76 protein-coding genes (1 of these 76 cut by a window edge) are annotated in these 115,343 nt (G+C 64.7%); 44 read left to right on the plus strand and 32 right to left on the minus strand.

What is annotated here, in order from left to right; translation table 11 throughout:
* Together ACOZJV_RS05155 and ACOZJV_RS05160 are read right to left on the minus strand one after the other, a co-directional pair.
* Nucleotides 1-13,561, minus strand: a 13,561-nt coding sequence (locus tag ACOZJV_RS05155; RefSeq protein ID WP_421547007.1) for an amino acid adenylation domain-containing protein, incomplete at its 3' end; no start/stop codon positions are given.
* 292 nt (nt 13,562-13,853) lie between these two features.
* Nucleotides 13,854-20,267 carry an amino acid adenylation domain-containing protein gene (locus tag ACOZJV_RS05160; protein ID WP_421547008.1) on the minus strand — a complete coding sequence of 2,138 codons (6,414 nt, stop codon included), beginning with the start codon at nt 20,265-20,267 and terminating at the stop codon, nt 13,854-13,856.
* A gap of 587 nt (nt 20,268-20,854) precedes the next feature.
* Between ACOZJV_RS05160 and ACOZJV_RS05165 the strand changes: the two genes are divergently transcribed.
* Together ACOZJV_RS05165 and ACOZJV_RS05170 are read left to right on the plus strand one after the other, a co-directional pair.
* Entirely contained in the window at nt 20,855-21,664 is an 810-nt protein-coding gene (locus ACOZJV_RS05165) for a helix-turn-helix transcriptional regulator (RefSeq protein ID WP_421547009.1), read from the plus strand.
* Nucleotides 21,665-21,717: 53 nt separating this feature from the next.
* Nucleotides 21,718-23,160: an efflux transporter outer membrane subunit gene (locus ACOZJV_RS05170; protein ID WP_421547583.1), complete on the plus strand. Its 1,443-nt coding sequence runs from the start codon at nt 21,718-21,720 to the stop codon at nt 23,158-23,160.
* A gap of 1 nt (nt 23,161) precedes the next feature.
* Here ACOZJV_RS05170 and ACOZJV_RS05175 read toward each other — a convergent pair whose 3' ends face one another.
* Nucleotides 23,162-24,448 carry an arsenic transporter gene (locus tag ACOZJV_RS05175; RefSeq protein ID WP_421547010.1) on the minus strand — a complete coding sequence of 429 codons (1,287 nt, stop codon included), beginning with the start codon at nt 24,446-24,448 and terminating at the stop codon, nt 23,162-23,164.
* A gap of 132 nt (nt 24,449-24,580) precedes the next feature.
* The gene (locus ACOZJV_RS05180; RefSeq protein WP_078471288.1) at nt 24,581-25,138 is read right to left on the minus strand and encodes an NADPH-dependent FMN reductase; all 558 of its coding nucleotides are present in this window, start codon (nt 25,136-25,138) and stop codon (nt 24,581-24,583) included.
* A gap of 229 nt (nt 25,139-25,367) precedes the next feature.
* On the opposite strand from ACOZJV_RS05180, the gene ACOZJV_RS05185 reads away from it, so the two are divergent.
* On the plus strand, nt 25,368-25,604 hold the full coding sequence (locus ACOZJV_RS05185) for a hypothetical protein (protein ID WP_078471289.1): 237 nt from the start codon (nt 25,368-25,370) through the stop codon (nt 25,602-25,604).
* 89 nt (nt 25,605-25,693) lie between these two features.
* Complete coding sequence (locus tag ACOZJV_RS05190; RefSeq protein WP_078471290.1) at nt 25,694-26,587, plus strand: LysR substrate-binding domain-containing protein; 894 nt, start codon at nt 25,694-25,696, stop codon at nt 26,585-26,587.
* Here ACOZJV_RS05190 and ACOZJV_RS05195 read toward each other — a convergent pair.
* The 5 genes from ACOZJV_RS05195 to ACOZJV_RS05215 all read right to left on the minus strand — a co-directional run bounded on the left by ACOZJV_RS05195 (nt 26,584) and on the right by ACOZJV_RS05215 (nt 31,698).
* Complete coding sequence (locus tag ACOZJV_RS05195) at nt 26,584-27,168, minus strand: GNAT family N-acetyltransferase (RefSeq protein ID WP_078471291.1); 585 nt, start codon at nt 27,166-27,168, stop codon at nt 26,584-26,586. The two genes, ACOZJV_RS05190 and ACOZJV_RS05195, sit on opposite strands and share 4 nt — an antisense overlap.
* A gap of 14 nt (nt 27,169-27,182) precedes the next feature.
* The gene (locus ACOZJV_RS05200; RefSeq protein ID WP_078471292.1) at nt 27,183-29,438 is read right to left on the minus strand and encodes an Orn/Lys/Arg decarboxylase N-terminal domain-containing protein; all 2,256 of its coding nucleotides are present in this window, start codon (nt 29,436-29,438) and stop codon (nt 27,183-27,185) included.
* 119 nt (nt 29,439-29,557) lie between these two features.
* On the minus strand, nt 29,558-30,319 hold the full coding sequence (dnaQ, locus tag ACOZJV_RS05205) for a DNA polymerase III subunit epsilon (RefSeq protein WP_020296090.1): 762 nt from the start codon (nt 30,317-30,319) through the stop codon (nt 29,558-29,560).
* Nucleotides 30,320-30,391: 72 nt separating this feature from the next.
* On the minus strand, nt 30,392-30,844 hold the full coding sequence (rnhA, locus tag ACOZJV_RS05210; protein WP_078471293.1) for a ribonuclease HI: 453 nt from the start codon (nt 30,842-30,844) through the stop codon (nt 30,392-30,394).
* Nucleotides 30,845-30,939: 95 nt separating this feature from the next.
* Entirely contained in the window at nt 30,940-31,698 is a 759-nt protein-coding gene (locus tag ACOZJV_RS05215) for a class I SAM-dependent methyltransferase (protein ID WP_078471294.1), read from the minus strand.
* Nucleotides 31,699-31,763: 65 nt separating this feature from the next.
* Between ACOZJV_RS05215 and gloB the strand changes: the two genes are divergently transcribed.
* The 7 genes from gloB to ACOZJV_RS05250 all read left to right on the plus strand — a co-directional run bounded on the left by gloB (nt 31,764) and on the right by ACOZJV_RS05250 (nt 41,780).
* Complete coding sequence (gene gloB / locus ACOZJV_RS05220; protein ID WP_421547011.1) at nt 31,764-32,531, plus strand: hydroxyacylglutathione hydrolase; 768 nt, start codon at nt 31,764-31,766, stop codon at nt 32,529-32,531.
* A 99-nt stretch (nt 32,532-32,630) separates the two neighbouring features.
* The gene (locus ACOZJV_RS05225) at nt 32,631-34,064 is read left to right on the plus strand and encodes a transglycosylase SLT domain-containing protein (RefSeq protein WP_078471296.1); all 1,434 of its coding nucleotides are present in this window, start codon (nt 32,631-32,633) and stop codon (nt 34,062-34,064) included.
* 331 nt (nt 34,065-34,395) lie between these two features.
* Nucleotides 34,396-36,225, plus strand: coding sequence for an extracellular solute-binding protein (locus tag ACOZJV_RS05230; RefSeq protein ID WP_421547012.1), 1,830 nt, complete (start codon nt 34,396-34,398; stop codon nt 36,223-36,225).
* Nucleotides 36,222-38,072, plus strand: coding sequence for an extracellular solute-binding protein (locus tag ACOZJV_RS05235; RefSeq protein ID WP_201130729.1), 1,851 nt, complete (start codon nt 36,222-36,224; stop codon nt 38,070-38,072). The genes ACOZJV_RS05230 and ACOZJV_RS05235 overlap by 4 nt, the downstream gene beginning before the upstream one ends.
* Before the next feature lies 1 nt (nt 38,073).
* Nucleotides 38,074-39,147: a microcin C ABC transporter permease YejB gene (locus ACOZJV_RS05240; RefSeq protein ID WP_078471299.1), complete on the plus strand. Its 1,074-nt coding sequence runs from the start codon at nt 38,074-38,076 to the stop codon at nt 39,145-39,147.
* 1 nt (nt 39,148) lies between these two features.
* Complete coding sequence (locus ACOZJV_RS05245; protein WP_421547013.1) at nt 39,149-40,168, plus strand: ABC transporter permease; 1,020 nt, start codon at nt 39,149-39,151, stop codon at nt 40,166-40,168.
* A gap of 1 nt (nt 40,169) precedes the next feature.
* On the plus strand, nt 40,170-41,780 hold the full coding sequence (locus tag ACOZJV_RS05250; protein WP_421547014.1) for an ABC transporter ATP-binding protein: 1,611 nt from the start codon (nt 40,170-40,172) through the stop codon (nt 41,778-41,780).
* A 209-nt stretch (nt 41,781-41,989) separates the two neighbouring features.
* Here ACOZJV_RS05250 and ACOZJV_RS05255 read toward each other — a convergent pair whose 3' ends face one another.
* The 4 genes from ACOZJV_RS05255 to ACOZJV_RS05270 all read right to left on the minus strand — a co-directional run bounded on the left by ACOZJV_RS05255 (nt 41,990) and on the right by ACOZJV_RS05270 (nt 45,146).
* Nucleotides 41,990-42,589: a SagB/ThcOx family dehydrogenase gene (locus ACOZJV_RS05255; protein ID WP_421547015.1), complete on the minus strand. Its 600-nt coding sequence runs from the start codon at nt 42,587-42,589 to the stop codon at nt 41,990-41,992.
* A 57-nt stretch (nt 42,590-42,646) separates the two neighbouring features.
* Nucleotides 42,647-43,615, minus strand: coding sequence for a diguanylate cyclase (locus ACOZJV_RS05260; RefSeq protein ID WP_421547016.1), 969 nt, complete (start codon nt 43,613-43,615; stop codon nt 42,647-42,649).
* A gap of 114 nt (nt 43,616-43,729) precedes the next feature.
* Complete coding sequence (locus tag ACOZJV_RS05265; protein WP_421547584.1) at nt 43,730-44,860, minus strand: NnrS family protein; 1,131 nt, start codon at nt 44,858-44,860, stop codon at nt 43,730-43,732.
* A gap of 28 nt (nt 44,861-44,888) precedes the next feature.
* Nucleotides 44,889-45,146, minus strand: coding sequence for a transmembrane sensor/regulator PpyR (locus tag ACOZJV_RS05270; RefSeq protein ID WP_421547585.1), 258 nt, complete (start codon nt 45,144-45,146; stop codon nt 44,889-44,891).
* Nucleotides 45,147-45,406: 260 nt separating this feature from the next.
* Here ACOZJV_RS05270 and ACOZJV_RS05275 point away from each other — a divergent pair, with 260 nt between their 5' ends.
* Nucleotides 45,407-47,875, plus strand: coding sequence for a hypothetical protein (locus tag ACOZJV_RS05275; protein WP_421547017.1), 2,469 nt, complete (start codon nt 45,407-45,409; stop codon nt 47,873-47,875).
* Nucleotides 47,876-47,885: 10 nt separating this feature from the next.
* Here ACOZJV_RS05275 and ACOZJV_RS05280 read toward each other — a convergent pair whose 3' ends face one another.
* The gene (locus ACOZJV_RS05280) at nt 47,886-49,985 is read right to left on the minus strand and encodes an EAL domain-containing protein (protein WP_421547018.1); all 2,100 of its coding nucleotides are present in this window, start codon (nt 49,983-49,985) and stop codon (nt 47,886-47,888) included.
* 113 nt (nt 49,986-50,098) lie between these two features.
* Entirely contained in the window at nt 50,099-51,457 is a 1,359-nt protein-coding gene (locus ACOZJV_RS05285) for an XAC2610-related protein (protein ID WP_421547019.1), read from the minus strand.
* Between the two features lie 168 nt (nt 51,458-51,625).
* On the opposite strand from ACOZJV_RS05285, the gene ACOZJV_RS05290 reads away from it, so the two are divergent.
* The 4 genes from ACOZJV_RS05290 to ACOZJV_RS05305 all read left to right on the plus strand — a co-directional run bounded on the left by ACOZJV_RS05290 (nt 51,626) and on the right by ACOZJV_RS05305 (nt 56,711).
* Complete coding sequence (locus ACOZJV_RS05290) at nt 51,626-52,168, plus strand: sigma-70 family RNA polymerase sigma factor (RefSeq protein WP_078471307.1); 543 nt, start codon at nt 51,626-51,628, stop codon at nt 52,166-52,168.
* Between the two features lie 3 nt (nt 52,169-52,171).
* Nucleotides 52,172-53,167 carry a FecR domain-containing protein gene (locus ACOZJV_RS05295; RefSeq protein WP_421547020.1) on the plus strand — a complete coding sequence of 332 codons (996 nt, stop codon included), beginning with the start codon at nt 52,172-52,174 and terminating at the stop codon, nt 53,165-53,167.
* A 105-nt stretch (nt 53,168-53,272) separates the two neighbouring features.
* Nucleotides 53,273-55,753, plus strand: a complete 2,481-nt coding sequence (locus tag ACOZJV_RS05300; protein ID WP_421547021.1) for a TonB-dependent siderophore receptor — start codon at nt 53,273-53,275, stop codon at nt 55,751-55,753.
* Nucleotides 55,754-55,877: 124 nt separating this feature from the next.
* Nucleotides 55,878-56,711, plus strand: a complete 834-nt coding sequence (locus ACOZJV_RS05305) for an AraC family transcriptional regulator (protein WP_078471310.1) — start codon at nt 55,878-55,880, stop codon at nt 56,709-56,711.
* 1 nt (nt 56,712) lies between these two features.
* Here ACOZJV_RS05305 and ACOZJV_RS05310 read toward each other — a convergent pair whose 3' ends face one another.
* Entirely contained in the window at nt 56,713-57,300 is a 588-nt protein-coding gene (locus ACOZJV_RS05310; RefSeq protein WP_078471311.1) for a LysE family translocator, read from the minus strand.
* Between the two features lie 111 nt (nt 57,301-57,411).
* On the opposite strand from ACOZJV_RS05310, the gene ACOZJV_RS05315 reads away from it, so the two are divergent.
* The 14 genes from ACOZJV_RS05315 to ACOZJV_RS05380 all read left to right on the plus strand — a co-directional run bounded on the left by ACOZJV_RS05315 (nt 57,412) and on the right by ACOZJV_RS05380 (nt 67,089).
* Nucleotides 57,412-57,972: a GNAT family N-acetyltransferase gene (locus tag ACOZJV_RS05315; protein ID WP_421547022.1), complete on the plus strand. Its 561-nt coding sequence runs from the start codon at nt 57,412-57,414 to the stop codon at nt 57,970-57,972.
* A complete protein-coding gene (locus ACOZJV_RS05320; RefSeq protein ID WP_421547023.1) occupies nt 57,972-58,463 on the plus strand; it encodes a GNAT family N-acetyltransferase in 492 nt (163 codons plus the stop codon). Before ACOZJV_RS05315 ends, ACOZJV_RS05320 begins: the two co-directional genes overlap by 1 nt.
* Before the next feature lie 19 nt (nt 58,464-58,482).
* On the plus strand, nt 58,483-58,947 hold the full coding sequence (locus ACOZJV_RS05325; RefSeq protein ID WP_421547024.1) for a hypothetical protein: 465 nt from the start codon (nt 58,483-58,485) through the stop codon (nt 58,945-58,947).
* Nucleotides 58,948-59,058: 111 nt separating this feature from the next.
* Nucleotides 59,059-59,601, plus strand: coding sequence for a DUF3455 domain-containing protein (locus ACOZJV_RS05330; protein WP_201130715.1), 543 nt, complete (start codon nt 59,059-59,061; stop codon nt 59,599-59,601).
* A gap of 108 nt (nt 59,602-59,709) precedes the next feature.
* Complete coding sequence (locus ACOZJV_RS05335) at nt 59,710-60,264, plus strand: sigma-70 family RNA polymerase sigma factor (protein WP_201130714.1); 555 nt, start codon at nt 59,710-59,712, stop codon at nt 60,262-60,264.
* Entirely contained in the window at nt 60,261-60,980 is a 720-nt protein-coding gene (locus ACOZJV_RS05340; RefSeq protein ID WP_421547025.1) for an anti-sigma factor, read from the plus strand. Before ACOZJV_RS05335 ends, ACOZJV_RS05340 begins: the two co-directional genes overlap by 4 nt.
* 113 nt (nt 60,981-61,093) lie before the next feature.
* On the plus strand, nt 61,094-61,783 hold the full coding sequence (locus ACOZJV_RS05345; RefSeq protein WP_078471318.1) for a YjfI family protein: 690 nt from the start codon (nt 61,094-61,096) through the stop codon (nt 61,781-61,783).
* Nucleotides 61,784-61,808: 25 nt separating this feature from the next.
* The gene (locus ACOZJV_RS05350; RefSeq protein WP_421547026.1) at nt 61,809-62,504 is read left to right on the plus strand and encodes a PspA/IM30 family protein; all 696 of its coding nucleotides are present in this window, start codon (nt 61,809-61,811) and stop codon (nt 62,502-62,504) included.
* 81 nt (nt 62,505-62,585) lie between these two features.
* A complete protein-coding gene (locus ACOZJV_RS05355) occupies nt 62,586-63,149 on the plus strand; it encodes a rhomboid family intramembrane serine protease (RefSeq protein WP_078471320.1) in 564 nt (187 codons plus the stop codon).
* 80 nt (nt 63,150-63,229) lie between these two features.
* Complete coding sequence (locus tag ACOZJV_RS05360; RefSeq protein ID WP_201130712.1) at nt 63,230-63,880, plus strand: DUF2491 family protein; 651 nt, start codon at nt 63,230-63,232, stop codon at nt 63,878-63,880.
* A 15-nt stretch (nt 63,881-63,895) separates the two neighbouring features.
* A complete protein-coding gene (locus tag ACOZJV_RS05365; protein ID WP_078471322.1) occupies nt 63,896-64,324 on the plus strand; it encodes a DUF350 domain-containing protein in 429 nt (142 codons plus the stop codon).
* 20 nt (nt 64,325-64,344) lie between these two features.
* Nucleotides 64,345-65,061 (plus strand): DUF1190 domain-containing protein, encoded by a 717-nt coding sequence (locus ACOZJV_RS05370; RefSeq protein ID WP_078471323.1) that lies wholly within the window; start codon nt 64,345-64,347, stop codon nt 65,059-65,061.
* A 13-nt stretch (nt 65,062-65,074) separates the two neighbouring features.
* Nucleotides 65,075-66,232, plus strand: a complete 1,158-nt coding sequence (locus ACOZJV_RS05375; RefSeq protein WP_078471324.1) for a glutathionylspermidine synthase family protein — start codon at nt 65,075-65,077, stop codon at nt 66,230-66,232.
* 137 nt (nt 66,233-66,369) lie between these two features.
* Nucleotides 66,370-67,089, plus strand: coding sequence for a class I SAM-dependent methyltransferase (locus ACOZJV_RS05380; RefSeq protein WP_421547027.1), 720 nt, complete (start codon nt 66,370-66,372; stop codon nt 67,087-67,089).
* Here the strand turns inward: ACOZJV_RS05380 and ACOZJV_RS05385 are convergent, their stop codons facing one another.
* Nucleotides 67,090-67,872 carry an IclR family transcriptional regulator gene (locus tag ACOZJV_RS05385; protein WP_020296126.1) on the minus strand — a complete coding sequence of 261 codons (783 nt, stop codon included), beginning with the start codon at nt 67,870-67,872 and terminating at the stop codon, nt 67,090-67,092.
* A gap of 396 nt (nt 67,873-68,268) precedes the next feature.
* Between ACOZJV_RS05385 and ACOZJV_RS05390 the strand changes: the two genes are divergently transcribed.
* The 5 genes from ACOZJV_RS05390 to ACOZJV_RS05410 all read left to right on the plus strand — a co-directional run bounded on the left by ACOZJV_RS05390 (nt 68,269) and on the right by ACOZJV_RS05410 (nt 73,989).
* Nucleotides 68,269-69,639: an aminotransferase gene (locus tag ACOZJV_RS05390; protein WP_421547028.1), complete on the plus strand. Its 1,371-nt coding sequence runs from the start codon at nt 68,269-68,271 to the stop codon at nt 69,637-69,639.
* 47 nt (nt 69,640-69,686) lie between these two features.
* Nucleotides 69,687-70,811 carry an ABC transporter ATP-binding protein gene (locus ACOZJV_RS05395; RefSeq protein ID WP_020296128.1) on the plus strand — a complete coding sequence of 375 codons (1,125 nt, stop codon included), beginning with the start codon at nt 69,687-69,689 and terminating at the stop codon, nt 70,809-70,811.
* 90 nt (nt 70,812-70,901) lie between these two features.
* Nucleotides 70,902-71,948: an ABC transporter substrate-binding protein gene (locus ACOZJV_RS05400; protein ID WP_078471328.1), complete on the plus strand. Its 1,047-nt coding sequence runs from the start codon at nt 70,902-70,904 to the stop codon at nt 71,946-71,948.
* A 17-nt stretch (nt 71,949-71,965) separates the two neighbouring features.
* Nucleotides 71,966-73,174 carry an ABC transporter permease gene (locus ACOZJV_RS05405; RefSeq protein ID WP_421547029.1) on the plus strand — a complete coding sequence of 403 codons (1,209 nt, stop codon included), beginning with the start codon at nt 71,966-71,968 and terminating at the stop codon, nt 73,172-73,174.
* Nucleotides 73,174-73,989, plus strand: a complete 816-nt coding sequence (locus ACOZJV_RS05410) for an ABC transporter permease (protein WP_078471329.1) — start codon at nt 73,174-73,176, stop codon at nt 73,987-73,989. Before ACOZJV_RS05405 ends, ACOZJV_RS05410 begins: the two co-directional genes overlap by 1 nt.
* Before the next feature lie 50 nt (nt 73,990-74,039).
* Here ACOZJV_RS05410 and ACOZJV_RS05415 read toward each other — a convergent pair whose 3' ends face one another.
* The 4 genes from ACOZJV_RS05415 to ACOZJV_RS05430 all read right to left on the minus strand — a co-directional run bounded on the left by ACOZJV_RS05415 (nt 74,040) and on the right by ACOZJV_RS05430 (nt 79,510).
* Nucleotides 74,040-74,861, minus strand: a complete 822-nt coding sequence (locus ACOZJV_RS05415) for an IclR family transcriptional regulator (RefSeq protein ID WP_078471330.1) — start codon at nt 74,859-74,861, stop codon at nt 74,040-74,042.
* Between the two features lie 192 nt (nt 74,862-75,053).
* The gene (locus ACOZJV_RS05420; protein ID WP_421547030.1) at nt 75,054-76,397 is read right to left on the minus strand and encodes an MFS transporter; all 1,344 of its coding nucleotides are present in this window, start codon (nt 76,395-76,397) and stop codon (nt 75,054-75,056) included.
* A gap of 59 nt (nt 76,398-76,456) precedes the next feature.
* On the minus strand, nt 76,457-78,049 hold the full coding sequence (locus tag ACOZJV_RS05425) for a GMC family oxidoreductase (RefSeq protein WP_421547031.1): 1,593 nt from the start codon (nt 78,047-78,049) through the stop codon (nt 76,457-76,459).
* Between the two features lie 30 nt (nt 78,050-78,079).
* A complete protein-coding gene (locus ACOZJV_RS05430; RefSeq protein WP_421547032.1) occupies nt 78,080-79,510 on the minus strand; it encodes an NAD-dependent succinate-semialdehyde dehydrogenase in 1,431 nt (476 codons plus the stop codon).
* A gap of 264 nt (nt 79,511-79,774) precedes the next feature.
* On the opposite strand from ACOZJV_RS05430, the gene ACOZJV_RS05435 reads away from it, so the two are divergent.
* The 7 genes from ACOZJV_RS05435 to ACOZJV_RS05465 all read left to right on the plus strand — a co-directional run bounded on the left by ACOZJV_RS05435 (nt 79,775) and on the right by ACOZJV_RS05465 (nt 85,428).
* Nucleotides 79,775-80,179: a cupin domain-containing protein gene (locus ACOZJV_RS05435; RefSeq protein WP_421547033.1), complete on the plus strand. Its 405-nt coding sequence runs from the start codon at nt 79,775-79,777 to the stop codon at nt 80,177-80,179.
* Nucleotides 80,176-80,946 carry an HpcH/HpaI aldolase family protein gene (locus tag ACOZJV_RS05440; protein WP_421547034.1) on the plus strand — a complete coding sequence of 257 codons (771 nt, stop codon included), beginning with the start codon at nt 80,176-80,178 and terminating at the stop codon, nt 80,944-80,946. The genes ACOZJV_RS05435 and ACOZJV_RS05440 overlap by 4 nt, the downstream gene beginning before the upstream one ends.
* Nucleotides 80,947-80,978: 32 nt before the next feature.
* Complete coding sequence (locus tag ACOZJV_RS05445) at nt 80,979-81,911, plus strand: DUF6282 family protein (protein ID WP_201130705.1); 933 nt, start codon at nt 80,979-80,981, stop codon at nt 81,909-81,911.
* 22 nt (nt 81,912-81,933) lie between these two features.
* A complete protein-coding gene (locus ACOZJV_RS05450) occupies nt 81,934-82,983 on the plus strand; it encodes a dihydroorotate dehydrogenase (protein WP_421547035.1) in 1,050 nt (349 codons plus the stop codon).
* 28 nt (nt 82,984-83,011) lie between these two features.
* Nucleotides 83,012-83,185 (plus strand): hypothetical protein, encoded by a 174-nt coding sequence (locus ACOZJV_RS05455; RefSeq protein ID WP_421547036.1) that lies wholly within the window; start codon nt 83,012-83,014, stop codon nt 83,183-83,185.
* A 303-nt stretch (nt 83,186-83,488) separates the two neighbouring features.
* Nucleotides 83,489-84,412 carry a 4-hydroxy-tetrahydrodipicolinate synthase gene (dapA, locus tag ACOZJV_RS05460; protein WP_421547037.1) on the plus strand — a complete coding sequence of 308 codons (924 nt, stop codon included), beginning with the start codon at nt 83,489-83,491 and terminating at the stop codon, nt 84,410-84,412.
* 68 nt (nt 84,413-84,480) lie between these two features.
* Complete coding sequence (locus ACOZJV_RS05465) at nt 84,481-85,428, plus strand: sensor domain-containing diguanylate cyclase (protein WP_201130702.1); 948 nt, start codon at nt 84,481-84,483, stop codon at nt 85,426-85,428.
* A gap of 194 nt (nt 85,429-85,622) precedes the next feature.
* Here ACOZJV_RS05465 and ACOZJV_RS05470 read toward each other — a convergent pair whose 3' ends face one another.
* The 3 genes from ACOZJV_RS05470 to ACOZJV_RS05480 are packed head-to-tail and all read right to left on the minus strand — an operon-like array spanning nt 85,623 to nt 90,547.
* A complete protein-coding gene (locus ACOZJV_RS05470) occupies nt 85,623-86,999 on the minus strand; it encodes an HlyD family type I secretion periplasmic adaptor subunit (RefSeq protein ID WP_078471340.1) in 1,377 nt (458 codons plus the stop codon).
* The gene (locus ACOZJV_RS05475; protein ID WP_078471341.1) at nt 86,989-89,142 is read right to left on the minus strand and encodes a type I secretion system permease/ATPase; all 2,154 of its coding nucleotides are present in this window, start codon (nt 89,140-89,142) and stop codon (nt 86,989-86,991) included. The genes ACOZJV_RS05470 and ACOZJV_RS05475 overlap by 11 nt, the downstream gene beginning before the upstream one ends.
* Before the next feature lie 52 nt (nt 89,143-89,194).
* Nucleotides 89,195-90,547: a TolC family outer membrane protein gene (locus ACOZJV_RS05480; protein WP_043228256.1), complete on the minus strand. Its 1,353-nt coding sequence runs from the start codon at nt 90,545-90,547 to the stop codon at nt 89,195-89,197.
* Between the two features lie 344 nt (nt 90,548-90,891).
* Between ACOZJV_RS05480 and ACOZJV_RS05485 the strand changes: the two genes are divergently transcribed.
* A complete protein-coding gene (locus tag ACOZJV_RS05485; RefSeq protein WP_421547038.1) occupies nt 90,892-107,487 on the plus strand; it encodes a retention module-containing protein in 16,596 nt (5,531 codons plus the stop codon).
* A 124-nt stretch (nt 107,488-107,611) separates the two neighbouring features.
* Nucleotides 107,612-107,950, plus strand: a complete 339-nt coding sequence (locus tag ACOZJV_RS05490) for a tryptophan synthase subunit beta (protein WP_078471343.1) — start codon at nt 107,612-107,614, stop codon at nt 107,948-107,950.
* Between the two features lie 55 nt (nt 107,951-108,005).
* Here the strand turns inward: ACOZJV_RS05490 and lapD are convergent, their stop codons facing one another.
* The 8 genes from lapD to ACOZJV_RS05530 form a co-directional block, all read right to left on the minus strand.
* A complete protein-coding gene (gene lapD / locus ACOZJV_RS05495; protein ID WP_078471344.1) occupies nt 108,006-109,952 on the minus strand; it encodes a cyclic di-GMP receptor LapD in 1,947 nt (648 codons plus the stop codon).
* Nucleotides 109,953-109,963: 11 nt separating this feature from the next.
* Nucleotides 109,964-110,680: a cysteine protease LapG gene (gene lapG / locus ACOZJV_RS05500; RefSeq protein WP_020294526.1), complete on the minus strand. Its 717-nt coding sequence runs from the start codon at nt 110,678-110,680 to the stop codon at nt 109,964-109,966.
* 246 nt (nt 110,681-110,926) lie between these two features.
* Complete coding sequence (locus ACOZJV_RS05505) at nt 110,927-111,583, minus strand: response regulator transcription factor (protein WP_043228240.1); 657 nt, start codon at nt 111,581-111,583, stop codon at nt 110,927-110,929.
* Nucleotides 111,584-111,832: 249 nt separating this feature from the next.
* Nucleotides 111,833-112,885 (minus strand): protein-glutamate methylesterase/protein-glutamine glutaminase, encoded by a 1,053-nt coding sequence (locus ACOZJV_RS05510; protein ID WP_421547039.1) that lies wholly within the window; start codon nt 112,883-112,885, stop codon nt 111,833-111,835.
* On the minus strand, nt 112,882-113,373 hold the full coding sequence (locus ACOZJV_RS05515; RefSeq protein WP_020294529.1) for a chemotaxis protein CheD: 492 nt from the start codon (nt 113,371-113,373) through the stop codon (nt 112,882-112,884). The genes ACOZJV_RS05510 and ACOZJV_RS05515 overlap by 4 nt, the downstream gene beginning before the upstream one ends.
* Complete coding sequence (locus tag ACOZJV_RS05520; protein WP_078471346.1) at nt 113,370-114,194, minus strand: CheR family methyltransferase; 825 nt, start codon at nt 114,192-114,194, stop codon at nt 113,370-113,372. Before ACOZJV_RS05520 ends, ACOZJV_RS05515 begins: the two co-directional genes overlap by 4 nt.
* A complete protein-coding gene (locus ACOZJV_RS05525; RefSeq protein WP_201130698.1) occupies nt 114,184-114,702 on the minus strand; it encodes a chemotaxis protein CheW in 519 nt (172 codons plus the stop codon). The genes ACOZJV_RS05520 and ACOZJV_RS05525 overlap by 11 nt, the downstream gene beginning before the upstream one ends.
* 11 nt (nt 114,703-114,713) lie before the next feature.
* On the minus strand, nt 114,714-115,343 hold the 3' portion of the coding sequence (locus ACOZJV_RS05530) for a methyl-accepting chemotaxis protein (protein WP_421547040.1). 1,005 nt of this gene lie beyond the right edge of the window; only the last 630 of its 1,635 coding nucleotides appear in the window; its start codon lies off the right edge, out of view; its stop codon occupies nt 114,714-114,716.

Below are 115,343 nucleotides of genomic sequence, written 5' to 3' on the forward strand. Positions count from 1 at the left end.
CCCCCTGGTCGTGGGTTAATGGGGGGGGGCCCACGGGGTGCTCAACGGGCCCCACCACTGGGGCGCCGGGGGGGCCGCCCCCCCCCCGCTCCACAGCCAGCGGCGCCTGGCGCCAGACCACCTGCACCGGCTCGTCGAGGCAGTCCCAGACCAGGCTGGTGCGCAGGATGTCATGCCGGGCAATCGCCCCTTGCAGGGCGTCGATAAAGGCCTTGACCTGCGCCAGGCCGCTGAAGCCGAGCTGCAACTGCAGCAGGTACGGATCGCCGACCTGACTGCTCAGGTGGTGATAGAGGATCCCCGCCTGCAGCGGCGCCAGGGCGTAGATATCCTGCACGTTGTCGACACCGCCCGGCACCCGCTCCAGCACACGTTCGATGGCCGCCGGGTCGAGGTCGGCCAGGGGCAGCATATCGGGGGTGATCGCGGTGCAGGTGGCGCCGATCAGATTGGCCGGCACCTGCACCTCGGGCTCCCCGCCCACGGCCGCCGCCAGGGCCGCCAGGGTCGGCTGGCTGAACAGCACCCGTATATCGGCCCGCAGCTGCGCCTGGCGCATGCGTTCCATCAACTTGACCGCCAGCAGCGAATGGCCGCCCAGCTCGAAAAAGTTGTCATGCCGCCCGACCCGCTCGACCTTGAGCAGGTCTTGCCACAGGCTGGCAATCCGCTGCTCCACCTCGCCTTGGGGGGCCTGGTAGCCGCGTCGGGCCAGTGCCGCGTCATCGGGCATCGGCAACGCCTTGCGGTCCAGCTTGCCGTTGCCAGTCAGGGGCCAGGCCGGCAGCAGGACAAAGGCACTGGGCAGCATGTATTCGGCCAGGCTGCCCAGCAGTTGCTCACGCAAGTGCGCGGCGCTCGGCCCATGGCCGTCCTCGGCAATCAGGTAGGCCACCAGGCGTCGTTCGCCGGGTTCGTCCTCGCGGGCGATGACCAGGGCCTCGCGCACGCCCTCGCAGGCCGCCAACTGGGCCTGGATTTCCCCCAGCTCGATGCGGAAGCCGCGGATCTTCACCTGGTCGTCGTTGCGTCCCAGGTATTCAAGGCTGCCATCGGCCAGCCAGCGGCCCAGGTCACCGGTCTTGTACAGGCGCCCCGCAACCGTGCCGGAGCCTGCGTGGAACGGGTCGGCGATAAAGCGCTCGGCGCTCAAGGCCTCGCGGTTCAGGTACCCGCGGGCCACCCCGGCGCCGCCGACATAGAGCTCGCCGACCACCCCCACCGGCACCGGTTCGCGCTGCGGGTCGAGCAGGTACAGCTGCAGGTCGGGGATCGGCCCACCTATCGGGCTGACACCCGGCACCAGGGCATCGGCAACTTCCAGGGCGCGATAGGTCACGTGCACCGTGGTTTCGGTGATGCCGTACATGTTCACCAGGCGCGTGCCGGCGTTGCCGACGCGCTCGTACCAGGGCTTGAGCATGCCCGGGTCCAGGGCTTCGCCACCGAAAATCACCTGGCGCAGGGAATGCTTACGGTCGCTGCGACCCTGGGCCGCGATCAACTGGCGGAACGCGCTCGGGGTCTGGTTGAGGATGCTCACCCCCGCGTCGCACAGCAGTTCATAGCACTCGTCCGGTGAGCGGCTGATCCGTTGCGGCACCACCAGCAACTGCCCGCCGTGCAGCAGCGCGCCGTAGATTTCCCAGACCGAGAAGTCGAAGGCAAAGGAGTGGAACAGCGCCCACACATCACGGCGGTTGAAGCCGAACCAGCCTTGGGTCGCCGCGAACAACCGGGTCACCTGGCGGTGCTCGACCATCACCCCCTTGGGCAGGCCGGTGGAGCCCGAGGTGTAGATCACATACGCCAGGTGCTCGACCTTGAGCCCCGGCAGCTGCGGGTTGTGCTGCGGCTCGTCGCGCAGGGCATGGCTGTCGAGGTCGATCCGGGGCACCGGGCACTCGCCGACCAGGGCCTGGGTCGCGCCCTGCACCAGCAGCGCCACCGGGGCGCTGTCAGCCAGGGTGTAGGCGATGCGTTCTGCGGGGTAGCTCGGATCGATCGGCACATAACCGGCGCCGGCCTTGAGGATCCCCAGCAGGCCGACGATCATCTCCAGCCCGCGCTCGACGCAGATCGCCACCCGATCATCCGGCTGTACGCCCAGGCCCAGCAGGCGATGGGCCACCTGATTGGCCCGGGCGTTGAGCTGGCGATAACTCAGTTGCAGCGCGTCGACGCGCACTGCCACCGCGTCCGGCGTACGCAGCACCTGGGCCTCGAACAGGCCATGCAGGGTCTGCTCGACGGCATGGTGCTCGCGGCTGCCATGGCCGGCGCCCAGCAGTTGCCGGCGCTCGGCGGCCGGCAGGATCGACAGCTGCTCTACGGCGCTGTGCGGTGCCTGCTCCAGGGCCTGGACCAGGCTTTCCAGGGCGGTGCGCATATAACCGCACACGCGCTCGGCGCCGACTCGCGCCGGGGTCATCACGTTCAGGCGGAAGTCTTGCCCCAGGTCATCGATGTTCAGGCTCAGCGGGTAGTTGCTGCGCTCTTCGCTGGCCAGGGTGTGGATGCCCTGCCACGGCGCCTGGGCAACCGACTGCGCTTGGGCGCTGTGGCGGTAGTTGAGCATGGCGCTGAACAGCGGCAGCGGCGCCGCCACCTGGCTGCAGCGCTGGGCCAGGGCCAGGGACGCATGCTCGTGGCCGAGCAGTGCGCTGAGCCGGGCATGGGTCGCCCGCACCCCGTCGCGCACCGAGGTGGCGTCGATATCCACCCGCAGCGGCAAGGTATTGATAAACATCCCCAGGGCCCGATCGGCGCCCTCGCCGCCCTGCATGCGGCCCATCAGCACGGTGCCGAACACCGGGTGCCGCTGGCCGCTGGTCACGCTCAACACCCGGGCCCAGGCCAGGTGGAACAGGCTCGCGGCACTCACCCCGAGGCCCCGCGCCTGGCTGCGGATACGCCCGCTGAGATCGGCCTCCAGCCGCTGGCTGACTTCCTCTATATCACGCCCGTCGCCCTGCACATCCTGCAGGCCGAATGGCAGGGTCGGCTCGTCGACGTCCCCCAGCATGTCGCGGAAAAACGCCTCGTGTTCCTGCTCGCTGGCCCCCAGCCGTGCCTGGGCCACGTAATTGCGATAAGGCACCGCCGCGCCCAGGCTCGCGCCTTGCCCGGCGAGAAATGCACTCAGTTCATGGCCCACCACTTCCAGCGCGGTGTGGTCCATGGCCAGGTGGTGGAACAACAGCGTGGCAACCACTCTCCGCTGTTGCGGGTCCTTGGCGAACAGCAGCTGGATCAGCGGCGCGCGCGTCATGTCCAGGCGGTAGTGCCGGGCATCGAAGCGCTGCTGCAACTGACCCAGTACATCGCCATCCGCCGCGTCCAGCACCACTTCCTGCGGGTGCAGCTCGGCGTGGCGCCAGACCACCTGCAGTGGTTGTTCCAGGCCTTGCCAGAGCACACTGGTGCGCAGGATATCGTGACGTTCGATGACGTGTTGCAGGGCCCGGGCGAACAGCTGCAGGCGCTCGACGCTGTCGAAGGCCATCTGCGACTGCAACAGGTACGGATCGCCCTGCTCGGCCATCAGGTGGTGATACAGGATGCCTTCCTGCAAGGGCGCCAGGGGATAGATGTCCCGCACATTGGCCGCACCGCCGGGGACGCTCGCGACGATCAGGTCGATGGCGTCCTGGTCCAGCTCCAGCAGCGGCAGCAGGTCCGGGGTGATGCGCTGGCAGCCAAGGGCAATGCGGTTGGCCGGAACCTCGACCTCGCGCCCGCTGCCCACCGCAGCCGCCAGGGCGGCCAGGGTCGGCTGGCTGAACAGAATGCGCACATCGGCGCTGAGGCCGACCTGGCGCATGCGCTCGATCAGGCTCACCGCCAGCAGTGAATGCCCGCCCAGTTCGAAGAAGTGATCGTGGCGTCCCACCTGCTCGACCTTGAGCACTTCGGCCCAGATCCGCGCCAGGGTGGTTTCGATCTCGCCCTGGGGCGCTTCATAGGCGCGACTGAGCAGCGCCGACGAATCCGGCACCGGCAGTGCCTGGCGATCCAGCTTGCCGTTGGGCGTCAGCGGCAATGCCGGCAGCGGCACCAGCAGCCCCGGCACCATGTACTCCGGCAACTGCTGCAACAGGTGTTGGCGCAGGGCCTCGACCTCGGGCACGGTGCTCTCGGGGTGGGTGCTGAAGTAGGCCACCAGACGCTTGTCGCCGGGCACGTCTTCGCGCACCAGCGCCACCGCTTGCCTGATCCCCGGGTAGCGCTCCAGGTGCTCCTGGATTTCCCCCAGCTCGATGCGCAAGCCATGCAGCTTGACCTGGAAATCGTTGCGCCCGAGGAACTCCAGGTTGCCGTCGGCGTGGTAGCGCACCAGGTCGCCGGTGCGGTACAGGCGGTCGCCGGCCACGAACGGGCTGTCGATGAATCGCTCGGCCAACAGCCCCGGCAGCCCCAGGTAACCCCGGGCCACGCCGGCGCCGCCGATGTGCAACTGGCCACTGGCGCCGACCGGCACCGGCTGGTCCTCGGCGTCCAGTACGTACAGGCGGGTATTGGCAATCGGCCGGCCAATCGGCAGTTGCAGCGCCGGCACCGTAGCCCCGGGCTCCAGGGTCCAGACCGTGCTGTCCACCGTGGCCTCGGTCGGGCCGTAGACGTTATGCAACCGCGCCCCCGGCAGGCGTGCCTGGAAGCGCCGGGCCAGGGTCGCGCCCAGCTCGCCGCCGCCACAGAACACATCGGTCAGGCTGCTGCACTGGCTGACCTCGTCCAGTTCCAGGAACAGCTGCAACATGGCCGGCACGAACTGGATCACCGAGATCCGTTGCTCGCGAATCAACTGCGCCAGGTAGCGCGGCTCGCGGTGCCCGTCCGGGCGCGCCAGCACCAGGCGCATGCCCGAGGTCAGCGGCCAGAACACCTCCCAGACCGAAGCGTCGAAGCTCAGTGGGGTTTTCTGCAACAGGCTGCCCTGCGCCGCGCCAGGGCACAGCCCCGAGCTCCAGTGCAGCAGGTTGACCAGCCCGCGGTGCTCCACCATCACGCCCTTGGGCATGCCGGTGGAGCCGGAGGTGTAGATCACATACGCCAGGTGCCGTGCAGTCAGGCCCGACACCTGGAGATCGGCGCTGTCCGGGTGGCTTGGCGCAGGCGCCTGCCAGGCCGCTTGCTCGAGGTCGATCAGCGGCCCCTCAGCCCACTGCACCAAGCCCCGGGTCGCGCCGTGTACCAGCAGCGCCGCGGGCGCACTGTCGTGCAGCATGTAGCCCAGGCGCTCCGGCGGATAAGCCGGGTCCAGCGGCACATAGGCACCGCCGGCCTTGAGGATCGCCAGCAGGCCGACCACCAGCTCCAGGCTGCGCTCGATGCAGATCGCCACCGGCACATCCGGGCCGACCCCGATGTCACGCAGATGCCGGGCCAGCTGATTGGCCCGGGCATTGAGCCCGGCGTAGGTCAGGCATTGCGCGCCCGATTGCAGGGCCGGCGCATCCGGGGTGCGTTGCACCTGGGCTTCGAACAGGCCGTGCACCGTCTGTTCCAGGTTGCATTCAAGCGCGCTGCCGTTGAAGCCGTGCAGCAACTGCGCGTGTTCCGCCGGTGCCAGGATCGGCAGGTGCTTGAGGGCCATGGGCGAGCGTTGCTCCAGGGCCTGCAACAGGGATTCCAGGGCGGTCTGCATGTACCCGCAGACCCGTTGCGCGCCGATCTGCTGCACGGTCATGGCGCCCAGTTGCAAGTCGTCGCCCAGGTCATCGACGTTCAGGCTCAAGGGATAGTTACTGCGCCCGTCATGGGCCAGGGTCTGCATGCCTTGCCAGGCCGGGTGCGCGTCGAGCGGCGCTGCCGCGCCGGCACTGTGCCGGTAGTTGAGAATCGCGCTGAACAGCGGCAGCGGCGCGGCTACTGCGCTGCAACGCTGGGCCAAAGCCAGGGACGCGTGCTCGTGACCGAGCAGCGCGCTCAACCGCGCGTGCACCGCGCGCACCCCGGCGCGGGCATCCTGCTCACCGACATCGACCCGCAGCGGCAAGGTATTGATAAAGATCCCCAGCGCCCGGTCGGCCCCCTCACCGCCCTGCATGCGCCCCACCAGCACGGTGCCGAACACCACCTGCTGGTTGCCGCTGGCCACCGCCAGCACCCGGGCCCAGGCCAGGTGCATCAGGCTCGCGACACTGACCCCGAGCAGACGCGCCTGGCGCCTCAAGCCCTGGCTCAGGGTGGCGGGCAGCCGGTGCCGCACCTCTTCCATGGCAAGCCCATCGCCTTGCACATCCTGCAGGCCGAACGGCAGGCTAGGCGCGTCGATATCGCCAAGCATCTCGCGGAAGAACGCTTCATGTTCCTCGTCACTGACGCCCAGGCGCGCCTGGGCCACGTAGTTGCGATAAGGCATCGCCGGCCCCAGCTCCCGGGCCTGGCCCAGAAGGCAGGCCTGCATTTCCTGGCGCACCACGTCGAAGGCGGTGTGGTCGAGAACGATGTGATGGAACATCAGCAGCACCACCACCCGCTGCTGTGCCGGGTCCTGGGCGTAGGCCAGGCGGATCAGCGGCGCACGGCTCAGGTCCAGGCGATGGTGGCGGGCGTCGAATCGCGCGCCGAGCTGTTGCAGCACATCAGCGTCCGCCACCAGCGGCACCACCTCTTCCACCACCAGTCGGGCCTCGCGCTGCACCACCTGCACCGGGGTGTCCAGGCCCTCCCAGAACACCGCGCTGCGCAGAATGTCGTGGCGTTCGATCACCTGCTGCAAGGCACCGGCGAAAGTCTGCAGGCGTTGCAGGCTGTCAAAGGCCAGGCGGGTTTGCAGCAGATAGGGGTCGCCCTGCTGCGCGGTGATGTGGTGGTAGAGGATGCCTTCCTGCAACGGCGCCAGGGGGTAGATGTCCTGCACATTGGCCGCACCTCCCGGCACGGCGGCGACGATCCGCTCGATGGCGGCCTGGTCCAGGTCCAGCAGTGGCAGCAGGTCCGGGGTGATGTGCCGGCAACCGGGCGCAATGCGGTTGGCCGGGACCTCGACCTCACGCCCACTGCCCACGGCAGCCGCCAGGGCGGCCAGGGTCGGCTGGCTGAACAGAATGCGTACATCGGCGCCGAGGCCGACCTGGCGCATGCGCTCGATCAGGCTCACCGCCAGCAGCGAATGCCCGCCCAGCTCGAAGAAGTGGTCATGGCGGCCGACCTGTTCGACCTTGAGCACCTCCTTCCAGATCTGCGCCAGGGCCATTTCCACCGCGCCCTCGGGCGCCTCGAAGCCACGGCTGAGCAGCGCATCCGCTCCCGGCTCGGGCAAGGCCTTGCGGTCGAGCTTGCCATTGGCGGTCAACGGCAGCGCATCGAGCCGAACGTAGGCCGCCGGCACCATGGCGTCCGGCAGGCGGCCTTGCAGATGGGCGTGCAGTTGCTCGATATCCAGCTGTTCGGCCTGCTCGGTGAAATAGACCACCAGCCGCGCGTCACGCACCAGCGCCACCGCCTCCTTGACCCCGGCGTGGCTGGCCAGGGCGCTCTCGACTTCGCCCAGTTCGATGCGCACCCCACGCACCTTGACCTGGTCGTCGTTGCGCCCCAGGTAATCAAGGTTGCCGTCCGCGCGCCAGCGCGCCAGGTCACCGCTGCGGTACATGCGGGCCTCGGGTTCAGCGCTGAAAGGGTCGGCCATAAAGCGCTCGGCGCTCATCTGTGGACGGTTCAGGTAACCCCGCGCCACCCCGGCGCCCCCGATATACAGCTCGCCGACCACGCCTTGGGGCACCGGACGCTGCTGTTCATCCAGCAGGTAAACCCGGGCATTGCCCACCGGCTGGCCGATATGCAGCGCCTGGCCGACCTGGACTGCGCCCGAGGTGGCGACCACCGTGGCTTCGGTGGGGCCGTAGTTGTTGATCACGGCGAAGGTCTGGGCCGTGCTGAACTGGCGCAGGCGGTCGCCGCCGATCAGCAGGGTCTTCAGGGTCGGGTGTTGCAGTTGGCGGCTGAAGGCGTACTCGGCCACCGGGGTCGGCAAGAAGCTGACCTCCAGCGGCTGCGCCTGCCACCAGGCCAGCAGCAGTTCGAGGTTGTCATTGCCGACCTCGGCCGGCGGCAGGTGCAGGGTCGCGCCGACGCACAAGGCCGGCCAGACCTCCCAGGCCATGGCGTCGAAGCCGAAACCGGCGACGCTGGAGACCTGGCTGCCCGGGTGTTGGTCGAAGGTCAGGTTGTGCCAGTGCACCAGGTTTTCCAGGGTCCGGTGCTCCACCATCACCCCCTTGGGCAGGCCGGTGGAACCCGAGGTGTAGATCACATAGGCCAGGTGCGCCGGAGTCAGCCCGGCAAGTTGCGGATTGCTGCGGGGCTGGCCGAGCCAGTGCCGCTGGTCGAGGTCGATCAGTGGCAACGCGGTCGCCGCCCAGCGCCCGAGCCATTCGCCCTGGGTCAACAGCGCCACCGGGGCGCTGTCCTGCAGCAGGTAGTGCTGGCGCTCGTCCGGCAGCGCCGGGTCGATCGGCACATAGGCGGCGCCGGCCTTGAGAATCGCCAGCAGGCCCAGGAGCATGTCCGGGCCACGGCGCACACTGATCGCCACCCGATCATCAGGCTGCACTCCCAGCGCCAGCAGTTGGTGGGCCAGTTGATTGGCACTCTGGTTGAGCTGGCCATAGCTCAGGCTGTGCGCGCCCTGGATCACGGCCGGGGCCTCGGGCATGGCGGCCGCGCAGGCTTCGAACAGGCCATGAATGGTCTGCCCGCGCGGGTAGTGCGCAGGGCTCGGGTTGAACTGGTGCAACAGCTGTTGGCGCTCTTCCGCCGGCAGGATCGACAGCTGGTCGAGGGTGACCGCCGACCCCTGCTCCAGGGCCTGCACCAAGTGTTCCAGGGCGGTGTGCATGTAGCCGCAGATGCGCTGCGGATCAATCGGCGCCTGGCTCAGCACGCTCAGGCCAAAGCTGTCGCCACGGTCGTTGACGCTCAGGGTCAGCGGGTAGTTGCTGCGCTCTTCGCCCCCCAGGACATCGATCCCGTCCCACAGCTGCGGTCCGGCCTGGGGCTGGGTGCCGGCCTGGCTATGGCGGTAGTTGAGCAAGGCACTGAACAGCGGCGCCGCCCCCGTCACCCCGCTGCACCGCTGGGCCAGAGCCAGGGACGCGTGTTCATGCCCCAGCAGCGCGCTGAGCCGGGCGTGGGTGGCCTTGACCGCAGCCCGTGGCGCCACGGCGCCGACTTCGACCCGCAGCGGCAAGGTGTTGATGTACATGCCCAGGGCGCGGTCGGCGCCCTCGCCGCCCTGCATCCGCCCCAGGAGCACGGTGCCGAACACCACATCCCGGCGGTTGCCGAGTTGCCCCAGGACCTGGGCCCAGGCCAGGTGCATCAGGCTCGCCACACTCACCCCCAGGCTTCGCGCCTGTTCCCGCAGGCGTCGGTTCAGGGCCGGCTCCAGGGCGCGCGCGGCCTCCTCGATAGGCTGCCCGTCGCCCTGCACATCCTGCAGGCCAAACGGCAGGGTCGGCTCGTCGATATCGCCGAGCATCTGCCGGAAGAACGCCTCATGCTCGGCCTGGCTCACCCCCAGGCGCGCCTGGGCCACGTAGTTGCGATAAGGCGCAGCGGCCCCCAGGCTGGCACCCTGGCCGCTGATCAGGGCTTGCATCTCCTGGCTCACCACCTCGAGGGCGGTGTGGTCCATGGCCAGGTGATGGAACAGCAGAATCGCCACCACCCGCTGCTGCGCCGCATCCCAGGCGTGCACCAGACGGATCAGCGGTGCACGGGTGATATCCAGGCGGTAATGGCGGGCATCGAAGCGCTGTTGCAACTGCTCCAGCACATCCCCGCCCGCCGGGTCCGGCGTCAGCTCTTGCAGCACCAGCTCGGCATGGCGCCAGACCACTTGCAGCGGTTGTTCCAGGTTTTCCCAGAGCACGCTAGTGCGCAGGATATCGTGGCGCCCGATCACCTGTTGCAAGACCCCGGCGAACACCTGCAAGCGCTCGTGGCTGTCAAACGCCAGACGGGTCTGCAACAGGTAGGGGTCACCCTCCCCGGCAGCCAGGTGGTGATACACAATGCCCTCCTGCAACGGCGCCAAGGGGTAGATGTCCTGCACATTGGCCGCACCGCCGGGCACGCTGGCGACGATCAGGTCGATGGCCTCCTGGCTCAGTTCCAGCAGCGGCAGCAGGTCCGGGGTGATGCGCTGGCAGCCGAGGGCAATGCGGTTGGCCGGAACCTCGACCTCGCGCCCGCTGCCCACCGCCGTCGCCAGGGCCGCCAGGGTCGGCTGGCTGAACAGGATCCGCACATCGGCGCCCAGGCCGACCTGGCGCATGCGCTCGATCAGGCTCACCGCCAGCAGTGAATGCCCGCCCAGTTCAAAGAAGTTGTCATGCCGCCCGACCTGTTCGACCTTGAGCACCGCTTTCCAGATCTGCGCCAGGGCCGTTTCCACCGGCCCCAGGGGCGCTTCGAAATCGCGGCTGATAAAGGATTCGAGCCCCGGGGCCGGCAAGGCCTTGCGGTCGAGCTTGCCGTTGGCGGTCAGGGGCCAGTCGGCCAGCGCGACATAGGCCGCCGGCAGCATGTATTCCGGCAACTGCTCGTGGAGCCAGGCCCGCAGGGCCTCGTTATCCAGGTCGGACGGCGCCAGCTGCGGCCGATAGTAGGCCACCAGGCGCTTATGCCCCGGCTCATCTTCCCGGGCCAGGACCACTGCGCTTTCGACCTCGGGGTGCAGGGCCAGCCGCGCCTCGATTTCGGCCAGTTCGATGCGCATGCCGCGGATTTTCACCTGGTCGTCATTGCGCCCCAGGTAGTCCAGCGTGCCGTCCGCCAGCCAGCGCGCCAGGTCGCCGGTGCGGTACATGCGCGCCCGGGGCTGGTTGCTGAACGGATCGTCGAGGAAACGCTCCGCGGTCATCTGCGGCCGGTGCAGGTAACCCCGGGCCACCCCGGCGCCGCCGATGTACAGCTCGCCGGCAACCCCGACCGGCACCGGGCGCAACTGCTCATCCAGCAGGTAGACCTGAGCATTGGCAATCGGCCGGCCGATATGCAGCGCCTGGCCGACCTGGACCGCGCCCGAGGTGGCGACCACCGTGGCTTCGGTGGGGCCGTAGTTGTTGATCACGGCGAAGGTCTGGCCCTGGTTGAACTGGCGCAGGCGATCGCCGCCGATCAGCAGGGTCTTCAGGGTCGGGTGTTGCAGGTGCTGGCTGAAGGCGTACTCGGCCACCGGGGTCGGCAAAAAGCTCACCTCCAGCGGCTGCGCCTGCCACCAGGCCAGCAGTTGCTGGATATCTTCATTGCCGATCTCCCGGGGCGGCAGGTGCAAGGTCGCCCCCGCGCACAGGCTCGGCCAGACCTCCCAGGCCATGGCGTCAAAGCCGAAACCGGCGACGCTGGAGACCTGGCTGCCCGGGTGCTGGTCAAAGGCCTGGTTGTGCCAGTGCACCAGGTTTTCCAGGGTCTGGTGCTCGACCATCACCCCCTTGGGCAGGCCGGTGGAGCCCGAGGTGTAGATCACATAGGCCAGGTGTGCCGAAGTCAGGGCCGGCAGCGGCAGATCGGTGGACGGTCGCTCGCGCCATAGCGGGTGGTCGAGGTCGATCAGCGCCACGTCCAGCGTCGGCAACTGCCCCAGCAGCGCGCCCTGGGTCAGCAGCGCCCGGGGCGCGCTGTCTTCGAGCAGGTAGCGCAGGCGCTCCTCCGGCAACCCCGGGTCCAGCGGCACATAACCTGCGCCGGCCTTGAGAATACCCAGCATCCCCACCAGCATCGCCGGGCCGCGCTGCACGCAGAGCGCCACCCGGTCATCAGGTTTCACCCCCATGTCCAGCAGGTGGTGGGCCAGCTGGTTGGCCTGGGCATTCAATGCGCCATAACTCAGGCCCTGCCCGCCCTGGGTCAGCGCCACGGCGTCGGGCTGGCTCGCCACCCGGGCTTCGAACAGGCGGTGCACGGCCTGGCTCTTGGGGAACGACAACTGGTGAGCATTGAACCCGCGCAACAGGCTTTCGCGCTCAGCCTCGGGCACCATCGACAGCTCGCGCAAGGCCAGGCTCGGGGTCTGTTCCAGGGCCTCCACCAAATGCTGCAGGGTGGTGTGCAGGTAGTCGGTGATGCGCTGCACGCCAATCGAACGCTCGACCATCAGGGTCAGGGTGAAACCTTCGCCCAGGTCATCGACGTTGAACGTCAGCGGGTAGTTGCTGCCTTCATCGGAGCCCAGCACCTGCACGCCTTCGGCCAGTTCGATAACCTCGGCCAGGTCGGCGGCGGCGCTGTGGCGGTAGTTGAGAATGGCGTTTAACAGCGGCGTCGAGGCGTTGACCCCACTGCAACGCTGGGCCAGCGCCAGGGACGCGTGCTCATGGTTGAGCATGGTGCTCAGGCGAGCGTGGGTGGCGCGCACCCCGGCGCGCACGTCGAGGTGGCCGAGGTCGACCCGCAGCGGCAGGGTATTGATAAACATCCCCAGGGCCCGATCCGCGCCCTCGCCGGCCTGCATCCTGCCGAGCAGCACGGTGCCGAACACCACTACGTCGCGCCCGCAGAGCTGGCCCAGGACCAGGGCCCAGGCCAGGTGCATCAGGCTCGCCGCACTGACCCCGAGCTGCCGCGCCTGATCCCGCAGGCGCAGGCTCAGGGCGCTGTCCAGCGGCGCCCGCAGGTGGTCGATGACGTGGCTGTCACCCTGCACGTCCCGCAGGCCGAACGGCAGGGTCGGCTCGTCGATGTCGCCGAGCATGTCGCGGAAGAACGCTTCGTGCACCTGATCGCTCTGGCCCATGCGCGCCTTGGCCAGGTAATTGCGAAACGGCACCGCCACCGGAACCTCCCCGGCGCGGCCCTGCATATGGGCCAGAATCTCTTCGCGCACCACGTCCAGTGCGCTGTGATCGAGGATGGTGTGGTGCGACAACAGCAGCGCGACGACCCGCTGCCGGGCCGGGTCTTCGGCAAACACCAGGCGCAACAGGGGCGCCTGTTGCAGGTCCAGGCGGTAGTGGCGGGCATCGTGGCGCGCCTGCAACTGGCTCAGTACCTCACCGGCCAGAGGATCGCAGACGATCTCCTCGCACACCAGGCGCGCCTGGCGCCAGACCACTTGCAACGGCGAGTCCAGACTTTCCCAGGCCATGGCGGTGCGCAGGATGTCGTGGCGGTCGATGGTCCATTGCAACGCCTGGGCAAAGGCCTCGAAACGCGCACGGCAGTCAAAGGCGAAGCGCGTCTGCAGCACGTAGGGGTCGCCCTGCTGCGCCGACAGGTGATGGTAGAGCATGCCTTCCTGCAACGGCGCCAGGGGGTAGATGTCCTGCACGTTGGCCGCACCGCCCGGCACAGTGGCGACGATACGCTCGATGGCGGCCTGGTCCAGGTCCACCAGCGGCAGCATGTCCGGGGTGATGCGAAAGGCCGGGCTCGACCAGTCGCCGGCATGCTCGGCCACCAGCTCCAGCAACTGCGCCTTGTGCCGGACCAGGCTGTCCCACAGCTCATCATCCAGCGCGGCGTCATCACCCAGGATAACCAGATCGCCGTCCTCCATTTGCAGACGGATCGCCAGGGTGGAAAGAACTGCCATCAATTCGCTGAAGTGCATTGGGTAACCTGCTTTGAATTCGGAAACGGTTGTCGAGAAAATCCATGTTCAGCTGCAACCTGTGCCCCGCCGGCGAACCGCCGCGCCGAAGCACCCGGCACTCGGTGCCGACCTGGGATACGCGTGGGCCGTGGTCTGTAAAAGTGACAGGGACATCGGGCCCGACGGGGCACCCCGCAGGCTCGAAAAACTAAACCATCGACGTCTGCGGACATGACATGGGAAGCCGGGACAAGCCCCCCGGCCGGGCCGCCAGGCCCGAACTGCGGGGCCTGACGGTGGTCTGCGCGGCTTACAGGCGCCGCTTGCGGTTGAGCTGGGGAATGGTGGTCTGCGGTACGTCCACCTGCTGCACCGGCACCAGGATCCGCGCCGCCAGCGCCGCCAGGGTCGGCTGGTTGAACAGCATCCGCGCATCGGCCTCCAGCCCTGCCTGGCGCATGCGCGCCACCAGGCTCACGGCCAGCAGCGAGTGGCCACCCAGCTCGAAGAAGTGATCATGGCGCCCGACCCGCTCGATCTTCAGGACCTCGGCCCAGATCTGCGCCAGGGTGATTTCCACTGTTCCTTCGGGCGCCTCGTAACCCCGGTTTACCACCGCATCCAGGCCCGGTGCCGGCAGCGCCTGGCGGTCCAGCTTGCCGTTGGGGCTCAGAGGCAACGCCGCCAGCTGGACAAAGGCCGAAGGCACCATGTACTCCGGCAATTGCGCCAGCACATGGGCGCGCAAGGCTTCGACCGTCGGCGCCGGTGTCGCGCCGCGCAGGGTGTAGTAACTCACCAGGCGCTCGTCGCGCATCAGCACCACCACTTCACGCAACGCCGGGTGGCTGGCCAGTCGCGCCTCGATCTCCCCGAGCTCGACCCGCAGCCCGTGCAGCTTGACCTGGAAGTCGTTGCGCCCAAGGAACTCCAGGTTGCCGTCGGCGCGGTAGCGCACCAGGTCGCCGGTGCGATACAGGCGGTCGCCGGCCACGAATGGACTGTCGATAAAGCGCTCGGCCATCAACTCGGGCAGGCCCAGGTAGCCCCGGGCCACGCCGACCCCGCCGATGTGCAACTGACCGCTGACACCCAGGGGCACCGGCGCGTCATGGGCATCCAGCACATACAGCCGGGTATTGCTGATGGGACGGCCGATCGGCAGCTGGATCGGCGGCACTTCGGCCCCGGGTTCGAGGGTCCAGGCGCTGCTGTCGACGGTGGCCTCAGTGGGCCCGTAGACGTTGTGCAGGCGAGCCTGGGGCAGCAGTTGCTGGAAGCGCCGGGCCATGGCCGCAGTCAGCTCGCCGCCGCCGGCGAAGACGTCGGTCAGGCTCCGGCACTGGCTGACTTCATCCAGCTCGAGGAACTGCTGCAGCATCGCCGGCACAAACTTCACCAGGGTGATCCCCTGTTCGCGGATCAGCCGCGCCAGGTACGCCGGATCCCGGTGCCCATCGGGGCGCGCCAGCACCAGGCGCATGCCGATGCTCAACGGCCAGAACAGCTCCCACACCGAGCCGTCGAAACTGAACGGGGCCTTCTGCAACAGGCTGCCGCTGGCCGCCCCCGGGCACAGGCCCGAACTCCAGTGCAGCAGGTTGCCCAGGCCGCGGTGCTCGATCATGACCCCCTTGGGGGTGCCGGTGGAACCCGAGGTGTAGATCACATAGGCCAGGTGCGAAACCCCAAGCCCCGGCACCTGGGGATCACTGTGAGGCTGGTGCTGCCAGGTGCAGCGGTCGAAGTCGATCAGCGGCACCCGACTGCCTTCCATCAGCGCCCGCGTTGCGCCATGGACCAGCACCGCGACCGGCGCACTGTCGTGCAACATGTAGTGCAGGCGTTCCGGCGGATAACCCGGGTCCAGCGGCACATAGGCGCCGCCGGCCTTGAGAATGCCCAGCAGGCCGACCAGCAGTTCCAGCCCGCGCTCGACGCAGATCGCCACCCGAGAATCGGGCTGCACCCCTTGCTCGCGCAGGTGATGGGCCAGCTGGTTGGCCCGGGCATTGAGCTCGTGGTAAGTCAGCTGCTGCTCGCCGGCCACCAGGGCCACCGCCTGGGGTGTGCGTCGGACCTGGGCCTCGATCAGGGCATGCAGGGTCTGGTCATGGGGGTAGGCCTCGACGGTGGCGTTGAACTCCTGCAACAGCTGCCGACGTTCGGCCTGCGGCAGGATCGGCACCTGCGCCAGGGGCTGCTGCGGCGTCTGTTCCAGGGCCTGCACCAGGCCGTCGAGGGCGCTCTGCAGGTAATCCAGCAGACGTTGCGCGCCGACCGCGCGCGGGGCCCGGGCAGACAGGCGAAAGCCCGCGCCCAGGTCATCCACCGCCAGGCTCAGCGGGTAGCTGACAATTTCTTCACTGCTCAACAGCTCGATACCCGCCAGCCCGGCCAAGGCCACGGCGGCCGGGGCATGCCGGTAATTGAGCAGGCTGTTGAACAGCGGCGTCGGCGCCACCACGCCACTGCAGCGCTGCGCCAGGGCCAGGGCCGCATGCTCGTGGACCAGCAGCGCGCTCAGGCCGTCATGGGTCTCGCGCAGCGCCTGCTGGACACTGCGTCCCGCCAGCTTGACCCGCAGCGGCAGGGTATTGATAAACATGCCCAGGGCCCGGTCCGCGCCCTCTCCGGCCTGCAGCCTGCCGAGCAGCACCGTGCCGAACACCAGGTCATCGCGCCCGGACAGACACCCCAGCACTTGGGCCCAGGCCAGGTGGTAGAGGCTCGCCGCACTCACCCCCCGTTGCCGTGCCTGGCGCCGCAGGCGGCGCCCCAGCCCGGTGTCGAGCAGGCACTGCACCTGCTCCTGGTCGTCGCGCTCCACTTGATACGCCTGCAGGCCGAAGGCCAGGGTTGGTTCGTCGACGTCGCCAAGCAAGGCGGTAAAAAAGGCTTCGTGCTCGGCCTGGCGACTGGCCTGGCGGGCTTGGGCCACGTAGTTGCGATAGGCGACCGCAGGCGCCAATCGGCCTTGCTGACCCCGCAGGTGGGCCTGGATTTCCGCGATCAACACCGCCGTCGAGGTGGCGTCGTTGATCAGGTGATGGAAGCGCAACATGCCGATCCAGCGCTGTTGCAGCGGGTCTTCGGCCCAGGCCATGGCCATCATCGGCGCCTGGCGGATATCCAGCGGGCGCAGCGCGGGTGTGAAGCGTGCGGCCAACTGCCCGAGGATATCCCCCGACTGCGGTTCCAGCCGCACCTCCTCCATCGTCAGCCGCGCCTCGCGCCACACCACTTGCATGGGTTGCTCCAGGCCGTCCCAGGCCAGGCTGGTGCGCAGGATGTCATGGCGCTCCACCACCTGTTGCAGCGCCTGGGCAAAGGCCTCAAGGCGTTCGCGGCTGGCGAAGGCGAACATTGCGTGTTGCTGATAAGGGTCGCCGTGCTCGGCGCTGATGTGGTGGTACAGCAGGCCCTCCTGCAAGGGCGCCAGAGGGTAGATCTCCTGCACATTGGCCGCGCCGCCGGGGATACCGGCGACGATGCGCTGGATATCTTGCGGCTGGAGGCTGACCAGGGCCAGCATCTGCGGGGTGATGTGGGTGCAACCCGGGGCAATGCGGTTGGCCGGCACCTGGACTTCCCGGCTGTTGCCCACCGCTGCCGCCAGCGCCGCCAGAGTCGGCTCGCTGAACAGCACCCGCACATCAGCGCCAAGACCGGCCTGGCGCATGCGCTCGATCAGGTTCACCGCCAGCAGCGAATGCCCGCCCAGCTCGAAGAAGTGATCGTGGCGCCCTACCCGCTCGACCTGGAGCACCTCGGCCCAGATCTGCGCCAGGGTGATTTCGACCTCGCCCCGGGGCGCTTCGTAGTCGCGGCTGAGCACGGCCGAGGCCGCCGGCAGCGGCAGTGCCTTGCGGTCGAGCTTGCCGTTGGCGGTCAGCGGCAGCGCCGGCAATTGCACGTAGGCCGAGGGCAGCATGTACTCCGGCAACCGGCCTTGCAGGCTGGCGTGCAGGCTCTTGATCGACACCTCGCCAGCGCCGGCATGGACCGTGAAGTAAGCCACCAGACGCTTGTTGCCCGGACTGTCTTCGCGCAGCAGCACGGCGGCGTCCTTGATCCCGGCACACGTCGCCAGGCAGCTTTCGATCTCCCCCAGCTCGATGCGAAAGCCCCGCAGCTTGACCTGCTGGTCATCGCGCCCCTGGTACAGCAAGACGCCGTCGGCGCGCCAGCAGGCCAGGTCGCCGGTGCGGTACATCCGCCCCTGGGGATCGCTGGCAAAGGGATCGGCGAGAAACTTTTCCGCCGTCAGCTGCGGCTGGTTCAGGTAACCCTGAGCGACCCCGGCGCCGCCGATATACAGCTCGCCGACCACGCCCACGGCCACCGGCTGCTGGCGGGCATCGAGCACATAGGCGTGGCTGTTGCCGATGGGCCGGCCAATGGGAATGCCCCCGGCCTCGACCTGGCGGATCTCGAAGGTGGTGGAAAAGGTCGTGGCTTCGGTCGGGCCATAGCCGTTGAGCAGATGCTGCGGCGCACCCTGCTCCAGCACCCGGGCAATCACGTTCGGGTCCAGCACATCGCCGCCGACTATCAGGTAGCGCAAGCGATGCAGGACCGGCATCAGGCCATCGGCGTGCTGATGAAACAGCCCGGCGGTCATCCACAGCACGCTGACGTTCTGCTCCAGCAGCAACTTCGCCAGGGCCTGGCTGGACAGCAGCACCTCTTGCTCGACCACCACCACGCAACCCCCATTGAGCAAGGGCGCCCAGACTTCCAGGGTGCTGGCGTCGAACGCCGGGTTGGAAGCGAACGCCACCCGGTCATGGCGGTTGAACTCGGCGTAACCGTTGTTCAGCACCAATCGGCTGACGGCGCGATGCGGCACCAGCACCCCCTTGGGCACGCCGGTGGAGCCGGAGGTGTACATCAGGTAGGCGACACTTTGCGACGACTGCGCCAGCTCCGGGTTGTGCGCCGGCTGGCGTTCAAGGCCAAGTTGCTCCAGATCGATGCGCGGGGTCCGGCACTCCAGGGCCAGGTCGCCATGGCTGAGCAGCAGCCGCGCCCGGCTGTCTTCGAGAATAAAACCCTGGCGCTGGCCAGGGGCCTGAATATCCAGCGGCACATAGACCGCCGCGCATTTGTTGATGGCCAACTGGCTGACCAGCAACGGCAGGGAACGTGGCAGCAGGACCGCCACCCGGTCTCCCGGCTGCACTCCCTGACTCAGCAGGAGGTGGGCCAACTGATTGGCGCGGCGATTCAGCTCGGCGTAGCTGACGGACTGCGAACCGTGCACCGCCGCCGGCGCTTCCGGGCTCAGCCGCGCCTGGGTCTCGAACAGGCCGTGCAGGGTCTGGCGGTCCGGGTAGTGACGCTCTGTGGCGTTCCATTGCCGGATCTGCACCGCCTCGTGCGCGGTGACCAGGGAAAACTCGCCAACCCTCCGCGCGCCGTCAGCCAGCCCCTGTTCCAGCACATGGATAAAACGCTCGGCCAGGGCCTCGACGTCGTTCTCCTGAAAATAGGCCTGGTTGTAGACGTAGTGAATCCACGCCTGGTCGTTGTAGCGGTTGCTGCGCAGGTGGATCACCAGCGGCATCGGCTCGTGGTTGTTCGGCACCTTGATCGCCTGGGCCCGGGCCTCGCCGTAACGGTAATCATGGTCGTCCTGCTCATAGGACACCGAAAGGTCGAACACCTGGCCACGGTCCTCGCGCCACAGGCCCAGCGCGCGATTCATTTCACTCAGGGAAAACCGCTGGTGGCGAAAATCCTGTTTCAGCCCATCGCGGATCGCCGCCACCAGCTCGGCAAAGGTCAGCTCCCGGCCAAAGGCCAGGCGCACTGCACTGACTTGGGTGAACAGACCCAGGGTCGACCTGAATCGTGCGTTGGAGCGGTTGAGAATCGGCAAGCCAACCACCCATTCGTCACGCTCGCCGGTGCGGGTGAAGTAGACATACAGCGCCGCCAGCAGCACATGAAAGACCGAGGCCTGCCAGGTTTTCGCCTGCTGCTGCATGCGCTCATGCAGGGCCCCGGGGAAGGCCCGGACCATGCTCCCGCCCGGCGCCCCATGGCGCGGGTAACGCTCGCGATAGCGCGGCACCAGCAGCGGCTCGGGCAGGCTGCGGTATTTGTCCAGCCAGTAGGCACGATCACGGGCGTAGCGCGGCGAGCCGTGGTAGCGCGCGTCGTCGTGGATGAAGTCGATATAGGACGCGGCCTCAAGCTCCGGGGCTTGGCCCTGGACCAGGGCGCTGTAGATTCCGCCCAGGGAATCCAGCATCTGGCCGAAGCCCCAGCCATCGAGAATCAGGTGATGGGCCTGGGTGCCCAGCAGGTAATGGTTGGCACTGAGCTTGACCAGGAAGAAACGGAACAGGGGCGCGCCATACAGCCCATAGACCCGGGCCATTTGCTGCTGCATCAGGGCCTGGGCCTGAACCATCGGTTCGGTGTGCCGGGAAACATCATGCAGCGGCATGTGCACCGGCACTTCGCGGGCGAAGGTCTGCAACGGCAGGCCGTCGGGGCCGGTATCGGCCAGCAGCACGGTGCGCAGGGCGTCATGCTTGTGCACCAGGAGCTCGACGGCGCGCTGCATCAGCCCGGGATCCACCGGCCCCTCCAGCTCGACATAGCCGCCGATGTTGTAACGCGGCGAATCCGCCCGGCTCAGTTGGTCGAGCCAGATATCGCTTTGGGCGACGGTCAGGGCAAAGGTGTGCGGAGTCGCTGGGCCCGGGTTCATGGACGGGCACCCGGGGCGGCAGAAAAAAGCGTCATAAGATCCTTCTCATGTGATGGCCCCGCAGCGCGCGCGAAGTGCTGGCCTCAGGCGCGGCGCCGACGATGGGGGGTATCGCCGGATTTAAGCATCAGCCCCAACACCCGCGTGACACCCGAAACCCGGACAACCTGCCGCGCTGCCTAGGCCCCGGGAAGGAAGCAGTTGGGCGCCAGTCGGGACAGCTCGGGTGCCTGGATCGGGCGCAAGCAGAAAGTTCCAGAAGCTTGGCTTATATGGCTGTAGGAAATCCGCCATAGCTCAGGCACGCCGCTCGCCTGGTCGTCATCGGGTCAAAAAAACAAACCCATTACTTTCAGCAGGTTACGAACACTTTCCAGAACAATAAGGCGGCCAATCAGCGCAAGCGTCAAATTAATCCCGTGGTTTTCATGGCAGCGTTTGTCCCGGTGTTCCCGTACAGACCTCAGACAATTCCATGGGATTTAATGAAATGTCGGGTGCTGGCTCAGCTTCATGGAGAACTGATCAGCCCCGCACTGCCCCCGTTCAACGTTCGACGATCTGTCTACATCAAGGATGATAAGGATATGAGTCTGACCAGCAGTATCGGAACCATCGAAAGCCCGCCGTTCTACTTCGAACTGGGCGAGCTCATCTCCAGCACCGGCAACGACCGATTCGCCGCCAATATGCTGCACCTGGTGGAAAAACGCGTTCCGGTAACCCGAGTCGAACTCAGCGAATGGACCCTCGATGAAGAACTCGCCTCCCTGCTGGACATCAAGCCCCTGGGCAGCGCCACCCTGCGCGAGGACAGCCCCTGCCCCACCTCCTGGCAACGCAACGCCCAGCCCCTGCTGGAAAAAATGCTCGAAATGGACGACGCGCTGCTGATCCAGGTGAACGCCCGGGCCGGCGATCCTGCAAGCCGCCATACGGTCCGCGAAACCTCCCATCAGTGCAGCCTGGTGTCGCGCACGTCCAATCGACGGTGCGTCATTTCCTTTTACCGACCGCGCCATCTGCGGGTGTTTTCCCTGTCCGAACTGTCGTTTCTCAAGAGCCTGTCGCAAACCCTGCTGCCGCTGATCGAGCGTCACGCCCAGGCCAACCGCAATGCCGCCCTGGGCCAGGCCTGGGCCGGCGGGTTGCCGGCGCTGCCGGAGCAGGCGCTGTTGCAACGCGAGTTCGACGAGCGCCTGTCGCGCAATGACATCACCCTCTCGGCCCGGGAAAAAGAGGTGTGCCTGGGGCTGCTGAGCGGCGGCACGGTGCCGCAACTGGCGGAAAAACTCAGCCTCAAGAACAGCTCCATCGAAACCTACCTCAAGCGTGCCGCCGCCAAGCTGGGGGTAAGCGGCCGCCATGGATTGGCCAAGTGGATGGTCGGCGCGTGATCCGCCGCACTTCGGCATCAGGCAGCTGCTTCACCCTTGGGGAAAGTCGCTCACTGCCCAGGTCGGCCCTGTCCCTGGTGCTGTTGACGTGGCTGCTGGGCGGCTGCTCGCTGATCCCGGACTACCATCAACCGCCATCACCGGCGCCCGCGCTCTACCCCCAGGCGCCCGGCGACACGGGGTCGCGCGCCCTGGCGAGCAGCACCGACTGGCATCAGCTGTTTCGGGACCCGACCTTGCGGCAGTTGATCCAGCGCGCGTTGGACAACAACCGCGACCTGCGGGTGGCGGCCTTGAATGTCGAGGCGTTCCAGGCGCAGTACCGGATCCAGCGCGCCGACCTGTTCCCTGCCGTGAGCGCCAACGGCAGCGGCAGCCGCCAGCGCCTGCCGCCCGCCATCACAGGCACCGGCAAGCCGCTGATCAAGTCGTCCTATTCCGCGACCCTGGGCATCAGCGCCTACGAGCTGGACTTCTTCGGCCGCGTGCGCAGCCTGAGCGAGCAGGCGATGCTCAGCTACCTGGCCACCGAAGAGGCGCAACGCAGCGCCCAGATCAGCCTGGTGGCGAACGTGGCCAACGCCTACCTGACCTGGCGCGCCGACCAGGAGCTGCTGGTGCTGAGCGGCAAGACCCTGGAGGCCAACCTGGAAAGCCTGCGCCTGACCGCGCGCAGCGGCACCGCCGGCAAGCTGTCCAACCTCGATGTGCTGCAAGCGCGCACCAGCGTCGAAAGCGCCCGGGCCAGCCTGGCCCGCTATCAACGCCAGGTGGCCCAGGACCTGAACAGCCTGAGCCTGCTGGTGGGGGCCGAGGTCTCCCCGGCGCTGCCCGGTCAGCCCCTGGCCAACGATCTGATAGTCGCCGTGCCGGCCGGCCTGCCCTCCGACCTGCTGCAACGGCGCCCGGATATCCTCCAGGCCGAGTACCAGTTGATGGCCGCCAACGCCAATATCGGTGCGGCCCGCGCGGCGTTTTTCCCCAGTGTCAGCCTGACTGCCAACGCCGGCTCTTCCAGCCTGGAACTGTCCGGGTTATTCAAGGGTGGCTCCGGAGGCTGGACCTTCCAGCCGCAGATCAACCTGCCGATCTTCAACGCCGGCAGCCTGCAGGCCAGCCTGGATTACTCCCGGCTGCAAAGGGACATCCGGGTCGCCCAGTATGAAAAGTCGATCCAGACCGCGTTCCAGGAAGTGTCCAACGGCCTTGCCGCTCGCAGCACCTACCAGCAGCAGCTCGATGCCCAGCGACGCCTGGTGGAGGCGACCCAGGACTACTACAACATGGCCGAACACCGCTACCGCATGGGCCTGGACAGCAACCTGGTGTTTCTCGACGCACAACGTTCGCTGTTCAGCTCACAGCAGGACCTGATCAATGACCGGCTGGCGCAACTGATGGCCGAGGTGAACCTGTACACCGCCCTGGGCGGCGGCTGGCAGGAGTCCCCCGAACTGGCCAGGCTGCCGGCGCCGCAGCACGGCGCCGGCGGCTAGTTCAGCCCAGCGACAAGCGCAGGGCCAGCGCCGCCAGGGTCAGCAGCAACACCGGCAAGGTCAGGACGATGCCGACCTTGAAGTAATAACCCCAGCCGATATGGATGCCTTTGCGGTCCAGCACGTGCAGCCAGAGCAAGGTGGCCAGGCTGCCGATCGGGGTGATTTTCGGCCCCAGGTCGCTGCCGATCACGTTGGCGTAGACCATCGCCTCCTTGACCACCCCCTGCGCCTGGCTGGCATCGATCGACAGCGCGCCGATCAGCACGGTCGGCAGGTTGTTCATGATCGAAGACAGCAAGGCACTCAACAACCCGGTGCCCATGGCTGCGCCCCAGATACCCCAGGTCGCGAAGCTGTCCAGCCAGCCGGCCAGGTATTGGGTCAGCCCGGCATTGCGCAGGCCGTAGACCACCAGGTACATGCCCAGGGAGAAAATCACGATCTGCCATGGCGCGTCCTTGAGCACCTTGCGCGTGGAAATCCGATGCCCGCGGGCAGCCACCGCCAGCAGCAAGGCGGCACACACCGCCGAGATGGCACTGATGGGAATGCCCAAGGGCTCCAGGGCAAAGCAGCCGAGCAACAGGATCAGCAGCACGCACCAGCCGGCGATAAAGGTCGGTTTATCGTGGATCGCGCTGTGCGCCGGCTCCAGCTGTTCGGGGTCGTAGGCACGGGGGATGTCGCGGCGGAAAAACCACATCAGCACCCCCAGTGTGGCCGCGACGCTGACCAGGTTGACCGGCACCATCACCGCCGCGTAACGGTTGAAACCGATCTTGAAAAAGTCCGCCGAGACGATGTTCACCAGGTTCGAGACCACCAGCGGCAAGCTGGCGGTGTCGGCGATAAAGCCCGCGCCCATGACGAAGGCCAGGGTCGCGGCCTTGGAAAAACGCAGGGCCAGGAGCATGGAAATCACGATCGGGGTCAGGATCAACGCCGCACCGTCATTGGCGAACAGCGCCGACACCAGCGCCCCCAGCAGCACCATAAAGGCGAACAGGCGTCGTCCACTGCCCTGCCCCCAGCGCGCCACATGCAGCGCGGCCCAGGCAAAAAAGCCGGCTTCATCCAGCAGCAGGCTGATGATGATCAGTGCGACAAAGGTGCCGGTGGCGTTCCAGATGATCTGCCACACCAGCGGGATATCGCTCAGGTGCACCACCCCGAGCAACAGGGCCAGGACCGCGCCCAGCACCGCGCTCCAGCCGACGCCAAGGCCCTTGGGTTGCCAGATCACCAGGGTAATGGTCAGCAGAAAAATCAGTCCAGCAGTCAACATGGGCAACAGCCTTGAGTGGGCCCGACAGCTAGACGGACCCATGGAATGGGGAGATCAGGGGATCGATCGGTTCAGCGGACATGACGCGCATAAGCCCCGCGAGCCGACTTCGTGGAAGCCGGCGACTGCGGGTCAGGCTTTTTTGTGCTGCTCGACCCACTGCGCGTAGGCATTGATAAAGCTCTGCAGGAATGGCCGGGTGGCCTCGGACAACTTGCCGTTGTCATCGAACGCCGACCCCGCGCCGCCCAGGTAGGCTTCCGGCTGTTGCATGCAGGGCACGTTGAGAAACACCAGGGACTGGCGCAGGTGGTGATTGGCGCCAAAGCCGCCGATGGCACCGGGGGAAACACTGATCACCGCACCCGGTTTGCCGCTCCAGGCGCTCTGGCCATATGGCCGCGAACCGACGTCAATCGCATTCTTCAAGGGCGCCGGCACCGAGCGGTTGTATTCCGGGGTCACGAACAACACCGCGTCGGATGCGCTCACTTGTTGCCGAAAAGTACTGTAGGCTGCCGGCGGTGCAGCATCGATGTCTTCGTTGTAGAGCGGCAGGTCGCCGATCTCGACGATGTTCAATTTGAGGTTGGCAGGCGCCAGTTCAGCCAGCGCCAGTGCCACTTTGCGGTTGATAGAGGCTTTTCTCAAACTACCGACCAGCACTGCAATCGTGTAAACGTTGCTCATGGTTGCTTCCTGACTATCTGGTTGAACAAGACGCTAGTTATAAATGACCGCGGGTCGATCCTGCCACCCCGTTCGCACAAATTGATGGTGCCCCAGAGCCTGTTTCAGCCCGGCCCGGCACCGCCCTTTGCGACGGCGGACTATTTTTTTACCGGTACAAAACTTACCTCGCCCAAGCACGGTCTACAGAACCGCAAATTGAGTGATTTATCTCCAGAGGCTCTAAAAGATGGCAGCAGTACTCGTCGGACAGTTTCATGCAAGAGACGCAGAAGGCCGCGTCTATTCGGTGCATGAATTCCAGGAATCCACCCCGTCGGCAGACGGTCTCACCGGCTCCGAGCCTGTTACCACCTACCGTCTGGCCATTGGCGACCGCGTCAAAAAACTCGACGACAACCAGTTTCTGCTGGTGCAATCGGACATCACCATCATTCGCGAACCCGAGACCTTCATTGCCTCATAACCCGGTGTCATGAGCAGAAGTCATATGCGCGGACTTGAGTTAGGATTCAAGCGATTGAATCCCTCACTGGCTGGACATGGACTTCAAGCATGCGTTTACGTCATATCGAAGTGATTCAGGCGCTCCTGCAAACCGGGCACCTGGGCACCGCCGCCGAGCTGTTGCAATTGTCGGTGGCCGAGGTCGAGGCGCTTTTGCGCGATGCCGAAAGCCAGCTGGGCTTCATGCTCTTCGCCAGCGTCCGCGGACGTCTGCAGGCCACTCGCGAAGCCCGTGAGTTGCAGGCCGGGATCAGTGGCATCTACGACGCCTTCGAACCCGTGCAACGCCTGGCTGACAGCCTCAAGCAGTATCAGGCACCCCCGCTGCGGGTCGACGGCACCCCGCCCCTGGCCCAGCAACTGCTGCCGCAAAGCATCGCCGCCCTGCGCCGGCGCTTTCCCGACACCCCCTGCAGCCTGGCCAGCCACGGCACCCGCCAGATCGTCAAACGCCTGTTGCTGCGCGACTGCGACCTTGGCCTGAGCCTGCACAACCCCGAACACCGCGATATCCACTGCCAACCCCTGGCCCAGGGCAAGCTGCAATTGCTCGCGCCCCACGGCTGGCTGCAGCCCAAGCAGAAGTACATTGCCCTGCAAGACCTCGCCGGCCAGGCGATGGTCGGCCTGGAGGGCCAGGACCCGCTCAGCGTAACCCTGGACAGCAAGCTGCAGAATATTCGCCCCAGCCCGGTGATCCAGACCCGGGTCCAGACCTATCAGATGATGCGCAGCATGGTCGAAGCCGGCGAAGGCCTGGCGATTGTCGACCCCTTCACGGCCCTTGGCGCACGCAGCGGCGGCCTTGACGTGTGCCCGCTGTCGCCACCGATCAGCGTGACGCTGTATGCCTTGAGCCTGCACCAGCGCGAGCCGTCCAGCGTGATCAGCGCCCTGCTCGAACTGTTGACGGAGAAGGCCGAAGCCCTGCTCGCCGGCTAACCCTGGGCGGCGAACTCGTCGGCGAACAGTCGGTACCAGAAAATCGCCACTTCCGAGGTCTGCGGATCGATGCCGCGATAACGCAGGTGATCGACCCCGCCAATCACGTAGCCGCAGCGTTCATACAGGCGGCAGGCACCGATGTTGTTGTTCTGGGTTTCGAGCATGATGCCCGGGAGTTTTTTCTTGCGACTCCAGAACTGCGCCACATCCAGCAGCGCCTTGGCCACCCCGTGGCGCCGCGCCGGTGCATGCACCGCCAGCTCGTCGATATGGGCGTAACCGTTCCAGTTGGTGCTGACCACCACATGCCCCACCGGCTGATCGTCCAGGTAGGCCATGAAAATCGCGCTGTCGGCCGCATCGCGGTAGCTGCTGAACTCCTCCGGGTCGATGCCGTAGCACTTGCGGTATGGATCGATGGACGTGAGCGGCCACTGCGCCACCGCCTTGCCGGTTTCAGCCTGGGCGTAGGCCGTGACTTCGAAACTGAAGTCACTGCCCCAGATATAGGCGGAAAACCCGTCGTCGGCGACCCGCACCGACAGGCCGGGGTACTTGGGATTCATGGCTGGCTGCATAGCGGGGAACGTCCTCAAACCTTGATGCAATCGACAGTGTAGTGCCGTCCATTGCCCTGATCTTCATGTTGCAAGCCGTGCACGTCGGCGACGAAGCCAGGGAAACTGCTGTCGAACGTACGGGCGAACGCCAGGTAATCGATGATCGACCGGGTCTGCTCGGTAAACCGCTCGCCGGGCATGATCAGCGGAATCCCCGGTGGGTACGGCACCAGCATCACGGCGGCGACCCGTCCCTGCAGGGCGTCGATCGACACCGCCTCGACTTCGCCACGCACCAGGTGGTCATAGGCGTCGGCCGGTTTCAGCGCCACCTCGGGCAGCACGGTGTACATGCGCTTGAGGTGCTTGGCCGTGGCGTTGCTGCGGTAACAGGCATGGAGCTGGTCGCACAGGTCGCGCAGGCCCATGCCCTGGTAACGCGCCGGGTTGATCTGCGCCACGCTCGGCAGGCAGTTGCCGAGGCTGACATTGGCGTCGTAATTGCGCTTGAACTCCAGCAGTTCGGTGAGCAAGGTGCTCCACTTGCCCTTGGTGATGCCCATGGAGAACAGCACCAGGAACGAATAGAGCCCGGTCTTCTCGACCACCAGGCCGCGCTCCCAGAGGAACTTGCTGACCACCGCCGCCGGGATCCCCTTGTCGCTCAGGGCACCGCCCGCCGTCAGGCCGGGCATCACCAGGGTGACCTTGATCGGGTCCAGCAGCACATAGTCGTCGGTGACCCCGGCAAAGCCGTGCCACTCGCCTTCGGGCTCCAGCAGCCAGTCCTGGGTGTGGACCTGGTCGATGCCCTCGACCCGGGGCGGCTGCCAGATGGAAAACCACCAGTCATCGGCGGCAATGTGCAGCCGCAGGTTGGCCAGGGCGCGACGAAAGCTCAGGGCTTCGTCGAACATCTCCTGTAACAGCGAACGCCCGGCCGGGCCTTCCATCATGGCCGAAGCCACATCCAGCGAGGCGATGATGCTGTACTGCGGCGAGGTGGAGATGTGCATCATGAAGGCTTCGTTGAAGCGGTCGCGATCCAGTTGCCGCGCGCCGCCGTCCTGCACGTGGATCATCGAGGCCTGGCTGAAGGCCGCCAGCAGCTTGTGGGTCGAATGGGTGGTGAACACCAGCGGGCTGTCGGCGGAGCGCGTGGTGCCCATGCCGTAGCGCCCGGCAAAGAATTCGTGGAACGCCGCGTAGGCGTACCAGGCCTCGTCGAAATGCAGGACCTCGACACTGTTGCCCAGGCTCTGCTTGATCAGCTCGGCGTTGTAGCACAGGCCGTCATAGGTCGAGTTGGTGATCACCGCCAGCTTGACCTTGGGCGGCCGGCCCCGGGTCAGCGGGCTGGCGTCGATCTTGGCCTGGATCGACTCGCGGCTGAACTCGCTCAAGGGAATCGGCCCGATAATCCCCAGCTCGTTGCGCTCCGGGCACAGGTACAGGGGGATGGCCCCGGTCATGATGATCGAGTGCAACACCGACTTGTGGCAGTTGCGGTCCACCAGCACCAGGTCATCGCGACCGACCATGGAATGCCAGACGATCTTGTTCGCGGTGGAGGTGCCATTGATCACGAAAAACGTGTGATCGGCGCCGAAATTGCGCGCAGCGCGGGCTTCGGCTTCGGCCAGGGGCCCGGTGTGATCGAGCAGGGAACCCAGCTCCGGGACCGAGACCGACAAGTCCGAGCGCAGGGTGTTCTCGCCAAAAAACTGATGAAACGCCTGCCCCACCGGGCTCTTGCGATAAGCCACGCCGCCGCCATGGCCCGGGGTGTGCCAGGAGTAGTTGGAGTCGGCGGTGTGTTGCACCAGGGCCTTGAAAAACGGTGGCAGCAGGCCATCCAGGTAATTGCGCGCGGCGCGGGCCACCTGTCGGGCGAGGAAAGGCACGGTGTCTTCGAACAGGTAAAGGATGCCCCGCAACTGGTTGAGTTCGCTCATGGCGTCGGCCGGGGCATTCTCCAGGGTCACCTGCTCGCCCAGGGCGAAGATCGGCAGATGGGGCGCACGCACCCGGGCCAGGCGAATCAGCTCGACCATGTTCTGCAACAGGTGGGTGTTTTCGCCCGCGCCTTCGGCAGCGATCAACATGCAGGCCAGGCCGTGGTGAGTCGAGGCCACCAGGCGGCCTTCGGCGTAATCCACGGCGGAAAAGATACTGAAGCCTTCCTGCTCCAGTTCCCGGGCGATACCGCGCACCCGATCACCGGCAACGGTGTCAGCCTTGATGTCGCGGTGCACGATCAGCACCGGGAATTTCAGGTCTTTGTACATGGGGCGGGGTGTCCTGAGGCGGCGGACCTTGGCCCGCCAATCACCTCAGGGTAGAGGCTTGAGCCGCTGGGTGTAAGCCCCGCTGCGACCTTCGACAATAAAAGGTCGCGCGAACACAACTACTGCTGCTGGGCCTTGGCCTCGGCCAACTGGGTCCAGAGTGCCGGCGCGCCGGCGGATTTGGCGATGATTTCCAGGCGCACCTGGTGCTCGGCGAGCTCCGCTTCGCTGGCCCGAATGATTCGTGCCGGCTGGCGGTCTGCCGGCAAGCGGCGGATTTCACTGGCGCGGTTGCCCGATCCTTCGCCGGAGCCGTTGCCGTCCGAGGCGTTGCCCGCCAGGGACAGGCTGGTCTGGCCGCCGGTCATGGTCAGGTAGACGTCGGCGAGAATCTCCGAGTCGAGCAAGGCGCCGTGCAATTCACGGCCGGAGTTGTCGACGCCGTAGCGTTTGCACAAGGCATCGAGGCTGTTGCGCTGCCCCGGGTGACGCTCACGGGCCATCATCAGGGTGTCGAGGATGGTGCAGTGCTGGGTGATGTCAGCCCGTTCGTGCTGCCCCATCAAGGCGAATTCGTTGTTGATGAAACCAACGTCGAACGCCGCGTTGTGGATGATCAGCTGTGCGCCTTTGATGAACTCGAAGAACTCGTCGGCGACCTCGGCAAAACGCGGCTTGCCCACCAGGAATTCGTTGGTGATGCCGTGGACGCCGATGGCGCCTTCGTCACTCTCGCGATCCGGTTGCAGGTACACGTGGAAGTGACGCCCGGTCAGGCGTCGACCCATCAACTCGACGCAGCCGATTTCAATGATCCGGTGACCGTCGGTCACCGGCATGCCGGTGGTTTCGGTATCGAGTACAACAGATCTGTTGGCCATCAGTGCTCAGGTCTCAATGTTTCAAAGGGCGCGATTTTAGCATGCCCGGGGCGGATGACGCGCGTGAGGGGATCAGGACTGTTTGTAGCCGCGCACTTCATCGACGCCACGGTTGGCCAGTTGGTCGGCCCGTTCGTTGCCGTGGTGGCCGATATGCCCGCGGACCCATTTCCAGGTCACGGTGTGGCGGTTGACTTGCTCGTCCAGGAGTTTCCACAGGTCGGCGTTTTTGACCGGTTCCTTGGCTGCGGTTTTCCAGCCGCGTTTCTTCCAGTTGACCATCCACTCGGTGATGCCTTTCATCACGTACTGCGAGTCGGTCACCAGGGTCACTTCGCAGGGCCGCTTGAGCTCTTCAAGGCCACGGATGGCGCCCAGCAGTTCCATGCGATTGTTGGTGGTATTGGCTTCGCCGCCCCACAACTCCTTTTCAACGCCCTTGCACACCAGCAACGCGCCCCAGCCGCCAGGGCCCGGGTTGCCCTTGCAGGCGCCATCGGTAAAGAGTTCTACGCTATCGCTCATTTACAACCTATCCATCAAGAATGCCGTGCGGCCGGCCGCTGATCGGGCGACGCAGTCCGCGACCGGAAAGCCCGGCCTGCAATAAAAAGAAAGTTTCAGGGTTCGACGTTACGGCGGTTGACCTTGGCCATCGGCATTGGCACCAGCTTGCCCATCGGCTCGCGCCGCACCTGGCGCACCGGGCGCAGGCCGACCACGATCTTGCGCGCCACCAACAGATAGAAGCCGCCGCCCGACAGTTGCCAGTCACCGGCCTTGCGTTCCCAGCCGGCCAGGCGGGCCTGCCACGCCGGTGAAGCAAGCGGCGGACGATAGCACCCGAAGCGGCGTTTCTCCAGCGCGAAGCCCAGCAGATTCAGCCAGTCGCCGACCCGTGACGGGGAAATGCAGCGCGCCTGGCGCAAGGCATCGTGGGCAAAGACGTGGCGCAAGCCCCAGCTGCTCCAGGGGTTGATCCCGACAATCAGCAAATGGCCACCCGGGCGCACCGCGCTGGCCGCCTCGCGCAGCAGGCCATGGGGCGACAGGCAGAAATCCAGGCCGTGCTGCAACACCACCACGTCGGCGGCGTGCTCGCTCAGGGGCCAGGCCTGTTCTTCGCAGACAATCTCCACCCCGGGCAAGGGCGCGCCCAGGCGCACGTTGCGCTGCACTTGAGGGGCAGCAGGCGGGGTTTGCGCCGAAGGCCCGTAATGCACCAGATAACCGCCAAAGAAACGCCCCAGCTCGTCATCGAGCATGCGCCGTTCTTCATCGAGCAAAAATTGGCCCAGTGGGCCGGACAGCCAGTCACGGGCCGCGCTGATCAAAGCCAGCCAGTCAGGATCGGCCTGAGCGAACGCTTTATCGGTCATTGCATTCTCCAACCCGCCAAGAAGTTCTAAGATGCGCCATTGTTTTCCGCTTGGCGAATCCGACGATGATACAGATCAGTGCCCTGCCCGCCTTCACCGATAACTACATCTGGTTGTTACAAGATCAGCACCACCAACGTTGCGCGGTGGTCGATCCGGGTGATGCGGCGCCGGTGGTGGCCTGGCTGCAACAGCACCCCGGCTGGGTCCTCAGCGACATCCTGATCACTCATCACCACCACGATCACGTCGGCGGCGTGGAGCAGCTCAAGCAGTTGAGCGGCGCCACGGTCTACGGCCCGGCCCGGGAAAACATCCCCGGGCGCGACGTGGCGCTCGATGACCAGGACCGGGTCAGCGTACTCGGCTGCGAATTTCAGGTCATGAGCGTGCCCGGGCACACCCTGGGGCATATCGCCTATTACCACGACGGCCTGCTGTTCTGCGGCGATACGCTGTTCGCCGCCGGCTGCGGACGGCTGTTCGAAGGCACCCCGGAGCAGATGCACCAGTCCCTCGCCAGCCTGGCCGCGCTGCCGGCCGAGACCCGGGTGTACTGCACCCATGAGTACACCCTGAGCAACCTCAAGTTCGCCCAGGCCGTGGAGCCGCATAACCCGGACATCGCCGAGCGCCTGGCGACGGTCATCCAACTGCGCGAGGACGGGCGCATGACCCTGCCCTCGACCCTGGCCCTGGAAAAACTCACCAACCCTTTTCTACGCACCGCGGAAACATCCGTTAAACAAAAAGCTGACGAACGGAATGGCCGGGATAACCCGTCGCAGAGTGCGGTTTTTGCGGCCTTGAGGGCATGGAAAGATAAGTTCTAAGACCCCCGCTGCTTGGTACAAAAATTCTGAATGGTTGACCGAACCTCGGGCGGTTCCTAGAATCGCCCGACATTTTTGCCCGGAACTTACTTCCAGCCAATGTCGTCATCTATTCGTAAAACCATCAATTCAGACGCATTGACGCGATTGGCTCAAGCTATCGCGGTGGCTGTGTCCGCCACCCTGGCGGGCTGCCAAAGCACCAGCCACGTCCCCCAGACCGAAGCCAGCCATACCCAGAATTTCAACGCCCGGATCAAGCAGAAGCCGATCTGGCTCAGTGAAAAACCCAGCCCGCAAGTGCCTCAGGATGTCTGGGAACGCATGCGCCAGGGCTTCCAGTTGCAGGACGGCCTGGGCGTCAACCCTCGCATCGAACAACAGCGCCTGTGGTTTGCCAGTAACCCATCGTTCCTGGAAAACGCCGGCGAGCGCGGCAGCCTCTACATCCACTACATCGTCGAGCGCCTTGAAGAACGCAACATGCCGCTGGAGCTGGCCCTGCTGCCCGTGATTGAAAGCGCCTACAACCCCATGGCCTATTCCCGGGCCGATGCGGTGGGCTTGTGGCAGTTCATTCCCTCCACCGGTCGCTACTTCAACCTGCGCCAGACCCGTTTCTACGATGGCCGGCGCGATATCACCGCCTCGACCACCGCGGCCATGGACTACCTGACCCGCCTGCACGACATGTTCAACGGCGACTGGCTGCTGGCCCTGGCGGCCTACAACGCCGGCGAAGGCACGGTCAGCCGGGCCATCGAGCGCAATGAAAAGCTCGGCCTGCCCACCGATTACTGGAACCTGCCGCTGCCGGCAGAAACCCAGGCCTACGTGCCCAAGCTGCTGGCCCTGTCTCAGGTGGTGCTGTCCCCCGAGGCGTACGGGGTCAACCTCAACCCGATCGCCAACGAACCGTACTTCCAGGTGGTCGAGATCAACCAGCGCATGGACCTGTCCAAGGTCGCGGCGGTGGCCAATATCGACGAGGACGAACTGTTCCAGCTCAACCCGGCATTCAAGCAGCGCACCACCATCGACGGCCCGCAACACCTGCTGGTGCCAACGTCCAAGGCGCAGTTGCTGACCACCAGCCTGTCGACCATGCGTCCTGAAGAGCTGATCAGCCAGCGTCCGCTCAAGCCGGTGTTCGAAGGCGCAACCCGCGCCGAGATCGCGGGCGTCAAGCGCACCTATCGGGTCAAGCGCGGCGACAACCTGGGCACCATCGCCAAGGCCAACAAGGTCGAGGTCAAGGACCTGCAACGCTGGAACCAGCTGACCGGCAAGAACCTCAAGGTCGGCCAGACCCTGGTCATGCAGGACAAGACCCGGCGTACTTCAGGCCGCACCACCACGGTGGTCGCAGCCAACAACAAGAAGTCGACCCAGTACAAGGTCAAGCAAGGCGACTCGCTGTACATGGTCGCCAAGCGCTTCAACGTCGAGATGCAGCACCTCAAGCGCTGGAACCCGCGCGCCGGCCAGGCCCTCAAGCCTGGGCAGATGCTGACGGTTTACCTGCCACACTGATAGATGACGCTCAAAGGGCTTGCGCTGAGCAGGAAGACGGCTGTGGCGAGGGAGCTTGCTCCCGCTCCAGTGCGCAGCACTGGCAAGCCTTTCCCCCTGACCTCATCTGTCTGAGGCTGCACGGCGCTCATGGCGACCAGCGCAGCCTCGTGCCTCGGCAGCGGCTACAGCAGCCCGCGCGAGCAGGTTCCCCGGCAACAGAAAGCCTCACTCGCCCCATCCCCCTGTCCAAGCCTTAGAAAGCCCGCTACAACGGCCTTTTTCCTGCTGATACAAGCTGTTACTGTACCGAGCACAAAGCCCAAGCCGCCTGGATCGGATCTCTGACTTGATGCGTCCCCTCCTCCTGCTCCTAATCAGTCTGGCCTTGAGCTTTCCCGCAAGCGCAACGATCACCGAAAGTCATGGTTATGCGCAGTTCGGCACGCTCAAGTACCCGGCCAAATTCACCCATTACGATTGGGTAAACCCCGCAGCGCCCAAAGGCGGCACCTTGCGGGTCATGGCCTTTGGCACCTTCGACACCCTCAACCCCTACACCTTCAAGGGCACCAGCCCGGTCACCACCCCCAACTTCCTGCAATACGGGGTCAACGAGCTGAATGAGCCGTTGATGGTCGGCACCGGCCTGTATGCCCCATCCGGCGACGAACCCACTTCCAGCTACGGCCTGATCGCGCGCTCCATCGAATACAGCGAGGACCGCAGCTGGGTGGTGTTCAACCTGCGGCCCGAAGCGCGCTTCCACGACGGCACGCCCATCACCGCCCGGGACGTGGCGTTTTCCTACCGGGTCCTGCTCAAGGAAGGCCATCCGCAATACCGCACCAACCTGCAGGAAGTGCAACGGGTCGACATCCTCGGCCCGCTGCGGATCCGCTTTGTGTTCAAGCGCGCCGGCAACCCGTTGCTGATCCTGCGCATGGGCGAGTTGCCGGTGCTGCCCCAGCACTACTGGAAGGGTCGGGACTTCAAGGCCACCACCTTCGAGCCGCCCCTGGGCAGCGGGCCGTATCGCATCACCCGGGTCCAGCCCGGCCGCCAACTGGTGTTCGAGCGGGTCAAGGACTACTGGGGCGAGAACCTGCCGGTGAACCGGGGCTTCAATAACTTCGACCGGGTCGAAGTCGAGTTCTACCGCGACAGCGACGTGGCCTTCGAAGCCTTCAAGGCCGGCGAGTTCGACATCTACATCGAGCACCAGGCCAAGAACTGGGCCAACGGCTACAACTTCCCGGCGGTCAATCGCGGCGATGTGATCAAGGCCCAGGTTGCGCACCAGATTCCGACCCAGACCCAGGGCCTGTTCATGAACACCCGGCGTGCCACCTTCGCCGAGGTCAAGGTGCGCGAAGCCCTGGGGCTGATGTTCGACTTCGAATGGACCAACCGCACCCTGTTCAGCGGCGCCTACAAGCGCGCCATGAGCTACTACCCCAACAGCGAGTTCTCGGCCAGCGGCCTGCCGGTCGGCCATGAGTGGCTGATGCTTTCACCGTACCGCGAGCAATTGCCGGCCAAGCTCTTTACCCAGCCCTTCAGCCTGCCCCAGACCGACGGCCGCGGCATTCCCCGGGACACCCTGCGCCGTGCCCTGGGCCTGCTCGGCGAAGCCGGCTGGAAGCTCAATGGCCAGCGCCTGGTCAACAGCCAGGGCCAGCCGCTGCGGTTCGAGTTGCTGCTGGTCAATCCGAACCTGGAGCGGATCCTGCAGCCCTATATCGAGAACCTGGCCAGCATCGGCATCGATGCACGCCTGCGCACGGTGGATCGGGCGCAGTACAAGCAGCGCCTGGACCAGTTCGATTTCGACATGATCCTCATGACCCTCAACCAGACCCTGAGCCCCGGCCTTGAGCAATGGCAGTACTTCCATTCGAGCCAGGTCGGGGTCAAGGGCAGCAAGAACTACACGGGCATCGCCAATCCAATCGTCGATCACCTGCTGGAACAACTGCTCGCCGCCCAGACCCGCGACGAACAACTGGCCGCCGGCCGGGCCCTGGATCGGGTGCTGCTGTGGCAGCACTACATCATTCCCAACTGGTACCTCAATTATCATCGCCTGGCGTACCGCAACCGGTTCGCCTTCGTCACCACGCCGCCCTACCAATTGGGCCTGAGCGCGTGGTGGCTGAAGTCTTCGGAGAAAGCCCAATGATGACCATGCGCGCACTGCTGCAGGCCAGCGGCCTGTTGCTCTCGACCCTGGCCTGCCTGGCCCAGGCCGCCCCGCAACACGCCCTGACCCTGTACAGCGAACCGCCGAAATACCCCGCCGACTTCAAGCACTTCGACTTCGTCAACCCGGACGCGCCCAAGGGCGGCACCTTCCGCGAAGCCGGCTTCGGCGCGTTCGACAGCCTCAACCCGTTTATCAACAAAGGCGTGCCGGCGGACAATATCGGCCTGATCTACGACACCCTGATGCGCCAGAGCCTGGATGAGCCCTTCACTGAGTACGGGCTGATCGCCGGCAAGATCGAAAAGGCCCCGGACAACAGCTGGGTGCGCTTCTACCTGCGCCCCGAGGCGCGCTTCCATGACGGCCATCCGGTACGTGCCGAGGACGTGGTGTTCACCTTCCAGACCCTGATCAAATCCGGCGCGCCGCTGTACCGGGGCTATTACGCCGACGTCGCCGAAGTGGTGGCCGAGGATCCGCTGCGGGTGCTGTTCAAGTTCAAGCACAACAACAACCGCGAGTTGCCGCTGATCCTCGGCCAGTTGCCCGTCCTGCCCAAGCACTGGTGGGAAAATCGCGATTTCGCCAAGGGTAATCTGGAGATCCCCCTGGGCAGCGGCCCGTACAAGGTGTCCGAGGTCAAGGCCGGGCGTTCGATCCGCTACGAGCGGGTCAAGGATTACTGGGGCAAGGACCTGCCGATCAACCGGGGGTTCTACAACTTCGATGTCATGGCCACCGACTATTACCGCGACAACACCGTGGCCCTGGAGGCGCTCAAGGCCGGGCAATTCGACTTCTGGCTGGAGATGAGCGCGAAGAACTGGGCCACCGCCTACAACACCCCCGCCGTCGCCGCCGGCCGGCTGATCAAGGAGCAGATCGCCAACGGCAACCCCACCGGCATGCAGGGTTTTGTCTACAACATCCGCCGCCCGGTGTTCCAGGACGTGCGGGTGCGTCAGGCCCTGAGCCTGCTGCTGGACTTCGAATGGACCAACAAGCAGCTGTTCAACGGCGCCTACACCCGCACCCGCAGCTACTTTGAAAACTCCGAGATGGCGGCCACCGGCCTGCCCGATGCCGAAGAGCTGAAAGTCCTCGGCCCGCTGCGCAGCAAGCTGCCGGCCCAGGTCTTCAGCGAAGCCTTCGAGCCGTCGGTGTGCGACGGCAGCGGCATGATCCGCGCCCAGCAACGCCAGGCTTACCAGCTGCTGCAGGAAGCCGGCTGGCGTATCGTCGACGACAAGATGGTCGACGCCCAGGGCAAGCCGGTGGTGATCGAATTCCTGCTGGCACAGACCGAGTTCGAACGGGTGCTGCTGCCGTTCAAGCGCAACCTCAGCGACCTGGGGATTGACCTGGTGATCCGCCGGGTCGACGTTTCCCAGTACATCACCCGCCTGCGCTCGCGGGATTTCGACATGGTGGTCGGCAGCTTCCCCCAGTCCAACTCGCCGGGTAACGAGCAGCGCGAGTTCTGGCAGTCCTCCAGCGCCGACAAGCCGGGCAGCCGCAACTTCATCGGCCTCAAGGACCCGACCATCGACGCCCTGGTCGAAGACCTGATCAACGCCGACTCGCGACAGAGCCTGGTGGCCCATGCCCGCGCCCTGGACCGGGTGTTGCAATGGGGCTACTACGTGATCCCCAACTGGCACATCAAGACCTGGCGCGTGGCCTACTGGGACCATATCGGCCACCCCAAGGTCTCGCCCAAGTACGACATCGGCACCGCCACCTGGTGGATCAAGCCCGACGCCAAGCCCGCCGTGACCTCAAGCAGCCAGGACCCGGCCCAACCGGCCGGCGTGGAGCAATAAGATGCTGGCCTACATTGTTCGTCGACTGCTGCTGATCATCCCCACCCTGCTGGGTATCCTGCTGATCAACTTCGTCATCATCCAGGCCGCGCCCGGCGGGCCGGTGGAGCAGATGATCGCCAAGCTCGAAGGTTTCGAAGGCGCCACCAGCCGCATTGCCGGCGGCGGCGCCGAAGTCTCGGTGGCCGGATCCAGCTACCGCGGCGCCCAGGGCCTGGACCCGGCCCTGGTCAAGGAAATCGAGAAGATGTACGGCTTCGACAAGTCGGCGCCGGAACGCCTGTGGATCATGATCAAGAACTACGCGACCCTGGATTTCGGCGACAGCTTCTTTCGCGATGCCAAGGTGGTGGACCTGATCAAGGAAAAGATGCCGGTGTCCATCTCCCTCGGGCTCTGGAGCACTTTGATCATGTACCTGGTGTCGATCCCCCTGGGGATCGCCAAGGCCACCCGTCACGGCAGTCACTTCGATGTCTGGACCAGCTCGGCGATCATCGTCGGCTACGCGATCCCGGCGTTCCTGTTCGCCATCCTGCTGATCGTGGTGTTCGCCGGCGGCAGTTACTTCGACTGGTTTCCCTTGCGCGGGCTGACCTCCAACAATTTCGACCAGTTGAGCTGGGGCGGCAAGATCCTCGACTACTTCTGGCACCTGGCCCTGCCGGTGACGGCCTTGGTGATCGGCAACTTCGCGACCATGACCCTGCTCACCAAGAACAGCTTCCTCGACGAGATCAACAAGCAGTACGTAATCACCGCCAAGGCCAAGGGTCTGACCCAGCGCAAAGTGCTGTACGGCCATGTGTTCCGCAACGCCATGCTGCTGGTGATCGCCGGCTTCCCCTCGGCCTTTATCGGGATTTTCTTCACCGGTTCGTTGCTGGTGGAAGTGATCTTCTCCCTCGACGGCCTGGGCCTGATGAGTTTTGAAGCGGCGATCAACCGCGATTACCCGGTGGTGTTCGGCACCCTGTTCATCTTCACCCTGCTGGGGCTGGTGGTGAAACTGATCGGCGACCTCACCTACACCCTGGTCGATCCGCGCATCGACTTCGAAAGCCGGGAGCATTGAGATGAAACTGTCCCCCCTCAATCGTCGGCGCTTCGAGCGTTTCAAGGCCAACAAGCGTGGCTGGTGGTCGCTGTGGCTGTTCCTGATCCTGTTTGGCGCGAGCCTGGGCGCCGAGCTGATCGCCAACGACAAGCCGCTGGTGGTGCATTACGACGACAGCTGGTACTTCCCGGCGCTCAAGCGCTACCCGGAAACCACCTTCGGCGGTGAATTCCCCCTGGAAGCCAACTACAAGAGCCCGTATATCCGCGAGCTGCTGGCGGCCAAGGACGCCTGGGTGCTCTGGGCGCCCATCCCGTTCAGCTACCAGAGCATCAACTACGACCTGCGGGTCCCAGCCCCGGCACCGCCCTCGGCGGACAACCTGCTGGGCACCGATGACCAGGGCCGCGATGTGCTGGCCCGGGTGATCTACGGCTTCCGGATTTCGGTGCTGTTCGCCCTGACCCTGACCGTGCTCAGTTCCATCATCGGCGTGATCGCCGGCGCCCTGCAGGGCTTCTACGGCGGCTGGGTCGACCTGGTGGGGCAGCGCTTCCTGGAGATCTGGTCCGGGCTGCCGGTGCTGTACCTGCTGATCATCCTTGCCAGTTTCGTGCAGCCCAACTTCTGGTGGCTGCTGGGGATCATGCTGCTGTTTTCCTGGATGAGCCTGGTGGACGTGGTGCGCGCCGAGTTCCTGCGCGGGCGCAACCTGGAATACGTGCGCGCGGCCAGGGCCCTGGGGATGCAGAACGGCGCGATCATGTTCCGCCATATCCTGCCCAACGCCATGGTCTCGACCATGACCTTCATGCCGTTCATCCTCACCGGTGCCATCGGCACCCTGACCGCCCTCGACTTCCTCGGCTTCGGCCTGCCCCCGGGCGCACCGTCCCTGGGCGAGCTGGTGGCCCAGGGCAAATCCAACCTGCAGGCTCCGTGGCTGGGCATCAGTGCCTTTGCCGTGCTGGCGATGATGCTCAGCCTGCTGGTGTTTATTGGCGAGTCCGCTCGCGACGCCTTCGACCCGAGGAAATGAGATGAATCAGGACAATCTGATCGAAGTCCGCGACCTCGCCGTCGAATTTGTGGTCGGCGAGCAACAGCAACGGGTGGTCGAAGGCATCAGCTTCGACATCAAGCGCGGTGAAACCCTGGCCCTGGTGGGCGAAAGCGGCTCCGGCAAGTCGGTGACCGCGCACTCGATCCTGCGCCTGCTGCCCTACCCCCTGGCGCGCCACCCCTCCGGCACCATCACTTATTCCGGCCAGGACCTGCTGACCCTGAAAGAGAAGACCCTCCGCCATATCCGCGGCAACCGGATCGCGATGATCTTCCAGGAGCCCATGACCTCCCTCAACCCGCTGCACAGCATCGAGAAGCAGATCAATGAAGTGCTCGGCCTGCACAAGGGCCTGAGCGGCAAGGTCGCGACCCGACGCACCCTGGAACTGCTGGAGCTGGTGGGCATCCCTGAACCGCACAAGCGGCTCAAGGCCCTGCCCCACGAGCTTTCCGGCGGCCAGCGGCAGCGGGTGATGATCGCCATGGCCCTGGCCAACGAGCCGGAGCTGCTGATCGCCGACGAGCCGACCACCGCGCTGGACGTCACCGTGCAGTTGAAGATCCTCGAACTACTCAAGGAGTTGCAGGCCCGCCTGGGCATGGCGCTGCTGCTGATCAGCCACGACTTGAACCTGGTGCGGCGCATCGCCCACCGGGTGTGCGTGATGCAGCGCGGGCGGATTGTCGAGCAGGCGTCGTGCGCCGAGCTGTTCCGCTCGCCGCAGCACCCTTACACCCAGGAGTTGCTGGCGGCGGAACCCAGCGGCATCCCGGCTGGCAACGAAGTCGGGCCGCCACTGCTGGAGGTCGACGACCTGAAAGTCTGGTTCCCGATCAAGAAAGGCTTTCTGCGCAACACCGTGGACTACGTCAAGGCCGTGGACGGCATCAATTTCAGCCTGCCCCAGGGCCAGACCCTGGGCATCGTCGGCGAAAGCGGCTCGGGCAAATCGACCCTGGGCCTGGCCATCCTGCGGCTGATCGGCAGCAAGGGCGGGATTCGCTTCGAAGGCCAGGCGCTGGACAGCCTGTCGCAGCAACAGGTGCGCCCGCTGCGTCGGGAAATGCAGGTGGTGTTCCAGGACCCGTTCGGCAGCCTCAGCCCGCGCATGAGCGTCAGCCAGATCGTTGGCGAAGGCCTGCGCATCCACAAGATCGGCACCGAGGCCGAGCAGGAACAGGCAATCATCGACGCCCTCAAGGAAGTCGGCCTCGACCCCGAGACCCGCAATCGCTACCCCCACGAGTTCTCCGGCGGCCAGCGCCAGCGCATCGCCATTGCCCGGGCCCTGGTGCTCAAGCCACGGCTGATCCTGCTCGACGAACCGACCTCGGCCCTGGACCGCACCGTGCAACGCCAGGTGGTGGAGCTGCTGCGCAAGCTGCAAAGCAAGTACAACCTGACCTACCTGTTCATCAGCCACGACCTGGCAGTGGTCAAGGCCCTGAGTCATCAACTGATGGTGATCAAGCACGGCCAGGTGGTGGAACAGGGCGACGCCAGGGACATCTTCGCCGCGCCGCAACACCCCTACACCCGGCAGTTGCTGGAAGCCGCGTTTCTGGTGCCCGAGGGAGCCGAATAAGGCCCTGCCCTCGCCACAGCGTTGAGGGAAACCCGTTAATGGGTAGCGCAATGCTGCACTTGTGTGGCGAGGGCGCTTGCTCCCGCTGGCCCGCGCAGCGGGCCCAATCCCTACCACCTCGACGCATCTGACCCGACGCAGTGCACCCCCTTGCGACCGCTAAGCGGCCGAACGCGAGCTTGCTCCCTCGCCCCTGGGTGGCTATTCACCTAGCGCCGAGGCTGCCCAACACAAAACAACGCCACTGCCGCCTCGCTGCCCGTGAGGCCCAGGGTGGCGTTCATCGACAGGTCATCGAAGCCCATCACCACCACCGCGCCCAATCCGACGGCCGTCACGGCCAGGTACATGTTCTGGGTCACCGCGCCGGCCTCGAAATCCACGTAGCGCGCACCCCGGAGGCCATCGGCCTGCTGCTCGGCAAAATGCCGGATCGCCAACTCGCGGTCAGCGATGATCACCACCACGGCGGCGGCCTGCTCCAGCCAGGTTTCATCGCCCAGGGCCGCAGCGTTGAGGCTGCCCGGGCTCAACGCCGGGCCGACCTGATGCAGGGTGGCCGAGGCACTGTCGAAGTCGTGGACACCGGGGGCGAGGCCCTCCACGCGCCGGGCAATCACCCGCAGGCGCAGAGGGTGCAAGGCATGCGCCGAAGGTGCGCCGCGCTTGCCGTCGGGCGAGGTGTGGCCCTGGCCGGCCAGCAGGATCGAGTTCAGCTGTGCCAGGGCCAGGCCCTGGTCACTGAAATCGCGCTGGCTGCGTCGGTTCGACAACAGGCTGTGCAGCAGGTCACTGGCGCGGGCATCCATGGGGCGTCTTCCAGGCTGAAAAAGAGCCTGACGTTAACAGCTTCGCCAAGGCCCCGATCAAAGTTTTTTGCGCAGCGCCTGCTTGTGCACGTACATCGCCTTGTCCGCCTCGGCCAGCAGGTCTTCGACGCTCTGCTGGCTCTCGGGGTCGTACTCCACCAGGCCGACGCTGAAGCGCAAGTCGTAGCCGCGCTGCAGGGTCGTGTTGCGCTCGTCGAGGATCTCTTGCAGGCGGGCCATGATCGCCGAGGTCTCGATATGGTTGGAACCGGTCAGCAGCGCCACGAACTCGTCGCCACCCAGGCGGCCGATCACGTCGCTTTCACGGAAGGCAATGCGCAGCACATCGGCGAAAGTCTTGAGTGCCATGTCGCCTTCGGCATGGCCGTAGGTGTCGTTGATCTGCTTGAAGTCGTTGAGGTCGAAAAACAGCAGGGTCGCGGGTTTGGCCAGGCGCTGGCATGCCGCCAGGCCATAGCGGGCCAGGGCCACGAAACCACGGCGGTTGGACAGCAGGGTCAGCTCATCCATGCTCGCCATCTGCACCGCCGCCAGTTCCTGCTCGGCCATGCGTCCCAGGTCGCGCAGGAGCCCGCGCTCCTCGTCGTCGAGATCCCGTGGCTTGACGTCGATCAGGCACAGGGTGCCGAGCTTGCTGCCATCGGCCACGGCCAGCGGACAGCCGGCGTAGAAGCGAATCCCCGGCTCGCCGACCACCAGTGGGTTGTCATGGAAACGGTCGTCGAGCTCGGCATCGCTGACCAAAAGGATCTGCTCGCCGAGAATCGCATGCCCGCAGAATGAGATATCCCGCGAGGTTTCGCTGGCCTCCAGGCCCATGCAGGACTTGAACCACTGCCGCTCGCTGTCCACCAGACTGACCAGAGCAATGGGCACGCCGAACAAGCGCTTGGCCAGGCGGGTCAACCGGTCGAAACGTTCTTCGGCCTCGGTATCGAGCAGCTTCAATGCATGTAGGGTCTTCACCCGCGCAGCTTCATTGGCGGGCTTGGCTGGGGACAACATCGCGAACTCCATTGGGCGGCTAACTTTTTTGCTTAGCGTAGACCACCGCCCCTTTTCACTCCCGACCGTTTTACCGATCCGCCGCCGACGTCCGCCCTCCAGGCACCTCAAGGCTCAAAGCCTGGGCTTGAGCAACAACCCGCTGTAACTCAGCAGAAATAAAGCCAGGGCCGCGCACCACAAGGCCGCCGACAACCCCAGCGCCCAGCCGTTGAACGGCACCAGCAGCACCCGACACAAGGCCGCCAGCAGCATCAGGCCAAAGCCGATCACCACCGTTATCGGCGCGCGCAGGGGGCGCCCGGTATGCCCCAGGCTGACCCGGGCGATCATCGCCAGCACCAGACCGCCCAACCCGCCCACCGCCAGGGCATGGCTGGCCAGGCTTTGGTACGGCAATACACCGAGGTGCCAGAGCCCCATCGCCAGCGCCGCCAGGGCCAGCCAGGCATAGGCCAGGTACAGCGACCACAACAGCGGCACGCGCCACAGGCCGCGGTCATGCCAACGCCACAGCCGCCGCACGTGCAAGACCAGGAGCAAACCATAAGGCAGCACCAGCCAGGGCGTCGGCAGCTCACCCAGGCCCAGGCCGATGGACAGCGCCAGCAGCAACGTAGTGATCAACAGCAGGCGCGTGGTCCAGGGGCGATCCGCCGGGCTGGCCGGGCGGTTCAGGCCGCGCTGGATAAAGAACGGAATCACCCGCCCGCCAATCACACTGAGCAGCGCCGCCACCAGCCACAGGGCCGCCAGCACGCCGCGCCGCTGATAGGCCAGGTCATTCTCGGCGATGCCCCACAGGGTCAGGCCCTGGCACAGCGCCAACAGCCCCAGCACCGCGACGATCGGGTAATTGTCGCGTTTGCCGGCGGCCACCAGTTCACGGCCCAGGACCCACGCCAGCAGCGGTAAAAACAGCCCTTGCAGCCCGAGCAGCAGCGGAGCCGGCAACGGCAGCCACCACGCCAGGCGCGCCACCAGCCAGACCAGCCACAGCCCGAACAACGGCCCGCCGCTGATGCCGGGGCGCCCGGTCCAGTTCGGCACCGCGGTCAGCAGAAAACCGGCAATGATCGCCGTGGCGAAACCAAAGGGCATCTCGTGTCGATGCCAGGCCAGCATCCCGCCCACCGGCTGCACGCCGGGCAAACGCCCGTACAGCCACATCCCCCAGAGCGCCAGGGCGATGCAGCCGAAGCCGGCCCCGGCGAGAAAAAACGGGCGAAAGCCCAGGCTCCACAGCGGCCGACCGGTCCAGCTCAGGTAAGACTTATGCCATGACACAGGCTGCACTCTCCTGCTCTGCGTACAACCGGCGCTGAGCCAGTAAACGCATGACATAACCGACCTTGAGCAAGGTCGGCCCGAGAATCACCAGGGTGTGCAGGGACACCAATGCGCCAATCGGCGCCGGCCCCGAATAGAAATAGGCGCCATACACGCCCACCGCCAATAACAACGCGCCCAGGGCCAGCACCTTGCTCGACAGTTGCAGGACCTGCTGCGGTGAACTGAAGTCACGGATCATCATGGATACTCCTCGACAGCGCTTCGGATATAGCCTTGTAGTATCAGTATTCATGCCAACCAATAACGCCTTTAAATTCAGCCAGATAAAATCATTCGAGTCATAATGACATCTGATTTTCGCAGTCTTTATGACTATCTACGCAGTCATAATGACCCATAAAGGCAGGCTGCCTTTTTCCGCGCCAAAGGCGTAGATTTGCCCGATTCGTGCCCACCCCCTTGGGCGCCGTCCCCTCTTGCACACAAGGATGTCTCCTGGTGGCTAACCGTCCCGCTCCCGTCAGTGCCGAAAAAAGCCTGGGCCGCCTGTTGCTGGAGCTGCTGTGGCAATTGCTGGCACTGCTGCTGCCGATCTTTTTCGTCACCCTGCTGCCGCCGCCCCTGGCGTTGCTGGTGGTCGCCAGCTGCGCACTGCTGGCCTGGCTCAGCGCGCGCCTGGGCTGGAGCACCCTGGCCCGGGGCTGGATCCGTCTGCTGATCAGCGCGGTGTTCGGCCTGGGGTTCAGCCTGGGCCGGGCGCTGCCGGCGTACTGGGACATTGCCGCGGCGTTTGTCAGCATCGTTGCCGGGATGGCGGCTATCAGCAGTCTGGAGCGGCGCCTGGGCCTGGCCCGCGTCACCCAGGGCGACGACGGCGGCTCCGGCCCCAGCGCCTGGGGCGGCAACGAACCGCAAGTGACCCCGGAAGGCGAGCCGATCCGGGTGTTCAACCAGGGTGAAATCGCCATGGGCGGCCCGACCTATTGCGACTACCTGTTCCCCGATGGTGTGCTGCTGGAGGGCCTGGGCGCCTCGGCGCGCTTCAGCGAGGACGGGCGCTACTTCGCCGCCCCAGTGCCGTCGCGCCAGAACTGGGGGCTGGTGATACTCGACCGCCAGCAGCGCCGGGTCTATCACTGCGCCCACAGTGAGTTCTGGGAACTCGATCGCTTCGATGCAGCGGGCCTCGGCGGTCGCTACAGCCCGCTGGTGGACAACGGCACGCGCCAGGACCCGCTGCAAGATTTGCTGCAGGGCGCGCGGGCGGTGGACCTGGTGCCGATCGCCGACCTGTGGCTCGAGCCCGGCGCCTGGCAGCAGGCCGTGGCCCGGGTCGGGCTGGAAGAACACAGCCCCGAGGGCAAGCACTGCCTGACGGGGCAGATCGCCCTGCCTGACAGCCTGCGCACGTTGGAGCAACCCCTGGAGCCGTTGCGCAGCCCCCGCTATCACCTGAGCCTCGACGGCCAGCCTTCCGGCCTGCTGCTCGGGGCCGACAGCCCGCGGGTGTGGAGCGCGGCCGGCGACGGGTTTGCCTGCCTGGCCGACGACCCGGCCAGCGACACCCGCGGCTATTGGCTGTGGCAACTCGACCAGGGCTGGCGGGCGCTGCCCGAGCCCTGGCAGGCGAGCCCGCAGGAGCCGTCCTTCTACTGGTACAGCCTGCCGGCCCTGGACCATCAGCACCTGCGCTTCGACGCCTACCTCGACTGCGCCCAGCCGGACTACGGGACCTACGGCTACCAACTGCAGAGCATCCACGGCGACACCCAGACTCAGGTCGGCCATGACGCCCTGGGCCGGGTCCAGGTCGCCGACCTGCCCCTGGCGCGGATTCGCCTGGTGCTGCCGCTGGACAGCCAGGGCCAGCGCGGCAGCGCCCAGATCGAATCCCAGCCCTTGCTCGACGAGGTGCGAGCTCGCTTCAGTTGGCTCAGCGACAACCCGGACGGCCTCGGCGGCTACCAGTGCCAGATCGGCGACTGGAGCCTGCCGGGCAGTTGGCTGCTCGACCACCGGGTATCCACCTGCCAGCGCTACCTGGCCCTGCTGCCCTTTACCCAGGCCCCAGCGGTGGCCGGCCAGGTGCTGGTGGCGGATGTGCAACAGCGTCGGCTGATCCCAGGTCCGCCCATGCTCGCGGCGCGAATCCTCGATTTTCGCGATGCCCGCCTGAGCCTGGCGCTGATTGCCGGACGCCTTGACCAGTCGCTGCACAGCCACCCGTTACAGCGCTGCAACCAGCCGGCAGGCCCTGCCGAAACCGCCGCGTCGTTCTGCCGTTACCGCGAGGACTCACGCCTGTACTACCAGGTCGCGACCTTGCAGATCGAAGCTGGACACCTGCGGCGCCTGCCGGACTGGCGTCGGGTGCAGCGCCCGCAAGCCGCGGTGGCCGACGGCGATTTCATCCAGCCCAGCCCTGGCGGGGAGGATGCCGCCTGGCTGTTCGGCTGCCAGACCGAGTACGCCGACAGCTGGCTGCGGCCGAGCATGCCGCGCCTCGGCGGGCACCTGCTGACGGCCTCGGGTTGCGCGCTGAAGGACCTGGCGCCGTCGATGATCTGGTCCGGGGACGGGCGCTACCTGGCACTGACCCGCCTGTTGAGCGAGACCCAGGGACGCGATCAAAACGGCCGGGGCTGGCAGTTGCTGCTGCTCGATGTGCGCGAGCGCAGCCTGCGCATCGCGGCGCAGCCGTTGCACAACCGCCCGCAGTTCGAAACGTTTGTCGGCGACCGCCTGAGTGTCCGCCTGTTTGAACGGGACTGGCAGCCCGAGCGCGATGGCGATTCCGGCCACCTGCTGAAGCTCGACCTGGCCCAGTTGCTGAGCCTGCCCGCCGAGCCGCTGATCGAGCATCACGGCCTGTGGCTGCGCGCCGCCGATCAGGCCGACCTGGAGGCCTGGCAAGCGTTGCCGCGCCCGGACTGCATCGACTTTACCGGCCCCGCCGCCCGGCGCTGAGGCCGCTTCCTCAGCCTTCGGTCAACGGTCGGCGCGTGGCCTGCACGCGCTGCGCAGTGTCGATCACAAATTGGGGGATCTGCGCCGCCGGCAAGGCCTTGCTGAAGTACCAGCCCTGGATGATCAGCTCCGAGCTGGACTGTAGAAAGTCCAGCTGCTCGCGGGTTTCGACGCCTTCTACCACCACCCCCAGGTCCAGGGTCTCGCAGAACCGCAACAGGCCATTGAGCACCTGGGCGCCCTTGGCTTCGTGCTGGGCGAGGACAAAACTGCGGTCGATCTTGATGCTGTCCACGGCAAACTGATGCAGGTAACTCAAGGCGGAAAAGCCGGTGCCGAAATCGTCGATATAAAACCGCGCACCCATGGCATGCAGCTTGCCGATCAGGCGCTGGGTGATCAGCACATCGCCCACCAGCGCATCTTCGGTGACCTCCACCGAGACCCGGCCCTGGGCCCGGGCGAGGATTTCCAGGAGGCGTTCGCTGTGCTCGGCGGAGGCCAGGGTCGCGCCGGAAATATTGATCGTGATCGGCAGTTCGAAACCGCTTTTCTGCCAACTCAGGTGCTGGCGCACCGCCTGGGAGGCGACCCAGAAGTCCACATCCGCCATCAGCTTGGCCTGGCCCAGCCACTGCAACAGTTCCCAGGGCGACTGCTCGCTGCCGCCGCGATCCCGCGCCCGCAGCAACGCCTCGCAGCCGGTGCAGAGCCCCGTGCGCTGGGACACCTGGGGCTGATACTCGAGGTGGAACTCGTACTCGCTGAGCTGCTGCACCCGGGAGAACGCATGGGCGCGCAGGGCCGCGGCCTTATAGGAGGCCACCACCGGATCGAGTTCGAACAGCCGGCCCTTTTCTTCCAGGCCGTGAAAGGTGGTGTCGAAGGTCCTCAGGTAGACCTTGGCGTTCTCCGCGCTCTGGCGCTGAATCGCGCGTACATAGGGCACATAAATCACGGTGCCCAGGCCCAGCAGCACCACCTGCAGCAACACCGCGCCCCAGTCGCCCTGAGTGCTCAGGTAGGCATTGAGCAGCACCGGTGCAGTGAACGGCACCGTGGCCACCGACGGCGCCACCCAGCCCAGTTGCACCGCGCCCAGCGCCAGGGTGGCGTTGACCATCGGCACCAGCACAAAAGGCACCAGCAGGCGCGGATTGAGGATGATCGGCAAGCCGAACAGCAACAGTTCGTTGACGTTGAACAGCGACAGCGGCAGGCTCGCCACCGCCAGCAGGCGCATCGACTGATTGCGCGAAAACAGCAGGATGGCCAGCACCAGGGCCAGCGATCCGCCCGAGCCCCCGATAAAGGCGAAGCAACCCAGCAGGCCGCTGTTGAGGGCGAAGCGCACCGGTTGCCCGGCGGCCAGGTCGCTGGCATTCATCGCCACGGCCTGGTCCATCACGTCGAACAGCGGCTGCATGGCGTAAGAGCCGTGAATCCCGAAAAACCACAGGATCGAATTGGCCGAGGTCAGCAAGGCCGCACTGCGGTAGGGGCTGTCCAGCGAGCCGAGACTCATGGGCTGCTGCATGTAGGCGATCTGCGGAATCTGCAGCAGCAATTGCAGCACGCACACCAGCAGCAGCACGGTCACCGCCCCCGGCAGCACCATATTGATGGTGCCCTTGAGGTTGTAGCCCACCAGGTCTTCGTGCACCAGGCGGGTCCAGCGCCGACGGTGCAGCCAGGCAATGATCGGCACCGTGACCAGGGGCGAGGCGATGGCGATGAACAGGACGAAGGTCGCCGCCGCCAACGGGTAATCACGCAACAGGTAGCTGGCGATCACCACATGGGCCAGGCACAGCAGGGCCACGGGCAATTGCGGCAAGCGGTAGCGGATGGCCAACATGTAGCCGATGGACGTTGCCACCAGCAGCGGCAGCACCGAGTTGATCTGGGTGTGCAGGCCGGCGAACATCTCCGACACCTGCACCGGCAGGCCCAGGGCGCGGGCACATTGGGCCAGGATCAGAAAACTGGCCGAGACCAGCAGGCAAGGCAGCAACCACAACAACCCTTCACGAATCGCCCGCAACGACTCGGCGCCCGCCAGGGCCGCCAGGCGATGGGTGAAGAACAGCCTGAACAGGGTTTTCGGCATCTGGTTACCCCTCCCTTGCAACACCCGGACAAGCGCTGGCCTGCTCGAAAGCTGACGAGAGTGAAGCTAACACTGAAGAAACACCGACCCGCAAGGGCTATTTTCCTCGTGGCTCAGGGCTGCTTGATGTAGGTCCCGCGCAAGTCGCGGTACTCGTAGTTGCCCGACATCAGCAGCGCGCCCTTGAGCAACTGCAAGCGGTAGCCGCGCCGGGTTTGCGGGTTCCAGACTATAGCCAGGTTGCTGGCGGTCAGCGGCACCCGTTGCTGCATCAGCAGCGGCGCCACGCCGGGGCGTTCAAGGCGCATGCTCACATCGACACTGCCCAGAGCATGGGGATCGGTGCCGGGTACCAGGGTCAGGATCAACTCGGCGCTGCGCTGCTCGGCAGCGTCACGCATCAGGTAGCGTCCGCTGCGCTGCTCATCGGCCACCGGCCCGAGCTTGTCCTCGGCGACCTTGCCAGGAATTTCCTGCAGCATCCCGTTAAAGCGCTTCGCGCCCTGGACCCAGACCGCCTCACGCTTGCCCTGCGGGTTGTTTTCGGTCTGCACATACCAGGTGCCGGTGATCTCGCCATGGCTGCCGGACTCCACCAGGGTCACGCTGCCGGTCTCATAGTCGCCCCCCACCAGAAGGATCGGCTGGCCGCTGCCGCCTCTGGGATAACGCACTTCGCCCACCAGCACTTCGCCCTGGCGCTGCCACCAGAGCTCGACCGGGATCTTGCCCTCGAGGGTGCCCCTGAACACTGGCGGCGCCTCGCTGACCGGGCTCTCGAGTCGTGAATGCTCCTGCCACTGACCGTCGACCAGGGCACGGTAGGTGACGTTGAAATAACCCCGGGGCATGAAGCCCTCCTCGGGCGCTGGGGTGTAGCCCTGCTCGATCCGCTCCTCGACCATCAGCGGCAGGTTGTTTTCCACTTTCCAGCTGGCGTCCTGATGCCAGCAGCAGCCGCTTTTGGACCAGGTGTGCAGGCGCTGGGCCTGGCGATCGGTGTCGAACATGCCCAACTGCCCATTACGGGTCAGGTCGGAAAACGCCGGGCTCAGTTGCAGGCGCCGGGTGCTGGGGTCGAACAGGTAGACATCGTAGGACGGCCCGCCATAACCGCCCTCGCTGCCATTGCGCAGGGCCAGGTCCTGTTCGCCATCAAAGTTGAAGTCATCGAAAAACAACGCGCTCTGGTCGCCGTACATCGGCGCCTGCCCGGTGGACAGGCTGCCGTCCTGCCTGAGGGTGGCATAAGCGGCAGGCGAATCCAGGGTTTGCAGGAGTTCGCCACTGGTTTTGTCACGCAGGCTGACGGTGGCCGGCGCCGATTCGTAGCTGTCGACCGGGGGCTGGGCAAAGCGCAGTTCGACGCGGTATTTCTGCGCCGGATCAGTCAACTGATACACCAGCGGCTCGGCGGCGGCCGCAGTGGCCAGCAGCAGGCCGGCAACCACCAGCACGGGGCGGATAGACATGGGGAGCGGCATCCTTGCAAAACAATCGGGGGCGCGCAGTTTAACGGCAAGCACCGGTTACTGAAACGCACCCGATGCAAAAGCAAACCAATATCATTTGCACCAGACTGACCCTTTTGCTTAAATCGCGATCAATTCCTATTTGCACCCAAGGCGCCCCCACGCCGGATGGACATCGTGCTTTCACCCCTGCCCCCCGATACCGCCCTGGTCCAGACCCTCTACAGCACCCACCATCGCTGGCTGTACGAGTTGCTGCGCCGTCGCCTGAGCAACGCCTGCGACGCCGCCGACCTGGCCCACGACATTTTCGTCCGGGTGCTCAAGCGCCCGCCGGTGCTGGCCTGCGTGGTGCACCAGCGTTCGTACCTGGCAACCATTGCCCGTGGCCTGTGCATCGATCACTGGCGCCGCCGGCAACTGGAACAGGCCTGGTTGCAGGCCCTTGCCGCGCGCCCCGAGCCACTGCAACCGTCGCCGGAGCAGCGGGCGATTATCATCGAGACCCTGTACGAAGTGGATGCCATGCTCGCGCGCCTGCCGCAGCGGGTCAGCGCCGCCTTTGTCCTCGCGCAACTGCACGGCATGCCCTACAAGGCCATCGCCGTGGAGATCGGCGTCAGCGAACGCATGGTCAAGAAATACCTGGCCCAGGCCCTGATGCACTGCGCGATGCTCGAAGCCGAGCTCGACGGCCTGCTGGTGCAATGACCCATGGCCAATGAAGCCAGGCGCGGCACCCTGAGCCACGCCAGCCTGCAACAGGCCGCGCAATGGTTCGTGCAGCTGCACGATCCGCAGGCCACCGAGCACGAGCGCCAGCGCTGGCAGCAGTGGATCGAACAGAACCCGGAACACCAGCAGGCCTGGTGTTACGTGGAGCGGGTCAGCCAGCGTTTTGCGCCACTGCAGGTCGCCGGCGAACAACAGGCCGCCAGCCAGGCCCTGCGCCACGGCGCCCGCGCGGGGCTGTCACGCCGCCAGAGTATGCGTGGCCTGCTCTTGCTCGGCGGCGCCAGCCTGCTGGGCTGGGGCACCTGGCGCGGCACCGCGCTGCCCGATGCCCTGAGCCGCTGGAGTTCGGACTACGCCACCGGCACCGGCGAAACCCGCGAAGCGCTGCTCAGCGACGGCAGCCGGATCTGGCTCAATGCCTTGAGCGCCCTGGACGTGCGCTACGACCCGCAGCAACGCCTGCTGCGCCTGCACCTGGGTGAAGTGCTGATCGACACCGCCCGGGATGCGCTGCAACGGCCCTTCCTGGTGCACAGCGAACACGGGCAGATGCGCGCGCTCGGTACGCGCTTCAGCGTGCGCCGGGAGCCGCAACGCACCCTGCTCAATGTGTATGCCGGGGCGGTCGAGGTGCGCACCGCCGACGGTGGCCAGGTGCAGGTGGTCGAGGCCGGCCGGCAACTGGCCTTCGACCGCTACAGCCTGGGCCCGAGTCAGCACGCCAGCGCCGCCCGCGAAGCCTGGAGCCGAGGCCTGCTGCTGGCCGACAACCTGGCCCTGGGGCAACTGGTGCAGGAGCTTGGGCATTACCGCAGCGGGCACCTGGGCTGCGATCCGGCCATTGCGCACCTGGCGGTGATGGGCTCGTTCCCGCTGCACGACAGCGATCAGGCCCTGCGTCTGCTGGAGGCCGCGCTGCCGATCCGGGTCCGGCGCCTGGCGCCCTGGTGGGTCAGCCTCGAAGCCAGGGCATGAGCCCTGAAGATTTTTTTTGACCTGCGGTTCCCTTTTCGATGTTTGCTTCGGTTAACCCCTTAGCAGCACTCACATTGCCGATCGAATTGATCCAAAGGGACCCCCATGCCGTCACCCACCACCCTGCGTTTGCGCTTCCCGTTGCGCCCCCTGGCCCTGGCCATCCCCGCCGCCCTGCTGTGCCTGGCACCCCTGCCGGCCCAGGCCGCCGAAGCGCCCGCCAGTGAACACCAGACCCGCGCCTTCAACATTGCCCCGGGGTCGCTGGTGACGGCACTCAACAGCTTCTGCGAACAGGCCGGGATCTTCCTCGCCGGGCAGAACGAGCTGGCACAGGGCAAGCGCAGCGCCGGGCTCAGCGGCAACTACAGCGTCGCTGAAGGCTTGCAGCGCCTGCTCCAGGGCTCCGGCCTGCAAGCACAGCCCCTGAGCAGCGGCGGCTATGTGCTGCAGAGCCTGCCCGAGGGCAGTGGGCGCGTGGAACTGGGGGCCACCACTGTCTCGGCCCAGGGCCTGGGCGCCACCACCGAGGGCACCCAGTCCTACACCACCGGCGCCACGTCGTCGGCCACCGGCCTGGCCCTGTCCCTGCGCGAAACGCCGCAGTCGGTGACCGTGATCACCCGCCAGCAAATGGATGACCAGGGCGCCACCAGCATTGCCGACACGCTGCGTCGCGCCCCCGGGGTCAGCGTGCAGAACTACGACAGCGAGCGCTGGGAGTTCTCGACCCGGGGCATGCCCATCACCAACTTCCAGTACGACGGGGTCAACTCGACCTACGACGGGGTCTACGACTACGGCACCACCAGCACCGATATGGCGACCTTCGACCGGGTCGAAATCATCAAGGGCGCCAGCGGCCTGATGACCGGCTCGGGCGACCCATCGGCCACGGTCAACCTGATCCGCAAACGCCCGACCCGGGACTTCAAGGCCTCGGTCACCGGTACCGTCGGCTCCTGGGACAATTACCGCAGCGAGGGCGATATCTCCGGCCCGCTGACCGAAAGCGGCAACGTGCGCGGGCGCTTTGTCGGGGTCTATCAGGAACGCCAATCCAACCTCGACCACTACCAGAACACCAAGGACATCGCCTACGGCGTCCTGGAAATGGACCTGACCCCCGACACCCTGCTGACCTTCGGCATGGACCAGCAGAACACCCGCTCTCGCGGTGCCAGCTGGACCGGCTTCCCGATGTACAACAGCGACGGCTCGCGCACCCGTTTCTCGCGCTCCTTCAACCCCGGCACCGACTGGAGCCGCCGCGACTTCCAGACCCAGACCCTGTTCGCGTCCCTGGAACAGAAGCTGGCCAACGACTGGAAACTCAAAGTCAGCTACGACCGCAAGCACCGCGAGCACGACACCCTGCTCGGCTCGGCCAGCGGCGGCAACCCGGATGCGGCCACCGGTGACGGCATGTTCATGTACATGGGCAAGTTCGTCGGTGACCAGACCCAGGACAATATCGACATCAACCTCAGCGGCCCCTTCACCCTGCTCGGCCGCGAACATGAGCTGATCGCCGGTTTCACCTCGATGAACGCGCGCCAGAACGACCCGGTCTACGGTTCGGTGTACCCGCTGCTCGGCAGCAGCATTTATGACTGGAACGGCAAGTTCGCCAAGCCGGATATTCCCCGCGCCGGCAGCGACAAGATCAGCAAACGCCAGACCGGCGCCTACCTCGCCACCCGGCTGAAACCCACCGACGACCTGTCGCTGATCCTGGGCGGGCGGATCAGTGACTTCAAAGCCTCGGACTTCACCGACTTCGACGACCCGGCCCAGGCCGACATGCGCACCGGCTACCACCAGACCGGGGTAGTGACGCCTTACGCGGGCGTGGTCTATGCCCTCAACGACACGTACTCGGTGTACACCAGCTACACCAATATCTATCAACCGCAAATGAGCAAGGACGCCAGCGGGCAGGTCCTCGACCCCATCGAAGGCGACAGCTACGAGGCCGGGATCAAGGCCGAGTACCTGGACGGCCGGGTCAATGCCAGCTTCGCCGTGTTCAGGATCGAGCAGGACAACGTGGCGCAGATCGTCAGCGGCTTCGGCACCGACGCCATCTACCGCGCCGCCGAGGGCGCCACCACCAAGGGCTTCGAACTGGAACTGGCCGGCGAGCTGCTGGAAGGCTGGAACCTCAGCGCCGGCTACAGCTATAACCACACCCGCGACGTCAACAACGACTATGTCTATGGCTCGGTCCTGCGCAGCACCGCGCCGCAGCAGGTGGCCCGGGTGTTCAGCAGCTACCGGTTGCCCGGCGCCCTGCAGAAACTCACCATCGGCGGCGGCGTCAACTGGCAGAGCGAGTTCTACGGCAATGTGTTCCAACCCGACCCGAACGACACGGTCAACGGCGGCCATGACTCACGCCTTACCCAGGACGGCTACTTCCTGGTCGACGCCATGGCCCGCTACCAGTTCAACCAGCATCTGAGCTCGACCCTCAACGTGAAGAACCTCTTCGACAAGAAGTACTACACCGGCATTGGCAACTTCAGCACCGGCTTCTATGGCGAACCCCGCAGCCTGCAACTGACCACCAAATGGGATTTCTGACCTGACCTGTAGCCGCTGCCGAGCCGGCGAAGCTCGGCAGCGGCTACAGGTTTGAAAACACTTGATCCGGTCGGGCCGGCGCCTGACACTCGTTCACCCCGGCCCGCCCCAAGGAAGCCCCGCGATGAAGCCGTCAGGCGCCCAGCACTTCGACCAGGCACCCCATTTCTGGCGCGATGCAGCCTTGCCTTTTATCGAGGCCCGGGCCATCGCCGATGGCCGCAAGGCCTGCTATGCCCGGCACTCCCACGAACAATTCTCCTTCGGCACCATCACCGCCGGGCACAGCACCTACGTGCATGAGCACCGCACCTTTCACGTCAGCACCGGCAGCGTGGTGCTGATCAACCCGGGCGTGGTGCACGCCTGCAACCCGATCGAGGACCAGCCCTGGTCGTACCGCATGCTGTATGTCGACACCCCTTGGCTGACGGCCTTGCAGCAACAGACAGGGTTCAGCCAGGGCCCGGGTTTCCAGCCCTATTCCACGCCGTTGAGCAACGACCCGCAGCTGTTTGCCCGGGTCAACCAGCTCTATGCCGTGCTGTTGGATGAACAGCTGTCGAGCCTGGACAAACAGCAGCAGGTCGCGGATTTTTTCCGCACCTTGCACCAGCACCTCGAGCCCGGCTGCGCGCCGCTGCCCGAGCCCAGGCACAAGCTGGAACGCGCCGCCGACTACATCCGCGACAACTGTACCCGCGCCCTGAAAATGCACGATATCTGCCAGGCCGCGGAGCTGTCGGCGTCTTACCTGAACCGTGCGTTCAAGCAGCACTACGGCATGACGCCCCACGCCTTCCTGGTCAACCAGCGGGTGCAACTCGCCTGCCTGCGGCTGCGCCAGGGCGCGGCGATCGCCGAAGTGGCCGCCGAAGCCGGCTTTGCCGATCAGGCCCACCTGCAACGCGCGTTCAAGCAGCACCTGTCGGCGACGCCCGGGCAGTACCGTGCCTGACTCAGGGCAGCAGCAGGTAGCCGGCACTCAGCACCAGCAATGCAGCCATGCTGCGGTTGAAACGGCGCACGCCCCCGGGGTGTTCCAGGTACTGGCGCAAGAAGGTGCCGGCGTAGGCCCAGCAGGCCACCGACAGGTAGCAGATCACCAGGTACACCGCTGCAAACAGCCACACCAGCCGAGCCTCGCCATTGGCGGCAAAGGCCCCCATCCCGGCCACGCAGGCCAGCCAGGCCTTGGGGTTGAGCCACTGCATCAGCGCGCCATACAGCATCGACGGCGCCCGACCGTTGCCCTGGGTGTCGATCTGGCCACTGTCCCGCGCCAGCTTGTAGGCCATGAACAGCAAAAAGCCCACGCCAAACAGCTGGATCCCCCGGGTCAGCCACGGCCAGCGCAACAACAGCTCATGCAGCCCCAGGCCGATCAGCACCAGCAACAGAATGAAGCCCAGGGTCGCACCGGTCACATGCCGCAGGCTGGCCCGCAAACCGAACCGGGCACCCGCACTCAAGGCCACGATATTCACCGGGCCGGGGGTAATCGAACAGGCCAGGGCAAAGGCCGCCATGGAAAATATAACGCTCATCACCTACCTTCTCCCCATCACAATGTCTGGCCAGCACGGTAGATGCCCGGCCCGGCCCCTGTATTGAAGAAAACTGCCCCCGGCCCCAAGCCGCGCCCATGGAATAAGCCGATGCGCCCCGTCCCGCCGCTGTACACCCCACGCCTGCTGTTGCGCATGCCGACCCTGAGCGACCTGGATGCGGTCCATTCGATCCATGGCGACCCCGAAACCAACCGCTTCAACCCCAATGGCGCAGCCAGCCGCGATGCCTGTCGGGACAAGGTGCAGGGCTGGATCGAACACTGGCGACAACAGGGGTTTGGTTACTGGGCGCTGTGCCGGCGCGAACGCCCTGAAGAGATCCTGGGGTTTGGCGGGATCATGGATTCGCGCTTTGGCGAACGCACCGGGCTCAACCTGTACTTCCGCCTGGAGGTGCCCGCCTGGGGCCAGGGCTATGCCAACGAGATGGCGACCGCCGCCCTGGAACTGGCGTTCCACCGCCTGCAACGCCCGGCCGTGATCGGCCTGGTGCGCCCCGACAACCTGCCTTCGCGGCGCGCCCTGGAACGCCTGGGGCTGAGCCTGTACGGCGAACTCGAGGATTTCCCCGACCTCGCGCCCAGCCTGCTGTATCGCCTGGACGCCGAGGACTACCTCGCCCACCACCCACGGCCCGGTGGCGCCTGATGCCGGCCTTCGAACTCTGCCCGGCCCAGCGCGACGAACTGGATATCCTCGACCATCTGTTGCAGTTCTACCTTTATGAACTCAGCGCCTGGCTGCCCCTCAAACTCGGGCGCCACGGCCTGTACGAGATCCAGTCCCAGGACGACTACTGGCGCTCGCCCCATACCCGCCCATGGCTGATCCGTGTCGACGGCGAGCTGGCCGGGATGGCCTGCGTCGATGACCGGGTGCACGCGGCGAGCACCCGCTACAACCTGGGCTACCTGTTTATCAGCCGCAGGTTTCGCGGCCAGGGCCTGGGGCGCGCGGTCAGCGCCCGATTGCTCGAGCAACTGCCGGGCGCCTGGCAAATCGTCCATATCGACGCCAACCAGCCGGCACGGATGTTCTGGGCCAGGGTCATGCCCACCCTCAGCGGTGGTACCTTCGATTGCCAAGCCATCAGCGCCGATGGCTACCCCTGCACCCTGTACAGTTTCAATCACCCCTAGACGAAAGAGAGCCTTCTGCATGGACCCGCTGCACATCCTGTCGAGCGAACACTGGCAGGTCAGTTATCGCCGTGACGCCCGCTATCCGGGCAGCTTGATCGTTTCCTCGGTCGCCGAGGCCAGCGACATCGTTGACCTCGCGCCCCAGGCGCTGCTCGCCCTCGGCCCGGTACTGGCCTGGACCGAGAGCCTGCTGCAGGCGCAATACGCGCCCGTCAAGGTGGTGTTCTACAAACTGGGGTTCTCCAAGGGCTTCAGCGTGCACTTTCATGTACTGCCGGTGACCCAGGCGCTGCTCGGGCAAATCAGCGCCCACCCGGACTACCCCACCGAGCCGGACGGCAACGATGCCATCCTGTTTGTCAGCCGGGTCTATGCCGAACGGGCCCTGACCCCGGCCGAGCGGGTGCTGCAAGCGGACGAGGCGGCGCGCCTGCGGCACTGCGCGCGGGACTTGCGGGCGCCTGATGCGAGCGGCCGTTAAGGCCCGGATATTTATTTTCCGCACCCTGCATCCAGATCGCCGCCTGGCGGGTAGTACAGACAGCAGCCCCCTGATGCTGCCCGGCTACCCCCCCTTTCTGGAGCGCTACCCATGAATGCCAAACACTTGTTCAGCCTTGTCGCCACTCCCCTTGCCGCCAGCGCCTGGCTCCTGGCGATGCCCGCCGCCCAGGCCCAGACCGAGCTGCCGGAAAGCGTGCGGGTGCCTGCCGGGCACACCATCGCCCTGGAAACCGTCGGCGTCGGCGAGATCACCTATGAATGTCGGGACAAGGCCAACGCCGCCGGCCAGACCGAATGGTTTTTCGTCGGTCCCAAGGCGGTGCTCAATGATCGCAGCGGCAAGCCGGTCGGCAGCTACTTCGGCCCACCCGCCACCTGGCAGGCCAAGGACGGCTCGACAATTACCGGCACCCAGGTGGCGGTCGCCCCCTCCAGCGCAGGCAACCTGCCCTATCAACTGGTCAAGGCCAACCCGGCCGACGGCAAGGGCGCCATGACCGGCGTCAGCTATGTCCAGCGGGTGGCGCTCAAGGGTGGCGTGGCGCCGAGCGCGGCCTGCACCAGCGCCAACAAGGGCCAGCGCGAGCAGGTGCAATACCAGGCTGACTATATTTTCTGGGCCGCCAAATAAGCGGTAACACAAACAGCGAAATGGCCGGACCTGAACTCGTCTACGCTGCCTTTCGCGAGCCCCGGCCACTCGGCCGGGGCGCTGACCACCTGTAGACGGCCAAAACCTGTGTCCTTGCCCGAGACGCTGTTCGACTATGAAGCCAGCCTCGCCGCCTGCGCCCGCGGCGAGCGTCAGGCGCTGCAGGCGTTGTACCAGCAGGAAGGCCCGCGCCTGCTGGGCGTGGCCAGGCGCCTGGTGCACGATACCGCGCTGGCCGAAGACATCGTGCACGACGCTTTCATCAAGATCTGGACCGGCGCCGCCAGCTTCGATCCACTGCGCGGCGATGCCCGGGGCTGGATCTTCAGCATCACCCGGCACCTGGCTTTGAATTTCCTGCGGCGCCAGGGCCGCGAAGTGCAGGTCGACGAGGCCGCAGTCGAGGCCCTGCACGCCTTGCATGAGTGGCCGGCCGAGCCCCACGGCGAACAGCTGGCCCAGGGCGGGCGCATCCTGCACTGCCTGGAGCAACTGGAACCGGCGCGCCGCGAGTGCATTCTCAAGGCCTATGTCGACGGTTACTCCCACGCGCAGATTTCACACAAACTGGGCACCCCGTTGGGCACCGTCAAAGCCTGGATCAAGCGCAGCCTCACGGCACTGCGGGAGTGCATGGGATGAACCGCGAGCCGACAGGCGACACCCTGGAGCAACTGGCCGGCGAATACGTGCTGGGTACCCTGGAGGGCGAACAGCGCGACGCCCTGCAACGTCGTCTGGCCAGCGAACCGCGGCTGCGCGCTGCGGTGGATGCCTGGGAACAGCGCCTGCATCCCTTGACCCAACTGGCCGCGCCGCACCCACCTTCGGCGCATTTGTGGAGCCGGATCGAACGCAGCCTCGGCGACAGCCAACCCCGATCACACGCCCCTCCCCGCGCCTCGGTATCCGCCTGGTGGAATCTACTGCCGCTGTGGCGCGGGCTGGCGGCGACCGGGCTGGCCGTCAGCCTGATTCTGGGCAGCCTGCTATTGACCCGGGCCGTGCCGGTCAGCACACCGACCTACCTGGTGGTGCTGGTGGCACCGCAAAACCAGGCCCCCGGCTGGGTGGTCCAGGCCAGCAACCCACGGGAAATCCAGCTGATCCCCCTGGGAATGGCCCAAGTTCCGGCGGACAAGGCCCTGGAATTCTGGACCAAGGGCGACGACTGGCAAGGCCCGGTTTCCCTGGGCCTGGTCAAGCCCGGGCAGACCCTGCACGTGCCCCTGGACAAACTGCCCCCTCTGGAAGCCAACCAGTTGTTCGAGCTGACCCTGGAACAAAGCACCGGCTCAGCCATCGGCAAACCCACAGGCCCGGTGCAATTCATTGGCCGTGCAGTGAAAGTCATCTAGGCCGCGAACGGGTATTTCCCGCCGTAACAAAATCTCACGCGTGAGCTATTGAGAATCAGCGAATTGATCTGTAGTGTTCTCACGCGTGATACCTGAGACACGGAGACACCCCAATGAAAACCCGCCTCCCCGCAAGCCCGCCCGACGATTCAACGGCGGATTCAGAGAGCCGACCAGGAGAGCCCGCAAAGGCCTCCAGCAAGAAACCATCCAGCTTCTATATGAAGCAGATGCGTGCCGGCCTCAGCGCCGCGGGTTATGTGAAACACGAAACTTGGGTGCTGCCGGAAAACCGCAGCGTGCTCAAGGAACTCGAGAAGAAGCTGCGCCAGCCGCTGATGGCTGGCTCACCGGTATTGGAGAACAACATGATTGCAGGTGAAAACTGGTCCATCGATCGTCTCTTCAGCGCCTTGCAGGCACTCGATGAGGTGACCTCGCGGGAAATCACCCTGACCCTGATGCAAGGCTCCGAGCAGAGCATCAAGTTGCAGATGAACGAATACGGCGGCCTGCCGATTTACATCGCGGTGGTGGGCGAGCAGATCATCGTCGACACCGTGCTGGTGGATCTGGAATCGATCAACGACGTGGTCCGCTTCAACGACGCCGTGCTACGCAGCCGGGAAATGTTCCCGCTGTCGTCGATCGGCATCGAGTCGATGCCCAATGGCCAGACGGTCTACAACATGTTCGGCGCGCTGAGCTCGGGTTCCAACCTGACCAACGTGGTGACCGAAGTGCGCACCCTGATCGACAACGTACAACGCGCCACTGAAGCCTTCGAAAGCTTCTTCAACTGATTTTCCCGAACCTGGAGCCTTCACCATGACTCAGTCCATCTGGAACAAACTCTTTACCGCCCTGCGCGGCGGCGCCAACGAAGTCGGCGAAGCCATTGCCGACCAACAGGCCCTGCGTATCCTCGACCAGGAAATCCGCGACGCCGACGGCGCCCTGGCCAATGCCAAGCGCGAGCTGGTGACCATCATGGCCAAGCACAAGCTGTCGTCCGAGCGCGTTGCCGAGTACAACGCCAAGATCGCCGACCTGGAATCCAAGGCCATGGCCGCCTTGCAGGCCAACCGCGAAGACCTGGCCCTGGAAGTGGCTGAAGCCATCTCCGGCCTGACCACCAGCCTCGACGCCGAGCAGAAGCAGTCTGCCGAATTCGGCACCTATGCCGAGAAGATGCGCAAGGACATTGCCAAGGCCGAAGCCCGGATCAAGAGCCTGCGCCAGCAAGTGGACATGGCCAAGGCCCGGGAAAGCGTGCAGAAAGCCCAGGTCAGTGCCTCCATCGCCAGCGGCGGGGCCAATGGCAAGCTGGAAACCGCAGTCGGCACCCTGAGCCGCCTGCAAGCCAAGCAGGACCAGCGCGCCGCCGAGCTCGAAGCCCATGAAGAATTGGCCGATTCCGCCAATGGCAACGACCTGGAGCGCCGCCTGCAGGAAGCCAACATCATCCCCAACCAGGGCAGCGCCAACGCGATTCTCGACCGCCTGAAAAAACAGTCGGCCTAGTAATCAGCCCACTTGTAGCCGCTGCCCGAGCCTTCGGCAGCGGCTACAGGTCTTGGCAGAACGGCCTTCAGGAGGGCCAGGATGGATGCAGTGAAAGGCTTCAAGACGCTGGCCGGGCTGGCGTTGCTGATGCTGGCGGTACAGGTGCTCAACAGCGCCCTTGGCTATAGCCTGAATATTTTCGGCCTGATCCCCCGTACCCTGCAGGGGTTGCCGGGGATTGTCCTGTCGCCCTTCCTGCACGGTTCATTCGGCCATCTGGCGGCCAACCTGGTGCCCTTCCTGCTGCTGGGTGCCCTGGTGATGACCGAAGGCCTGAAGCGCTTTGTCAGCGTCAGCCTGACCATCATCCTGCTCGGCGGCGCCCTAGTCTGGCTGTTCGGTTTCAGGGGCATCCACGTGGGCGCCAGCGGCTGGGTCTTCGGTTTGTGGGCCTACATCCTGGCCCGTGCCTGGTTCCTGCGCAGCTGGGGCAGCCTGCTGGCCGCCAGCGTGGTGATGTTCCTGTATTCGGGGCTGATTTTCGGCTTTATCCCCCGCGCCGGCGTGTCCTTCGAAGGGCATATCGCCGGTGCCTTCGCCGGCTTCGTCGCCGCGAAAAGCCTTTTCTCCCGCCCGCGGGCGATGTCTAATGCGCCCCGGTAACCCCTCGCTCACACTTGCCGCGCGCCATGCCCGGCAGCGCTGAGCGTTGCATCGCCCCACTCGCCTCAAGGACATCAGCAATGGGATGGTTTAAACAATTCCTCGGTTTTGAAGCCCCGAAAGCCCAGGCGAGCCTGCCCGCCGTCGGTCCCCTGGGCCTGGCCCAAGGGCTGGCCGTCAGCTTCGACCCAACCCTCAAGCTGCTGCTCGACGGCAAGAGCGCGGTGGTGATTCCCGACACCCAGCAGATCTGGAGCCAGGGCGTGGTCGACCTCGGCCAGTCCAACTGGCTGTCGCGTTTTTACATGAACGACGAAGACTACTGGCTGCAGATCCACACCAGCGGCGCGGTCGACGGCCAGGTCGAATCGGTGATCCTGTTCAACTACCTGAGCTACGTGACCATCAGCAGCGAAGCCGAGTTGCGCCGCCTGGCCGGCCCCGACAGCCTGATCGGGCTGCCCGGCTACAGCCATGACGGCGCCGAATACAGTCGCGAATGGGGCACCGAAGCCGGTCAGACCGAACTGGTGGCCTTCAGCGAACGGGTCAGCAACCCGGATCAGTCCTACGTCGTCGAACACCGCTCCATGCTCTATGCGCGGGACACCGGCCTCACCGATCGCCGCGAGTTCCTGCTGTTTTCCGTGGAAGAAGACGCCGAAGGCAGCATCAGCCTCAGCACTTCCCTCGGCATCTCGCTGTACATGACCGACTTGCAACCTCTCTGACCAAGGACCAGGCCCATGCTTGAAGCACTTTCGATTTCCCTGAACAAATTCGCCGTGATCGGCTTTGTCACCTACATCCTCGGCGCCGCGGTGCTGTTCGGCCTGTTCCAGTTCGTCTACACCCGCCTGACGCCACACAAGGAATTCGAGCTGATCCGCGAAGGCAACGTCGCCGCCGCCATTGCCCTGGGTGGCGCGATCATCGGCTTCGCGATCCCGGCCAGCAATGTCATCGCCTACTCCATCAGCCTGCTGGACTTCGTGGTCTGGGCGCTGATCGCCGCCGTGGTGCAGATGCTTGCTTTCTTCATGACCAGCCTGGTGCTCAAGGGCACCTCGGAACGCATCCGCCGGGGTGAAGTCGCCGCCGGCATCTACGTGGCAGCAGTCGCCATCAGCGTCGGCCTGCTCAATGCCGCCTGCATGACCCCTTCCCAGAACTGATGGCCTGAACGGAGCCCGTGATGAAACGAAGTCAATACGTTCAGCTGTCCCTGGCGACCTCGGTGGCCCTGGCGATTTCCGGCTGCAATTCCGAGCCGGATACCATTTCCGTGCAACAGAAATTCAACTTCCAGTCGGTGCAGGAATGCGTCGACGGCAAGCTCCCGGTCGACATCTGCTCCGACGCCTATATCAAGGCCATGGCCGAACACCGCAGCCGCGCGCCGCTGTATGACAACCAGGCCGATTGCGACGCCGATTTCGTCGAGAACTGGTGCCAGCAGGAGTCCAACGGCAAGTTCATCCCCAAACTCGGCGGCTTCCAGATCTCCGCCGACGGCACCTTCACCCAGGCCGACCTCGACCGGGCCAAGGCTGCGGGCATGGACGCCGGCAACTCGGGCAACTCCGGCGGTTCCGGCGGCTCGACCAACGGCCTGCTGACCGGGCTGCTGATCGGCAATATGCTCAGCGGCGGCAATCGCAGCTACTACTCCGAACCGGTGTACCGCTACCGCGACGACCGCGGCGGTTACGCCAACTCGACGCTGAACCAACGCATCGACTCCGGCTCGACCTTCAGCCGGTCGCGCCAGGCGCAGATGGGCAACAGCTTCAAGAACACGCGGCCGATCTCCGTCGCCTCCTCCACCTCGCGCGGCGGTTTCGGCAGCCAGGCCAGCGCCCGCAGCGGTTGGGGCGGATCGAGCAAAAGCTCGGGGCGCTCCAGCAGCTAAGGAAACTACGGCGATGCAGAAGATCCCCTTCAAGGAACGCCCGGACTGGCGGCAGACCGCAGAAAAGCTCGGCTTCATGTTCCATACCATCGATGGCGAAGCCTATTGGGACGAGAGCGCCTACTACCAGTTCAGCCTCAAGCAGATCGAAAACGACCTTGAGGACCCGACCACCGAGATCCATGAAATGTGCATGGACCTGGCGAACAAGGTGGCGCGCAGCGAAGAGTTGCTGGAACGCCTGAGCATCCCGCCGGCGTTTCACGACCTGGTGTGCAACTCCTGGCTCGAAGGCCACCCGCACCTGTACGGCCGCCTGGACTTTTCCTATGCCGGCACGGGACCGGCCAAGCTGCTGGAGCTGAACTACGACACCCCCACCAGCCTCTATGAAACCGCCGCGTTCCAGTGGGGCTGGCTGGAGCAGAATATCGAACGTGGCCTGCTGCCGCGGCATGCCGACCAGTTCAACAGCATCGACACCCGCCTGCACCAGGCCTTCGCCCAGCTGGGGATCAAGCGCCCGTTCTACTTCGCCTCGATGAAAGAGTCGGTGGAAGACAAGGCCACCACCGACTACCTGCGGCTGGTGGCGGAACAGGTCGGCATCGAATCGCGCCATATCGACATCGAAGACATCGGCCTCAACGCCGAAGGACGCTTCGTCGACCTGGAAGAACGCTGGATCCCGCACCTGTTCAAGCTGCATGCCTGGGAGTTCATCTTCCACGAACCCTTCGGCGCCGCCATCGCCCAGTGCGACACGCAGTTCTTCGAGCCGGCCTGGAAGGCGATCATCTCCAACAAGGGCATCCTGCCGCTGCTTTGGGAGTTCAACCAGGGCCACCCGAACCTGCTGGAAAGCTACCTCGACCCGCACCCCAACAGTGCGGTGCCCAAGGGCTGGGTGCGCAAGCCGTTCTTCTCCCGCGAGGGGGCCAATATCGAACTGCGCACCGCCGACGATCAGGTGGTCAAGGAAGACGGGCCTTACACCGACGCGCCCTTTATCCTCCAGGCCCTGGCCCCGCTGCCGCGTTTTGATGACAGCTACACCCTGATCGGCTCCTGGGTGATTGGCGACCAGGCCGCTGGCATTGGCGTGCGTGAAGACAACAGCCTGATCACCAAGGACTCCAGCCGCTTCCTGCCGCACCTGATTCTCGACTGACGCAACTCGCCCTTGGCCTTCCCTGCTCCGTCCGGAGCAGGCATTCCAGCCAGGAATGCATCCCAGTCGAAACATGAATTTCATTTATCCGAATAGGGCATTTAAGGTAAGCAGCACCTGAACCCAAGGAGCTGCACATGCCCAACTCGCCCAATCCGTCCGTGGACAAGTTCGACGCCTCGCGCGCCGATGAATACGCCCAACAGAGCCGCATCGCCCTGGCTGGTTACGACGCCTGCCATGACCTGCTGGCGTGCATGCTGGCGGCGCATCTGGGATCCGGGCAGCCGGCGCGGATCCTGGTGGTGGGGGCTGGCGGCACCGCTCAGGAGATTCTGGCTTGCGCGGCGCTGGAGCCGTTGTGGCAGTTCTGTGCCGTGGACCCGTCGGCGGCGATGCTCGAACTTGCCGTCAGCCAACTCCAGGCCCGTGACTTGCTGGAACGCACCGACGTGCACCTGGGCACCCTCGACGACTTGGCCCAGGGCGAAGCCTATGACGCCGCGACGCTGGTCGGGGTCCTCCATCACCTGCCGGGTGAAGCCGCGAAACAGAAGATCCTCGCCCAGCTCGCTCAGCGCCTGAAACCGGGGGCGCCGTTGATTGTGGCCGGCAACCAGCAACCCTACGCCAGCCAGCCCCTGCTGCTCGCGGCCTGGGGCCAGCGCTGGCGGCAACAGGGGGCCAGCGCCGAGCAGGTGCAGGCCAAGCTTGGCAAAATCCTCCAGGGTGCCGACCCACCAGCCTCGGAAGCGGCCATCGCGCAACTGCTGGCTGACGCCGGCTTCGGTGCGCCGACGCGGTTTTTCTCGAGCCTGTTCTGGGGCGCCTGGCTGGCCGAACGCAACGTCGACTGATCAGCCGAGCGCGCCCTTGTAACCCAGGTTCCAGGAAATCCTCAGGGCCGCCCGGCGCACAGCTTCAACATAAGGCGCGGGCGGCACCCGGGGAATGTGCTGCAAGGTGCCGACCAGCGCCAGGGTTCCGGTCAGCTCATGGGTGGCGCCAAAGATCGGCGCCGCCAGGGCGCAGATGCCCAGGGTCTCTTCCTCGATGGCCAGCGCATAGCCCCGGGCCCGGGCTTCGTGCACCTGGCGCTGGAGCTCGGCGACCTCCACCACCGTGTGCTCGGTAAAGCGCTGCAACGGCGCGCCATGGACCAACTGCGCCAGCAACTTGTCCGAGTGCGCCAGTGCCAGCTTGCCCTGAGCATTGCAGTGCATGGACAACTCGGTGCCCGGGCGCACGCCGATCTCCAGCGACGCCTTGCCCAGGCTGGTGGTGACCACCGTCAGGCGCCCGCCCTCGAGCACCGACAGCACCACCGACAGCCCCAGCTCCTCGCGCAAATCACGCATTGCATCGGCCGAGGCACTCAGCAGATCGATGCCCGAGGCCGCTGCCTGACCCAGGACATAGGCGCGAATCCCCAGGCGGTAGCGCGAAGTCGCCGGGTTCTGGCTCAAGTAACCGCGTTCCACCAGGGTTTTCAGGTGCCGGAACACCGAGCCCTTGGTGGTGGACAGCTTCAGCGCCAGCTCACTGACGCCGATCTCGCCCGATGCCGCAGCGACCTGCTCCAGCACGTCCAGCGCCAATTGCACGGAGCGCACTCCGCCCTTGCCTGTTTCGTCGCTCATTACCGCTCCCTGAAAAAGTCTTGTGGTGGCCCTTGCTGGCAAGTTTCCTGCAACCTGATTCGTTTCGCCAGGCGGTACGCACGTTTCTTGATCTCGGTTATTTCTCACGCCACAGGCTGAAAAGCAAGAGATTGCCGGCCAAGCCCGCGAACGGTTAAAGCGAACGCCTAACCTGGGCAGGTGCAACGCGGCCAGCCAATGAAATAAGCCATTGATCTGATTGAAAAAGCCAAAACCCGGCTGCAACCGCTATCAAAGAAAACCAAAAAAATGCTCACTCAGAGAAACGGTATTTTCCTGTAAGAAATAAAATATCGTTTGACGCTCAGTATAAATCCTCGTAAATATGAAACCACGTCACGCATACGCTTACGATTCATGCACGAGGAACAGATTATGACGGCGCTCGATTCAGCCCTTGCCCGCAAGGACATCGCCCACCACCTGCACCCCCAGACCAACCTGCGGCTGCACGAACAGGTCGGCCCCCTGGTCATGGAGCGTGGCGAGGGGATCTACGTATTCGATACCCAAGGCCAACGCTTTATCGAAGGCATGTCGGGCCTGTGGTGCGCGACCCTGGGTTTCAGCCAGCCGCGCCTGGCCCAGGCCGCCTACCAGCAGTTATTGACCCTGCCCTATCAGCAGACCTTCGCCCACCGCACCACCCAACCGGTGATTGACCTGGCCACCGCGCTGATCGAACGGGCGCCCTCGACCTTGAGCAAAGTGATCTTCCAGAGCTCGGGCTCGGAAGCCATCGACAGCGCGATCAAGCTGGTGCGCTATTACCACACGGCCATCGGCCAGCCGCAGAAGCACAGGCTGATCGCCCGCCAGCGCGGCTACCACGGCACCACGCTGGCCGCCGCCAGCCTCACCGGCCTGCCGAACATGCATAAAGGCTGGGGCGACCCGCTGGCCGATGTGATCCACGTGCGCTGCCCGCACCTGTATCGCCAGGGCCAGCCCGGGGAGAGCGAAGAAGCCTTCAGCACGCGCCTGGCCGCCGAGCTGGAACAGACCATCCTCGAGCACGGCCCGGAAACCATCGGCGCGTTCTTCGCCGAACCGGTGATGGGCACCGGGGGCGTCATCGTCCCGCCCACCGGTTACTTCGCCAAAATCCAGGCCGTGCTGCGCAAGTACGACATCCTGCTGGTGGCCGACGAGGTGATCTGCGGCTTCGGCCGTACCGGGCACTATTGGGGCTCCCAGGCCATGGGCCTGAAACCGGACATGCTGACCTGCGCCAAGGGCCTGTCGGCGGCCTTCCAACCCATTTCTGCTTTACTGATCAGCGACACGATCTACCAAGCCATTGCCGACCAGAGCAACGTCCTGGGCGGCTTCGGCCATGGCTACACCTACGGCGGCCACCCGGTGGCGGCGGCGGTGGCCCTGGAAACCCTGGCCCTGTACGACGAGCTGGACATCCTGGGCAATGTCGCCGCCGTGGCGCCGCGGTTCCAGGCGGGCGTCCGGGCCTTTGCCGACCATCCGTTGATCGGTGAAGCCCGCGGCATCGGCCTGATGGCGGCCCTGGAGTTCGTCGCCGACAAGGACAGCCGCGAACCCTTCCCCGCGCACCTCAAAGTCGCGGCCCGGGTCGCCGAAGCCCTGCAACGGCGCGGTGTGTTGCTGCGAGCCCTGGGCGACACCCTGGTCATGGCGCCACCGCTGATCATCGACGCGGCCCAGGTCGAGGTCATCCTCACGGCCGTCGCCGAGTCCCTGGACGAGGTGTACACGGAGCTGGCGCAATGAGCGCCGCGCCCCTGCTCAAAGAACCCATCAGACAACGAGCCGAGCCCATGAACGCAGCGTCCCCCCAGGCCTCGACGGCAGCCCCCGCAACGGGTGATACGGCCCTGGTGCGCTTTGAAAACGTGCACAAGACCTACGACGAGCGCAGCTGGGTGGTCAACGACCTGAACCTGCAGATTGCCCAGGGCGAATTCCTCTCGCTGCTGGGCCCCAGCGGCTCGGGCAAGACCACCACGCTGATGATGCTGGCCGGCTTCGACGCACCGGATCGCGGGCGGATCCTCATGGATGGCCAGGACATCAGCCGACTACCGGCCTACAAGCGCGACATGGGCGTGGTGTTCCAGAGTTACGCCCTGTTTCCGCACATGACCGTGGAACAGAACGTGGCCTTCCCCCTCAACCTGCGCAATGTTCCGGCCGCAGAACGCACCCAGCGCGTCGGCGAAGCCCTGGAGCTGGCGCAACTGGGCGGTTTTGCCTCGCGCAGCCCGGCTCAGTTGTCGGGCGGGCAGCAGCAACGGGTGGCGCTGGCCAGGGCCCTGGTCTATCGCCCGCGCATGTTGCTGATGGACGAACCCCTGGGCGCCCTGGACAAGGCCCTGCGCGAACGCATGCAACTGGAGCTCAAGAGCATCCATCGCCAGCTCGGCATCACCTTTGTCTACGTCACCCATGACCAGGACGAAGCCATGACCCTGTCCGACCGGGTCGCGGTGTTCCATGAAGGCAAAATCGCCCAGATCGACAGGCCGGAAGCGATCTACAACCGCCCCAGCAGCCGTTTCGTGGCCAACTTCCTGGGTGAGACCAACCTCCTCGAGGGCCGGATCAGCCACCTGGGCAACGGCAGCGCGGGTATCCGCCTCAAGGAAGACGGCTCGCTGCACGAAGTGCCGTGCGCCAGCGCGACCCTGGCGGTCGGCGACCCGGCTGCCCTGGCGATTCGCCCGGAAAACGTGCGCCTGGCCAACCCCGGCGAACCGGCCCTGCACGCGCAGTTGGTGGACAGCATCTTCCACGGCGCCCATTGCAGCCTGCACCTGGTCCTGCCCAGCGGCGCACCGCTGATGCTCAAGCTCAACCCTGGCAGCCTGCAGCGCGCCCTGCCTCTCCCGGGCGAGCGCGTAGGGCTGGCGCTGCCTCGGGAGCACGCACTGATCCTGCCCTGAAACACCGGCCTTGCATAACAACAAACAGCTGCATCACGCCTTTCTATTGCTGCCACAAGAACGATTAAAAACCAGCTCTGGAGTCAAATCATGTTCAACCGCAGATCGCTTTTCACCTGTTCCACCCTGCTTTGCCTCGGCCTGGTCTCAGCCGCCGCACAGGCCCGCGACCTGACCGTGGTGTCCTGGGGCGGCAGCTACCAGGACGTGCAACGGCAGATCTTTTTTGCGCCCTACGCCAAGGCCTCGGGCAACAAGGTCCAGGAAGACTCCTGGGACAGCGGCATCGGCATCCTGCGGACCAAGGCCGAAGGCCCGGACAGCGGCTGGGACGTGGTCCAGGTCGAGGGCGAAGACCTGCAACTGGGGTGCAGCGAGGACCTGTTCCTGCCCCTGGACTTTGCGCGCATCGGCGGCAAGGACACCTACATCCCCTCGGCGATCAGCGAGTGCGGGGTCGGCGCCGCGGTCTACAACTTCGTCCTGGGTTATGACAAATCGAAACTGGCCGGCACACCCCAGGGCTGGGGCGACTTCTTCGACCTGAAGAAGTACCCGGGCAAACGCGCACTGCGCCAGGGCCCCAAGGGCAATCTGGAAATCGCCCTGATGGCCGACGGCGTGCCGGTGGCCGAGGTCTACAAAGTGCTCAACACCCCGGCCGGGGTCAGCCGCGCCTTCGCCAAGCTGGACCAGATCAAGGATCAGTTGCTGTTCTGGAAATCCGGCGGCCAGCCCATGCAGCTGCTGGCCTCCGGTGAAGTGGCGATGACCACCTCGTACAACGGCCGGGTGACCAATGCCATCAACCAGGATCACAAGCCCTTTGGCCTGGTGTGGAACCAGTCGCTGCAGACCATGGACAGCTGGGTGATCCTGCGCAATTCGCCGAACCCGGAAGCCGCCTACGGCCTGCTCAAGGAAATGGGCAACCCCGACCAGCAAAAGCTCTGGCCGGCCCTGCAACCGACCGGTATTACCACGATCAAGGGCATCGCCCAGGTTGACCCCAAGGTCCTCGCGGACATGCCCAGCGCGCCGCAGAACAGCGCCAACGTGCTGCAGATCGACGACAAGTTCTGGGTCGACCGGGTCGATGAGTTGAATGCCAAGTGGACCGCCTGGTCGGCCAAGTAACTATCCGAGGCCTCGAGATGACCACCTTCGCTGTTGCACTGCCGGTCGTGGCACGCAGAAATCATCGCGCGCTGTGGCGCGCCTATGCCCTGCTCGCGCCCCTGGTGCTGTTTTTACTGCTGACCTTCGTCGGCCCGATCGCCACTCTGCTGTGGCGGGGCGTGGCCGACAGCGAGCTGCCCGACGCACTGCCGCAAACCGCCCTGGCGCTCAAGCAATGGGATGGCCGCTCGGCGCCTGATGAGCGCCTGCTGCGCTCGTTCAGTGCCGACCTGCAACAGGTGTCGGCCAAGGACCTGGCGGGGCTCGCCCGCCGTCTGTCCTATGAGGCACCGCAGTTGCGCGCCATGCTCGCCACCGCCAAGCGCGGCGCCGCCAGCCTGGATGGCAGCGCCCAGGGGTTCGCGGCCCTCGACCCGCGCTGGCTGGAAAACGAAACCTGGCAAAGCTTCAAACGCGCCAGCGGACCAGTCGGCAGCTACCACTTGCTGTCAGCGCTGGACCTCAAGCACGACTACAACCAGGGCATCGTCGGCAAGGGTGAAGAAGGGCTGTACCGCTCGATACTGCTGCGCACCTTCGCCATTGCCGCGGCCACCACGCTGATCTGCGTGCTGCTGGCGTTCCCGCTGTGCGCCTACCTCGACCGGCGCACGCCGCGCACGCGCAACCTGTTGCTGCTGTTGATCCTGCTGCCGTTCTGGACCTCGATTCTGGTGCGAACCACAGCCTGGATGGTGCTGTTGCAGGACCAGGGCGTGGTCAATACCTCGTTGCTGTACCTGGGGTTGATCGATAGCCCGCTGCGCCTGCTGTACAACCGCTTCGGGGTGATCCTGGCGCTGGTCCACGTGATGCTGCCGTTCATGGTGTTTCCGTTGCTGGCAGCCATGCAGTCGAGCAACCGGCTGCTGGTCCAGGCCGCTTATTCCATGGGCGCACGGCCGTTGTTCACCTTCTTCCGGGTGTACCTGCCCCAGGTCCTGCCGGGCCTGGCGGCGGGGGCGCTGATGGTGTTTATCGTGACCCTGGGCTTTTACATCACCCCGGCGCTGATCGGCGGCCCCGGCGACCAGATGATCAGCTACTACATCGCCCAATTCACCACTGGCACCTTGAACTGGGGCCTGGCGTCCGCACTGGGCATCGTCCTGCTGACGGTCACCACCCTGCTCTATCTGATCCAGGCCCGGCTCGCCCGTGGCCGCTCCCAGGGGAGACACTGATGGTCAAGAACCCTAACGCCGGCGCCCTGAGCGTGTTCGGCTTTTTCAGCCTGTCCCTGAGCGGCTGGCTGGTGCTGGCTTTCCTGGTGCTGCCGATCCTGATCGTGCTGCCCCTGTCGTTCAGCGACAGCCGCTATATGTCGCTGCCCATCAGCGGCCTGACCCTGCATTGGTACGAGGCGTTCTTCGGTTCCAGCCAATGGCTGGGGGCGTTGTTCAACAGCTTTGCCATCGCCTGCCTCAGCACCTTGCTCGCGGTGGTGCTCGGCGGCCTCGCGGCCCTCGGGCTGAGCCATGAACGGCTGCCGGGGCGCCGGTTTATCGAGGTGCTATTGATTGCGCCGATGATCGTGCCGGCCGTGATTGTCGGGGTCGGGATGTACTTCGTGTTTGCCAGCCTGGGCCTGACCCGGACCTTTACCGGCCTGGTCCTGGCCCACACCACCCTGGCCGTGCCCTTCGTGGTGATCAACGTCGGCTCGGCACTGGTCGGGCTCAACCAGCGCCTGCTCTGGGCAGCGGCCAGCATGGGCGCAACACCCTGGATCTGCTTGCGCAAGATCACCCTGCCACTGATTGCGCCCGGGCTGATTTCCGGCGGGTTGTTCGCCTTCGCCACGTCCCTGGATGAGGTGGTGGTCACCCTGTTCCTGGCCGGCCCCGACCAGCGCACCCTGCCCCGGGAAATGTTCACCACGGCCCGCGAATCCCTGAGCCCGGTGTTGCTGGCGGCGGCGACCATCATGGTGCTGTTCGCCACCTTGCTGCTGATGCTGTCGCGGCGCCTGAGTCAACCCGCAAAAGACCCCGCCTGAAGCCCGACACATGTTCCAGGCTCGGTCTGTAGGAGCCTGGAACCTCGGGCCTAGCGCGCCGGTTTGCGGGTGTAGGTCGCGGCGTGCAGGCGTTCGCTGATTTCTGCGGCGGCGGCCTGCAATTCCTTGAGCATATTGGCCGGGGGCGGCACCGGGATCGCCGAGCTGGGGCCGACGATGCCAATGGTGCCGACAATCACGTCATTCTCGCGAAACAACGGACAGCACAGGGCATTGATGCCGACGGTGATTTCGCCGTCGGCATCGTCGTACAGCCGCTCGCGGATCAGCGCCAGGCGCTCGGCAAGCGCTTCGGGGTCGCACATGGTGTTCTCGGTCAGGCGCGGCATCTTGCGCCGCATCACCCGCTGCTGGGTCGCCGCATCGGAAAACGCCAGCACCGTGCGGCCCTGGGCCGAGCAGTAGGGCAAGACGCGGTTGCCCGGCTTGACCGAGATGCACACATTGGCCTTGGACTCCACGCAGGACACCACCAGCGCCGAATCATGGGTGGCCACCGCCAGCAGCGCACTCTGCCCGGTGTTGTCACGGATCCGGGTCAGGTAAGGGTCGGCCAGGGCCCGCAGGTCGAACTGCTCGCTGGCGGCCTCGCCGTAGGCCACCAGGCGTGAACCCAGGAGGTATTTTTCAGTGCTGGGGTCCTGCTCCAGAATCCCCAGTTGGCGCATCGAGGCCAGGTGGCGATAGGTGCGCGGCTTGGCGGTCTGCAACAGCTGCGCCAGTTCGGTCACACCCAGCGGACGCCGGGCAGCGGTCAGTTCGTCGAGCAGGCGGAACACCATTTCCACCGACTCCAGCAGCACCGGGCCACTGCTGGTGCCTTCCTTGCCATCCTTATCTTCTGCCTTCACTGTTCACCTCTATTTGTATCGCATGGGGGACAGGAACCCCGTTCCTGCGCCGCTCTTCGCCGAAAAAGCATTTCGCTATTCTTGCCGATTGTATCGCCTGAAGAAACAGCTGATTGCACAACGCACAACACCCGGAGCGCGGCTTCCCTGGGGAAAACGCGCTCCGGGTGTGACCTGGCCGACGCCGTCGATTCAGACTTTGAGTGCCCTGCCCCCTGGCGCCAGCCGTGCCCCGCCTCGTAACTGCGGCACGGCGAACATGCTCACCGCCCCCAGCAGGGTAATGGCCGCCAACACATACAGGCCGTATTCCAGGTGCCCGGTGCTGTCCTTGACCCAGCCCATCATGAACGGGCTGGCATAACCGCCGAGGTTGCCGACGGTGGCGATCAGGGCGATCCCCGCCGCAGCGGCGGTGCCGGTCAGCAAGACCCCGGGCAGCGCCCACAGCACGCAGAACGCCGACAAACCACCGGCCATCGCCAGGCTCAACCCGGCCAGGGACAGGTAGGCGTTGTCATGGAACAACCCGCTGAAGATCAGTCCGCAGGCCGACGCCACCACGCACAGGGTGCCGTGCCAGCGCCGTTCGCGGGTCTTGTCCGAATGCTTGCTGACCACAATCATGCACACCGAGGCCACGGCAAACGGAATCGCCGCGATCAGGCCGGTATCGAACAGGCTCTGCACCCCCAGGTTCCTGACGATCTGCGGCATCCAGAACGACACGCCGTAGGTGCCGCAGAGCAAGCTGAAGTTGGTGACGATCAGGCACCAGATGCCCTTGTTGACGAAGGCCGCGCGAAAACGGTGGTCGGCCCCCTGGCCCTGGTTGCGCTGGCGCTCTTCACGCAATTGCTCCTGGACCCGCAGGTTTTGCGCCGGGCTCAGCCACTTGACCTGGCCGGGCCCGTTATCCAGGTAGAAAAACACCACAAACCCCAGGATCACCGCCGGCAAGCCCTCCAGCAAAAACAGCCATTGCCAGCCGGCCAGCCCCAGGTCGCCGGCAAAGTTCTGCATGATCCAGCCCGACAGCGGGCTGCCCAGCACCCCGGCCATGGCAATACCCAGATTGAAATAGGCCATGCCCTGGGAGCGCGCACAGGACGGGAACCAGTAGGTCATGTACAGCACCACCCCGGGGTAGAACCCGGCCTCGGCCATGCCCAGCAAAAAGCGCAGCACGTAGAAGGCGGTGGGGGTCTGGATAAACATCATGGAGATCGACAGCAGCCCCCACACCACCATGATCCGTGCGATCCAGAACCGTGCACCGAGCTTTTGCAGGAGCATGTTGCTGGGGATCTCGCACAGGCAGTAGCCGATGAAAAACACCCCGGCGCCAAAGCCGAACGCCAGGTCGCTGAGGCCGATGTCGGCGGCCATCTGCAACTTGGCGAACCCCACATTGACCCGGTCGAGAAACGCCACCACGTACAACACAAACAGAAACGGCAGGATGCGCCAGGCAATCCTGTTGTACAGCCGCCAGTCGGGCTCGTTGTCGAAGGTGCTGCGCGAAAGTAGGTTCATCGAGGCTCTCTTTATTGTTGTTGTAGAGAATCGCTGCCGCGCCCCGGCATCCCGGGGAATCAGGCGGCCGGGCGCTGCAGGATAAAGTCGGCGCAGCGCTCGCCGATCATGATGCTCGGCGCATTGGTGTTGCCGCTGACGATGCTCGGCATCACCGAGGCATCGGCGACCCGCAGGCCGTCGATGCCGCGCACCCGCAGATCGGCAGCGACCACCGCCTGCGCGTCGCTGCCCATCTTGCAAGTGCCTGCCGGGTGGAACACGGTCTTGGCCACGCTGCGCACATAGTCGGCGTAGTCCTGCTCCGGCAAATCGTCGCGATCGGCCAGCAGCAACGGGCCGCTGAGCAGGCGCGCCAGGGCCGGCGCGCGCATGATCTTCTGCGCCAGCCTGACCCCGGCAATCAGGGTCAGCATGTCATCCGGGTCGCTGAGGTAATTGGCCCGCAGTGACACCGGGTCGAACGGATCGCGGCTGCGCAACAGCAGCCGGCCCCGGGATTTTGGGCGCAGCGCACAGGGGTTGACCGAGATGCCGTGGCCCGCCGGCGGCAAGCGATCGACATCCCCGACCAGGGCCGGCACCACGTGGTATTGCACATCGGGCCGGCCACAGCCACGGGTGTCGACGAAGCCGCCGCTCTCCACTACGTTGGACGCCAGCAGGCCCTGGCGCCGGGTCAGGTACTGCCAGCCGTGATTCAGCGCCTTGAGCCCTTTGTCATGGCCCAGCAGGCTGATGGGCTCACGGGTCTGGCCGTAGACCGAGGCGCTCAAGTGGTCCTGGAAGTTGCGCCCCACGCCGTCCAGGTCGAGCACCGGCGAGATGCCCATGTCGTGCAAATGCTGCAACGGACCGATGCCCGACAGCAGGAGGATTTTCGGCGAGGCAATGGCCCCGGCACTGAGGATGACCTCTGCGTTGCAGGCAAAACGCTGCAAGGCGCCCGCCTGGCTGCGGGCTTCGACGCCCACCACGCGTCGCCCCTCCAGCAGCAGGCGGGTGACGTGCATCCCGGTCAGCACCTTGAGCAGCGGGCTGTGGCGCACCCCGCGCAAATAGGTCGCGGCGGAACTGGCCCGGCGCCCGTCGGCGGTGGTGGTCTGATAGAACCCCACCCCCTCCTGCCGCGCCCCATTGAAATCCTGGCTCAGCGGCACCCCGGCCTGCTGCGCGGCGCTGACGAACGCCTCGCTCAAGGGGTGGCGATGGCGCGGGTCGCTGACCTTCAAGGGCCCGCCCTGGCCGTGCAACTCGCCGCCCAGTCGGGCATTGGCCTCGGAGCGGCGAAACACCGGCAACACATCCTGCCAGCCCCAACCCGGGCACCCGGCGTCGCGCCACTGCTCATAGTCCTCGGCCTGGCCACGGATATAGATCATCGCGTTGACCGAGCTGCCACCGCCCAGGGTTCGCCCCTGGGGAATGTAGACCTGACGTCCGTTGACGAAGGGCTCGGCCTCGGTCTTGTACATCCAGGTGCGGCACGTGCCGTGGACCCGGACAAAGGTCCCCGGGATGTGGATGTACGGATGGTTGTCCGCCGGGCCGGCCTCCAGCAACAGCACGCGCTTGCCGGCCTGCACCAGCCGGGCCGCCAGCGCGCAACCGGCCGAGCCCGCGCCGATGACGATAAAGTCATGGGTGTCCATGGCAACACTCCTGATACGTCGCGAACGGCCTCAGCCGACCTGGCTGACGAACTTGGTGGTCAGGTAGGCGTCCAGGCCTTCGCTGCCGCCCTCGCTGCCATAACCACTGTCCTTGATCCCGCCGAAGGGGGTTTCCGGCGCGGCGATGCCGAAGTGGTTGATCGAGACCATGCCGCTTTGCAGCTCGTCGGCAAGCAGGGTGGCGCGGGCGATCGAGCGGGTGAAGGCAAAGGCTGCAAGGCCGAAGGGCAAGGCGTTGGCCTGGTCGATCACCTGTTGCAGGTCATCGAACGGCACGATCGAGGCAATTGGGCCAAAGGGTTCTTCGTGCATCACCCGGGCGTTGTCCGGCACATCCGTCAAGACCGTGGGCGCAAAGTAGAAACCCGGCGCCTCGGACGGGTGCCCACCTGCGGCCAGGGTTGCGCCCACGGCCAGGGCATCGTCGACATAGGCCTGCATTGCCGCCACCCGACGCGGATTGGCCAGGGGCCCCATCTGGGTGTCGGCCAGGTTGCCGGCGCCCACCCTCAAGGCCGCGCCAGCCTTGCTGAAGGCGCTGACAAACTGCGGATAGACACTGCGCTGGACAAAAAAGCGGGTCGGCGAGGCGCAGATCTGCCCGGCATTGCGGAACTTCAAGCCGGCGCCCAAGGCCGCCACGGCCTCGACATCCACGTCGTCGCAGACAATGAACGGCGCATGCCCGCCCAGCTCCAGGGTGCAACGCTTGAGCTGCTGCCCGGCCAGGGCACCGAGGGCACGCCCCACCGGCACCGAACCGGTGAAAGAGATCTTGCGGATCACCGGCGAGTGGATCAGGTACTCGGAAATCTGCGCCGGCACCCCAAACACCAGGTTCAACACCCCGGGCGGCACCCCGGCATCCTGGAACGCCCGGCACAGTTCGATACAGGACGAAGGGGTTTCTTCCGGCCCCTTGGCAATGATCGAGCACCCGGCAGCCAGGGCACCGGCAATCTTGCGCACCAGTTGGCTGACCGGGAAATTCCACGGACTGAAGGCCGCCACCGGGCCGATCGGCTCGCGCAGCACGATCTGCCGGGCACCGCGCTGGCGCGGCGGAATCACCCGCCCATAGGCCCGGCGCCCTTCTTCGGCGTACCAGTCGATATGGTCGCCGGCACCAAAGGCCTCCATCTGTGCTTCGGCCAGGGGCTTGCCTTGTTCCAGGGTGATCAGTTCGGCAATGGCCTGGGAGCGCTCGCGCACCAGATCGGCGGCCCGGCGCAGGATTTTCGAACGCTCATAGGCCGATGTCTTGCGCCAGACCTCAAAGCCCCTGGCGGCTGCGGCCAGGGCCAGGTCGAGGTCCGCCGGGCTGGCGAAACCCAGGCTGGCGATCTGCTCGCCCGTGGCCGGGTTGAACACGGCCCCTTGTTGTTCATGGCTGCCGCTGGACCAGTGGCCGTCGATCAGGATGGATTGGATAACACGCATCGTGGCTCCTCGCGCTGCTGGAAAGGTTTCGCCTTGTATTCTTCTGTGCGAAACATTGTTTTTTTGAATGACACAATCCTAGGGCGCAGCTTTTGCCCCTGTCAAGTCATTGCATTGGGCTTTAAAAGTTATTGGCGGGCAGTTGACGGGGCTGGTTTTTCGGGAGTAGCTTTTATCGACAGAAGAAACACTATTCTTCAGAAAGAAACAAAAACAAAATCGGACAGCCCGCCTGCGCTGCCCCGAAGACTGAGGAGATGCACCATGAACCTGGCCCAGGCCCTGCTGCACAACTGGAATGACCTGCCCCGCGAAACCGTGCGCAAGGGGGTCGAGCGTGTCGGCTTTCGCGGCGACGACACCCTTTGCGTAATGAATTGGCTGACCCCGGGGATGGACGTGTTCCCCCACAGCCACACCTTCGAGCAACTGGTGATCATCGTGCAGGGCCGGGTGCGTTTTCACCTGGGTGACGAAGTGATCGAAGGCGGCCCGGGCAGCATGCTGCGCATCCCGCCCCACGTGGTGCACTACGCCGAGCCCCTGGGCGACGAGGTGGTGATGAACCTCGACGTGTTCTCGCCATTGCGCGACGACTACCAGCACCTGGTGGAGTATCAGGCGGCGGAATTCAGCGCCCCTGAGCCCCGTGAGTCCGGTGCCCTATGAGCAGCCTGACCTGGCGTCAGCGGTTGCTCGACGGCGAGCCGTTACTGAGCAGTTTCATCAAGACCCCGGCCCATGCCGGCATTGAGATTGCCGGGGGCGCCGGCCTCGATGCGGTGGTGCTGGACGCCGAGCATGCGGCCTTCACCGGCAGCAGCCTGGACATCGCCTTGCTGGCCTGCCGGGCCGCGGCGGTCGCCGGTCTGGTGCGCGTACCCGACAGCCGTCCGGGGACCCTGCTCCAGGCCTTGGACCTGGGCGCCGCCGGGCTGGTGTTGCCGCACATCACCCAGGCCGACCAGGCCCGGGAAATCGTCGCCGCCACCCGCTACCGGGACGGCAATCGCGGTTTTTCCAACTCGCCCCGCGCCGGTGGTTACGGCGCCCTGCCCCTGGCCCGGCACGTGGACTTTCACGACGGTCGCGCCGCGCTGATCTGCCAGATCGAGGACGCCAGTGCCCTGTCGCAGTTGGAGCAGATTGCCGCTGTCGACGGGGTGGACTGCCTGTTTGTCGGGCGCGCCGACCTGGCGGTGTCCCTGCGCCGTTTCGACCTCGACCATCCGGAGGTGGAACAGGCGACCCTGCACACCCTGCAGGTGGCGCGGCGTGCCGGCAAGGCCGCCGGGCTGTTCGTCGCCGACCTCAAAGACGTCCCGCGCTACGCCGCCCACGGCGCGAGCTTTTTCATCCTCGGCTCGGACCAGGCCGTACTGCGCACCGGCTGGACCGCGCAGGCCCAGGCCTTTCGCCCGTTATTCGCACGCTGAACACAGCCCCCTTACCCACAGGTGCCCCGATCATGAACGCCACCCTCAAGCCCCTCGACAACCCTGAACGCGAAGCCCGGATCGACAGCCTGGTACGCGGTGCCATCGACCTGCATTGCCACAGCGGCCCCTCGGTGATGCCCCGCTACTGCGACCATATCGAAGCCATGCAGGAAGCCTCCGCCGCCGGCCTCAAGGCCGTGCTGCTCAAGGACCACTACTACTCCTGCACGCCCGTCACCAGCCTGCTGAACAAACACTTCAGCGAGCTGAATGTGCAGATGCTGTCCGGCGTGCCACTGAACAACTCGGTGGGCGGGCTGAATATCCACGCGGTGGAACACGGCCTGAAACTCGGCGCCAAGCTGGTTTGGATGCCGACCTTTTCCTCGGCCAACCACATTGCCCACCATCACCAGGACGTGAAGTTCGTCGACAAATTCCCCCAGACCACCCAGCGCATGCTGCAGCCGATCCCGCTCACGGTGCTGGACGACGACGGCAAGCTGCGCGAAGAGGTCAAAGGCATCCTCGACCTGATCGCCGCCGAAGACGTGGTGCTGTCTGCCGGGCACCTGAATATCCGGGAAATCTGGCCGCTGTTCGAGGAGGCACGCAAGCGCGGGGTCAAGCGCCTGTTGGTCAACCACCCGACCTACGTGGTCGACGCGACCCTGGACGACATGCGCCAACTGGCCAGCGAGGGCGTGTACATGGAGCACTCCATGTGCATGTGGGTGCCCGGGTCGAAGTTCAAATTCTACGACGGTGAGTTTCTGGCCCAGGTGATCGAGGCCGGCACCGTGGACCTGACCATCCTCGGCTCGGACCTCGGCCAGCAGGGCAACCCGAAAATCGTCGACGGCTTTCGCAGCGTGATCGCCAGCGTCCTCGACCTGGGCTACAGCGACGACGACGTGCGCAAGATGACCTCCCTCAACGCCGCCCGCCTGATGAACATCTGAGCCGGACTTTCGAGGAGCGAACATGAGCCGTCTGACGACGCACATCGGGGCCCTGGCCCTGAAGAACCCGGTGATCTGTGGCGCCGGGGAACACACCATGAATGCGGCGGCGATCAAGCGTGCCCTGGCCACCGGGGCCGGGGCGGTGATCGCCAAGTCGACCAACGAATCGACCGCCGCCAAGCAGCAACTGGACAAGACCGACTACACCTTGCTCGATGCCCAGTGGAATCGCCTGCCGTGGAATTTCCAGCCGCCTCCCGAGGCCAGCCTGTTCGGCCGCTCGGGCCTGGTCCAGCGAGACTTCGACGGCTGGCTGGATGAACTGGCCGGGCTCGATCAACAGGCCCGCCAGCAGGACGCCTATGTCATCCCGAGCCTGATCCTCGGCGACCTGGAACGCTGCGCGCAGTTTGCCGTGCAGATCGAACAGGCCGGCCTGCGCGCCCTGGAGCTGAACATCGGTGCACCCCACGGCGAAGAAGCCGCCAAAGGCGCGATTGTCCTGGAGCGGGGCAGCGCGCGGATCGAGCAGATCGTCGCCAGGATCCGCCAGGCCACGCGCCTGCCGCTGTGGATCAAGCTCACCGGGCAAAGCGAAGACGTGGTCGGCCTGGCCGAGGCTGCGCGCCGCGGCGGTGCCGACAGCGTGGTGATGATGGGGCGCTTCATGGGCTTCATTCCGGACCTGGACAGCCAGCGTCCCCTGCTCGGCACCTCGGCCGCGATCGGTGGCAGCTGGGCCCTGCCGCTGACCGCACGCTGGCTGATGCTGACCCGCCAGCGACTGGGCCGCGACTTCCCGCTGATCGCCACCAATGGCGCCCGCAGCGGCCTGGACGTGGCGCGTTTTCTGCTGGCCGGCGCCTGTGCCACCGAGCTGACCTCGGCGGTGTTCACCGGCGGCTACGACGTGTTGCGCCGGGCCATCGACGAACTCGACGCCTACCTGACCCGCCACGGCTGCAGCGCCGGCGAGCTGCTGGGGCGCGCGGCCGATCAGGTGCAAAGCTATCAGCAGCAGGACGACCGACCGGACTATTGGCAGGGTTTCGCCCCGAGCACCGACTGAACGCCTTCATCCAATCAGGAGCAACGACATGCCATCCCACCTGCCCGCCTGCCAGCGCTGGCACTGGTTGTCACCCGAGGCGGCGCGGCAGTTGCGCGGCACGCTCACCGTGGACCGCTGCGGGCAGCGGGCCGGGCCGCGCTCGCGGTGGCGGCGCATCGCCCATGAGATCGTCGAGTCCTGGCGACTGATGCTGGTGTGAACCCGCGCCAATCGGCAATTGACAAACCCGGTGCCAGCTTTTAAAAATGTACGCCTGATTAACGAGTGTGTATTCATGTCCCCAGCCTGCAACCCCCATTTCTGCGCCATTGGCTTGACTGCCAAGGCCGGGGTTCGCCTGGCTTGCACCTCTAAATCGAAGAAACAGTCGCTCATGTGACCGGGGCGCTGTGTCCCGTCAGATGAGCTGACCGGATACGAGCGCTACGCACACCCTGCCCTTGCTTGATTCCCCTCTACTCTTCTGGCGGCGACCCAACGGTCAACCATCAGGAGAACACGCATGTCATCGTTTCAAGGAATCTGGGTCCCCATCGTCACGCCCTTCAACCAGGGCGCCATCGATTTTGTCGCGCTGCGCCGCCTGACCCTGCACCTGCTGCGCAGCGGCGTCGCCGGGCTGGTGGTGTGCGGCACCACCGGCGAGGCGGCGGCCTTGAGCAAGACCGAGCAACTGGCGGTGCTCGACGCGGTGCTGGAACTGGCGCCCGGGCATCAGGTGATGATGGGCCTGGCGGGCAATAACCTGGCGGATCTGCTGCACCAGCAACAGCAGATCCTGCAACGCCCGGTCGCCGGCCTGCTGGTGCCGGCGCCCTACTACATCCGCCCGTCCCAGGCCGCGCTGCACACCTTCTTCAGCACCGTGGCCGACGCCAGCAGCGTGCCGATCATTCTCTACGACATTCCCTATCGCACCGGCGTGACCCTGCACCAGGACACGCTGCTGGCGATCGTCAAGCACCCACGGATCGTGGCGATCAAGGACTGTGGCGGCAACCTGCAGACCACCCTGGCGCTGCTGGCCAGCGGCGATGTCGACCTGCTGTGCGGCGAAGACCCGCAGATCTTCAGCGCACTGTGCCTGGGGGCCACCGGGGCCATCGCCGCGTCGGCGCATATTCACCCGGAGCTGTTCGTGCAGCTGCATCAACAGGTGGCTGACAGTCGGCTGGCTGAAGCCCGGGAGACGTTTTTCCGCTTGCTGCCGCTGATCCAGAACCTGTTCGTCGAGCCCAACCCGGCGCCGGTCAAAAGCGCCCTGGCGTTGCAGGGCCTGATCAATGACGAACTGCGAGCGCCCATGCACAACAGCAGCGCCGACACCGTTCTGCAACTGCGCGAGCGGCTCGCGGCGCTGCAGAACGCCGGGGCAAAACCGGGAGCGGCGAACACGCCGCACCTTCCATCGCCCGAGCAGCGATAGGCCTTGATTCACGGCGAGAATCGCCAGCATGCTGCCGCTGGTTTTTCCTCGCCGAGATCTCGCCCGCCATGACCTCAAGCCACGTGCCCGCCGCAACCGATAGCGATGTCTACAAGACCCTGCTGGAATCGACCCAGGCCATTCCCTGGCGCATCGATTGGCAGACCATGACCTTCAGCTACATCGGCCCGCAGATCGAACGCCTGCTGGGCTGGCCCCAGGGCAGCTGGGTCGGGGTCAATGACTGGGTGGAGCGCATGCACCCGGACGATCGCGACTATGTGGTGGAGTTCTGCGTGTCTCAATCCCGCGCCGGGGTCGACCACGAAGCCGATTACCGGGCCCTGACCCAGAGCGGCGACTATGTGTGGATCCGCGACGTGGTGCATGTGGTGCGCAAGGACGGCGAAGTCGAGGCGCTGGTGGGGTTTATGTTCGACATCAGCGAGCGCAAGAAAACCGAAGAGCATCTGCTGCGATTGCAGAAGCAGCTCGAAGAATATTCCTTCCAGGACGGCCTGACCGGGATCGCCAATCGGCGCATGTTCGACACCGTGCTGGAACGTGAATGGGCCAGTGCCCAGCGCAGCCAACTGCCGCTGAGCCTGATCATTCTCGATATCGATTACTTCAAGCAGTACAACGACCACTACGGCCATATCCAGGGCGACGACTGCCTGCGCCGCGTGGCCCAGACCCTGGCCCTGGCGACCAACCGCCCGCGGGATTTCGTGGCGCGTATCGGCGGTGAGGAGTTTGTCTGGCTGCTGCCGGAAACCGACGCCCTGGCGGCGCAACGGGTGGCCGATAAATGCCTGCACCTGGTGCGCCAGCAACAGATCCCGCACGCCGCCTCCAGCGTCAGCGACCTGCTGAGCCTGAGCCTTGGCGTCGGCACCACCCTCGCCGCCCCGGACACCTCGGCCCTGGACTTCGTCGAACAGGTCGACCGCCTGCTGTACCAGGCCAAGGATCAGGGGCGCATGGGCGCGGTATACGCCGCATTTGGCAAGTAGCACCGGATGCCGGTTGCCTTGGTGATGTCGGCGTCTGTTCCGGCCAGCGGCATTGGGCTGAATGATGCCCTGTAGCCGCTGCCGAGCCCGCGAGGCTGCGCTGGCCCGGATGGCCAACGCGATTCACTCAGGGTAATTCGGCGCCTGTTATGGACAGCGCTGCGTCGCGGGGCTCGGCAGCGGCTACGGCGGGATCAGCGTTCGTGCATGGCTTCTGCGCGAGACTTGATGATGGGCTTGAGCAGGTAGCTCAGGATGCTTTTCTTGCCGGTGATGATGTCAACCGACGCAACCATGCCCGGGATGATCAGCAACGGCTTTTCATCGGTGCCCAGGTGGCTGCGGTCGGTGCGCAGTTTGATGATGTAGAAGGTGTTCTTCTTATCTTCATCCTGCACGGTGTCGGCACCAATCTGCTCCAGCTTGCCCTTGAGGCCACCGTAGATGGTGTAGTCGTAGGCGGTGAACTTGATCATCGCTTCCTGGCCCGGATGCAGGAAGGCGATGTCTTGCGGGCGGATCTTGGCTTCCACCAGCAGGGTGTCGTCCAACGGCACCACTTCGGCAATATCGCTGCCGGGCTGAATCACCCCGCCCACGGTGTTGACCAGCATCTGCTTGACGATGCCACGCACCGGCGAGGACACCATGGTCCGGCTGACGCGGTCTTCCAGGCCCTTGGAGGTGGCCTGGGCCTTGCTCAGGTTGGTGCGCGCCTCATTCAACTGCGCCAGGGCTTCACTGCGGAACTTGCCGCGGGTTTCGTCGATCTTGCGCTGTACTTCATTGATCGCGGCCTGGGCACGGGGAATGGCCAGGGTGGTGCCATCGAGCATGCCGCGGGTTTCCACCTCGGACCGCTTGAGACGCAGCACTTCCACCGGCGAAATCGCGCCCTGCTGCACCAGGGGTTCGGACATGCCGATTTCCTGACGCAGCAAGTTCAAGCTGTTGCGGTATTGCTCCTGCTTGGAACCGAACTCGCGCAACTCCTGCTGACGCTGCACCAGTTGCTGCTGCAGGCCGCCGATTTCATCCGACAGTTGCTGGCGTCGGCTCTGGTACAGCGACTCTTCGTTGGACACCTGATTAGGCACGGCTTTGCGTGCAGCCTCGGTGATGTTCAGCGGGCGGTTGTCGATTTCTGCGCTGAGGCGCTCGACCCGCAGCTCCATGGCCACCCGGTCGGCTTCGGTTTCACCGACGTTGGAGGCAAAGCGCGTGTCGTCCAGGCGCACCAGGGGGGCACCGGCCTCGACGATCTGCCCTTCGTGCACGTAGATCTGGGCGACGATGCCGCCTTCCAGGTTCTGGATTTTCTGGATCCGCGACGAGGGGATGGCCTTGCCTTCGCCCTTGGTGACTTCGTCGATAATCGCAAAGTGCGCCCACAGCAGCAGGAACACGAAGAAGCCGATCACCCCCCAGATGGTCAGGCGCACGATGCGTGGTGCATCGTCGATCAGGGCCTTTTCGACCTCGGGTAACGGCTGATCGTCAAGCGCGTCGCCGCCCTTGAAGTAACCGAGGATTGCATCCTTGAAGCGGCCTGGGCCTGATTTAAGCAACACTGATCTGCCCCTTTTTCAGCGCTTCCATGACGGCGGCTTTCGGGCCGTCCGCGAGTATCTGGCCACGGTCGATCACCAGCAGGCGATCCACCAGGCTCAACAGCGAGGCACGGTGGGTCACCAGAATCACCGTCTTGTTTTCGATCACGGCCTGCAGCCGCTGCTTGAGACGCTCTTCGCCGGTGTTGTCCATGGCGCTGGTCGGCTCATCGAGCAACAGGATCGGCGGGTTGAGCAGCAGCGCACGGGCCAGGGCCACGTTCTGCCGCTGGCCACCGGAAAGGTTCTGTCCGCGTTCACCGACCTGCAGTTCATAACCCTGCGGATGCAACCGGGCGAACTCATGGACGCCGGCCAGCTCTGCGGCCTGCAGGACCATTTCGTCATCCACGTAACGCGCACCCGACACCAGGTTGTCGCGCAGGGTACCGGCCAGCAGCTGGATGTCCTGGGCCACATAGCCAATGTTATGACGCAGCTCGCTGACATCGATCTGGCGGATGTCCACGCCGTCCACCAGCAACGAACCCGAGTCCGGCTGGTACAGGCCGACCAGCAACTTGGCCAGCGAGCTCTTGCCCGAACCACTGCGGCCGATGATGCCGATCTTTTCCCCCGGCCGAACGTTGAGGTTGACCCCACGCAGGGCCAGGGTCTGCTGGTTCGGGTAGGTGAAATCGACCGCGCGGAACTCCATCGCACCTTGCAGCACCTGGCGGCTGAGGGGGCGCTCGTCGAAGTTGCGCTCTTGCGGCAACTCCATCATCTGGTCGACCGAGACCATGGTCACTTTGGCTTGCTGGTAACGGGTCAACAGGCCCGACAGCTGGGCCAGCGGCCCCAGGGCGCGACCGCTGAGCATGTAGCAGGCCACCAGGCCGCCCATGCTGAGGGTGCCGTCAATAATCTGGTACACGCCGAAGATGATCATCGCCACGCCGGCCAGCTGCTGAATCAGCAGGGTGATGTTCATGGCCAGGCCCGACAGAACTTTGACTCGCAGCTCCAGGCGACTGAGGGTGCCAATGGTCTGTTCCCACTGGTACTGGCGCTCGCTCTCGGCGTTGTTGACCTTTACCGCATCCAGCCCGGCGAGGGTTTCAATCAGGCTCGACTGCCGCTCGGCGCCCAGGGCCATGGTCCGCTCCAGGGTCGCGGTCAACGGCTTTTGCAGCAGGTGGCCAATACCCAGGGCCAGCGGGAAGGCGACGATCGGGATCCACACCAGGTGGCCACCGAGCAGCGCGATCACCAGCAGGATGATCAGGGTAAAGGGCAAGTCGATCAGGCTGGCCAGGGTCAGCGAGGTCAGGAAGTCGCGCATCCCCTGGAACTCATGGATGTTCTGCGCGAAGCTGCCGACCCGCGCCGGACGCACTTTCATGGCCATGCCGACGATGCGCTCGAACAGCGTCGCCGAAATGATCAGATCGGTCTTTTTACCGGCCAGGTCCAGGCACAGGCTGCGCAGGCCCTTGAGCAGCAGGTCGAACAGGTAGGCCCCGCAGATACCAATGGCCAGCACCCACAGGGTGGCAGTGGCCTGGTTCGGCACCACGCGGTCATACACGTTCATCACGAACAGTGGCGCCGCCAGGGCAATCAGGTTGATCACCAGGCTCGCCGCGATGGCGTCGGCATACAGCCAACGCGAGCGCTTGAGGGTTTCACGAAACCAGGAATGGGCACGCGGGATCAGCGTGCCGTTGGTAACGTCAAATTTATGTTGCGGTTGGGCGAAGAAAACCCGACCGCTGTAATCTTGACTCAGCAATTCGCGGTCAACCCGCACTTCGCCGCCGTCGCTTTCGCTGAGCAGCAGACGCGCGGTGTCGCCTTCCCAGCCGAGCAATACCGCACACCGCCCTTCCTTAAGCAGGAGCATGGCTGGCAGCGCGATGGAAGGGATCTGCTCCAGCTTGCGCTGCAGCAGGCGCCCCTGCAGGCCGGCCCGAGCCGCTGCGCGGGGCAGCAACTCGGCGCCCAGGCGCTGGGCGGCCAAGGGCAAGCCGGTGGTGAGCATCGCCCGACTGGCGGGCTTGTGATGCAGCGAACAGAGTGTCAACAAGCCGTCGAGCAATGGATCATCATGCTGACTGCGCGGGTCATGGGTAAGTTGCACCGAACCTATTTCAGAATCCAAGCTGACACTCTCTTAACGCTTAAGCAGGTGAATGGCCCAACTCCGTCAAGAATCAGTCCATCCGCGGCAGGTTTACCATCGGTTTAATATCATTCTGCACAACTGATGCCATCGGTGCGACTACGCCCTGACTTTTCAGCAACTGACCCATGTCGGCTTTGATCCGATATTGGGTGTAGAGCTGCAGGTTGCGGATCTGCACCAGGCGCTGCTGAGCGCTGAACAGCTCGTTTTCGCTGTCGAGCAGGTCGAGCAGGGTCCGCTCGCCGAGGCTGAACTGCTGCTGGTAAGAGGTGCGCACCTTGGTGCTGCGGTCCACGTATTGCTGAGCGATCGGCACCTGGGCGGTGGCGTTGTTGTAGGCGTTCCAGGCCAGGCCCAGCTCCTGGGTCAGCTCACGCAGGGCGTTGTTGCGGATGTCCAGGGCCTGGGTGGCCTGGGACGCCTTGGATTGCAGATCGGCCTTGTTGCTGCCGCCCGAGTACAGGTTGAACTGCATGCGCAGCATGGCGGAGTAGCTGTTGTCGTGCCCTTCTTCACCGCCAAGGTTGTTGTTGGCAGAACGCGCCAGCTCGGCGTCGAAACGTGGGTAGAAGGTCGACTTGGCGGCTTCGTACTGTTTCTCGGCAGCGGCGATATCGGACTCGGCGGAGCGCAGGACCGGGCTGTCCTCGATCATCTGGCGCCGTGCTTCTTCGAGGCTGGCGGGCATCAGGGCAACAAAACCCTGGGGGGCCACCAATTCGTCGGGCATCTGGCCCACGGCGCTCAAGTAGTTGGTTTGCGCATCCGCCAAGTTGGTCTGTTCAGTCAGCAAGTTATTACGCGCCTGAGCCAGACGGGCTTCTGCCTGGTCCATGTCCGCCATTCTGCCGACGCCGCGACTAGTGCGCAGTTGGATCTGATCAAAGATGCGTTCGTGGCTCTTCAAGTTGTCTTCTGCCAACTGCACCATCTCGCGACGGGACAGGACATCCAGATAAACCTGGGCAACAGTCAGCGCGGTGCGCTCGGAAGTATTGAGCAACGAATAACCACGGGAGTTGGCGGTGGCTTGTTGGCGCCCTACTTCACTTTGCGTGGCAAAACCGTCAAACAGATTTTGTTGCAGGCGAATAGTCGATTCGCCGCGATTCAAGGACTTCCATTCATGGCTGTTGCTTTCGGCACGAGTCGAGGTGTTGTCCGAGCGTTCGCGACCGTAGCCGCCCAGTACGTCGACTTTAGGCAGGTATCCGCCCTTGGCGGCACGCAGCTGGTAATCGGCGGCAATACGCGCATTGATGCCTGCCTGGATCTCCGGGTGAACATCCAGTGCTTTTTGCATGGCCTCTGGCAGGGTTTGTGCTTGGACGAAACTTGCGGCTAGAGCGAAAGGAAGAGCCTTGAATAAGTGCAAACGCATTCTGATTATTTCCCGGAAATTTTTGCTTAAAAATGCAGCAAACATTGACCTACTGCATTGGAATGGCAATCGAAATGACCGTTTGTCGTGGGAACTGGAGGACACAAACAGAAAGTCGCGATGCCGCTTAAATATCAATGTGACATTACCGAACAGATTGTTTAGGATGACGCCAAATAGGTCAATACCTTGACGGAAAAGTAATTTAGTCAACATCTCAACAAATTATTGACGCCAATATTAATTCTTAGAATCAAACGTACTCCAGCAATTGAATCGGCACTAACGAAAAAAGCCGGTCGGCATGATGGATACCCACACGGTAATACACGGAGAGTCCTTTAATGAGCAGCGTTGCCGTCGTCAAAAGCATTGTCGGTCAAGTATTCGCAGTGTCCCCAGAAGGGATTCGCCGTCTGCTGGTAGAAGGGGATCGTCTGTTTGCCGGGGAACAAGTCCAGACCGGACCTGAAGGCGCCGTGTCGCTGGAGCTGGCCGATGGCCGCGTTCTCGATCTGGGTCGCGACAGTCAGTGGAGCGCGAACGCTCCTGACTCCACGACCAACCTGAGTGAAGCCACCGCCCAGGCCGCCCCTTCGGTCGCTGAACTGCAGCAAGCCATCGCTGCCGGTGCCGACCCGACCCAAGACCTCGAAGCCACCGCTGCCGGCCCAACCGCCGCAGGTGGAGACGGTGCCGCCGGCGGCGGCCACAGCTTTATCCTGCTCGAAGCCACCGCAGGCGAAGTTGACCCTACCATCGGCTACCCGACCACCGGCCTGAACGCCGCGGCGGCCATCGGCAACGATTTCACTGTTGGCAACATCGACAATAACGGCAGCACCCCGCGCGACGTCACCATTACCCTGACCGCCACGCCGACCATTACTGAAGCCGGCGGGGTCATCTCCTACACCGTATTCATCACCCAGGCGCCCACCAGCGACCTGACCGTGACGCTGTCCAACGGCCTGTCCGTGGTAATCGCAGCCGGCCAGACCGCTGGCGTGCTGAACGTGACCTATGCCAGCAACGACACGCCTTATCTGGATGCTTCGACGGTCTCGGCCACCATTGCCGGCACCTCCGGCGGCGGCAACCTGATCATCACCACCGATCCGGCTCCGGCCGTGACCCAGATCACCGACACCATCGACACCACCACGGTGTCGTTGAGCGCGAATGCGTCGGTCGATGAAGGCGACAAAATCACCTACACCGCCACCGTGACCAACGCGGCGCAGACTGACGTCACCATCACCCTGTCGAACAACACCACCATCACCATCAAAGCCGGTGATACCACCGGCACCGTCAGCGTCGATACGCCCGCCAACCTGGCCGACGGCAAAGACCTGCACCTCAGCACCACCATCACCGGCGCCACCGGCGGCAACTACGAAGACCTGGCCATCAACCCCAAGGCGGCCGAAACCACCGTGGTCGCCGTCGACGACCCGAGCGTGCTGGTTGCCGACCGCCAGACCATTGCCGAGGACGGAATTGCCTATGGCAACGTCCTGACCAACGACAGCGACATCGACAACACCTTGAGCGTGGCCACCTTCAACGTGGGCAGTGCCACCTATAACGCGGGCCAGATCGCCACCATCGCGGGCGTCGGCAGCATCAGCATCGCCGCCAATGGCGACTACACCTTCACCCCGGTCAAAGACTACAACGGTGATGTGCCGCAAATCGGCTACACCACCAACACCGGTTCGAGCAGCACCCTGGACCTGACCGTCACCCCGGTCAACGACGCGCCAATCGCCATCGCCACCAGTGCCACCGGCGATGAAGACCAGGCCACCGGCATCGAGGTCCATCTGTCGGCCACTGATGTCGACGGCATCGGCAACGTCGCCTCGTTCAATGTCACTGCGCCCAACAACGGTACCTTCTACACCGACGCGGCGATGACCCAGGTCTTCACCGGCAGCATCGCCGCCAACAACGGCGCCGCGACCCTGTACTTCAAGCCGGATACCAACTTCAACGGCCAGGTGAACTTCACTTACACCGCCACCGACAGCGGCAATGCTGACGGCAGCGGCGTGCTGACCTCCCCTGCGGTCGGCGGCGTGATTACCGTGAATGCGGTCAACGACGCGCCAGTCGCCATCGCCACCAGCGCCACCGGTACCGAAGACCAGGTGGGCGGTATTGAAGTCCATCTGTCGGCCACCGATATCGACGGCATCGACAACGTCGCGTCGTTCAACGTCAGCGCACCGAACAACGGCACCTTCTACACCGACGCGGCGATGACCCAGGTCTTCACCGGTAGCGTTGCGGCCAATAATGGCGCGGCGACTCTGTACTTCAAACCGGACGCCAACTTCAACGGCCAGGTGAATTTCACCTACACCGCCACCGACAGCGGCAACGCTGACGGCAGCGGCGTACTGACCTCGCCTGCCGTCGGCGGCGTGATCACCGTGACCCCGGTGAATGACGCTCCAGTAGCCATTGCTACCAATGCCACTGGCGCTGAAGATCAAGTGGGCGGCATCGAAGTCCACCTTAATGCCACCGATGTCGATGGCCTGGCCAACGTTGCCTCGTTCAACGTCAGCACGCCGAACAACGGCACCTTCTACACCGACGCCGCAATGACTCAAGCCTTCACGGGCAGCATTGCCGCCAACAACGGCACGGCGACCCTGTACTTCAAGCCGGATGCCAACTTCAACGGCCAGGTGAACTTCACCTACACCGCTACTGACAGCGGCAACGCTGATGGCAGCGGCGTGCTGACTTCGCCTGCCGTCGACGGCACCATCACCGTGACCCCGGTGAACGACGCGCCCGTCGCTATCGCTACCAGTGCCAGCGGTGCTGAAGATCAAGTGGGCGGCATTGAAGTCCACCTCAATGCCACCGATATCGATGGCATCGACAACGTTGCCTCGTTCAATGTCACCGCGCCGAACAACGGTACGTTCTACACCGACGCGGCGATGACTCAGGCCTTTACCGGCAGCATTGCCGCCAACAACGGCACGGCGACCCTGTACTTCAAGCCGGACGCCAACTTCAATGGCCAGGTGAACTTCACTTACACCGCCACTGACAGCGGCAATGCCGATGGCAGCGGCGTACTGACTTCGCCTGCCGTCGGCGGCGTGATCACCGTGACCCCGGTCAACGACGCTCCAGTAGCGACTGCCACCAGCGCCACCGGCGATGAAGACCAGACTACCGGTATCGAAGTCCATCTCTCGGCCACTGACGTCGACGGCATCGACAACGTTGCCTCGTTCAACGTCACCACGCCGAACAACGGTACGTTCTACACCGACGCGGCGATGACCCAAGTCTTCACCGGCAGCATTGCCGCCAACAACGGCACGGCGACCCTGTACTTCAAGCCGGATACCAACTTCAACGGCCAGGTGAACTTCACCTACACCGCCACTGACAGCGGCAATGCCGATGGCAGCGGTGTGCTGACCTCACCGGCGGTAGACGGTGTGATCACCGTGAATGCGGTCAACGACGCGCCAGTCGCCATCGCCACCAGCGCCACCGGTGCCGAAGACCAGGTGGGCGGGATTGAAGTCCATCTGTCGGCCACCGATATCGACGGCATCGACAACGTTGCCTCGTTCAATGTCACTGCGCCAAACAACGGCACGTTCTACACCGATGCCGCGATGACCCAGGTCTTTACCGGCAGCATCGCAGCCAACAACGGTGCGGCGACGCTGTACTTCAAGCCGGACACCAACTTCAACGGCCAAGTGAACTTCACTTACACCGCCACCGACAGCGGCAATGCCGATGGCAGCGGCGTGTTGACCTCGCCTGCCGTGGGCGGCGTGATCACCGTCACTCCAGTGAACGACGCTCCAGTGGCCATTGCTACCAGCGCCACCGGTGCTGAGGATCAAGTAGGCGGCATCGAAGTCCACCTCAACGCCACCGATGTCGACGGCATCGACAACGTCGCGTCGTTCAATGTCACCACACCGAACAACGGTACGTTCTACACCGACGCGGCGATGACCCAGGCCTTTACCGGCAGCATCGCAGCCAACAACGGTGCAGCGACCCTGTACTTCAAGCCGGACACCAACTTCAACGGCCAGGTGAACTTCACCTACACCGCCACCGACAGCGGCAACGCCGATGGCAGCGGCGTGCTGACTTCGCCTGCCGTGGGCGGCGTAATCACCGTCACTCCGGTGAACGACGCTCCGGTGGCCATCGCCACCAGCGCCACCGGTGCTGAAGATCAAGTAGGTGGCATCGAAGTCCACCTCAACGCCACCGATGTCGACGGCATCGACAACGTTGCCTCGTTCAATGTCACTACGCCAAACAACGGCACGTTCTACACCGATGCGGCGATGACTCAGGCCTTTACCGGCAGCATCGCAGCCAACAACGGTTCGGCAACCCTGTACTTCAAGCCGGACGCCAACTTCAACGGCCAGGTGAATTTCACCTACACCGCCACCGACAGCGGCAACGCCGATGGCAGCGGCGTACTGACTTCGCCTGCCGTGGGCGGCGTGATCACCGTCACTCCAGTGAATGACGCTCCAGTGGCCATCGCCACCAGCGCCAGCGGTGCTGAAGACCAAGTGGGCGGGATTGAAGTCCACCTCAATGCCACCGATGTCGACGGTATTACCAACGTCGCCTCGTTCAATGTCACCACGCCAAACAACGGTACGTTCTACACCGACGCCGCGATGACCCAGGCCTTTACCGGCAGCATCGCAGCCAACAACGGTGCAGCGACTCTGTACTTCAAGCCGGACACCAACTTCAACGGCCAAGTGAACTTCACCTACACCGCCACCGACAGCGGCAACGCTGATGGCAGCGGCGTGCTGACTTCGCCTGCCGTGGGCGGCGTAATCACCGTCACGCCAGTGAACGACGCTCCAGTGGCCATCGCCACCAGCGCGAGCGGTGAGGAAGATCAAACCAGCGGCATCGAAGTCCACCTCAATGCCACCGATGTCGATGGCATCGACAACGTCGCCTCGTTCAACGTCAGCACGCCGAACAACGGCACCTTCTACACCGACGCCGCAATGACTCAGGCCTTCACCGGCAGCATCGCAGCCAACAACGGCACGGCGACCCTGTACTTCAAGCCTGACGCCAACTTCAACGGCCAGGTGAACTTCACCTACACCGCCACCGACAGCGGCAATGCCGATGGCAGCGGTGTACTGACCTCCCCTGCGGTCGGCGGCGTGATCACCATAACCGCGGTGAACGACGCGCCTAAAGTGGAGTTCAGCAGCACCACCTTCACCGAGCAGAAAGACCCGGTGGCCCTGGTCGAAAACCTGACCATCAATGACGTCGACAACACCACTTTCAGCAAAGTCGTGGTCACGGTCGATCATCTGGCGGTGGGCGACCTGCTGAGCAATGCCGACGCCCTCAAGGCGCTGGCGGTTGCCGGGATCACCATCACCCAAAGCGGCAGCGCCGCCGACGGCAAAATCGTCTACACCCTCACCAGCGATGCGAAAACCGGCAGCAGCGCCGCCGACTTCATCAAGCTGGTTGAAGCCATCACCTTCCAGAGCCCGGGCAACAACCCGGTGGGCACCGATCGTGGCGTGACCATCGAAGTGACCGACAACGGCGGCAGCAACCCGGCCGTTGAAAAACCGGAAACCGGCACCGCCACCGGCAAGGTCGCCATCGACCTGGTCAACGATGCCCCGACGGCGTCGGCTGCGGCCACCACCACCGACGAAGACCATGCGGCCACTATCGTATTGAGCGGCAGCGATGTGGACGGCACCGTCGCCAAGTTCGTCATCACCGCCCTGCCGGAGAACGGCAAGCTGTACAGCGACGCGACCCTGACCACCGAGCTCAAAGTGGGTGATTCGGTGCCGGCTGGCGCCGACGGCAAGGCCGCGGTGTACTTTGACCCGACTGGCGACTGGAGTGGCAGCACCCATCTGACTTTCACTGCCGTGGACAATGACGGCAAACCGAGCCCAGTGACCACCGCCGACATCACTGTCAACCCGGTTACCGACACCCCGCACCTGGGCCTGATCGGCGGCGGCAGCGTAACCTCGATCAACTTCGACAGCGCCAACCTCAACGGTTCCTGGGGCACGATTGCCGTAGGCGACGCCAACAACGCGGCCGGCAATGGCGGCCCGACTACCCAGTGGCTCACCGGCAACGCCGATGGCAAGGTCGAAATCGGCCAAAGCAGCATTTACGGGGTCGAGACCCCAGGCAACAGCAAGGTCATCGAACTGGAGAAAGACGCCGGCGACGATGCCAGCCTGTACACCATCATCAAGGCCGAAGCAGGCACGGCTTACAGCATCTCGGTTGATTACTCGCCGCGGGCCGGCGCTGAAAACAACTCGGTGATCGACGTGTTCTGGGGCGGCGTCAAAGTCGGCACCCTGGACACCACCACCGTCGGCATGAAGACCTACACCTTCGTGGTACCGGTCACCACCGACGGTGATGCCAAGCTCGAGTTCAAGGCTCCGGCCGGCGACACCAACAACTCGCTGGGCGGCGTGATGGACAACATCAACGTCACCCAGGTGCTGAACGTGGGTCTGGAAGACCATGCGATCAAACTGTCGACCATCGACGCCTATGCCACCGACAAGGACGGCTCCGAGTCGCTCAAGCTGGAAATCAGCGGCGTACCGGTGAACTCGACCATCACCGATGGCGTCCACACCTTTACCGCGACGGCGGGCAATCAAAGCGTCGACATCAGCACCTGGAACAAGACGACCCTGGTCTACAACCCGGCGCCGAACGCCAATGGCGTGGTCAACCTCACCGTCACCGCCACGGCGCAGGACGGCACAGCCGATCCGAAGTCCGAGTCGATCAACCTGCCAATCAACGTGATTGCGGTCAATGACGCGCCGGTGGCCATCGCCACCACCGCTGCAGGGACCGAAGACCAGCCAACGGGCATCGAAGTCCATCTGTCCGCCACCGATGTCGATGGCATTGCCAACGTTGCTTCGTTCAACGTCAGCACGCCGAACAACGGCACCTTCTACACCGACGCGGCGATGACCCAGGTCTTCACCGGCAGCGTTGCGGCCAGCAATGGCGCAGCCACCCTGTACTTCAAGCCGGACGCCAACTTCAACGGCCAGGTGAACTTCACCTACACCGCCACCGACAGCGGCAATGCCGATGGCAGCAACCCGCTGACTTCGCCTGCGGTCAACGGCAGCATCACCGTGGCAGCGGTCAACGACGCACCGGTGGCCATCGCCACTACGGCTGTGGGCCAGGAAGACCAGGTGGGCGGCATCGAAGTCCACCTCAATGCCACCGACGTCGATGGCCTGGCCAACGTTGCTTCGTTCAACGTCAGCGCGCCAAGCCATGGCACCTTCTACACCGACGCGGCGATGACCCAGGCCTTTACCGGCAGCATCGCGGCGAGCAACGGTTCGGCGACTCTGTACTTCAAGCCGGATGCTAACTTCAACGGCCAGGTGAATTTCACCTACACCGCCACTGACAGCGGCAATGCCGATGGCAGCGGTGTACTGACCTCCCCTGCGGTCGGCGGCACCATCACCGTCACTCCAGTCAACGATGCGCCGGTCGCCATCGCGACCAGCGCCACCGGTGCTGAAGACCAAGTGGGCGGCATTGAAGTCCACCTCAATGCCACCGATGTCGATGGCATCGCCAACGTTGCTTCGTTCAACGTCAGCGCACCGAACAACGGTACGTTCTACACCGATGCCGCGATGACTCAGGCCTTTACCGGCAGCGTCGCAGCCAATAACGGTACAGCGACTCTGTACTTCAAGCCGGACGCCAACTTCAACGGCCAGGTGAACTTCACCTACACCGCCACCGACAGCGGCAATGCCGATGGCAGTGGCGTGTTGACCTCGCCTGCCGTGGGCGGCGTGATCACCGTCACCCCGGTCAACGACGCTCCAGTCGCCATCGCCACCACTGCAAGCGGTGCTGAAGACCAGGTGGACGGCATCGAAGTCCACCTCAATGCCACCGACGTCGATGGCCTGGCCAACGTTGCTTCGTTCAACGTCAGCGCGCCAACCCATGGCACCTTCTACACCGACGCCGCAATGACTCAAGCCTTCACAGGCAGCATTGCAGCCAACAACGGTTCGGCCACCCTGTACTTCAAACCGGACGCCAACTTCAACGGCCAGGTGAACTTCACCTACACCGCCACCGACAGCGGCAACGCTGATGGCAGCGGCGTACTGACTTCGCCTGCCGTGGGCGGCGTGATCACCGTCACCCCGGTGAACGATGCTCCTGTGGCCATCGCCACCAGCGCCACCGGCGCCGAAGACCAAGTGGGTGGCATCGAGGTTCACCTCAACGCCACCGACGTCGATGGTCTGGCCAACGTTGCTTCGTTCAACGTCAGCGCACCGGCCCATGGCACCTTCTACACCGACGCGGCGATGACCCAGGCCTTTACTGGCAGCATCGCAGCCAACAACGGTGCAGCGACCCTGTACTTCAAGCCGGACGCCAACTTCAACGGCCAGGTGAACTTCACCTACACCGCCACCGACAGCGGCAACGCTGATGGCAGTGGCGTACTGACCTCCCCAGCGGTCGGCGGCACCATCACCGTGACCCCGGTCAACGACGCTCCAGTGGCCATCGCCACCAGCGCCACCGGTGCGGAAGATCAAGCGACCGGCATCGAAGTCAAGCTGAGCGCCACCGATGTCGACGGCATCACCAACGTCGCCTCGTTCAACGTCAGTGCGCCAACCCACGGCACCTTCTACACCGACGCTGCAATGACCCAGGCCTTCACCGGCAGCATTGCCGCGAACAACGGTGCAGCGACCCTGTACTTCAAGCCTGACCTGAACTTCAACGGCCAGGTGAACTTCACCTACACCGCCACTGACAGCGGCAACGCTGACGGCAGCGGCGTGCTGACCTCGGCTGCGGTCGGCGGCACCATCACCGTCACCCCGGTCAACGATGCGCCAGTGGCCATCGCTACCAGCGCCACCGGTGCTGAAGATCAAGTGGGCGGCATCGAGGTTCACCTCAATGCCACCGACGTCGATGGCATCGCCAACGTTGCTTCGTTCAACGTCAGCGCACCGGCCCATGGCACCTTCTACACCGATGCGGCGATGACCCAGGCCTTTACTGGCAGCATCGCGGCGAACAACGGTTCGGCCACCCTGTACTTCAAGCCGGACGCCAACTTCAACGGCCAGGTGAACTTCACCTACACCGCCACCGACAGTGGCAACGCCGATGGCAGCAACCCGCTGACATCGACAGCGGTGGGCGGTGTCATCACCGTGACCCCGGTCAACGACGCGCCGACCGCAGTCGATGGCGCCATCGCCGGTAATGAAGACACCTCGATCGAGCTGAGCTGGAACACCTTTGGCGTCCAGGACATCGACTCGACAGACCCGAAAGTGGTCTTCACCAGCCTGCCAAACGGCTCCATTGAATACAAAGTCGACGGTGCCTGGGTCACGCTCACCGCAGGCGACCTGAAAACCGACACTTCAGCCGGCAAGGCCTTCAGCCAGGCCGACTTCGACAGTCACAACGTGCGCTACACCCCCGCAGCCAACGAGTCGGGCGATAACAGCTTCGGCACCAGCGGCGTCGGCAACAAACAGGGCGACTACACCGAACTGAAGTTCCAGGCCACCGACGGCAGCGCCTACAGCGACACCAAGACCATCACCGTGGATATCCACCCGGTGACCGACGTGCCAGTGGTGACCATCGGCCAATATGGCAACGTGCCTACCGGCCTGATCATTCAGACCTGGAACGGCCAGAACCTGCCTGATGCACTGGGCCGGGACGGCAGTGGCGTCGCTCAATCCAGCGACCTGATCCGGGTCATCAACGCCAAGACCGCTGACAGCGCCACCTCCACTGGCGTAATCAGCAACGTAAGCAATGGCGATGTGTCCCAGTTCACCGCGACCAAGGTCTCCGGCCTGATTTACCTGGAAGCCGGCAAGAGCTACAGCTTCACCGGCACTGCCGATGACAGCCTGGCGGTCACCGTGGGCGGCAAACTGGTCTCCACCGAGACCTGGAGCCACGGCGCCGGGATCAACGCGACCCCGTTCGTTCCGTCCGAGTCGGGCTACTACACCCTCGACGTCTACCACTACAACCAGAACGGTCCGGGCAACTACAACGTCAACGTCTCGATCGACAACGGTCCTTCGATGGCGCTGGGCAGCAGCGGCGTGCAGACCTACACCAGCCTCGAGGCGCTGAAAGATGCCGGCGCGGTGTTCAACGACGCCCACGTGGTCAATGGCGAAGGCTATTACACCGGCTACGTGTACAACCACGGCCTGGAAGACAGCAGCATCAAGGTCAGCCCGATCACCACCACCTTCGTCGACAACGATGGCTCGGAATCCCACAAGGTGGAAATCAGCGGCTTGCCAAAAGGCACCGTGATCACCGACGGCACCACCGGCCACAGCTACACCTCGACCGGTGCGACCACCCAGTACGATGTCAGCAACTGGAACCTGGGCACCCTGACCGTGACCCCGGCCAAGGACGCCACCGCCAGCTTCGACCTGACCGTGACCGCCACGGCCAAAGAGCTGAGCACCCAGGTTGAAGAAGTCACCACCGGCAAAGTGAGCATCGTGGTCACGGCGGTCAACGACGCGCCTGTAGCGATCGCGACCACCGCGACCGGTGCCGAAGACACGACCGTGGGCATTGCAGTCAAGCTCTCCGCTACCGACGTGGATGGCCTGAGCAACGTCAAGTCGTTCACCGTGGGCACGCCAAGCAACGGCACCTTCTTCACCGACGCCGCGATGACCAAGCCCTTTACCGGCACCATCAACGCCAGCAACGGTGAGGCGACGCTGTACTTCAAGCCGAACCTGAACTTCAACGGCACCGCCAACTTCACCTACACCGCCACCGACAGCGGCAACGCCGACGGCAGCAACCCGCTGACCTCGGCACCGGTCGGCGGCAGCATCACCGTGACCCCGGTCAACGATGCGCCGGTGGCCATCGCCACCACCGCGACCGGCGCGGAAGACCCGACTTCGGGTATCCCGGTCAAGTTGAGCGCAACCGATGTGGACGGCCTGGCCAACGTCAAGTCGTTCACCGTGGGCACCCCAAGCAACGGTACCTTCTTCACCGACGCCGCAATGACCAAGCCGTTCACCGGCACCATCAACGCCAGCAACGGTGAGGCCACGCTGTACTTCAAGCCGAACCTGAACTTCAACGGCACCGCCAACTTCACCTACACCGCCACCGACAGCGGCAACGCGGACGGCAGCAACCCACTGACCTCGCCAGCGGTTGGCGGCAGCATCACCGTGACCCCGGTCAACGATGCGCCAGTGGCCATTGCGACCACGGCGACCGGTGCCGAAGACCCGACCTCGGGTATTCCAGTCAAGTTGAGCGCGACCGATGTCGATGGCCTGGCCAACGTCAAGTCGTTCACCGTCGGCACGCCTACCAACGGCACGTTCTTCACCGATGCGGCGATGACCAAACCGTTTACCGGTAGCATCAACGCGACCAATGGCGAGGCCACGCTGTACTTCAAGCCGAACCTGAACTTCAACGGTACTGCCAGCTTCACCTACACCGCGACCGACAGCGGCAACGCCGACGGCAGCAACCCACTGACCTCGACAGCGGTAGGCGGCAGCATCACCGTGACTCCGGTCAACGATGCGCCGGTGGCTATCGCGACCACCGCAACGGGTGCTGAAGACCCTGCTTCGGGTATCGAAGTCAAGTTGAGCGCCACGGATGTGGATGGCCTGGCCAACGTCAAGTCGTTCACGGTCGGTACGCCAAGCAATGGCACCTTCTTCACCGACGCGGCGATGACCAAACCGTTTACCGGTAGCATCAACGCCACCAATGGCGAGGCGACGCTGTACTTCAAGCCGAACCTGAACTTCAACGGCACGGCGAGCTTCACCTACACCGCGACCGACAGCGGCAACGCGGACGGCAGCAACCCACTGACTTCGCCTGCGGTCGGCGGCACCATCACCGTGACCCCGGTCAATGATGCGCCAGTGGCCATTGCGACCACGGCGACCGGTGCCGAAGACCCGACGTCGGGCATTGCCGTCAAGCTGAGCGCGACCGATGTGGATGGCCTGGCTAACGTCAAGTCGTTCACCGTCAGCACGCCTACCAATGGCACCTTCTTCACCGATGCGGCGATGACCAAGCCGTTCACTGGCAGCATCGATGCCAGCAACGGTTCGGCGACCCTGTTCTTCAAGCCAAACTTGAACTTCAACGGCACCGCCAACTTCACCTACACCGCTACCGACAGCGGCAACGCCGACGGCAGCAACCCACTGACCTCGGCACCGGTCGGCGGCAGCATCACCGTGACCCCGGTCAACGACGCACCTGTGGCCATCGCCACCACCGCGACCGGCGCTGAAGATCCGTCTTCGGGTATCGAAGTCAAGTTGAGCGCCACGGATGTGGACGGTCTGGCTAACGTCAAATCCTTCACCGTCAGCACGCCTACCAACGGTACCTTCTTCACCGACGCGGCGATGACCAAGCCATTCACTGGCAGCATCAACGCCAGCAACGGCGAGGCCACGCTGTACTTCAAGCCGAATCTGAATTTCAACGGCACGGCGAGCTTCACCTACACCGCGACCGACAGCGGCAATGCTGACGGCAGCGGCGTACTGACCTCGCCTGCGGTCGGCGGCACCATCACCGTGACCCCGGTCAACGATGCACCTGTGGCCATCGCGACCACCGCAACCGGTGCCGAAGACCCGACCTCGGGCATCGCCGTCAAGTTGAGCGCCACCGATGTCGATGGTTTGGCCAACGTCAAATCCTTCGCGGTCAGCACGCCTACCAACGGTACGTTCTTCACCGATGCCGCGATGACCAAGGCCTTCACCGGCACTATCAACGCGACCAACGGCGAGGCCACGCTGTACTTCAAGCCGAACCTGAACTTCAACGGCACCGCCAACTTCACCTACACCGCCACCGACAGCGGCAACGCTGACGGCAGCGGCGTACTGACCTCGCCTGCGGTCGGCGGCACCATCACCGTGACCCCGGTCAACGATGCGCCAGTGGCCATTGCGACCACGGCGACCGGTACTGAAGATCCGTCTTCGGGTATCGAAGTCAAGTTGAGCGCAACCGATGTGGATGGCCTGGCCAACGTCAAGTCGTTCACGGTGGGCACGCCTACCAACGGTACATTCTTCACCGACGCCGCGATGACCAAGCCATTCACTGGCTCCATCAACGCCACCAACGGCGAAGCGACGCTGTACTTCAAGCCGAACCTGAACTTCAACGGCACCGCCAACTTCACCTACACCGCCACCGACAGCGGCAACGCTGATGGCAGCGGCGTACTGACCTCGGCACCGGTTGGCGGCAGCATTACCGTGACCCCGGTCAACGATGCACCGGTGGCCATTGCCACCACCGCAACGGGTGCTGAAGACCCGAGTTCGGGTATCGAAGTCAAGCTGAGCGCGACCGATGTGGATGGTCTGGCTAACGTCAAATCCTTCACTGTCAGCACGCCTACCAACGGCACCTTCTTCACCGATGCGGCGATGACCAAACCGTTCACCGGCAGCATCGATGCCAGCAACGGTTCGGCGACCCTGTACTTCAAGCCGAACCTGAACTTCAACGGCACGGCGAACTTCACTTACACCGCGACCGACAGCGGCAACGCTGATGGCAGTGGTGTACTGACCTCGCCTGCGGTCGGCGGCACCATCACCGTGACCCCGGTCAATGACGCACCTGTGGCTATCGCAACGACCGCGACCGGTGCCGAAGACCCGACCTCGGGTATCCCGGTCAAGTTGAGCGCCACCGATGTCGACGGCCTGGCCAACGTCAAGTCGTTCACTGTGGGTACGCCTACCAACGGTACGTTCTTCACCGACGCCGCGATGACCAAACCGTTCACCGGCAGCATTAACGCCAGCAACGGCGAGGCGACGCTGTACTTCAAGCCAAACCTGAATTTCAACGGCACGGCGAACTTCACCTACACCGCGACCGACAGTGGCAATGCGGACGGCAGCAACCCGCTGACCTCCCCAGCCGTTGGCGGCAGCATCACCGTGACTCCGGTCAACGACGCGCCTGTGGCCATCGCCACCACCGCGACCGGTGCCGAAGATCCGACCTCGGGGATCGCCGTCAAGTTGAGCGCGACCGATGTGGATGGCCTGGCCAACGTCAAGTCCTTCACCGTCAGCACGCCTACCAACGGTACGTTCTTCACCGACGCCGCGATGACCAAGCCGTTCACCGGCAGCATCAACGCGACCAATGGCGAGGCCACGCTGTACTTCAAGCCGAACCTGAACTTCAACGGCACGGCGAACTTCACTTACACCGCCACCGACAGCGGCAACGCCGATGGCAGCAACCCACTGACCTCGCCAGCGGTCGGCGGTGCTATTACCGTGACCCCGGTCAACGATGCGCCTGTGGCCATTGCGACCACGGCGACCGGTGCCGAAGACCCGACCTCGGGGATCGCCGTCAAGTTGAGCGCCACCGATGTCGACGGCCTGGCCAACGTCAAGTCGTTCACCGTCAGCACCCCTACCAACGGTACGTTCTTCACCGACGCCGCGATGACCAAGCCGTTCACCGGCACCATCAACGCAACCAACGGCGAGGCGACGCTGTACTTCAAGCCGAACCTGAACTTCAACGGCACGGCGAACTTCACCTACACCGCCACCGACAGCGGCAACGCCGATGGCAGCAACCCGCTGACCTCGCCAGCCGTTGGCGGCGCCATTACCGTGACCCCGGTCAACGACGCGCCCACCCTGGACCTCAACACTGCTGACGGCGCAACCAAAACCGGCTACAACGGCGCCCTCACCGAGCGTGCGAGCGGCGGCGTGGCGATTACCGGCAGCGTCAACATCGCCGATGTCGACAACAGCCAGATGCAAAGCGCGACCATCACCCTGAAGAATGCCAGCGTGGGCGATCAGCTCACCTCGAGCCTGGTCAACGTTGGTGGCACTTACAACGGCATCACCGTGACCAAGGTCGGCACCGACACCAGCGGTAAAATCGTGCTGACCCTGTCGGGCGCGGCCGATTCGAGCAGCTACAAGACGCTGATCGAGTCGTTCCAGTTCTCCAACGGCAGCAAGTACCCAACCACCGGCGATCGCACCATCGAGATCTCGGTCAAGGACAACGCCGGTGCCGACAGCCTGAACTCGAACGTGGCCACCAGCACCATCACCGTGGCGCCACAGCCCTACGTGATTACCGAAGGCGGCGGCAGCGACGATGTGATCAACCTGAGCAGCTCCAACGTCAACAACATGGTAGTGGGCGACAAAGGCGGCATCGTCACCCCGGGCAGCAACTACAACATCGCGTTTATCGTCGACACCTCGGGCAGTATCGGCGACAAGTCCATGAACTCGATCAAGACCCAGCTCTCGACCCTGTTCGACACCTTGATCAGCAATGCCAACAAAAGCGACTCCGGCATCGTCAAGGTGCTGCTGATCGACTTCGATACCAAGGTCGAGGCCCAAGTCTCGGTCAACCTCGCCGACCAGGCTGCCGCCAAGGCTGCCCTGCAGGCGGTGCTGAACCAGATGTCGTCGAACCCGAACGACCTGACCAACTATCAGGATGCGTTCAACAGTGCGGCGGCCTGGTTCAAGAGCAGCGAAGCCACCAGCAACGCGGGCGCAAAAAACCTGACGTACTTCATTACCGATGGCGCGCCGAACATCTACAACGCGACGTATGGCGACGCGAACCTGGGCACGACCCGGTACTGGGGCGGTGGCAACAACGTCTACTTCGATGACAAGGTCAACAACTCGACCTATGCCCTGAACAAAGGCATCGTGGTCACCGCAACGATCAATGGCAGCACCCAGGTCATTGTCGATGCCGATGGCAAGGTCTACTCGTATGACTACCGCGGTACGCAGACCTTTGAGGGTTATGTGGTGGCCGGCAGCAACGGCGGCTTCGACATCGCCGGGTATGCCAGCGGCAGCAACACGGCGCTCAACCTGGCCAAGACGGCCTATAACGACCTGTCCAACGCGGTCACCGACAAAGTCGTGGTGGAAGCCATCGGCCTGGGCTCCGACATCAACAAAAGCGTGCTGCAGCAGTTCGACACTGACAAAGTCGTCACCACCATCGACACCGCCAAGCTGACCGACGCCATCACCGGCCACACCGCCGATGCCGGCGCCGACACCATCAACGGCGGCTCGGGCAACGACATTCTGTTCGGTGACCTGATCAGCTACAAAAACCTCGAGGGCGGTTCCGCACTCAAGCAATTTGCAGCTGACCAACTGTCCAAGCCGGTGGATCAGATCGACGACCGTGCCCTGCATCAGTTCATCACCGAGCACGTCGCTGACGTCGGTGCGCTGGCCAGTGCCTCGAACATCTACGGCACCAAGGACGGCGCTGACACCCTGATCGGCAATGCCGGCGACGACATCCTGTTCGGCCAAGGCGGCAACGACAAGCTCTATGGCGGCGCGGGCAACGACATCCTGGTCGGCGGCAAGGGTGATGACATCCTCTCCGGCGGCGCAGGGGCCGATACCTTCGTCTGGCTCAAAGGGGATACCGGCAACGACGTCATCACTGACTTCAAGCACTCCGAGGGCGACAAGCTGGACCTGTCCGACCTGCTGCAAGGCAATAACGACAACAACCTGTCCAGCTACCTGAAGCTGACCACCGACTCGTCGGGTACTTCAACCCTGCAAGTCAGCAGCACCGGGTCGTTCACCGCCAACGGCGGCGGCACTGCGGACGTCACGATCAAGGTCGAGGGCGCCAGCTGGGGCAGTGGCAGCAGCGCGATCAACAACCTGATCGCCGGTGGTGACCTGACCGTCAAGCACCACGACTGATCGCCAGGGGTCGCCAATCTTTCGGGACTGGCGACCGGTTGGCATCAGCCTCGGGCAAATGTGTGTAATCTCTGCGGGTGCTGCGTGCAGCGCCCGCAGGGATTTTTTTATTGGGAGAACGCTGATGTTCTACGTGCAACGTGATCAACAAGGCGCACTGGTGCGCGTCGAGGCGGTGGCCTATGCCGAAGCCACCGAGACGCTGCCGGCTGACCACCATGAGATCCAGTCGTGGTTTGCCAATGACGTGATCGAGACCAGCCTCAAGCAGCTCAAGCACAGTGACCTTGAGATGATCCGGGTACTTGATGACTTGATCCAGGTGCTGACCAGCAAAGGCGTGATCCGCGTCACTGACCTGCCGCCAGCGGCCCAGGCCAAGTTGATGGATCGGACCCAGGCACGGACGGCGCTGGGCGGGTTGAATCATCTGATCGACGATGACGAAACCGGTTTGATCTGATTGCCTCGCGCCTCCTTCACGGCTTGCCCGTCAAGGAGGCGTGACCTTCAAGGCTTCACTTCCAGGGCGCTGGTTCACCGAACAGCTGGCCTTGCACCCCTTCTATGCCCATCTCGCGGATCACCCGCAATTCACCCTCGGTTTCCACGCGCTCGGCAATCAGCGGCAGGTCAATGCTGTGGGCGGCGCGCTGGATGGCTTCGATAAACAGACGCTTGTGGCTTTCCTGGTCGATGGCGCGGATGTAGCTGCCGTCGATTTTCAGGTAGGCCAGGCCCAGGTGCGCCAGGTTGCCGATCATGCTGAAACGGCCACCAAAGCGCTGCAGGCTGAGGCTGTAGCCCAGGCTGTGGATCCGCCGGTTCAGGTGCTCCAGTTGGGCTTGCTCGGGCACTTGTTCTTCGCCGATTTCCAGGGTCAGGCGCGGCCCCAGTGCCGGGTGCTGGGCCAGCAGCTCGAACACCCGCTCCAGGGCCTGCGGGTCATTCAGGGTGGCGGCCGAAAGGTTCAGGGCCAGGGCCTGGTCGTGGTGCGCCAGATGCTTGAGCACCAACTCCAGCATCAGCCGGTCAAGCCGCGTCGACCAGCCGAAGCGTTCCATCCACGGCAGGAAGCGGCCGGCGGCAATGGCCTGGCCCTGGTTGTCCAGCAGCCGTGACAGGACCTTGTAGTGCAGCACCTGATGGGTGTCGCTGCTGCTGACCACCGGTTGGAAAAACAACTGGAAGCGCCCTTGGTCCAGCGCCGCATCCAGCAGGGTATGCCAGCTGTGGGAGTCATCGCTGACCGTGCCCGGGGTGCTGTGCTCCAGGCACACCCAGCTCTGCTCGCCACTGCCTTCGGCCTGGGTCAGGGCTTGATCGGCCAGCTTCAGCAGGTCCGCCGAGGCATCGCCCGGGTTGTAGGGCGCAAGCCCGATGTGGGCCACGATCGGCATATCGGTGGCGCCGGTTTCGCGCAGGCTCTGCAGGGTGCTTTCCAGTTCCTGGGCCAGTTGCAGCGCTTCGTCGCGCACCAGGCCGGGTGCCAGCACCGCGAACTCGCCGCCACGGCTGCGGGTGATCAGGTTATGGGTTTCCGGGTACTTGGCGCAGGTCCGCACCAGTTGCTGGCCCACCGCCTGCAACAACTGGTCGGTGCGTTGGCCGCCCAGGCGCTGGTTGAGGCCGGCCAGGTCATTGACCCGCAACATCAGCAGGTAGCCGGAGCTGGCCTCCTCCTGGTTGCTGACCCGGGAGTGCAGCTGCATTTCGAAATAACGTCGGTTGGCCAACCCGGTCAGGCTGTCCTGGTAAGACTCCACCCGCAGCTTCTCGCTGCGCTCGGTCTGTTCGATGAACAACGCCTTGAGCTTCTCCACCATCTGGTTCATGGCCTGTACCACCCGGCGCAACTCGGGGGTGCGCGGCAGGTCGGGCAGGCTGAGAAACTCGCGCCGGGCGATGGCATGGGACTGCTCGACCATATAGTCCAGCGGCTTGAGCTGACGGCGCAGCAGCAAGGCCCCCAGGACCGCGCTCAGGGCGCCGCAGACCAGCAGCCAGCCCAGGCTGCCCAATGCGCTCTGCCAGAGCTTGGCCAGGGCGAACATCGGGTGGCTGACCACCTCGACCCGCGCGGCCTGCTGCCAGCCTCGGCTGACGATGGCATCGCCGCCCGCCGGCGCGAGGCCGATCATGTTCACGAACCAGGCCGGCACGCCACTGGCATCCGGCTCGGCGGCACGCTCCACCAGCACCTGGTTATTGCTCAGGTCGATCACACGGATGCTGGCGTAGTAGCCGCTGTCGAAAATCGAGCTGACCATCAACTCGGTCATCGCCGGGTCATCGATGTTCGGCGTCAGCGACAGGGCCAGCGCGGTGGCCGCGTCCTGGGCGTGGGAGCGCAACTGATTGACGTACTGCGCCCGCGAACTTTCCAGGCTGACCATGAAGCTACCGCTGAACGCGACCACGAGAAACACACAGATAGCGATCAGCAATTGTTTGAACAGTGACATCGTGGCTCCTGTTAATTATCCGAACTGGCCGGAAACCCTTCGGCGGTCATTTTCTTCAAGACATCCTGCCAACGCGACAGGCGCTTGGTGTCACCGACTTTCTTGTTGCCCGCCGCCCCCGTCAACCACAGCCCCTCGCCGTTGAAGGCGTAGACGGGCAGCAGGTCGGGGCGCTGGCTGGCGGGCAGAATGGGGTCCATCAGGCTGTCCAGCACCAGGGGCATGGCTTCGGGGCTGGAATAATAGGTCAGGACCATATGCGCGCGGTTCTGGCGCAAGGCCTTGACGTAGGTGATGCGCAACTTGTCGGCCGCGACACCAAGGTGGCGCAGGCTGAAATACTTGGCGATGGCGTAGTCTTCACAGTCGCCGGCCCCTTTCCACAGGGACTGGATGGGCGTGGCCCAGTAATCCGTCTCGTGCCACAGGTCGATGTCTTCCTCGTAGCGCAGTTGACGGTTGAAGAACAGGTTGACCACCTTGAGTTGCTCCGTCTCGCTGACCTGTTTCTGCGTCGCGAGCAGTTGCTGCCAGGCATCGATCCGTTGCCGCCCCGGGCCCAGCGGCCCATAGAGCGCCTCGGCGCGGCGGCTGATCTGGCTGAAATCCCAATCGGCAAGCAAGTCGCCCAGCAGGCTGCCACCCAGTAACAGGGCGATGGCAAGACCATACAGGATCCGAGGGAGTTTAAAGCGTATCGCCACTGCGATTATCCAAGCTTGCAGCATTGAAGGTGCGGCCATGTTGCGGGTATGCCGGGCAAAAAACAATGGCACAGTGAAATCACTTCCGCCAACGGTCCGCCCCCTCACCGCCCCAGCAAAATACCCTGTAGCCGCTGCCGAGGCACGAGGCTGCGCTGGCTGGCATGAACGCCGAGTAAGGTGGGTTATTTGGACGGGCCAGCACAGCCTGCGGCAGCGGCTACAGGGGAGGTGCGCTGGCCATTATCGGGTGACGGTTTGCGGCGATGGCTAATCGTTGAGCTGGACGATGCCCTTGCGCACGGCAAACATCACCAGCCCGGCGATATCGTGGATCCGCAGGCGATGCATCATCTGCGAGCGATGGGCCTCGATGGTCTTCACGCTCAGGCCCAGGCCCTGGGCGATATTGCGCGTGCTTTCGCCCCGGGCGATCAGGCGCAGGATCTCTAGCTGGCGCGCCGTGAGCACCTTGTTCGGCGCCTTGAGGCTGGGTTCATGCTGGCGCTTGATGGCGTGGTTGATCACCAGGGGCACCACCGCCGAGGACAGGTACTGCCCGGCCTGGCGCAGGGTCTCCAGGGCCAGCTCCAGCTCGATCACACTGGCACTGCGCAGCAGATAGCCGTGGGCCCCCAGTTGCAGGCACTGCATGACGAAGGGACTGTCGGTGTGCATCGACAGCACCAGCACCCGGCTGGCGGGCGAACTCAGGGACAAGGTCTTCAGCAGGTCGATACAGGCGTGGCGCTCCAGGACCAGGTCCAGCAGCACGATTTCCGGCAACAGGCGTGAGGCCAGCTCGATGGCGCTGTGGCTGTCGCCGGCTTCGGCGATGACTTCATATTCGGTTTTCTTCTCCAGCAAGGCCCTCATTCCGGCACGGACCACCGGGTAATCGTTGGCAAGCAAAATTCGACACAGCATAGGCTTCAGCCCAGTCACATGGATAAGGGCACAACGCCAAGGCGTTGCAGTATTTTTATAGCCGGCGTGATCGCCTTGATGAATTGCAGACTGCCAAAGCCGGGGTCAGGCAGTGGGCCAGCCTGCGCCCCTGACCGCTGTGCAATGCAACACACCGGCCAGGCCGAGCGCGGCGACCCAGGCGTCGTCGATGATCCCGCTGCGCCGCCCGGTTATCCGCGCGGGGGGCCGCACCCGGCCAGGCCAGCCTCAGGTGTGGCGCGGGCTGCTGGCGAATTGCTGGATCAGTTTCGGCACATGGGACAACGGCTCGACCTGTTGCGCGGCGCCCATGCGAATGGCCTCCCTGGGCATGCCGAAAATCACGCAGCTGGCCTCGTCCTGGGCCACGGTATGGGCGCCATTTTCGCGCATGGCGAGCAAGCCCCGCGCGCCGTCGTCGCCCATCCCGGTCATGATGATCCCCAGGCTGTTGGGCCCGGCCTGCCGCGCCACCGAGCGGAACAACACATCCACCGCGGGCTTGTGCCGGTTGACCGGCGGCCCGTCGAGCACCTCGACCTGGTAATGCGCCCCGCTACGCTTGAGCTGCATGTGCAGGCCACCTGGCGCCAGCAGCGCCAGGCCATCGTGCACGCGATCCAGGTGCCTGGCCTCGCGTACTTCGATCTGACACAGGCTGTTCAGACGCCGGGCAAAATCGGCGGTGAACTTCTCCGGCATATGTTGAACGATCACAATCCCGGGACAGTCACGCGGCAACTGGCGCAAGACAAACTCCAGGGCCTGGGTGCCGCCGGTGGAACAGCCCAGGGCGACGATGCGTTCGGTGGTGCGCAACAGGCTGATGGGCGCCACGGCAGGGCTTGGCGGCGCCACCCGAGGAGCGCTGGGCAAGACCCGGGGACGGCTGCGGGCGCCCTCCTCGACCTTGCGGATCAGCTCGCTGGCCAGTTGCTCCAGGCTTTGCTTGAGCCCCAGCCGGGCCTTGGTGAACACCCCGACCGCGCCGGCAGCCAGGGCCTCGACCGCGACACTGCTGCCCTGCTCGGTGAGGGTCGAGCAGATGATGGTCGGGGTCGGGCGCTCGCTCATGATCTGCCGCAAAAACGTCAGGCCATCCATGCGCGGCATCTCGATATCGAGGATCAGCACGTCCGGCCAGTCGCGGCGCATCTTGTCGATGGCGTACAGCGGGTCGGCGGCCAGGCCGATCACCTCGATACCCGGGTGGTTGCCCAGGCAGGTGCTGAGGACCTGACGCACCAAGGCCGAATCATCGACGATAAACACCTTGATCACCGTCCACCCGCCCGGGCCGGCAGCGCGCCCGAGGCATTGCGCTGGCAGGCCACAACGCCGCTGCGGCCGTCGACCTGCAGGCGCCGGTAGTGCTCGCCATTGAGGTCGCAGTAATCGAGCGACCAGTTGCGCAGGCTGAATTGCTCCCGGGCGAAGGCGCTGTTGCTGTGGCCGACCTTGCGCCCGCCCGCCGGTTCGAAGCGCACCAGGCTGCCACCGCCGAACAGCCCCTTGCGGTACTCGCAGGGGCGCGTGCCGTGGCGCAGCATATCGGCATGGATACGCTTGAACACCGCCTCGCCGTAGCGCGTGTCGAGGCCGTTGCGCGCCTGCGGATCGCTCGGCAGCAGGTAGTGCGAGACCGCCAGCAGGCGCCAGCGCGGGTGCCACAGGACCACCGATACGCAACTGCCGAGCAGGGTGCTGACGGTGCCCTCGTGACGGCCGAAGAAATACTCGCCAGGGTTGAGGAACAAGGCCGGTTTCATAAATGCTGGTACACCGAAGGGCTGAGCAGGCGCAGCGGCAGGCCGAAGCCATGAATGCTTTCGGCGTGGCCGATAAACAACAGGCCGCCGGGCACCAGTTGCTCCACCAGGCGGCGCACGATGCGCTGCTTCTCGTCGTTGTCGAAATAGATCAGCACATTGCGCAGGAAGATCACCTCGAACGGCCCCACGCCCTCGGGCAGGGGCTGTACCAGATTCACCTCGCGCAGGCTGACCCGCTGGCGCAGCGCGGCCTGGACCCGAAAGCGCCCGTGCATGGCCCCGACGCCATTCAGGCAATAACGGTGCAGCCAGCCCTCGGGGAAATGCCGGGCCTGGGCCAGGTCGTAGATACCGCTGGCGGCGCGTTCCAGCATGCTCAGGCTCAGGTCGCTGGCCAGGATCGACCAGTCCTGGGTGGTCCCGTGCTCACTGACCGCCATCGCCAGGCTGTAGGGCTCTTCACCGGAGGAACAGGCCGCGCTCCAGATCCGCAGCGCGCCTTTGCGCTTGGCCAGCCACTGGCCAAAAAAAGCGAAATGCGCCGGCTCGCGAAAGAAGTAGGTCTCGTTGGTGGTCAGCAGGTCCACCACCAGCCGGCGCTCGGCCAGGTGTTGCGGCTGCTCCAGCAACTGCAGGTACTGCTCGTAGCCCGGCAACTGGTAATGGCGCAGGCGCTTCATCAGGCGCCCGGCCACCAGCGGCCGCTTATTGGCCGCCAGGGCGATGCCCGAAGCCTCGAGCATCAGGCGTTGCAGCAGGCGAAACTGGCTGTCGGCCAACTCCGGCAGCCGCAGGCCCGGCACAGGCTCAGCGGCCATTGAGCACCGCAAGGCTCAGTTGGGAAATGTCGTCGAGGGACAGCACTTGGGCGATCGCCAGGATGATGGTGAAGCCCTCTTCGCCCCGGGCCATGCCGGCGATGAAATCAGTGCGGATGCCAACACCGAACGGCGGTGCCGGCACCACTTGGGACGGGTCGATATCCAGCACCGCGTCCACCGCGTCCACCACCAGACCGATGCGTTGCACGCTCTCGCCCAGGGCCAGCTCGATGATCACGATGCAGGTGCGATTGTCCGGCCGGGTCAGCTCGAAACCAAAGCGCGCGGCCAGGTCAAGCACCGGCACCACGTTGCCGCGCAGGTTGATCACGCCATGGATAAAGGCCGGCATCATCGGTACCGCGGTGACGTGGGCGTATTCGATGATTTCCCGCACCAGTTCGATGGGCAAGGCATAGGCCGCCTCGCGCACGCGAAACGACAGGTGCTGGATCCGGGTGGCCAGGGCGCTGTCCGCGACAGCGCTGGAGTGCAGTGAGGTCATGGGCAGGTCACTCAGTTGAAGCTGACGAACTGGCCTTCATCGACCGCCGTCCTGCTTTTGCTCCAGCTTGCCGGCGCACTCTTGAAAGGCTCCGGGCCACGGGCTTGAGGGCGCTGGGCACCGAGGGCGTTCTGCTCGAAGCGGAAGAAGCCGATCAACTCCTGCAATTGCCCGGCCTGGGCGTTCATTTCTTCGGCGGTGGCGGCCAGCTCTTCCGAGGCCGCGGCGTTCTGCTGGGTGATCTGGTTCATCTGGCCCATGGCAATGTTGATCTGCCCGGCCGCGCCGTTCTGCTCCTGGGAGGCAGCGGTGATTTCCTGCACCAGGTCAGAGGTGCGCTGGATATTGGGCACGATCTCCCCCAGCAGGCGCCCGGCCTGTTCCGCCAGGTGCACGCTGCTGCTGGCCACCTGGCCGATCTCCTGGGCCGCGACCTGGCTGCGCTCGGCGAGTTTGCGCACCTCGGCGGCAACCACCGCGAAGCCCTTGCCATGGTCACCGGCGCGGGCCGCTTCGATGGCGGCGTTGAGCGCCAGCAGATTGGTCTGGTAGGCGATGTCGTCGATGATGCTGATCTTGTCGGCAATCTGCTTCATCGCCAGCACTGTGTCGCTCACCGCGCCACCGCCCTGCACCGCATC

The organism is Pseudomonas sp. QD4, assembly GCF_049199125.1.
Lineage (GTDB): Bacteria > Pseudomonadota > Gammaproteobacteria > Pseudomonadales > Pseudomonadaceae > Aquipseudomonas.

What these genes read in the sequence shown, in the direction of transcription:
- ACOZJV_RS05430 (WP_421547032.1), bottom strand. Translation starts at nt 79,510, where the DNA reads ATGCGTGTTATCCAATCCATCCTGATCGACGGCCACTGGTCCAGCGGC.
- ACOZJV_RS05225 (WP_078471296.1), top strand. Translation starts at nt 32,631, where the DNA reads ATGTCGTCATCTATTCGTAAAACCATCAATTCAGACGCATTGACGCGA.
- ACOZJV_RS05450 (WP_421547035.1), top strand. Translation starts at nt 81,934, where the DNA reads ATGAGCCGTCTGACGACGCACATCGGGGCCCTGGCCCTGAAGAACCCG.
- ACOZJV_RS05245 (WP_421547013.1), top strand. Translation starts at nt 39,149, where the DNA reads ATGAAACTGTCCCCCCTCAATCGTCGGCGCTTCGAGCGTTTCAAGGCC.
- ACOZJV_RS05255 (WP_421547015.1), bottom strand. Translation starts at nt 42,589, where the DNA reads ATGGATGCCCGCGCCAGTGACCTGCTGCACAGCCTGTTGTCGAACCGA.
- ACOZJV_RS05425 (WP_421547031.1), bottom strand. Translation starts at nt 78,049, where the DNA reads ATGGACACCCATGACTTTATCGTCATCGGCGCGGGCTCGGCCGGTTGC.
- ACOZJV_RS05325 (WP_421547024.1), top strand. Translation starts at nt 58,483, where the DNA reads ATGGACCCGCTGCACATCCTGTCGAGCGAACACTGGCAGGTCAGTTAT.
- ACOZJV_RS05390 (WP_421547028.1), top strand. Translation starts at nt 68,269, where the DNA reads ATGACGGCGCTCGATTCAGCCCTTGCCCGCAAGGACATCGCCCACCAC.
- ACOZJV_RS05485 (WP_421547038.1), top strand. Translation starts at nt 90,892, where the DNA reads ATGAGCAGCGTTGCCGTCGTCAAAAGCATTGTCGGTCAAGTATTCGCA.
- ACOZJV_RS05315 (WP_421547022.1), top strand. Translation starts at nt 57,412, where the DNA reads ATGCGCCCCGTCCCGCCGCTGTACACCCCACGCCTGCTGTTGCGCATG.
- ACOZJV_RS05310 (WP_078471311.1), bottom strand. Translation starts at nt 57,300, where the DNA reads ATGAGCGTTATATTTTCCATGGCGGCCTTTGCCCTGGCCTGTTCGATT.
- dnaQ (WP_020296090.1), bottom strand. Translation starts at nt 30,319, where the DNA reads ATGGCCAACAGATCTGTTGTACTCGATACCGAAACCACCGGCATGCCG.
- ACOZJV_RS05280 (WP_421547018.1), bottom strand. Translation starts at nt 49,985, where the DNA reads ATGCCGAAAACCCTGTTCAGGCTGTTCTTCACCCATCGCCTGGCGGCC.
- ACOZJV_RS05250 (WP_421547014.1), top strand. Translation starts at nt 40,170, where the DNA reads ATGAATCAGGACAATCTGATCGAAGTCCGCGACCTCGCCGTCGAATTT.
- ACOZJV_RS05290 (WP_078471307.1), top strand. Translation starts at nt 51,626, where the DNA reads ATGGACATCGTGCTTTCACCCCTGCCCCCCGATACCGCCCTGGTCCAG.
- ACOZJV_RS05520 (WP_078471346.1), bottom strand. Translation starts at nt 114,194, where the DNA reads ATGGCCGCTGAGCCTGTGCCGGGCCTGCGGCTGCCGGAGTTGGCCGAC.
- ACOZJV_RS05360 (WP_201130712.1), top strand. Translation starts at nt 63,230, where the DNA reads ATGGGATGGTTTAAACAATTCCTCGGTTTTGAAGCCCCGAAAGCCCAG.
- ACOZJV_RS05240 (WP_078471299.1), top strand. Translation starts at nt 38,074, where the DNA reads ATGCTGGCCTACATTGTTCGTCGACTGCTGCTGATCATCCCCACCCTG.
- ACOZJV_RS05235 (WP_201130729.1), top strand. Translation starts at nt 36,222, where the DNA reads ATGATGACCATGCGCGCACTGCTGCAGGCCAGCGGCCTGTTGCTCTCG.
- ACOZJV_RS05195 (WP_078471291.1), bottom strand. Translation starts at nt 27,168, where the DNA reads ATGCAGCCAGCCATGAATCCCAAGTACCCCGGCCTGTCGGTGCGGGTC.
- ACOZJV_RS05180 (WP_078471288.1), bottom strand. Translation starts at nt 25,138, where the DNA reads ATGAGCAACGTTTACACGATTGCAGTGCTGGTCGGTAGTTTGAGAAAA.
- gloB (WP_421547011.1), top strand. Translation starts at nt 31,764, where the DNA reads ATGATACAGATCAGTGCCCTGCCCGCCTTCACCGATAACTACATCTGG.
- ACOZJV_RS05355 (WP_078471320.1), top strand. Translation starts at nt 62,586, where the DNA reads ATGGATGCAGTGAAAGGCTTCAAGACGCTGGCCGGGCTGGCGTTGCTG.
- ACOZJV_RS05505 (WP_043228240.1), bottom strand. Translation starts at nt 111,583, where the DNA reads ATGCTGTGTCGAATTTTGCTTGCCAACGATTACCCGGTGGTCCGTGCC.
- rnhA (WP_078471293.1), bottom strand. Translation starts at nt 30,844, where the DNA reads ATGAGCGATAGCGTAGAACTCTTTACCGATGGCGCCTGCAAGGGCAAC.
- ACOZJV_RS05405 (WP_421547029.1), top strand. Translation starts at nt 71,966, where the DNA reads ATGACCACCTTCGCTGTTGCACTGCCGGTCGTGGCACGCAGAAATCAT.
- ACOZJV_RS05345 (WP_078471318.1), top strand. Translation starts at nt 61,094, where the DNA reads ATGAAAACCCGCCTCCCCGCAAGCCCGCCCGACGATTCAACGGCGGAT.
- ACOZJV_RS05320 (WP_421547023.1), top strand. Translation starts at nt 57,972, where the DNA reads ATGCCGGCCTTCGAACTCTGCCCGGCCCAGCGCGACGAACTGGATATC.
- ACOZJV_RS05300 (WP_421547021.1), top strand. Translation starts at nt 53,273, where the DNA reads ATGCCGTCACCCACCACCCTGCGTTTGCGCTTCCCGTTGCGCCCCCTG.
- ACOZJV_RS05525 (WP_201130698.1), bottom strand. Translation starts at nt 114,702, where the DNA reads ATGACCTCACTGCACTCCAGCGCTGTCGCGGACAGCGCCCTGGCCACC.
- ACOZJV_RS05185 (WP_078471289.1), top strand. Translation starts at nt 25,368, where the DNA reads ATGGCAGCAGTACTCGTCGGACAGTTTCATGCAAGAGACGCAGAAGGC.
- ACOZJV_RS05350 (WP_421547026.1), top strand. Translation starts at nt 61,809, where the DNA reads ATGACTCAGTCCATCTGGAACAAACTCTTTACCGCCCTGCGCGGCGGC.
- ACOZJV_RS05400 (WP_078471328.1), top strand. Translation starts at nt 70,902, where the DNA reads ATGTTCAACCGCAGATCGCTTTTCACCTGTTCCACCCTGCTTTGCCTC.
- ACOZJV_RS05515 (WP_020294529.1), bottom strand. Translation starts at nt 113,373, where the DNA reads ATGAAACCGGCCTTGTTCCTCAACCCTGGCGAGTATTTCTTCGGCCGT.
- ACOZJV_RS05160 (WP_421547008.1), bottom strand. Translation starts at nt 20,267, where the DNA reads ATGAACCCGGGCCCAGCGACTCCGCACACCTTTGCCCTGACCGTCGCC.
- ACOZJV_RS05385 (WP_020296126.1), bottom strand. Translation starts at nt 67,872, where the DNA reads ATGAGCGACGAAACAGGCAAGGGCGGAGTGCGCTCCGTGCAATTGGCG.
- ACOZJV_RS05270 (WP_421547585.1), bottom strand. Translation starts at nt 45,146, where the DNA reads ATGATCCGTGACTTCAGTTCACCGCAGCAGGTCCTGCAACTGTCGAGC.
- lapD (WP_078471344.1), bottom strand. Translation starts at nt 109,952, where the DNA reads ATGTCACTGTTCAAACAATTGCTGATCGCTATCTGTGTGTTTCTCGTG.
- ACOZJV_RS05200 (WP_078471292.1), bottom strand. Translation starts at nt 29,438, where the DNA reads ATGTACAAAGACCTGAAATTCCCGGTGCTGATCGTGCACCGCGACATC.
- ACOZJV_RS05215 (WP_078471294.1), bottom strand. Translation starts at nt 31,698, where the DNA reads ATGACCGATAAAGCGTTCGCTCAGGCCGATCCTGACTGGCTGGCTTTG.
- ACOZJV_RS05435 (WP_421547033.1), top strand. Translation starts at nt 79,775, where the DNA reads ATGAACCTGGCCCAGGCCCTGCTGCACAACTGGAATGACCTGCCCCGC.
- ACOZJV_RS05445 (WP_201130705.1), top strand. Translation starts at nt 80,979, where the DNA reads ATGAACGCCACCCTCAAGCCCCTCGACAACCCTGAACGCGAAGCCCGG.
- ACOZJV_RS05420 (WP_421547030.1), bottom strand. Translation starts at nt 76,397, where the DNA reads ATGAACCTACTTTCGCGCAGCACCTTCGACAACGAGCCCGACTGGCGG.
- ACOZJV_RS05375 (WP_078471324.1), top strand. Translation starts at nt 65,075, where the DNA reads ATGCAGAAGATCCCCTTCAAGGAACGCCCGGACTGGCGGCAGACCGCA.
- ACOZJV_RS05490 (WP_078471343.1), top strand. Translation starts at nt 107,612, where the DNA reads ATGTTCTACGTGCAACGTGATCAACAAGGCGCACTGGTGCGCGTCGAG.
- ACOZJV_RS05365 (WP_078471322.1), top strand. Translation starts at nt 63,896, where the DNA reads ATGCTTGAAGCACTTTCGATTTCCCTGAACAAATTCGCCGTGATCGGC.
- ACOZJV_RS05175 (WP_421547010.1), bottom strand. Translation starts at nt 24,448, where the DNA reads ATGTTGACTGCTGGACTGATTTTTCTGCTGACCATTACCCTGGTGATC.
- ACOZJV_RS05285 (WP_421547019.1), bottom strand. Translation starts at nt 51,457, where the DNA reads ATGTCTATCCGCCCCGTGCTGGTGGTTGCCGGCCTGCTGCTGGCCACT.
- ACOZJV_RS05380 (WP_421547027.1), top strand. Translation starts at nt 66,370, where the DNA reads ATGCCCAACTCGCCCAATCCGTCCGTGGACAAGTTCGACGCCTCGCGC.
- lapG (WP_020294526.1), bottom strand. Translation starts at nt 110,680, where the DNA reads ATGCTGCAAGCTTGGATAATCGCAGTGGCGATACGCTTTAAACTCCCT.
- ACOZJV_RS05230 (WP_421547012.1), top strand. Translation starts at nt 34,396, where the DNA reads ATGCGTCCCCTCCTCCTGCTCCTAATCAGTCTGGCCTTGAGCTTTCCC.
- ACOZJV_RS05440 (WP_421547034.1), top strand. Translation starts at nt 80,176, where the DNA reads ATGAGCAGCCTGACCTGGCGTCAGCGGTTGCTCGACGGCGAGCCGTTA.
- ACOZJV_RS05480 (WP_043228256.1), bottom strand. Translation starts at nt 90,547, where the DNA reads ATGCGTTTGCACTTATTCAAGGCTCTTCCTTTCGCTCTAGCCGCAAGT.
- ACOZJV_RS05340 (WP_421547025.1), top strand. Translation starts at nt 60,261, where the DNA reads ATGAACCGCGAGCCGACAGGCGACACCCTGGAGCAACTGGCCGGCGAA.
- ACOZJV_RS05465 (WP_201130702.1), top strand. Translation starts at nt 84,481, where the DNA reads ATGACCTCAAGCCACGTGCCCGCCGCAACCGATAGCGATGTCTACAAG.
- ACOZJV_RS05395 (WP_020296128.1), top strand. Translation starts at nt 69,687, where the DNA reads ATGAACGCAGCGTCCCCCCAGGCCTCGACGGCAGCCCCCGCAACGGGT.
- ACOZJV_RS05330 (WP_201130715.1), top strand. Translation starts at nt 59,059, where the DNA reads ATGAATGCCAAACACTTGTTCAGCCTTGTCGCCACTCCCCTTGCCGCC.
- dapA (WP_421547037.1), top strand. Translation starts at nt 83,489, where the DNA reads ATGTCATCGTTTCAAGGAATCTGGGTCCCCATCGTCACGCCCTTCAAC.
- ACOZJV_RS05410 (WP_078471329.1), top strand. Translation starts at nt 73,174, where the DNA reads ATGGTCAAGAACCCTAACGCCGGCGCCCTGAGCGTGTTCGGCTTTTTC.
- ACOZJV_RS05190 (WP_078471290.1), top strand. Translation starts at nt 25,694, where the DNA reads ATGCGTTTACGTCATATCGAAGTGATTCAGGCGCTCCTGCAAACCGGG.
- ACOZJV_RS05260 (WP_421547016.1), bottom strand. Translation starts at nt 43,615, where the DNA reads ATGTTGTCCCCAGCCAAGCCCGCCAATGAAGCTGCGCGGGTGAAGACC.
- ACOZJV_RS05295 (WP_421547020.1), top strand. Translation starts at nt 52,172, where the DNA reads ATGGCCAATGAAGCCAGGCGCGGCACCCTGAGCCACGCCAGCCTGCAA.
- ACOZJV_RS05305 (WP_078471310.1), top strand. Translation starts at nt 55,878, where the DNA reads ATGAAGCCGTCAGGCGCCCAGCACTTCGACCAGGCACCCCATTTCTGG.
- ACOZJV_RS05165 (WP_421547009.1), top strand. Translation starts at nt 20,855, where the DNA reads ATGAGTCTGACCAGCAGTATCGGAACCATCGAAAGCCCGCCGTTCTAC.
- ACOZJV_RS05370 (WP_078471323.1), top strand. Translation starts at nt 64,345, where the DNA reads ATGAAACGAAGTCAATACGTTCAGCTGTCCCTGGCGACCTCGGTGGCC.
- ACOZJV_RS05455 (WP_421547036.1), top strand. Translation starts at nt 83,012, where the DNA reads ATGCCATCCCACCTGCCCGCCTGCCAGCGCTGGCACTGGTTGTCACCC.